The organism is Fulvimarina endophytica (genome assembly GCF_003403015.1).
Taxonomy (GTDB): Bacteria; Pseudomonadota; Alphaproteobacteria; order Rhizobiales; family Rhizobiaceae; genus Fulvimarina; species Fulvimarina endophytica.
Genome location: NZ_QURL01000007.1, coordinates 114,623 through 218,195, shown reverse-complemented (window position 1 = coordinate 218,195; position 103,573 = coordinate 114,623). Strand labels below are relative to the sequence as shown.

Below are 103,573 nucleotides of genomic sequence, written 5' to 3'. Positions count from 1 at the left end.
AAGCTCCACCTTCAGCCGGTTCGGCCACCAGTGGTCGAGCTGCGGCTCCGATCCCGTCGCACCCCCGATACGCGTGCCGCCGAACGGGCACTCGCCGCGGTTCGAAATGTCTGGTCTCACATTCATGGTTCCGAAGCCCTTCTGAATCTCTGGCCGATCGCAGTGGCACAAGCCGAGCTCGGCGCATTGCCATCGTTAGCCGGATGATATGACCGCTCGGCGAACCTTCAACGGGTAGCCTTGTCTAGAATCGTCCGAAACTCGATTTTTCGATCCGTTTGCGATCTTAGGCCGCACGCCGCTCCGCCCCTCGTCGCGTGCACGGCCGATCGCGGGTCGAGGCCGGGCCGGCCCGTTCGAACGAGGCGCGATCGGGGCTGCGGCGCGATGAGGATCGGCCACGGATTTGCGATGCGCGGGGCGCGGGGGCAGCGCAGGATCGGCGCCGGCAGGATGGAAAACCTAGACCCAGGTCGCAGAAGTTTTGCGGCTTGCCCCCGAAGCTTTCACCGTTCATGAGACGGGCCGACGACCGCCATTCTTCGATGCCGCCCCGGTGACCTTCGGCGGCTCGATGCCGTTCTCCCATCAAACCACCGTGAGGCGGGCCGGGCGTCTTGCGAATCCTCCCCCGCGACCGACTAATAAGTGCGAAATCCCTGAAGGACTTCCCATGCCCCTTGCTGATTTTCTACGCACCCTCGTCTTCTCGTGTGCGTTGGCGGCGGCTTCGAGTGCGGGGGCCGTCGGGGAGACGCCGACCGCGCCCGCAGCCGCGACGATCCTGTCCACCGACGATCTGGATGCCATCGTCGATCTCGCCGAGGCCTATGGCGATGCCAGGATCGTCGAGCTCGACAATGGCGATCCGGCCCTTGTCGGCGAGATCAACGGAACGGCCTACCAGCTCTTCTTCCTGAACTGCGATCAGGCCCAGGGCTGCGATGCCCTGAACTTCTACGCCATCTGGGACGTGCCCACCGTTTCCGTCGGCGCACTCAACCTGTGGAACCGCAACGCGCCGTTCAACAAGGCCTATCTCACCGAGGACAACCTGCCGGTGATCGAGATGAACCTTCCGGCAAGCGGCGGATTCGTGCGCGAGCAGCTGGACGAGATCTTCGGCCAGTGGACGATCGCGCTCGCCGATTTCGAGCGGAACGTCATCGCCGAGACGCCGTGATCGGCTCCTGCCTCGAAGATTTCTTCGGCCGAACATATTCGTTCGTGCATCCGCGAACCTTGATGCTGTAACAGGGCTCCGAATCTGGGAGTTTGTCATGTCCGGGGCGCACGAATCCGACAGCGATACGAAAAGCGCGGTGCGCGATGTCGTGCCGATCATTCTCGCGATCATCCCCTTCGGCATGGTTTACGGCACCGTCGCGGCGAGCGCGCAACTGAGCCTCGTCGAGACGATCGGCTTCTCGGCCTCCGTTTATGCGGGCGCCTCGCAGCTGGCGGCGCTGCAACTCGTCGGCATCGGCGCGCCGGTCTGGTCCGTGCTGGTGACGGTCTTCGCGCTCAACTTCCGCCACGTTCTCTATTCTGCGTCGATCGGGCGCCATCTCGACGGCTTTCCGCGCCCCATTAAAGCGCTCGCCTTCTTCCTCCTGGTCGACCCGACCTTCGCAGCGGCAGAGGCTCGGGCGGCGAAGGGCGCGCTGACCGTTCCGTATTATCTCGTCTACGCCCTGCTCCTCTATGTGTGCTGGCTCGCGGCATCGGCTCTCGGTTTCGTCTTCGGCTCCCTCATCGAGGACACATCGGTCTACGGTATCGACTTCGTCCTGCCCGCCTATTTCCTCGCAATGGTCATGACGTTCCGCTCGCGCGCGGCGTTCTGGCCGGTCGCGAGCGCGAGCGCCGGTGCGTCGATCATCCTCTACACGCTCGTGGGTCCCCCCTGGCACGTGACCCTCGGCGCCCTTGCCGGGATCACGGTCGCCGCCTGTCTTCCACAAAGGACGGGCAAGTCCGCAGCGGCGCATCCCGCCGATGATCCGGCCGGGGGAGGCGTGTTGTGAGCGATTTCTGGCTCATCGTCGTTCTCGCTGGACTTTTGACCTACCTGACGCGAATCGGCGGACATCTTCTCATCAAGGCCATCGGCACCCTGCCGCCCCGACTGGAAGCGGCTCTCGACGCCGTGCCCGCAGCGGTGCTGACGACGATCTTCGCACCCGTCATCGTCAGCGGCGACTGGCCTGAGCGAATCGCGATCGTCGTGTGCGGCTTTCTCGCTCTGCGTCTTCCCCTCATCGCGACCGTCGCGATCGGCGCCGGCCTCGTCGCCCTGATGCGCGCCGCCTTCTGAGCGGGCGCGGGAGGAGGGGCGTTCCCCCGGCGGACCGTGGCGGGGCCCCGGACCCCTCAGCAGCGCTTCGCGAGGTCGTATACGAGGCGGCGAGCCGATCTGGAGGGATACTCGGCATGCCCGACGGCGCCATGCCGTGCCGGGCCGTGTGAAACGAGGCCACAGCAAGGCGGAAATGCGTCTCTGTGCGCTTTTGACAAACTGGACATTGGCCTCTCGGTTGTCTTAGAAGCCGTCCAGACTCTTCGGTCCTGTGCCAAACGATACGTCCTTTCTTGCGACAGTTCTCCGGCCCGCAGCGACCGATCGACCATCGCATCGCCCGTCTCTGGTCAGACAGAGATCCGAGTGACAGGAAAGGCTGCGCAGTGAGCGTAAACGATAGCACCGAACCGAACCGCCGCGACTTTCTCTACATCGCAACGGGTGCCGTCGGTGCCGTCGGTGCGGCCGCCGTCATCTGGCCCTTCATCGACCAGATGAACCCGGACGCGGCCACCCTGGCTCTCGCCTCGATCGACGTCGATGTGAGTCAGGTCGCCGAAGGCCAGTCGATCACCGCCAAATGGCGCGGCAAGCCCATCTTCATCCGTCAGCGCACGGCCCAGGAGATCGAGGAGGCGAAAGCCGTCGATCTGTCCGAGCTGAAGGACCCGCTGGCGAGAAACGCCAATATCCCTGGCGATGCACCGGCAAGCGACGAGAACCGTGCGGCGGAGGGCAAGGAAGCCTGGCTCGTGATGGTTGGCGTCTGCACCCATCTCGGCTGCATCCCGCTCGGCCAGGCCGGCCCCTATGACGGCTATTTCTGCCCCTGCCACGGCTCGGCCTACGACACAGCGGGTCGCATCCGCTCCGGTCCGGCATCGGAGAACATGGCGATCCCGCCTTTCGCATTCTCAGACGACACCACCATCACCATCGGTTGATCGGAACGGAAGGAAAACGATTCATGAGTGGTCACTCATCCTACGTCCCGTCGAACGGCATCATGCGCTGGCTCGACGCCCGCCTGCCGCTTCCGCGGATGGTCTATGATTCGTTCGTCGCCTATCCGGTGCCGCGCAACCTGAACTACGCCTACACCTTCGGCGGCATCCTCGCGATCTTCCTCGGCATCCAGATCCTGACCGGCATCGTCCTCGCGATGCACTACGCGGCGGCGTCCTCGCTGGCCTTCGAGTCGGTCGAGAAGATCATGCGCGACGTGAACTGGGGCTGGATGCTGCGCTACATGCACGCCAACGGCGCCTCGTTCTTCTTCGTCGCCGTCTATCTGCACATCGCCAGAGGCCTCTATTACGGCTCCTATAAGGCGCCGCGCGAAGTTCTGTGGATCCTCGGCGTCGTGATCTTCCTCCTGATGATGGCGACCGCCTTCATGGGCTACGTCCTGCCTTGGGGACAGATGTCCTTCTGGGGCGCCACCGTCATCACCGGCTTCTTCACCGCCTTCCCGCTGGTGGGCGATCCGATCCAGACCCTGCTTCTCGGCGGCTTCTCGGTCGAGAACCCGACCCTGAACCGCTTCTTCTCGCTGCACTACCTCCTGCCGTTCATGATCGCGGGCGTCGTGATCCTGCACGTCTGGGCGCTGCACGTGACCGGCCAGACCAACCCGACCGGCGTCGAGGTGAAGTCCTCCAAGGACACGGTTCCCTTCACGCCCCATGCGACGGTCAAGGACGGCCTCGCAATGGTCGTGTTCCTCCTCGCCTTCGCCTATTTCGTCTTCTACCTGCCGAACTTCCTCGGGCACCCGGACAACTATATCGAGGCGAACCCGCTCAAGACGCCCTCGCATATCGTTCCCGAATGGTACTTCCTGCCCTTCTACGCGATGCTGCGTGCCATCACCTTCAATATCGGTCCGATCGACTCCAAGCTCGGCGGCGTCTTGGTGATGTTCGGCTCGATCATCATCCTCTTCTTCCTGCCCTGGCTCGACACTAGCCGCGTGCGCTCGACGGCCTATCGCCCGATCTACAAGATCTTCTTCTGGATCTTCGTGGCGAACGCCATCATGCTCGGCTGGCTCGGGGCCAAGCCCGCCGAAACGCCCTATACCGAGCTCGCGCTCATCGGCACGATCTACTACTTCGCGCACTTCCTCATCGTCCTGCCGGTTCTCGGACTGATCGAGACGCCCCGGAAGCTGCCGAATTCCATCACCGAAGCCGTTCTCGCAAAGCATGCGAAGTCCGGGGGATCGGTCACGCCGGAAGGCGCCACCGCTTCGCCGGAAACCAAGGGCTGAACGGACGAGCAACGGAGATAATCCCATGAAAAAGACGCTATCCGTTCTCCTCGCGGCTGGAATCGCATACCTCCCCCTGAGCGCCTACGCTCAGGACGGAGCCCAGGAGCCTGTCGCCGCGACCGGCGATGTCGCATCGCCCGAAGATGCGGGCGTCGTCGCGGTCGAGGAAGAGCATGCCGCCGAAGCTGCCGAAGAGGGGCATGCGGAAACCCCGCATTACCCGCTCAAGAAGCCGGAAGAGGTCGACTGGTCGTTCGACGGGCCCTTCGGCACCTGGGATCTCGCCCAGCTGCAGCGTGGCTTCCAGGTCTACCGCGAAGTCTGCTCGGCCTGCCATTCGATGAACTTCGTGGCCTTCCGCAATCTCGAAGCGCTCGGCTATTCGGAAGACCAGATCTCCTCGCTCGCCGGCGAATACACCGTCCAGGACGGCCCGGACGACACCGGTGAGATGTTCGAGCGCCCGGCCGTCGGATCGGACTATCTGCCCGCGCCCTATCCCAATCCGCAGGCAGCGGCCGCTTCCAACAACGGTGCGGTGCCGCCCGATCTGTCGCTGATCGCCAAGGCCCGGGCCGTCGAGCGCGGCTTCCCGACCTTCGTCTTCGACATCTTCACCCAGTATGCCGAGGCCGGCCCCGACTATATCCACGCGCTTCTGACGGGCTATGGCGAGGAGCCGCCTGCCGGTGTGCAGGTGATGGACGGGACCTATTACAACCCGTACTTCATCTCCTCGGCCGCGCTTGCCATGCCGCAGCCGATCTACGAAGATCAGGTGACCTATTCCGACGGTGCGCCGCAGACCGTGGAGCAGTATTCGCGCGACGTGACGGCCTTCCTGATGTGGGCGGCCGAACCACATATGACCGAGCGCAAGGCGACCGGTTTCGTCACGATGATCTTCCTCATCGTGTTCGCGGTCCTGCTCTTCCTCGTGAAGCGCCGTGTCTGGGCGAGCACGCCTCACTGACGGGCTCGAACACCTGCCGTCGGCATTGAAAAAGGGGGCTCCGGCTCCCTTTTTGTTTGTCCTTTCTGTTTCGACCACCGAACCGATGGAGAAGCCCGTGTATATCGCGATGAACCGCTTCAAGGTCCTGCCCGATGCTCAGACCGAGTTCGAAGAGCTCTGGCTCAATCGTGACTCCCAGCTGAAGACCGTGCCGGGCTTCGTGGAGTTTCACATGCTGCGCGGACCCAAGCGGGACGACCACCAGCTCTATTCGTCCCACACGATCTGGAAGGACTATGCCTCCTTCGAGGCGTGGACGAAGTCGGAGGCGTTCCGGCGCTCCCATGGCGGTGCGGGCTCGACGAGGCCCCTCTATCAGGGTCATCCAGAGTTCGAAGGGTTCGAAGTGATCCAGACCATCGATCGCGGCGATGGGTGATCGCATCCGGAATGGAGCGCGCGGAGGCACCGCGCGTCTCGGAATGAGAGCTGCCCGGGCGGCGGCAGGGGAACATGTTCAATGGTCGATCTGAGAGCCGCGATCCGGACGATCCCGGATTATCCCAAGCCCGGTATCCTGTTTCGGGATATCACGACCCTGCTCAGCGATCCGAGAGCCTTTCGAGCCGCGATCGACCAGCTCGTCGCGCCCCATTCGAACAGCCAGATCCGCCATGTGGTGGGCGTCGAGGCTCGCGGTTTCATTCTCGGCGGGGCGCTCGCCCATCAGTTGTCGGCCGGGTTCATTCCCATCCGCAAGAAGGGCAAGCTCCCCGGAGAGACCGTCTCGGTCACCTATGAGCTGGAATACGGCCAGGACGAGATGGAACTGCACCGCGATGCGGTGCTGCCGGGCGAGCGCGTTCTCCTCACCGACGATCTCATCGCGACGGGTGGCACGGCGGTCGGCGCCGTCGAACTCCTGCGTGGGCTCGGGGCGGAGATCGTCGCGGCCTGCTTCCTGGTCGATCTTCCCGATCTCGGCGGCGCGCGCAAGCTGCGCGAACTGGGTGTCGAGGTGCATGCCCTCTGCGAGTTCGAGGGCGGCTGAGCGCCCGGCACGCGATCCGTCCGCCACGTCCTGCCGCAAGGCTCAGGGAGTTGCCGCTCAGGGAGTTGCCGTAGTGTCCGCTTGCGCGTCCGAGTTCGGTGAGGAATTCTGCGGCGATCTCCGCCGTTTGATGGAGTGGCGCCGGGACGTGCGTCGGTTCCGCATCGACCCCGTCGACGAGGTCGTGCTTCGGGCGGCCCTCGACGCGTTCGATCTCGCGCCCTCGGTCGGCAACAGCCAGCCCTGGCGTCTCGTCCGCGTGGAGAGTGCGCAGGCGAGGCGGATGGTCCGAGAGAGCTTCGAGCGGTGCAATGCGGAGGCGCTCGCGGCGACCGATCCGGCGCGGGCCGATCTCTATGCGCGGCTGAAGCTGTCGGGCCTTCGCGAAGCGCCGGTGCAACTCGCCGTCTTCTGCGATGCGGCGACCGATCAGGGCCACGGTCTCGGCTCGCGGACAATGCCGGAGGCCCTGGTCCATTCCGTTTCAGGGGCGGTCGCCCTGTTCGCGCTCTGCGCGCGGGCCCACGGTCTGGGGGTCGGCTGGGTCTCCATCCTCGATCCGGACGAGGTGACCGCCGCGCTCGACGTTCCTGCCGACTGGACGCTCGTCTCCTATCTCTGCATCGGCTACCCGTGCGAGGCGGACGATGTCCCCGAACTCGAACGGGCCGGCTGGCAGAGCCGCAAGGCGACAAGTCTTCTCATGCGGTAAGACCGGACCTTACTTGGTCGCCAGAAACGCCGCGCCGTCGAAGGTCATCACGGTCAGGCCTTCCGGGTTCACGGCTTCAACTGCGAAACCGATAATGCCCCAGCCGGGCCGCGAACGCGACACGCGCTTCTCGCTGATGCGCTGACGATAGGCGATCGTCTCGCCCGCATAGACTGGGCGCGTCCAGCGGATGTTCTTGATGCCGGGCGAGGGGCCGAAATCCGGCATCTCGCCACCTGCGGCGAGCCACTCCTTCAGCATTTCGGTGCGCCAGGCGACGTTCAGCTTCATGTAGACCGCCGTCGTGTGCCAGCCCGATGCGCAGAGACCGCCCAGAAGGGTCTTCTTGGCGACATCAGGATCGAGATGGAAGCGCTGCGGATCGAAGCGCCTCGCAAAATCCATGATGTCCTCGGCCGTGAAGAGATGGGAGCCCATCTCGTAGGTGCGGTCGAGTTCGATACTGTCCCAGAAGCTCATGCCATCACCTCTTCGTCGCGAGCCTGCCGCGTGAGGCAGAGAAGAAGATGCTCGCAGACCGCGGCCGTCTCGCCGCGCTGGTTGCGCACTTCGGTGCGAAGGTTCACGAGGCCGAGAAACGGCTTCTTCGACGAGACGCGTGCGGAGAGAACGGTCGAGGAGCCGGTGAGCGTGTCGCCGGGGCGGACCGGAACCTTCCAATCGACGAAATCGACGCTGCCCGTGCCCTGGGACGTCGAATCCAGAAGATAGGCGTCGCAGATCATGCGCATCATCATGCCGCAGACATGCCATCCCGAGGCGGAGAGGCCGCCGAGCATCGAGGCTTTGCCGGCCTCCTCGTCGAGATGGAAGGGCTGGGGGTCGTAGGCTTCGGCGAAGGCGATCACCTCCTGCCTGTCGACCTCGTAGGGTGCGAGGTCGAAGACCCGTCCTTCGGTGAAATCTTCCAGCACATATTTCGACATCGTCGATCCGTTCCGTTCGAGGGGCGCAAGGTCATGGGATGCCCGTGCGCGGGCTCCCTTCGCCTCAGACGTTGAACTTGAAGAGCATCACATCGCCATCGGCGACGACATATTCCTTGCCTTCGTCACGCGCCTTGCCCGCTTCCTTGGCCGCGACTTCGCCGCCGAGGGAGACGTAGTCGGCAAAGGCGATGGTCTGGGCGCGGATGAAACCCTTCTCGAAATCCGTATGGATCACGCCCGCCGCCTGGGGCGCCTTGGCGCCGAGATGCACCGTCCAGGCCCTCGTTTCCTTGGGGCCGGCGGTGAAATAGGTGATGAGTTCCAGGAGCTCGTAGCCGGCGCGGATCAGGCGATCGAGACCGGGTTCGGTGAGCCCCATCGCCTCCAGATAGTCTCCGACCTCGTCTTCCGGCAGCTGAGCGATCTCGGCTTCGATCGCGGCGGAGATGACGACGGACCCGGCGCCCTGGGTCTCGGCCATTTTGGCGACGCTTTCGGAATGCGCGTTGCCGTTAGCGGCGTCCTCCTCGGCGACGTTGCAGACGTAGAGAACGGGCTTGGAGGTGAGGAGGTTGAGATTGCGCAATTCGCGCCGTTCCTCGCCGTCGAGGCCGGCGACGATGGTGCGCACCGGCTTGCCGTCCTCGATCGCCGCGATGGCCTTTTCCATGATCGGAAGCTGGGCGAGGGCGTCCTTGTCCTTGCCGGTCGCCTTCTTGCGGGTCGCGACGACCCGGCGTTCGAGGCTCTCGAGATCGGAGATCATCAGCTCCGTCTCGACCGTCTCCGCATCGGCGACCGGGTCGATCCGGCCTTCCACATGGGTGATGTCGTCATCCTCGAAGCATCGCAGCACGTGAACGATCGCGTCCACCTCGCGGATATTGGCGAGGAACTGGTTTCCCAGGCCCTCGCCCTTGGAGGCACCGCGAACGAGGCCCGCGATGTCGACGAAGGTGATGCGGGTCGGGATGATGTTCGCGGACTTGGCGATCCCCGCGATGTCGCGAAGGCGCGGATCGGGCACGGCCACATCGCCGGTATTCGGCTCGATCGTGCAGAACGGATAGTTCGCGGCCTGCGCGGCCGCCGTCTTGGTGAGTGCGTTGAAAAGCGTCGACTTGCCGACATTCGGCAGTCCGACGATACCGCATCTGAAACCCATGGGGGCATCCTCGAAAATGGTGGTCGGCGCGCGGGGGAGGAAGGGCGCGCCTCAGGCTCGTCCGCTGTTTGCAGCGATCTCACCCGAGGGTCAATATTTCCGAGGATGGAGGCGGACTTATTCGTCCGGCATGTCCGGGCTCATGCCGAGGGCTTGGAGGTAGAGATCGAGGATCGCTTCCTGTTCCTGGCGCTCGTTCTGGTCCTGCTTGCGGATCGAGATGATCTTGCGCAGCACCTTGGTGTCGAAGCCGTTGCCCTTCGCCTCGGCATAGACGTCCTTGATGTCGTCGGCGATGGTCTTCTTCTCTTCCTCGAGCCGCTCGATGCGCTCGACGAAGGATCTCAGATGGTCGCCGGCAACGGCGGAAACGTCGGACATGAAATCAACCTCTTCAAGGATCGTTGCAATGGCGCAGTCGCGCGGTCTCGGAACGGGACGCGTGCCGACCGGCTGCCGCAGCTTCTCGCCTGGCGCCGCCGAGCCCGTCCCTCGCCCCTCGAAAGGGGTGGCGAGGCCGTGTCACGGACAGGTCGCATTTCAGGGTTAACAGGCAGCTAACCGAGGTGGAAGGGGATCGCCGGGCCGCTATTCCTTCGGCCGGTTGGTCTCGAATGCGGCCATGTCGTCCCCGGAGGCCTCGCGCTGGTGCCTGTCACGCCACTCCTCATAAGGCATGCCGTAGACGATCTCCCGCGCCTCGTCCTTGGACAGGGTTTCGCCGCGCTCGTTCGCCGCTTCCTGATACCAGCGCGAAAGACAGTTGCGGCAGAAGCCGGCGAGGTTCATCAAGTCGATGTTCTGCACGTCCGTTCGCTCGCGCAGATGGTCTCGGAGCCGGCGAAACGCGGCCGCTTCCAGTTCCGTGCGGGTGGACTGGGACATTTCCGATGCTTGCGCGGGGCTGGAGGAGGACGAGGACATGACGAAGACCTTGCATGGTGAACCGGTTCCCCGCCATATCGCGGTCGCGAATGGGGCGTTCAAGTCCGGTGCAGAGGCCTTGCGGGTCGAAACTTGCGCTTGAGCGGCCGGACTGAAAGGTTTTCCCTTTGCAAAGAGATCGCTTCGTCGGAAAAGAGGCTATGCCAGTGTCGCTCGATTCAAACGATTCGAAGAGTGTTTTCCCGCCGAGCGCAGGCCGCATCACGCCGCGTCCGGGAGGCCGTTCCAAAGCCTTGGCACTGATGGGGGCTTTGGCTCTGTCGATCTTCGGTTTCGGCGGCGTCGGTGAAGCGAAGGCCGACTTCCGGGTCTGCAATGGAACGACGAACCTCGTCGGGGTGGCGATCGCTTATCGCGCCGATGCGGGCTGGATCAGCGAAGGCTGGTGGCGGATCCCGGCCGAGACCTGCAAGCCGCTCATCACGGGCCGGCTCAATTCCCGTTTTTACTACCTCTATGCGGAAGACGCCAATGGCGAGTCCCGGTGGGCCGGGGACATCGATCTCTGCGTCGCCGAGAACGAGTTCAAGATCGCCGGCGTCAGCGAATGCCTGAAGCGCGGCTATCAGAGCATGGGCTTCCGCGAATTCGACACGGGCGAACAGGACAGCTGGATGGTCCAGTTGACCGAACCTCCACGCAGCACGACGGAGACCGAATGAAACGGAACCGAAGCGTCAAGATTCTCGCGACCCTGGGGCCGGCCTCCTCCGAGGAGCATCAGATCGCAGAACTCCATAAGGCGGGTGCGGACGTCTTCCGCATCAATATGAGCCATGCGAGCCATGATCTCATGCGCGAACTGGTGGCGCGCATCCGCCGCGTGGAGGCGCAGATCGGTCGCCCGATCGGCATTCTCGCCGATATCCAGGGGCCGAAACTGCGGGTCGGCAAGTTCAAGACGGACTCCGTCGATCTGCGGATCGGGCAGGAATTCACCCTCGACGACAACGAGGAACTGGGCGACGAGACGCGCGTCCATCTTCCCCATCCCGAGATTCTCGAGGCGGTCGAGGTCGGGCACCGGCTGTTGATCGACGACGGTCGCCTCTTCCTCGAATGCATCGAGACCGACGGCCGCAGGGTAAAGACGCGGGTGCTCGCCGGTTCGAAGATCTCCAACCGCAAGGGCGTGTCGCTTCCCGACACGACGCTGAAGACCGGAGCGCTCACGCCGAAGGACCGCGCCGATCTCGATGCGGTTCTGGAGGCCGATGTGGACTGGGTCGCCCTGTCCTTCATCCAGCGTCCCGAAGACATGGCCGAGGCCCGCAAGATCGCCAAGGGGCGCGCGCTCCTCATGGCAAAGATCGAGAAGCCGCAGGCCGTCCAGCGTCTCCACGAGATCATCGAGCTGTCGGATGCGATCATGGTCGCGCGCGGCGATCTCGGCGTCGAGATGCCGCTGGAGGAAGTGCCGGGAATCCAGAAGCGGATCACCCGCGCCTGCCGGCGCGCGGGCAAGCCCGTGGTCGTCGCGACGCAGATGCTCGAATCGATGATCTCGGCGCCGGTGCCGACCCGCGCGGAAGTCTCCGACGTCTCGATCGCCGTCTTCGAGGGCGCGGACGCCGTCATGCTCTCGGCCGAGTCGGCGGCCGGCAGCTATCCGGTCGAGGCGGTCTCGACCATGGACCGGATCGCGGTACAGGTGGAGAAGGACCCGCTCTATCCAGGCATCATCTTCGCCCAGCGGCCCGAGCCCGAAGCCACCGGCGCGGACGCGGTCTCGCTCGCCGCACGCCAGATGGCCGAGACGCTCGATGTGGCGGTGATCGTCACCTATACGGCGACCGGAACCACGGGACTGCGCGCCTCGCGCGAGCGGCCGCAGGTGCCTCTGGTCGCGCTGTCGCCGATCCTGCGCACCGCGCGGCGCCTGTCGATCGCCTGGGGCCTCCACTGCGTCGTCACGGAAGACGCCCAGGACCTCGACGACATGGTCGACCGGGCCTGCCGTATCGCGGTCGAGCAGGGCTATGCGAACGCCGGCCAGAAGCTGATCGTCACCGCCGGCGTGCCGCTGCGCCAGCCCGGTGCGACGAACATGCTGCGGATCGCCTATATCGGTTCGGACGGGCTCTCGGCCGTCTGATCGCCATCGCGATCTCGGCTGGATGGGAAGGCTCGGCCTTCCTGCAAATGAAAAACGGCGCGATCGGTTCGCGCCGTTTTTCGTGTCTCCGTTTCGGTTCGAAGCCTGAGCCTCAGAACCAGCGCTCGCGCACATAGAGCGTGTCGCCGGGTAGGATCGGGTCGGAGGCGAGAACGCGGCCCGTGACGACCTCGCCGCCGATCTGGCGCGTGATGTCCACGCTGGCCTGCTCTGCGCGCGGGGTGTAGCCGCCGGAGGCCGCGATCGCCTTCTGCACCGTCATGCCGGGAACATAGGTGTACTGCCCACCCTGGGCGACTTCGCCCATGATGAAGAATGGCCGGTACTGCTCGACCGAAATCGTCACGTCGGGATCGTTGAGGTAGCCGTTGGCGAGGCGCCGCGTGACTTCCCCTTCCAGTTCCACCGCCGTGCGGCCTCTTGCCGGAACGTCGCCGATGAGCGGCATGGACAGATATCCCGCCTTGTCGATCGAATAGGCGGCGGTGAGTTCCGCCTGGTCGAAGACGGTGACGCGGGCGACGTCGCCGCTGTCGAAGCGATAGGCCTGATTGAGCGCCGCATGGAAGGCGGGGGGAGGCGGCTTGTAGTAGGACGAGCACCCGCCTGTTGCGAAGACCGCAGCTGCGAGAACGAGTTTCGCGATCGTTTTCATCAAACCTGTTCCCGTGTCCAGCGCTCGTGGGCCCGACGCCCGAAACCGATCGAAGGTGCCGGTGCATCTGCTGAAATGTTTAAGGTTATTAGGGTTAACCAAAGGTGAAGTGCGGGCGCGGCCGGACCCTGCCGGATGAGGCCCGACCACGGGGTGCCCTGAGCCCCGGAGCGCCATTAACCGGGTGGTTACCAAAACCGGCGAGGCTTGTTCTCGGAGTTTCGAGGATGTGACCGAAGGCTTGCGAGCGACCCGTTGGACGGCACGCGCAGACGCAAGGGAAGGCGCACCCGGCCGTGTTGATGGATGATGTCCCGATGAGCGACGTGAGCAGGCAGAATGATCGGACGGATGCGCTCGCATCTTCGGGTCAGGCAGGAGCAGGCGAACGCAAGCCGGTCGACCAGTCCGCTCGGCTCGCGGTCGAGACGGGACCTGGACACGGCTTCTGGAAGGCGATCGAAGACATGGCGAATGTGAAGATGGACGGCCCGATGGAAGACCGCAGCGAAGCCGGCACCAGCTTCGAACTGCCGCAGCTCAACGCCCATACCGAGGGTGAGGTCGAGATCGAGCGCGTGGGCGTCAACGACCTCGCCTTCGCGGCCCGCGAAATGAACATCAAGCGCCTCGTTCTCGTGACACCGTTCGAGGACGAGCGTTCGGCCGAAAGCGTCCTGGAACTTTCGCGGCGTCTGACCGAGGACAGCCATCCGGTCGTTCTCCTTGACCTCGAAGGACACTCGGCTCCGGGCAGCTGGCTCGACCGCGATCTGCACGGCGAAGGCTGGATCGATCTTCTCGGCGGCGGCCGGGAGGTCGGCGAGATCATCCACCGCGACGAGGCGAGCCGCCTGCACTACGTGCCCTCGGGCGGGCTCGACGCCGTCGCCCTCGAGCCCGAGCAGCTGGAAGCCCTCGACGTCTATCTCGAAGCCTTCGACGAAGCCTATGCGATGATCGTCCTCCACACGCCCCTCGCAGCTCTCGACCGGATCGAGGGCCTAAACGACGGCGAGACGGCGATCATCCTGGCCGCCGAGGAAAGCCGCCAGGACGAGATCGCCGATGTCGCGCGAACGCTCGCCAACGCGCTGCGGACGGACGTTCTGCACCTGTTGACCGACAGCGATCCGCGCCTTCTGCACTAACGGCGGCCACGCTCCCATCTGCCCCATGCGGATCGCCCGTACGGGTGAGGCCGCGAGGCGCCCGGCGCCTCGGATCGCTCTGTGTTCCGGCACGATGCGACAACCGTGGTTGTTGACGCGGGCGTCTATTGTCCTCAACTGAGGGCGATCGAAGACGGGCAAGCCTGCCCGTTCCCCTGCTGAAAGGGATTCATGTCCGGCGTCCTGACATTCCTGGCCTTCGCGGCGATGATCGCGACGGCGATCGTGCTCATTCTCGGCCTTGCCAACCTCATGAAGGGTGGACCGGGAAGCAAGTCGCAGCGCTTCATGCGCTACCGGATCATGTTCCAGGCCCTCGCGATCGTCCTCATCGTCGCGTTTCTCCTGTTCGGCCGTTGACCTTCGCGATTGCGGCCCGACCTTCCGACGCGATGGAGGATCGGACATGGTCAAACTGAACAAGATCTACACACGGACCGGCGACAAGGGTGAGACGATGCTCGGCAATGGCGAGCGTCGGCAGAAGGACGATCTGCGCGTCGAGACCTACGGAACCGTCGACGAGCTCAACGCGGTGATCGGCCTTGCCCGCCTCCACAGCGAAGGCGCGATGGACGAGATGCTGGCGACGATCCAGAACGAGCTGTTCGATCTCGGCGCCGACCTCGCCACCCCCGACACCGGCAAGGATCTCGGCTTCGAGCCCCTCAAGATCATCGAAAGCCAGGTCGACCGGCTGGAGGCGGAAATCGACGCGATGAACGAGAAGCTCGAGCCGTTGAAGAGCTTCGTACTCCCGGCGGGCTCGCCTCTCGCCGCTCATCTCCATCACGCGCGGACCGTGGCGCGCCGCGCCGAGCGCCTGATGGTCGCCCTCGCTCGCCGCGAGCCGGTCGCCGGAACCGCGATGCGCTACGTCAACCGGTTGTCCGACCACCTGTTCGTCTGCGGCCGGATCGCCAACGAGGACGGACGCGCCGATGTCCTTTGGGTTCCCGGCAAGAGCCGCTGACCCATCGAACCGAAACGCGGGACCGGTTTTCGGATCGTCCGATGCGTCCGCAAGCCTTCGGGAGCGGTCCGCTCCCGACGCGGATGCGGGCCATCGGCGCGGATCAGGCTTGAAATCGCGGTTCGCCCGGCCCAAAACCCTCCTTTGAAATGGCTGACCTCGCAGACGCGAGCTGCAATGCCGAACTCTGATCGGGAGCCCATCGCCCATGAAGATCCTTGTCGCCGTGAAGCGCGTGGTCGATTACAACGTCAAGATCCGCGTGAAGCCGGACGGTTCGGGCGTCGAACTCGCCAATGTGAAGATGAGCATGAACCCCTTCGACGAGATCGCCGTCGAGGAGGCGGTCCGGCTGAAGGAAGCGGGCGCGGCCGAGGAGATCGTCGCCATCTCGGTCGGCCCGAAGCAGTCCGCCGATACGATCAGGACCGCGCTGGCGATGGGTGCCGATCGCGGCATCCATGTGCAGACCGACGCGATCGTCGAGCCGCTCGCCGTCGCCAAGCTGCTGAAAGCGATCGCCGAGACGGAAAAGCCCGATCTGGTGATTCTGGGCAAGCAGGCGATCGACGACGACTGCAATCAGACCGGCCAGATGCTGGCCGCGCTCCTGAACTGGGGGCAGGGCACCTTCGCCTACAAGCTCGAAGCATCCGAGGGCCGCGCCAAGGTGACGCGCGAGGTCGATGGCGGCCTCCAGACCGTGGACCTGAAGCTTCCCGCAATCGTCACGGCCGATCTGCGCCTCAACGAGCCGCGCTACGCTTCGCTGCCCAACATCATGAAGGCGAAGAAGAAGCCGATCGAGACGAAGACCCCTGAGGATTTCGGCGTCGATATCGCGCGGCGCATCGAGGTTTTGAAGACCGAGGAGCCCGAGATGCGAAAGGCCGGCGTGAAAGTCGCCTCCGTCGACGAACTCGTCGACAAGCTGAAGAACGAAGCCGGCGTTCTTTGAGCGCGGAGAGGATCGAATCCATGACCACATTGCTTCTCGCAGACCACGACAAGGGCCAGCTTTCCGCCGAGACCGCGAAGGCGCTGACGGCGGCCAAGGCGCTTGGTGCCGATGTCCATCTTCTCGTCGTCGGAGCGGACGGCGCGTCCGTCGCCGAGGCCGCGGCCGGTCTCGACGGTGTCGCCAAGGTGCTGACGGCCGGCGGCGACGCTCTCGCCCACCAGCTGGCCGAGCCGGTCGCCGCTTTGCTCGTCTCCCTTGCCGGCGATTACGATGCGATCGTCGCGGCATCCTCCACGAGTGGAAAGAACGTGCTTCCGCGCGTTGCCGCCCTTCTCGACATGATGCAGATCTCCGACGTCACGAGCGTCGAGGGCCCGGATACGTTCAAGCGCCCGACCTATGCCGGAAACGCGATCGAGACCGTGCGCACCTCCGATGCCAAGCGCATCATGACGATCCGCACGTCGAGCTTCGAGGCGGCGGGATCGGGCGCGGACGCTGCGCCGATCGAGGCCGTGTCCGTTTCGGTCGAGCAGCCCGGTCTGTCGAGCTTCGTGTCCGAAGAGCTCGCGACCTCCGAACGTCCCGAACTCGGCAGCGCCACCGTCGTCGTCTCCGGCGGACGGGCGCTCGGATCGAGCGAGAAGTTCAAGGACGTCATCATGCCGCTCGCCGACAAGCTCAATGCGGCCGTCGGTGCCTCGCGCGCCGCTGTCGATGCGGGCTATGCGCCGAACGACTGGCAGGTGGGCCAGACCGGCAAGGTGGTCGCGCCCGAGCTCTACATCGCCTGCGGCATTTCCGGCGCGATCCAGCATCTTGCCGGGATGAAGGATTCCAAGGTGATCGTCGCCATCAACAAGGACGAGGAGGCGCCGATCTTCCAGGTCGCCGACTACGGCCTCGTGGGCGATCTCTTCGAACTCGTGCCGGAACTCACCAGCAAGGTCTGACCCTGGGCAACGCCCTTGGATCGTTCCGAACTCCGGTCTATGCTGCAGCGCAAGACAGAAGGGGCGGCTCACGTCCCAGGGCGGCCGCCCGGCCGCCATCCGGAGGGGAAGACAAGTCATGGCCGAGATCAGAAGCGTTGGCGTCATCGGCGCCGGACAGATGGGGTCGGGGATCGCACAGGTCGTCGCCCTCGCCGGCATGAAGGTCCGTCTCTACGATCTCGGCTCCGAGCAGACCGAAGCCGGTCTGGCGCGGATTCGGAAGGGGCTCGACCGGCAGCTCGCCTCTGAGAAGATCGGCGCCGGCCAGCGCGACGCCGCGCTGGGGCTGATCGAGACCTCCAGCGACTATGCGAGCCTCGGCGATCTCGATCTCGTCATCGAGGCGGCGACCGAGAGCGAGGAGATCAAGCGCAAGATCTTCCGCGAGGTCTGCCCGCATCTGGCGAAGCACGCGATTCTCGCGTCCAACACCTCCTCCATCTCGATCACCCGCCTCGCTTCGGCATCCGATCGCCCGGAGCGGTTCATGGGCATCCACTTCATGAACCCGGTCCCGGTCATGAAGCTCGTGGAACTCGTACGGGGCATCGCGACCGGCGAGGAGACCTTCGAGGCCTCGCGCGTCTTCGTCGACAAGCTCGGCAAGACGACGACCGTTTCGGAGGATTTCCCCGCCTTCATCGTCAACCGCATCCTGCTGCCGATGATCAACGAGGCGATCTACACCCTTTATGAGGGCGTCGGTTCGGTCACCTCGATCGATACGGCCATGAAGCTCGGTGCGAACCATCCCATGGGCCCGCTCCAGCTGGCCGATTTCATCGGGCTCGATACCTGCCTTTCGATCATGCAGGTGCTCCATGACGGGCTTTCGGATTCGAAATACCGCCCGTGTCCGCTGCTGGTGAAATATGTCGAGGCCGGCTGGCTCGGCCGCAAGGTCGGACGCGGCTTCTATGATTATAGCGGCGAGGAGCCGGTTCCGACGCGGTGAGGCTGCCGCCTGTCCGACCTCGTGCTTCGATCGAGAAGGGACCCCCATGATCCTGATCGGACAATATGATTCGCCCTTCGTGCGCCGGGTCGGTATCGCCCTCGTGACCTATGGCATCGCCTTCGAGCACCGGCCCTGGTCGGTCTTCGGCGATAGCGAGAAGATCGCGCGGTATAATCCCTTGCGGCGCGTGCCGACGCTCGTCCTCGACGACGGCATGGCGCTCCTCGACTCGGCGACCATCCTCCTTCATCTCGACGAAATGGTCGGACCCGATCGGGCCCTCATCCCCGCAAGCGGTCCGGAGCGACGCCGTCAGCTACGGCTTTGCGCCCTTGCGGCGGGCCTGTGCGAAAAGATGGTCGCGCTGATCTATGAGCGGGTCCTGCACGAGACGGTTTCGAAGGTCTGGATCGACCGGTGCAACGGGCAGATCCATGAGGGGCTCGCAGTGCTCGAAGGCGAGATGGCGTCCGTGAAGACGGATTTCGTCTTCGGCGCGACGCCCGGCCACGCGGATATCGCGATCGCGGCCGCGCTCCGGTTCTTGTCGGACGCCCATCCCGCGATCCGCGCAGGCCTCGAATGCGACGGCCTCGCCGCGCATCTCGCCCGCTGCGAGGAGCGGGCGGATTTCCTGGCGATCCGCCAGGCCTTCATTCCCCCGGCCTGACGCCGAAGCGCCCCCTACTTCGTCTCGAGGGGTGAGATCTCGGCGAGAATACGAACGGTCTCCACCGCTTCGTCCGCCCCCGTCTCCGGCGCTTTTCGCGTGGTGATGCAGTCGATGAAATGGACCAGCTCGTTGGTCAGCGGAAGGCCCGCCTCATAGGACAGGTATTCCACCGGCGCGTTCGCGAAGTCGAAGCCCGTTCCGTTCGGCCAGACCTTGTGACCGTAGTAGAGAAGCTTCTCGTTCTCGGAGGCAAGATCGTCGAACACCAGCATGCCCTCGGTTCCGATCGCGACGAAACGGCGGTCGCGATAGGGCGAGACGCGCGAGACGTGGACGTCGGCCGTCACGCCATTGGGGAACGTGAAGGACATGTCGCCGATATCCGTCTCGTTGCTGAGGACGGTGCGCCGCTTGGCGCGGATCGTGTCCGGGTGACCGCCGGCCAGATGCAGGATCAGGGACAGATCGTGGGGCGCCAGATCCCAGATGACGTCCATGCCGAGAAAACGGCCGAGACCGAGCCGATTGGCGATGAGGTGCTTCAGGGTGCCGATGCGCCCTTGGGCGACGAGCTCGCTCAGCTTGCGAAACACCGGGTGGAACCGAAGCACATGGCCCACCATCAGGATGCGGCCGTGATCCTCCGCCGCTTTCGCGGTCGCTTCGGCATCCTCGCGGTGGAGGGCGATGGGCTTTTCGATGAGGACGTCCTTGCCTGCGGCGAAGGCGCGCCGGGCCGTCGGTCCGTGAAGGCGTGCGGGAAGCGCGAGCACGAGGGCGTCGATCTCCGCGTCCTCGATCGCCTCGTCCAGCGTGAGGGCGCGCACGCCGTAGCGCTCGGCAAAGCCACGCGCCCGCTCGGCATCACTGTCGGCGACCCCCGCAAGGCACCGCATCTCGGCGAGGGTGCGAACATGGTTCTGGCCCCACTGGCCACAGCCGACGACCGCGATTCTGGGCGCCATGCGGTTTCTCCTCGAATGGGATTGCTGTTCGTCCCGCCGGGGTAATCCCTGTCAGCCCCGAGGGCAAGGGAGGCCGATCAGGTGCCGCGAGCACCCATGCGCCGGTAGCGGATCGTCTCGAAGCGCATGGCGAGGAGGTCGACCATCAGGAACCGGCCGAGGAGAGGCTCGCCCGTGTCGCAGATCATCTTGACGGCCTCGGAGGCGGCTAGCGTGCCGAGGACGCCGGTCGTCGTGCCGAGGATGCCGGCCTCGGCGCAGGAGGGAACCGTGCCGGCAGGAGGGGCTTCGGGGAAGAGATCGCGATAGCGGGGCAGGGGCCGACCTTCGCTATCCGTCCGATGCGGCGCGAGCACCGTGAGGGAGCCCGAGAAGCGCTGGACGGCGGCCGTCACCAGCGGCACCTTCCGCTCTTCGCAGAGATCGGCCATCCCATAGCGGGTCGCGAAATTGTCGGAGCCGTCGACGACGAGGTCGCAGGAGCCGACGAGGTCGGCACCGTTCTCGCGGGTGATCCGGTGCGCGAAGGCCTCGAAGCGGACATGCGGATTGATGCGGGCAACGGCGCGTTCGGCGCTCTCGAGCTTCGTCTCCCCGACATTCTCGGTTCCATGCAGAACCTGCCGCTGAAGATTGGAGAGGGAGACCACGTCGTCATCGGCGCAGACGAGGGTACCGATGCCGGCGGCCGCCAGATAGAGGGCGACGGGCGAGCCGATGCCCCCCGCACCGACGACCAGCACGCGCGCGGCCTTCAGTTTCTGCTGTCCGGGACCGCCGATCTCCGGAAGCACGATGTGCCGCGCATAGCGTTCGAGTTCGCTCGCCGAGAGCATTGCGTCGTTCATGGTCTCGTCCCTCATGGTCCGGTGCGTGCCGCCCCGTCGGTGATGGTCACCATCTGTGCGCGCTCGCCGAGGGCTTCAAACAGAGAGGCGTCGGTTCCCGTCATGAAGGTCTGGCCACCGAGTTCGGCGACGAGATCGAAGAGGCTCGCCCGTCGTCCGGCATCGAGATGGGCGGCGATCTCGTCGAGAAGCAGGATCGGTGTCATGCCCGAGAGAGCCGAGGTGATCCTCGCATGGGCGATGATCAGACCGACGAGAAGCGCCTTCTGTTCGCCCGTGGACGAAAGGCCCGCCGGCATCGCCTTGGCGAGATGGGTGACGGAGAGATCCGCCCGATGCGGACCTTCCAGCGTGCGCCCGGCATAGGCGTCCCGCATGCGGTTGCGGGCGAGGCGCTCGCGATATCGATCCTCGATCTCGACCGCGGGAGCTGAGAGGTCACTCGTCTCCAGGCCGTGATCGAGGTCAAGCCCGGCCTTCGGGAAGGGCGAGGCGATATCGGCCATGGCGATCGCGCGTTCGAGATGGCCGACGAGCTGATCGCGCGCAAAGACCATCGCGACGGCGAGCTCGGCCATCTGGGTCTCGATGCCAGACAGCCAGACATCGTCATTCCGGTTGTCCGAAAGCAGTTTGTTGCGCGAGCGCATGGCGCGTTCGAAATCGCCCGCGCGACGCCCGTGCGCCGGATCGATCGACAGGACCATGCGGTCGAGGAAACGCCTGCGGTCGCCCGCCGGACCGGTGAAAAGGCCATCCATGCCCGGCGTCAGCCAGACGATGCGGGACAGATCGAGAAGCTCGTCGCTGGATTTCACCACCGTCTCGCCGATGCGCACCTGGCGCGAGGCCGGGCGGTCCTCCTCGCCTTTCACACCGGTGAGGACGCTCGTCATGTCGTCGCCGAGGGTGAGATCGGCACGCACGGAAAAGGCGTTCGCCCCGGCCTGACGCATCATCTCGCCATAGGAGGCGCGCCGCATGCCCCGCCCCGGCGAAAGCAGCGACAGGGCCTCCAGGAGATTGGTCTTGCCGGCACCGTTCGGGCCGGCGAACACGACGAAACGCTTGTCGAAGCGAAGATCGAGAGAGCCGTAATTGCGGAAGTCGTAGAGCTTCAGTGCCGAGACGCGACTGAGGCGTCCGGCCGATAAATCACCGATCGAGGACATTGCGGCCCCGGGATCGCCCGTCTCTTCGCTCACACCCGCATCGGCATGAGGACATAGAGGGTCGAGGCGTCGCCGCCGTCGCGGATGAGGGTCGGCGAGCCCGGATCGGCGAGGACGAACACGGCCTCCTCGCCGGAGAGCTGGCTCGTCACATCGAGGAGGTAACGGGCATTGAAGCCGATCTCCAGATCGTCCGAATCGTAGCCGACGGGCAGTTCCTCGGTCGCGGTGCCGGCATCGGGCGAGTTCACGGTGAGCGTCAGGTTCGAATCCGACAGGGAGAGCTTCACGGCGCGGCCGCGCTCGGAGGAGATCGTCGAGACGCGGTCGACCGCAGAGGAGAACACCGCCCGGTCGAGCGTCAGTTCCTTGTCGTTGTTCTGGGGGATGACGCGCTGATAGTCCGGGAAGGTGCCGTCGATCAGCTTCGAGGTCAGCACCACCGGGCCGATCGTGAAGCGGATCTTGGCATCGGAAAGATCGACGGTGATCTTCGCGTCGTCGTCGCAATCGCCAAGGAGCTTCTGGATCTCGCCGACGGTTTTGCGCGGCACGATGATGCCCGGCATGCCCTCCGAACCGCTGGGCGCCTTCATTTCGGCCCGGGCCAGACGATGACCGTCGGTGGCGACGGCCCGAAGGGTCAGATCGCCATCGGTCTCGATCGTGTGGAGGAAGATGCCGTTGAGATAATAGCGCGTCTCCTCGGTCGAGATCGCGAACTGGGTGCGCTCGATGAGGCGCGCCAGTTCCTGGGCTTCGATCTGGAAGGAGTGGCTGAGTTCGCCGGCGGTGATGTCCGGGAAATCGGTCTCGGGCAGGCACTGGAGACGAAAGTTCGACCGGCCGGCCGAAACCGTCATCTGCGTCTGCTCCTCGTTCAGCGCGAGCTTGACTTCCGAGCCGTCCGGCAGCTTGCGCACGATATCGTAGAGGAGATGGGCCGGAACGGTGGTCGCCCCATCCTGCTCGCCCTGGGCGCTCACCCCCTCGGTGATCTCGATATCGAGATCCGTCGCCTTCAGGCCGAGTTCCCCGGAGCTTGCGCGAAGCAGCACGTTCGACAGGATCGGGATCGTGTTGCGGCGTTCGACCACCCGGTGGACATGGGCCAGCGACTTCAGGAGGTTCGATCGCTCGATGATGATACGCATGGGACGGGACCGTTCACGAAAGGGGCAGGCGAGGAAGGCGCGGGTCGGCGCGCCGACCGTCGGAATGCCGGTCTTAGCGGCAAACGCCCTCGTTTGGAAGCATGGGTAGGGAGGCGAGGGGCAGACGAGCGGCCGGTCCCGCGATCCGCAGAAGTGGTCTGCCCGTCCCTATTCCTCGATCATCCGCCGGATGACGTCGAGCTCCTCCGAGAAGGCCTCGTCCTTGCCGCGCTCGGCTTCGATCTTGCGCACGGCGTGAAGCACGGTCGTGTGGTCGCGGCCCCCGAACCGCCGGCCGATCTCGGGAAGAGAGCGCGGCGTCATGGTCTTGGCGAGATACATGGCGATCTGGCGCGGGCGCACGATGGTGCGCGTGCGCCGGGCCGAGAGGATGTCGGTGCGCGAGATGTTGTAGTGGCGCGAGACGAATTTGAGGATGTCCTCGATCCGCACCCGGCGTTCGGCCGTCGAACGGGAGAACTGGGAGAGAAGGTCGCCGATCGCGTCCGGGGTGAGGGGCTGGCCGAGGGAGTGGCGGAAGGCGATCTGGTTGAAGGCGCCTTCGAGGTCGCGGCCGGTTCCGTCCACCCGCCGCGCGATCGCGTCGATCGTCTCTTCGGGAAGGGAGAAGGTGAGGTCGTCGGCGGCCATCGCCTGGATGCGCATCTCCACGATCGCGCGGCGCATGGCATAGTCGGGGGCCGCGATTTCGAGCGTGATGCCGTTGGACAGGCGCGAGCGCACGCGCGGATCGAGGCTTTCGAGATCCTTGGCGGGCCGGTCGGCCGCGCAGATCACGTGCTTGGCCGAATCGATCAGCGCATTGAGGAGATGGCAGAATTCGTGCTGGATCGACTTGCCCTGCAGAAACTGGACGTCGTCGATGATGAGGACGTCGGTCCCGCGCAGGGCATCCTTCAGGTCGAGCGCCTTGTTGTCGCGGATCGCCGAAGCGAAGCGCCACATGAAGTATTCAGCGGTGAGATAGACGACGCGGGGCGCGTCCTCCCGTTCGGCCGCCGCATTCGCGATCGCCTGCAGGAGATGCGTCTTGCCGAGGCCGACGCCCGCATGGACGAAGAGCGGATTGAAGCGGAAGGACTGGGGACCGTTTTCCGCGATCGCCCGGCCTGCCGCCATCGCGACGCGGTTGGCCGCACCCTCGACGAGAGTGTCGAAGACGTAGCGCGGATCGAGCGGGGAGCCGAGTTCGCAGCCGTTGGCAACGCCGCTCGGGCGGGCGGGCGAGGGGGCTTTGGCCCGCTCGGACGAAACGGCGGGCGAAGCGGCCGCGCCATCGGTCCCGTTGGCGGCCATTCCGCTCGCACGAGCGCCGATGCTCTTGCCCTCGGCCGCACTCTCCTTCTGCACCATCCGCACGCCGCCGCCGCGAATGGCGCTGCGCACGACGACGTCGACGCGCAGCGTGCCGGGCACTTCCGCCTTGAACGCCTCCGTCAGCATCTCGTCGTAATGCCCCCGGATCCAGGAGCGCAGGAAGGCCGTCGGGACCGAGACCTGACAGACGCCCTTGCCGACATGATCGAGATGCATGCGCTGGAACCAGCTGGCGAAGATTTCGGGGCCGAGCTGAGCCTTCAGCCGCGCACTGATCCGCGCCATCACGGCTTCGTTGTCGTCCGCTGCGGTCCTGCCCCCGAAATCGTCCGTCGCTCTCGCCATCATCGCCAGGTCCTTCATTACGAAATACATAGAGAGCCCATGCCCGTGCCCGCGCATGGCTCTTGAAGTGTCGAATTGTCAGAAAGTCTGAAGCCGGATCAGCTCTGCTGCCAGGGCAGGCCGTCCGCCTTCCAGCCAGCCCGCTGGCCGCGGTGTCCGGCCTCGTCGGGCGGACCTTCGAACCCGCCCGCGATATTGAAGCAGTTGGCAAAGCCGTGAGCGGTCATCATCGCGGCGGCGGATGCGGAGCGCTGGCCCGAGCGGCACAGGAAATAGATCTCCGCGTCGCGGTCGCCGCCGGCCTTCTCGATGGCGTCGGCGACGGTCGTGGCGAAGTTCGGGTCGATCGACATGCTCGGAAAGGTCTGCCACTCGGCGAGGATCGGGCGCTTGCCGGCAGACTCCAGACGCGGAATGCCGACAAAGGTCCATTCCGGCCGGGTTCTCACATCCACGAGGAACGCATTGGGGTGGTCGCTCAGACGCGACCAGCATTCCGATGGGGAGACATCGGCTTTGTATTCACCTTGCATGACACACTTTCCCCGTTCCCTCGACAAGCATCGTCGAAGGTTGCACACGTCGTTCGTCCGCGCGCGATTGAATTACGAATGGACCAAGGGAGCTAGTTGCTGGAGCGCCCGCGAGACTGATCGAAATCCATGCCCGATGGCGGCCCGTTCGCCGCAAACAAGTCTGGTTTCGTCGATGTTCCCGGCACGCTGCGATGCTCCAACCTTGTCTCGAACTGGAAAATACGGCCCGGCCCCGAGGCTGGCAAGGCGCGCTCGGGCGGATTCGCCTCGCCGCTGCCGCAAGTGTGGCGCGGCGAACAGACTCGGGGACGCGACCGGTTGTGAGGAATCCCGTAGAGTCAGGGGCTCCACAGAAAAGATCTGTTGAAACGCCGGCTGCGGATATTTTTTTTGCCTCAATTGTAAATGCCCCGCTTGACTCAAGGGGTGCACCGATTGCGCCTCCGGAGGAAAATCGAAATGTTCAGTGACCTCAATCAAACATCGGATATCGTGGAGAGATTATCGTGATCGTTCCGCCGGTCCGGTTTCTCCCGGAATCCCGCCTGTGCCCGGCATCGAATCGCAACCGTGCATGGACTTGCCGCGCGGTACCTCCTCGCGAAAGGATTGGGGCCATCTTCGCACCGGCTCCCCAAACGAAGCGCGCCGCTGCCGCAAGGGGGCTCCGCGCTTCGACATATCGCCGTCACATTCCGGGGTGCCAGCCGGCGCGAACACGCGCCGCCCGGTCCCCGAGACGCTGCCGCGCCTGAGGGGCGCGCATTTCTCGGCTCGGATCCGCCTTCGCCCGGAACCTGACAGAATTGTCTGCCACACCATGGGAGCAGAGGGCGTGTTCGTGCGCCGAACGCGATGTTCCGCGCCGACGCAAGGAAGCCATGAGAGGATCGGGCTTCGGACCACGAGAGACGATCTACGACACAGTCGAGGGGATCCACCGAATATGACGACGACGAATGCCGCGTCTGCGACGGGCCTTGTAAGGGGACTGGTTCTGGCAATCGGCCTCATCGGTCTTTTCATCCAGCCGTCCCATGCGGCCTGGACCGCCCCGTGGAAGGACCCGGAAAAGGCACTCGTGATCGATGCCTATGAGTTCAACCCGATCGACTGGGAGAAGATGACGGCGGACGAGCGGATCGTCGGTTTCATCAGCAAGGCCTCCGATGGCCTGCCGCCCGCCTATCGATGCACCGGGCTGAAGGACGACGCCTGGAAGCTCTGCACGAACCGCTGGTGGCGCTACTCCGTCACCAAGGAACTCTACATGACGCGCCGCCAGATCGCGGACGCCAAGGACATGCTCTGGGGTGCCTATCATCTGGCCCGTCCGGGAAATCCGCGCGAGCAGGCCGATCATTTCATCGATTTCGCCGAGCCGCGCGAGAAGGATCTGATCGCCCTCGACATCGAGGATCTCAGCGACGAGTTCATGAGCCTCGAGGATGCCGAGATCTTCGCCGATCAGGTGAAGGTGCGCACCGGCCGCTATCCCGTCCTCTATACCAACGGCAATACGGCGAAGTTCATCTCCGACAATCGGGCGGACTATCCGCTCCTCTCGCGGCTGCCGCTCTGGTATGCGCGCTATACCGGCGACATCGCCGGCAAGTTTCCGGAAGACACCTGGCCGAACTACGCCCTGTGGCAGTTCTCCTCCATGCACAACTGCAATCGTCGCTCCTGCCCCTATAGGGTGGACGGAACCCGCGACGATATCGACGTGAATGTCGCGACACTCAACGAGGCGGATCTGCGCAAGGCCTGGCCGTTCGAGGAACTGCACGATCTGCCACCGGTGGCGGACGAACCGCTGCTCGTCGCCTCGGGCGATGAGGACGAGAACGAAGCCGCAGCCGGGTCCCTCGCTGTAATGGGGGCGCGCGAAGACGTCGATGCCGGTGGGCTCCTCGCCGCCTACGGCTCCTCCCAGCGGCACCGCAATCGCCTCGATCCGCTCGAACTTCTGAACACGGTCGCGGCGCAGGAGCCGAAGCGGGCCCATAGCCATGTTCGAGATCAGCTCGAAGACGCCCGCACCCTGAAGATCGAAGGCGCCGCGAAGACGAGCCTTGAGGCCGAGGCCGAGAAGGCCAAGTCGGCCAGGACGCCCGCCGACGCAAAGGGCGAGAGCGAGGCGTCGTTGCAGATCGGTGAGCCGGCGCCCGGCATGCCGGTTCCGAGCCCGAACCCGAAGAAGCGCCGCGCCGCCAAGAGCGAGCCGGCCGCGACGCCCGAAAGAGGGGAGCCAGCCTCGGCCGAAGAGACCGAAGCTGTGTCCTCCGCAAAGCCTAAGGCGCAAGCCGAAGTGGCGAGACTGCCAGAGAAGGAGAACGTCGCTCGATCCGTGATGGCCTCGGCAGACGCCGCGGGTGAGGCTGCCGACGTGGCGGCGCTGCCGATGTTCGGCGAGACGCGATCGCGTGAGGTCATGGCTCGCTTCGATGCGGCGCTCAAGACGAAAGACGATGCTCAAAAGACCGATCCAGCGGGGGCCGTTCGAGATGGAGACGCGCGGATCTCGTCGGCCTTCGACCTCACCCGAGAACTTACGCACACCCGCTGAAGATCATCTCGACCCGGTCCAGGCCCGATAAAGTTGCTTTCGGGATGGAACCGAATTCAAACTGCGACAGTTTGGCCAGCGCAAAAGAACAAAATGCGTTGGAGTTTCACATGGGTAAGGCAATTGGTGCGATCGTCGCGGTCATCGTCGTGGTCGTCGCTGCGTATTTTCTCTTCTTCTTCGTCGATGTCGACCAGACCCAGGAAGGCGAGCTTCCGTCGGTCAGCGTCGAGGGTGGTCAGATGCCTGAGGCCGACGTCCAGACGGGCGATGTCGATGTCGGCACCGAGGAAGTCACGGTCGACGTGCCGACCGTCGACGTGACACCGGCTCCCGAGGAGGGTGCCGATGAACCCGCAGCAGGCGTTGCCACCGACAACCAGCAGCCGGCGACGAACAACTGACCTGCCGGATGTGATGTCGGAACGGAGGGTCGAGCGCGGGCCTCCGATCCGAACGAGAATGTTGTCGATGACTGATGGGCGGCCGATGGGCCGCCCGTTTTAGTTTGGCCGGCGCTCACCTGTCGCCCGCTCGCCTGCCCACCTGCCTCTGCCCGGCACTGGACCTGCCGGTGCGAAAGGGGCAAGGAATGCCCCATGTCTCTCTCCGCTCCGCATCCCGAGATTCTTCCTGTGGGCGCAGGCGATCGCGACGCGATCGACGCCGCGCTGAAGCTGCTTGATGCCGGGCGCTGCGTCGTCGTGCCGACGGAAACGGTCTATGGCCTCGCGGCCGACGCGACCAATGGTGAAGCCGCGGCCTCGATCTTCGAGGCAAAGGGGCGCCCGAGCTTCAATCCACTCATCTGCCATGTCGCATCGATGGCGATGGCCGCGCGTCATGCAGAGGTGGATCCCGTCGCGCACAAGCTCATGACGGCGTTCTGGCCGGGGCCGCTGACGATCGTTCTCGATCTGGCGGCATCGAGCGAGATCCATCCGCTCGTGACGGCGGGGCTGATGACCGTCGGCCTGCGCATGCCGCGGGGGGGCTTGAGAGAGCTTGCGGAAAGGCTCGGGCGTCCGCTGGCCGCGCCGAGCGCCAACCGCTCAGGCGGCGTCAGCCCGACGACGGCCGAACATGCGGCCCGCTCCCTCGGCTCGCGGGTGCCTCTGATCCTTGATGCCGGCCGGACGGAGGTTGGCGTCGAATCCACGATCGTGCGTGTGGCAGGGGACCATGTGGTTCTCCTGCGGCCGGGCGGGATCACGCGGGACGAGCTGCGCGAGGCGGTCGGACTGCCGATCGTGGATGCGGGCGAGGGCGGCGCGATCACCGCTCCCGGTCAGCTTTCCTCCCATTACGCGCCTTTCGGGAGCGTGCGTCTTGATGCGGCCCATGTCGAGCCCGGCGAATGGTTGATCTCGTTCGGGCGTTCGAAGATCGAGGGCCGCGACCATGCGGCGGGCGAGATCAATCTCAGCCCCGCTGGCGATCTGAGGGAGGCCGCCGCCAACCTCTTCGGCGCTCTCTCGTCCCTCGACAGGCCGGACGTCAAGGCGATCGCGGTCGCATCCGTTCCGAGGACCGGGCTCGGCGAGGCGATCAACGACCGCCTGCGGCGCGCCGCCGCCCCGCGATGATGCCCGATATTGGACGCGGCGTTCCTTCGCGGTAGATCGCCGGAATGAACACGATCACCGACGTCATCGAACCCGGCCTTCTCCAACGCTTCACCGAAATCGTCGGGGGAGCGAACGCGCTTCGACCGGAGGAAGCCGGCGAGCGCTATCTCAGCGAGCCGCGCGATCTTTTCCACGGCAGGACCGCGCTTGTGCTGAGACCCGGCAGCGTCGAGGAGGTTGCGAGGATTGTCGCGCTTGCGGCCGAGAGCCGAACGCCGATCGTGCCGCAGGGCGGCAATACCGGCCTCGTCGGCGGTCAGCAGCCGCGATCGACGCGCGAGATCCTCGTCAATCTGTCGCGTCTCGACAAGATCCGCGAGATCGACCGGGCGGGCCGGACGATGACCGTGGACGCGGGGGCCGTGCTTCAGACCATTCACGAGGCGGCCGAGGCCGAGGGCATGTTCTTTCCGCTCTCGCTCGGCTCGAAGGGCTCCTGCCAGATCGGCGGCAACCTGTCGTCGAATGCCGGCGGGACGGGCGCGCTCGCCTATGGGACAGCGCGGGACCTGTGTCTCGGCATCGAGGCGGTCCTGCCGGACGGCTCGATGCTCAACGGCCTGCGGCGCCTCAAGAAGGACAATCGCGGCTACGATCTGCGCCATCTTCTCATCGGCGCGGAGGGAACGCTCGGCATCATCACCGGTGCGGTTCTGAAGCTCTTTCCGGCGCCGGCCGGTCGCGAGGTGGCCTATGCGGGACTGCGCTCGGCCGAAGACATGCTGGCGCTTCTCGCCATCGCCGAACGGCATGCGGGAATGCACCTCACCGCCTTCGAATTCCTGCCCCGCATCGGCATGGAGATGACGCTGAAGCACACCGACGGCGTGCGCGATCCCATGGCCGATCCCCATGACTGGTACGTGCTTCTCGAAGTGACCTCCCATCGCTCCGTCGAGGAGGCGTCCGAGACGATGGAGGCCGTTCTCACCAAGGCCTTCGAGGCCGGTATCGTCGAGGATGCGGCCATCGCCCAGTCCAGGCGGCAGGCCGACGACTTCTGGCGCATGCGCGAGGAGATGAGCTGGGCACAGAAGCCCGAGGGCGGATCGATCAAGCACGATGTCTCGGTGCCGGTGGCGAGCATTCCGCAGTTCCTGGCAGAGGCGGGCGAGGCCGTTCTGTCGGCCGTTCCGGGCGCCCGGCCCGTGCCCTTCGGCCATCTCGGCGACGGCAATATCCATTACAACGTCTCGCAGCCGATCGGTGCCGACAAACCTGAGTTTCTGGCCCGATACGACGAGGTGAACGATCTGGTCCACGCCGTCGTCCGTCGCTTCGACGGCAGCTTCTCGGCCGAACACGGGATCGGCGTCCTGAAGGCGGACGAACTCGCCCGCACGAAGGCCGGCCCGGAATACGAGGCGATGCGGGCCATCAAGCGGGCTCTCGATCCTTACGAGATCATGAACCCCGGCAAGGTCATTAAGATCTAATTCAAGTTTTCTTTTCGTTCACTGTGCAACTGGTGAAGTTTGCTTAACCGCCTTTCTTAGGCGGGGCGCAACAGGGCGCGCCTAGATTGGTCTCATCAAAGGCCGGGAGACACCGGCCGACAAGAGAAGCCGAAAACGGCTCTCAGGAGAGGCAAGAGGCGTCATGACCATCAACGTTGCACAGAGCCTGGACCATCTTCCCCGCCCCGAATGGGCGGCAGCGCCCGTCCGCATCGATCCGTCCCTTCCGGTGGCCTCGCAGGCGATCGAAGTGAAGGCGGGCGCCGGTGACGAGGAGACGATCCGCTATCAGGTGACACCCCGCGGCGCCGTCATCCACCGCAAGCTGAGCCGGGCGGGTCTGCCCGTCTCGATCGCCCTGTCGGCCCGTGCCTTTTCGGGCATCGCCGCCCGCGCGATGGAGCACGACGACGGCTCGGTGACCGTGACGCTCGAACTTCACCATCCCAACGACCCCGCGCTCTGCGTGCCCCTTCTGGTCGCCTCCGATCTCTACGACATCGCCGCGGACTGGCGCTCCTGGGCGGATTTCTTCTCCCTGCCCATGCTGATGATCGAGGCCGATGGCACCGTCGTCGCGCTGGAAGACAGCCTCGGCGCGGTCCGGACCGGCGATCCGGCTCCCCGTCGCAGATCCGCCAACCGGGCACGCCGTCCCCGCTTCCTCGCCCGCCGCAAGCCCGGCGGCCTCGGAATGCGCATGATGGTCGATGGCGACGAGATCATCGCGCGTCACTGAAGGAATGGCTCGACGGGCGCACCCCGAGCCCGGCCCTCAGATGAGCTTGAGCCCCCTCAGGCTCGCATGGCCGCTCTTGCCCACGATGATATGGTCGTGGAGGCTGATACCCAAAGGTTTCGCCGTTTCCTGGATCGTCCGCGTCATCTCGATATCGGCGCGCGAGGGCGTCGGGTCTCCCGAAGGATGGTTGTGGACGAGGATGATCGCCGTCGCGTTCAGCTCCAGCGCCCGCCGCACCACCTCGCGCGGATAGACCGGCGTATGGTCCACCGTTCCCTGGCCCTGCACCTCGTCGGCGATGAGGGCGTTCTTCTTGTCGAGAAAGAGCAGGCGGAACTGCTCGCGCGGCTCGTGCGCCATGACGGCCGTGCAGTATTCGAGAACCGCCGACCATGAGGACAAGACCTCGCGCTTGCGCACGGCCGAGCGCATGGCCCGCTGGTTGATGCCGGCGATGATCGCTAGATCCAGCGCCACGGCATCCTTCACGCCTTCCACCTCGGTGAGAAGCCGTCGCGGCGCATTGAGAACCTCCGCGAGCGAGCCGAACCGGGCGATCAGCGCCTTGGCGATCGGTTTCACGTCCTTGCGGGGAATCGATCGGAAAAGAACGAGTTCGAGAAATTCGTAATCGGCGAGCGCATCCGAGCCCTGATCGGCGAAGCGGGCCTTCAATCGCTCGCGATGGCCGTCGTGATGTCTCGGGGCCGCCGCAAGTCCCGGCTTTCCCGCGCGCTCCTCGAGCCCCGAAGGTCGCGCTGTATCGTCATCCGTGTCCGGCGCACCCTTCCGCGTCATTGCCCCGCGCCGTCCGTCAGGCCGCGTCGGTCAGTGGCGGAACGGAGATCCCCGGCGTATCCGAGCCGTTGCGCGAATAGGTGAAGACCTCGCATCCATCCTCGGTGACACCGAGGGAGTGCTCGTATTGCGCCGACAGGCTGCGGTCGCGCGTGACGGCCGTCCAGCCATCGGCCAGGATCTTCACATGCTGGCGGCCGGTATTGATCATCGGCTCGATGGTGAAGATCATGCCGGGCCGCAGTTCCGCGCCTTCGCCACGGCTTCCGTAATGAAGGATGTTCGGCGCGTCGTGGAAGAGCTTGCCGACGCCGTGGCCGCAGAAGTCGCGCACGACCGAGCATCGCTCGGCAACGGCGTATTCCTCGATCGCCGCACCGATATCGCCCACATGGCCGCCGGGTTTCACCGCCGCGATGCCGAGCTGCAGCGCCCGATAGGTGACCTCGCAGAGCCGTTCGCTCGCCCGCTTGACCTGGCCGACGGGATACATGCGCGAGGAATCCCCGTGCCAGCCGTCGACCACATAGGTCACGTCGATATTGACGATATCGCCTTCCTTCAGCGGCTTCTGGTTGGGAATGCCATGGCAGACCACGTGATTGATCGAGGTGCAGACGCTCTTCGTATAGCCCCGGTAGTGAAGCGAGGCCGGCGCGGCGCCGCGATCGAGGCCGAACTGCCAGACGAAATCGTCGATGGCTTGGGTCGTCACGCCCGGCTTGACGATGTCGACGAGGGCATCGAGGCATTCGGCGGTGACGCGCGAGGCGCGGCGCATGCCCTCGAAGGCTTCCGGTCCATAGATTCGGATCGCACCCGTATTGCGCTGGGGATCGGCTTCGGCTTCAAGATAGGTGGTCATGGCGATCGGCTCGGGGTGTTTCAGGACGGGTCCACCGAACCTTTGTCGCGGACGGGGATCGGGACGACCGGCGTGATGGCTTTCAGGGTGATGTCGCACCGAACGCCGTAGGCTTCAACCCCTCGTGCGCGCGCCTCAGCGAACGCCGCCGCATAGGCGGGATCGAGATCGACCGCGAAACCGATCTCGTCGCAGTCGGCGCGCTGGACGACATAGAGCATCACCGCCCGTGCGCCGGCGTCGACCTGATCTGAGAGTTCGCGCAGATGCTTGGCGCCGCGCGTCGTCACGCAGTCCGGAAATTCGGCAAGGCCGGCCCGGCGCATCAGGTGGACATTCTTCACCTCCACATAGACCGGGCGCCCGCCATCCTCCTCGCCGAGAAGATCGATCCGCGAATTGAGACCGTATTTCACCTCGCGGCGCAACGGTCCGATCCCGCGAAGCTCCGGCACGAGGCCGGCGGCCAGCGCTTCCTCGGCGAGGCGGTTCGGCAGGCCGGTGTTGATGCCGACAAGGGTTCCGTCCGCCTCCACCACCTCCAGCGTCATCGGCAGCTTGCGGGCCTTGTTCGGCGAGCGCGACAGCCAGACCCTCGAGCCCGGCGCCTTGAGGCCCATCATCGCACCGGGATTGGGGCAGTGAACCGTCACCTCCTCGCCGGTTTCTTCGATGACGACATCGGCGAGGAACCGCTTGTAGCGCTGGAGAAGGCGGGCGGGGAGCAGCGGGGAGGAGAAGTCGGCCATCGGACCCTGCTATTGCGGCAGGCCCCGATCGTCAACGCGCCGCGATGCTGGGGCCTTTGACCCGATTCAAGGATCGGGTCCAAGGTTTGGGTTTCCTGCCGACCCATCGGATGGTCCGAAATCCGGGTCGACATTTCGGTTCGATGCTGGAGGCCGAAAACGGCAATGTGTCGGAACCCGGAACGGCAAAACGCCCGCCGAGCCGGGCTCGACAGGCGTTTCGTCTGCGATGATGCTCCGCCGAAAGGATCGGCGGAGCCTTCATGATGGGCTGTCGGAGCCCGCGAGCGATCTCTTAGGAGTCGTCGCGGTTGCCCTTGAGGGCCGCACCGAGGATGTCGCCGAGCGAAGCGCCGGAGTCGGACGAGCCGAACTGCGCCACGGCTTCCTTCTCCTCGGCGATCTGCAGCGCCTTGATCGACAGGCCGACCCGGCGGGCCTTCTTGTCGAACTGGGTGACGCGTGCGTCGATCGTCTGGCCGACCGAGAAGCGCTCGGGGCGCTGCTCGTCGCGGTCGCGGGCGAGATCGGAGCGGCGGATGAAGGAGGTGAGATCGGTATCGACGATCTTGACCTCGATGCCGCCGTCGTTGACCGCCGTCACCTCACAGGAGACGACCGAGCCGCGACGGACTTCACCGGCTTCGGCAGCTTCGACGAACGGATCGCCGCCGACCTGCTTCATGCCGAGCGAGATCCGCTCCTTCTCGACGTCGACGTCGAGAACCTGAGCCTTGACGAGGTCGCCCTTGTTGAACTCCTCGATCACCTGCTCGCCCGGACGGTTCCAGTCGAGATCGGAGAGATGGACCATGCCGTCCACATCGCCTTCGAGACCGATGAAGAGACCGAACTCGGTCTTGTTCTTCACTTCGCCCTCGACGATGGCGCCGACCGGGAACTTCTCGGCGAACGCATCCCACGGGTTCTGGAGCGTCTGCTTCAGGCCGAGCGAGATGCGGCGCTTGTTCGGGTCGACTTCGAGAACCACGACCTCGACCTCCTGGGAGGTGGCGAGGATCTTGCCCGGATGGACGTTCTTCTTCGTCCAGGACATCTCGGAGACGTGGATGAGCCCTTCGATGCCCGGCTCCAGCTCGACGAACGCACCGTAGTCGGTGATGTTCGTGACGCGTCCCGTGACCTTGACGCCCATCGGATACTTGACGCCGATGCCGTCCCACGGATCGGCCTCGAGCTGCTTCATGCCGAGCGAGATGCGATGGGTATCCTGGTTGATGCGGATGATCTGGACCTTCACGGTCTGACCGATCTGCAGGATCTCCGTCGGATGGTTCACGCGGCGCCACGCCATGTCGGTGACGTGCAGCAGACCATCGATGCCGCCCAGATCGACGAACGCACCGTAGTCGGTGATGTTCTTGACGATACCGTCGACGACCTGACCCTCTTCGAGGTTCTGGACGATCTCGGAGCGCTGCTCGGCGCGGCTCTCTTCCAGAACGGTCCGGCGCGAGACGACGATGTTGCCGCGGCGCTTGTCCATCTTGAGGATCTGGAAGGGCTGCGGGGTGTTCATCAGCGGCGTCACGTCGCGGATCGGACGGATGTCGACCTGGGAACGCGGAAGGAAGGCCACGGCCCCGTCGAGGTCGACCGTGAAGCCGCCCTTGACCTGGTTGAAGATCTGGCCTTCGACCTTCTCGTTCTCGTTGAACTTGGCTTCGAGGCGGATCCAGCTCTCCTCGCGGCGAGCCTTGTCGCGCGACAGGACGGCCTCGCCCAGCGCGTTCTCGATGCGCTCGACATAGACCTCGACCTCGTCGCCGACCTTCAGGTCGCCGTCGCGGCCCTTGGCGCCGAATTCCTTGAGGGCGACGCGGCCCTCGACCTTCAGGCCGACGTCGACGACGGCCATATCCTTCTCGATCGCGACGACGGTGCCCTTGATCACCGAGCCTTCTGCAACGTCCTGCTCGTGGAACGAGGCCTCGAGCATGGAGGCGAAATCATCGCGAGAGGGATTGAGATTTGACATTCGTTCTCCTTGAAGACCTTTCCGGCTCATCAAAACCGCTGGAAAGGCATTGCGCCGGTGATCGCCGAAAGGACGATCGGGTTCGAGTATCCAAGGTCCGAAGATCGGGTTCCGCCCGCAAGGCGCCGGGGCGCCGGGATGCGGGCAAGGCGGCCGCCGCGAGGACTTGCGCTCGGGCAGGGCCGCCGTCCGGCGCGAAGAACGCCGAAACGGACCGGTTCATCGAAGTCCGCACTCCAGAGCCCCGTCTCGCCTTCGGCGATATCGAAGCCCCATGAGCGAAAAGGGCGTACCCTCTTCACGAAGGCCGCCCGTCGAACTCCGTCCCGGCTAGGTCTGAATGTGCGCGTCGATCAGACGGCACGCCTCGCGGAACACGCCTTCTATACTCAATTCGCTGGTGTCCAGCAAGTGCGCGTCCTCGGCCGGTTTCAGGGGGGCTACGGCGCGATTGGAGTCCCGGTCGTCGCGCTGGCGGACCTCCTCGAGAATCGTTTCGTAGACGACGGCCCGGCCCTTGGCGTTCAGCTCGTCGGTGCGCCTGCGCGCCCGCACCTCGGCGCTCGCCACGACGAAGATCTTCACGTCCGCATTCGGGCAGATCACCGTGCCGATATCGCGTCCGTCGAGAAGGGCGCCGGTGGGGCGGTCCGCGAAATCGCGCTGGAACGCGGTGAGGGCCCTGCGAACGCCCTCATGGGCTGCGACGCGCGATGCGAGTTCACCCGCTTCGCGTCCGCGCAGGGCGCCCTCGTCGATATCGCCGGTGTCGAGATCGCGTGCCAGCGGCTCCATCGCCTGCGGATCGTCGAGATCGAGCCCTTGTGCGGCGGCCTTGCGACCGACCGCCCGGTAGAGGAGGCCGGTATCGAGATATGGCAGGCTGTAATGGGCCGCGAGCTGCTTTGCGAGCGTGCCCTTGCCGGCGGCCGCCGGTCCATCGATGGCGATGACGAGGGGTCTGGCCATTGCGGAGTTCATCCTTCGTCTGATGTCTGATCGTCCGCGCTCACGGAAGGCGCGGCAAGATCGATGCGGTTTTGGTCGTCGAGAACGAGGAGAACGCCGGCGATGGCCGCGCCCAGGAGATAGGGAATCGCGACGACGAACAGGAGAAGTTCGAGCTGGCCGAACCAGCGTGCGAGGGTCAGGAGCCCGTCGAGGACGCCATTGCCCGTATCGAGGGCGCTTGCCGCGCCTTCGCCGCGCAATTCGGCCATGCGCCTCGCGGCCTCCTCATTCTCCCAGACGATCGCGACCGCCATGCACACCGCGAAGAAGAGCGGCATGGGCAGGAGCGCGATCAGGCGAGCGCGCAGCGTTGCGTGGTTCGGCTTCAGTCCACGCGCCTTGTACCGCCCGTAGATGAAGGAGAGCGGGGAGAACAGGAGAAGGACGACCAGGGCGGCGATCATCGATCGGGCGCAGCCTCTTCGATCGTCCCGCCAAAGCGTCTCATCATGTCCGGAAAGTCGGGAAAGCTCGTCGCGATCATGCGCCCGTCGTCGACGGTAACCGGGCTTTTCGCGGCGAGGCCGAGAACGAGGAAGCTCATGGCGATGCGATGATCGAGATGGGTGACGACGATTCCCCCGCCATAGGCCGCGCCGTCCGGATCGCCCTCGACGATCAGCCAGTCCTCGCCCTCTTCGTGGGCGATGTTGTTGGCGGCAAGGCCGGCGGCGACGGCGGAGAGCCGATCGGACTCCTTGACGCGCAACTCGTCGAGGCCGCGCATGACCGTGCGTCCCTTCGCGAACGCCGCCGCGATGGCGAGAACCGGATACTCGTCGATCATCGAGGGCGCGCGATCGGGCGGAACCTCGATGCCGCGAAGCTCAGAATGGCGCACCCGCAGATCGGCGACGTCCTCACCCCCTTCGGTCCGGCGGTCGATGATCTCGATAGAGGCGCCCATTTCGAGGAGCGTCTCGACGAGCCCGGTCCGGGTCGGATTCATGAGAACGTTCTCGATCGTCACGTCCGAACCCGGCACGATCAGCGCCGCGACGATCGGGAACGCGGCCGAGGAGGGGTCGCCCGGCACCTGGAAATCGGCGAGCCCCTTCAATTCACCCTGACCTTCGAGGCGGATATGGCGGACGCCGTCGCCATCGGTCTCGATCTCGATTGCGGCACCGAAGCCCTCGAGCATCTTCTCGGTATGGTCGCGCGTCATCACCGGCTCGACCACGGTGGTGATGCCCGGCGTGTTGAGGCCGGCGAGCAGCACCGCGCTCTTGACCTGCGCGGAAGCCATGGGCACCCGGTATTCGATCGGCGTCGCGGCCTTCGGGCCGTGTAGGGAGAGCGGCAGGCGCCCCTTGGAGCGCGAAACCACCTGAACGCCCATTTCGCGCAAGGGGTCGAGCACCCGGCCCATCGGGCGCTTGGAAAGCGATGCGTCGCCGACAAAGGTCGTTCCGAAGTGATAGGAGCCGACGAGGCCCATGGTCAGCCGCGCGCCGGTGCCGGCATTACCGAAGTCGAGAACGTCTTCGGGTTCGAGCAGGCAGCCATTGCCGACGCCCTCGACCACGTAGACATCCCCCTCCTTGCGGATGAGCGCGCCCATCGCCTGCATCGCCCGGCCGGTGGCGAGAACATCCTCGCCCTCCAGGAGCCCGGTGACGCGCGTGGTGCCGGAGGCGAGCCCGCCGAACAGGAAGGCGCGATGCGAGATCGACTTGTCGCCGGGCACGCGGGCCGTGCCGCTGAGGCCGTTCCCCCCTCGTGCCGTCATCGGGCGTGGCGCGTGGCTGTCGCTGTGCATGTCGGTCTTTCTTCGTCTGCGTCTCGGCATGGTTCGGGGCCTTGGCCCCGCCGTCTTATTGCATCGCGCGCGGATGCTTTGACAAGGCGCGTACCAGCACGTAAGGCCAAACCCGTTTTATCACGCCACACGGCTGTTCCGGCATGGGCCGGTGGCTGGCGCCCAGAGGGCGCGAGGAACTGGGTGCCGCGACGGCCGGGCTGCGGCCGGATCGGCGCAGCGAGCGCAATCTCCAGATATCGATGTACCGACACCTGCAAGCGAGGCAGACATGGCCAAACCCGAACTCGGAACGAAGCGGATCGACCCTGAAACGGGTCGCAAGTTCTACGATCTCAACAAGGACCCGATCGTTTCGCCCTATACCGGAAAGTCCTACCCGCTCTCCTTCTTCGAGGGCGAGGCGGAGATGAAGTCGAAGTCCAAGTCCCGCGTGAAGGAGGAGGACGACGAGGAGGAGACGGAAGTCGAGATGGACTCCGATTCCGACGAGAAGACCGTTTCCCTCAACGATGTCGAGGACGACGAGACGGACAAGTCCAGCAAGAATTCGCCCGATGTGGACGACAGCGAGGACGACGACGTCACGGTCGACGATGACGACGACGACGACAGCTTCCTCGAAGATGACGACGACGACGATGACGACGTGTCCGACATCCTCGGCGGCGGGCGCGACGACGACGACGATTCCTGAGGGGGTTCGGCCCGGCCGGTGGTTCGGGCAACCACTGCAAGAAATCTAAGGGGGAGCGGGGTGCCGTCAGGCGTCCCGCTTTTTCTTTGTTGAAGGCTGTTGCCGCGAGCGGAAGCGGGCGGGGGCGATGCGGATCGCAAGCTTCCGGGAGGCTCGCTGAATCGGTCGGCAAAGCGGAGCCGAGTTTCGGATCGGCCGGCGGGTCTTCGGGGAATGGGAGCCTCGGACCGGTTTCGGAAATCGGGTCTCGCGGGGCAAGAATGGTCGAACCTTCGAGGCCGAACGCCTTCCTCGATCGCCATGTCGCAAAAGCGTCGAAACAATCGGATCGAATTGCGAAAAGCGCTTGACGCTCCCGCGCCACTCGACTACACCGCCGACATCACGACGCGGTGCTTCTCAGGGCTCCGCGACGGTCCGCGCCCAGAGCGCGGCGTGGGGCTATAGCTCAGCTGGGAGAGCGCTACAATGGCATTGTAGAGGTCAGCGGTTCGATCCCGCTTAGCTCCACCAATCTTTTAAATCTCCTTTTTATCGAACATGTGACAGCCGATCCGGCCGTCTTCCTGTGTCTCGTGACGAAGCTTTTCAGTCGTCGAATTCGGGTCCCGCTTTCTGCCGCGATAGGGTAGAACCCGCTTGCGCCCCGGGATCGGCGGAGTGCAATTGCGGTGAGGGGAGGACTTCGATGAAGCGGTCGGACATCAATCGGATCATGGCGGAGGCGAGCGAGCTCATCGCGCGGCATGGCTTTACGCTTCCGCCGTTCGCAAGGTGGACGCCGCAGGAGTTCCGGGCCCGCAGGAGCAAGGCGCGCCACATCATCGAAAGCCGGTGCGGGTGGGACGTGACGGATTACGGAGCAGGGCGCTTCGAGGAGATGGGCCTCTTCCTCTTCACCCTGCGCAACGGGCGCCTCGCGGACCTCACGGCGGGCCGCGGCATGTGTTACGCCGAAAAGCTTCTCATCACGCGCGAGCGACAACTCAGCCCCATGCATACCCATGTGCTGAAGGCCGAGGACATCATCAATCGCGGCGGCGCGACGCTGGTGGTGGAACTGTTCGGCTCCGACGAGGCGGGGCGGTTTTCTGCCGATGCCGGCGGGCGGGTCATGTGCGACGGGATCGAACGCGCGTTCGGGCCGGGCGAGCGTCTTCGCCTCGCGCCCGGTGAGAGCGTGACACTCATGCCGGGCGACTGGCACGCCTTCTGGGCGGAGGGAGGCGACGTGCTCGTGGGTGAGGTCTCGACCGTCAACGACGACGAGGAGGACAACATCTTCCGCGAGCCGATCGGACGATTCTCGACGATCGAGGAGGATGTGGAGCCAACCCACCTTCTCGTCAGCGATTACGCGCACTGGCTCGCCTGAGGGCCCGCGGCCGGGAATCGGCGGCGAAGGGACCGCGTAAAAAAAGCCGCCGGTGCGAGCCGGCGGCTTTTTTCGCTCAGTCTGCGAGGCGGGCGCTCTGATGCTTCGGCCTCGATCTGCGCCGGAGCGCCATCAACCCTTCGGCGGAACCTTGGGCAGCCTGTTTGCGCTCGCGCCACGGGCCGTCGGGGCCGCCTCGTCCCTGGCGGTCTCGCCGTCTTCGTCCTCGTCTTCGTCGAATTCGTCCTCGTCGACGTCTTCGATGTCAGAGCCGTCGGCCGCGACGAGATCACGCTTGCGCTTGGCAGACTTTGACTTCGGCGGCGTATCGTCGGGGATCGATTCCAGCGCGATGGATTTAGCGCCGTTCTCGTCCTCGACGATCGTGACCTTGACCGTGCCGCCACGCTTCAGCTTGCCGAAGAGAACTTCGTCGGCGAGCGGCTTCTTGATGTGCTCCTGAATCACGCGACCGAGCGGGCGCGCGCCCATCTGCTCGTCGTAACCCTTCTCCGCAAGCCAGGTGATCGCTTCGGGCGAGAGCTCGAAGATCACGTTGCGCTCCGAGAGCTGGGCTTCCAGCTGCATGACGAACTTCTCGACCACCTGATGGATGACGGGGGTCGGAAGCGCGCCGAACGGGATGATCGCATCCAGCCGGTTGCGGAATTCCGGCGTGAACATCCGGTTGATCGCTTCCTCGTCCGCGCCACTGCGCCGCGAATTGCCGAAGCCGATCGTCGCCTTCTGCATCTCGGCCGCACCCGCATTGGTCGTCATGATCAGGATCACGTTGCGGAAGTCGATCTGCTTGCCGTTGTGATCGGTCAGACGCCCGTGATCCATGACCTGGAGCAGGATGTTGAACAGGTCGGGATGAGCCTTCTCGATCTCGTCGAGCAGCAGCACGCAATGCGGATGCTGGTCGACGCCATCGGTGAGGAGACCGCCCTGGTCGAAGCCCACATAGCCCGGAGGCGCGCCGATGAGGCGCGAAACGGTATGGCGCTCCATGTATTCGGACATGTCGAAGCGGAGCATCTGGACGCCCAGCGTGGAGGCGAGCTGCTTTGCGACCTCGGTCTTGCCGACGCCGGTCGGACCCGAGAAGAGGTAGGAGCCGATCGGCTTGTCCGGCTCGCGCAGGCCTGCCCGCGACAGCTTGATCGCCGAGGCGAGGGCCTCGATCGCCTGATCCTGGCCGTAGACGACGCGCTTCAGCTGGGTATCGAGATTGGCGAGAACCTCCTCGTCGTCCTTGGAGACGGTCTTGGGCGGAATGCGCGCCATGGTGGCGATGGTCGCCTCGATCTCCTTGACGCCGATCGACTTCTTCCGCTTCGATTCCACCAGCAACATCTGCGAGGCGCCGGTCTCGTCGATCACGTCGATCGCCTTGTCGGGCAGCTTGCGGTCGTTGATGTAGCGCGAGGACAGCTCCACCGCCGACTTGATGGCGTCGCTCGTGAACTTCACCTTGTGGAAGTCCTCGAAATACGGCTTCAGGCCGGTCAGGATCGAGATCGCGTCCTCGACGGACGGCTCGTTCACGTCGATCTTCTGGAAGCGCCGCACCAGTGCGCGGTCCTTCTCGAAGAACTGGCGATACTCCTTGAACGTGGTCGAGCCGATACAGCGGATCGCGCCCGAGGACAGCGCGGGCTTCAGGAGGTTGGACGCGTCCATCGCGCCGCCGGACGTCGCGCCCGCGCCGATCACCGTGTGGATCTCGTCGATGAAGAGAACCGAGTTCGGATACTCCTCGAGCTCCTTCACGACCTGCTTTAGGCGTTCCTCAAAGTCGCCGCGATAGCGGGTGCCGGCGAGAAGCGTGCCCATGTCGAGCGAGAAGATCGTCGCATCCGCCAGCACCTCCGGCACGTCGCCGTCGATGATGCGCTTGGCGAGGCCTTCCGCGATCGCGGTCTTGCCGACGCCCGGATCGCCCACATAGAGCGGGTTGTTCTTGGACCTGCGGCACAGGACCTGGATCGTGCGGTTGATCTCGTCGGCCCGGCCGATCAGCGGATCGATCTTTCCGTGCCGCGCCTTCTCGTTGAGATTGACGCAGTAGGCGGTGAGGGCGTCCTGGTTCTTCTTCTTGCCGTCCTCGTCCGGTCCGATCGTCTGCTGGTCGTCCTCGGTTCCGGTCACGGGGCGGCTTTCCGAGCCCCCGGGACGCTTGGCGATGCCGTGGGAAATGAAGTTGACCGCGTCGTAGCGCGTCATCTCCTGCTCCTGCAGGAAGTAGGCGGCATGGCTTTCGCGCTCGGCGAAGATGGCGACGAGCACGTTCGCGCCGGTCACCTCTTCGCGGCCCGACGACTGCACGTGGATGACCGCGCGCTGGATGACCCGGTGGAATCCGGCCGTCGGCTTGGACTCCTCGCCGTGCCCGGTCACGAGGTTGGAGAGTTCGTTGTCGATATAGCTGACGAGATTGGTCTTCAGCGCGCCGACATCGACATTGCAGCCGCGCATGACGGCAGCCGCGTCGCTGTCCTCGACGAGGGCGAGAAGCAGATGTTCGAGCGTCGCGAATTCCTGGTGGCGCTCATTGGCCAGCGTCAACGCTTGATGAAGCGATTTCTCAAGACTTTCGGAAAATGTCGGCAAGCTTCACCTCAATTCTTTTCCATCACGCATTGCAGCGGATGTTGGTGCTGACGAGCGAAATCCATCACCTGAGTCACCTTGGTTTCGGCCACCTCGTAAGTGAAGACGCCGCATTCCCCGACCCCGTGTCGATGGACATGCAACATGATCCGCGTCGCAGCCTCGCGGTCCTTCTGGAAGAACCGTTCGAGGACGTGGATGACGAACTCCATCGGAGTGTAATCGTCGTTCAGAAGGAGGACTCTGTAAAGGCTCGGTTTCTGTAATTTCGGTTTCGTCCGTGTGATGACCGACGTGCCCGTTCCACCGTCCTCGTCGTTCTTCTCAGCCTGCATGACCGCCGGCTGGAAGCCGTAGGATCGGGAGCCGGGAACGGCGGTGGGTCTGATCGATGTCCTCATCGCTTCGTATGTATGCATGCTCGATCCCGTTTGAAGTCCGGCGCCTTGCGCGACAAATCGCCAACCCGTGAATGGGCGAAACCTTGCCCGGCACGCCGCAGGTCCGGCCCTGTCGAAAGCCGGCCCTGCACCTTGACGATCCCGAGGGGACGCATGCCGCCTCTGGGGTTCGGTTCGGCCCGGGTCGAAATGGCGGCTAGAGGGCTGCCTTGATCGCCTCGCAATGCTCTTTCAGCACGTCCCTGTCGACCTCGCCCGCCGCATGCTTGCGGCTCTCGGTTCCGGCATAGGACGGAATGACGTGGAAATGGAGGTGGAACACCGTCTGTCCGGCCGCCTCCTCGTTGAACTGAATGATCTGCACACCGTCGGCCTCGAAAGCCTTCTTTGCCGCCCGGGCGATCTTCGCGACGATCGGGATCGTCCTGGCCAGCGCCTCGTCGGATGCGTCGAGAAGGTTGCGGGACGGGGCCTTCGGAATGATCAGGCAGTGGCCCTTGGTCTGGGGCATGATGTCCATGATGACGAGCGTATCCTCGTCCTCGTATACGGTGATCGCGGGGATCTCCCCCCGCAGCATTCTGCCGAAGATGTTGCTGTCGTCGTAAGCCGGCATCGCGGTTTCCCCCGTGTTCGCGTCTCGCTCAATGTTAGTCGCCGGACGCCAGATTTCCATCGAGGCGATCGCCCGGATGCGCGAGGTAGCGCGCATGACCCTCGGGGCGTGCGTCCTCAGCCCTTGCGGAACGGCGTATGTCCCCCGAGCAGGGTTCCGATCTGGTCCACCTCCTCGCGCTCGGCCTCCAGATAATCTGCGATCGCGGCGCGAAGGCCGGGATGGCGGATGAAATGGGCCGAATGGGTGGTGACGGGTTCGTAGCCGCGCGCGATCTTGTGCTGCCCTTGCGCGCCCGCCTCCACAACGCCGAGGCCGCGGGCGATCGCGAAATCGATGGCCTGATGGTAGCAGACCTCGAAATGCAGAAAGGGGTGATCCTCGATACAGCCCCAGTTGCGCCCGTAGAGCCGGTCCTTGCCGATGAAGTTCAGGGCGCCAGCGATATAGCGGCCTTCGCGCTTCGCCATGACGAGAAGGATACGGTCCGCCATCCGTTCCGAGACGAGGGTGAAGAAGCGCCGGTTCAGATAGGGCCGGCCCCATTTGCGCGCCCCGGTATCCATGTAGAAGCGATAGAACGCGTCCCAGGCCTCCTCGGTGAGATCCGCACCCGTCAGCCAGACGATCTCGATCCCGTTTTCGAGCGCCTTCTCGCGCTCCTTGCGCAGATCCTTGCGCTTGCGCGAGGTAAGGCTTGCGAGGAAGTCGTCATAGGCACCATAGCCGCGATTGATGAAGTGGAACTGCTGGTCGGTGCGATGCAGCCAGTCCGCGCTTTCCATCGCCGCAAGGTCGTCCGCGCGCAGGAAGGTCGCATGGGCGGACGAGACGTCGGCCTGCCCGCAATAGGCCTCGATGCCCTGCACGAGCGCACGCCGGAAAAGGCCCGACAACGGCCCGTTGCCGGCGAGAAGGCGAGGGCCGCCGGCCGGCGTGAAGGGCACGGACAACTGGAGCTTGGGATAATATTGCCCGCCGGCACGCTGGAACGCATCGGCCCAGCCGTAGTCGAAGACGTATTCGCCCTGGCTGTGCGTCTTGGCATAGGCCGGAGCGAGCGCCCGGACCTCGCCGGCGTCGTCCTCCAGAACGAGATGCTGGACGAACCAGCCGGTCCGCTCCCCGACGCATCCCGAATCTTCGAGGGACGACAGGAAGGCATGGGACAGGAAGGGGTTGGACGGACCCTCGCCTGGGCCCGCCGGTGCGGCCTCGTTCTCGGCCAACCGATCCCAGATCGAGGCATTGACGGCATGGATGTCGTCCACGACCCGAAGGCTCAACGCGGCGGCATGGTTCGGTTCGGCTTCGCTCATGGGACGGGAGATATGGAGACCGGCCCGGCGCGGCAACCGGACCGGAATGCCGCGGCACTCAGGCTGCGGCGACGTCGTCCGGCAGAAAGCCTTCGAAGGTGATCTGCTCGCAGGACGAGAGGGCGGCTGCCGCCTCCTCCTTCGAGCGGATCGTCCAGCAGAGAACGGGAATGCTCTGTGCGCGAAGGGACTGCGTGAACGCATTGGGAAGGGCGGCATGATCGTAGGAGACGAAATCGAGCCCGTGACCGGCGACCCGCCGATGGGCTTCGAACTCGGCCTCCGTGGCCCCTTCCGCCGTCAGCCCGACCGGACGATCGGGGCAGACCTTTCTGCAGGCCGAGACCAAATGCGGCGCGAAGGACATCAGCGCAGCCGGCCCGTCATAGCCCGAAAGGGCCGCGCAGACGGTGTCGGCGAAATGCGCGTCCTCCCCGGCCGATCGACCTTTGAGTTCGATGAGCAGCGGCACCCGGCCGCCGACCAGCGACAGAAAATCGGCGAAGGTCGGGATCGTCTCCTCGGTTCCGCAGAGGTTTAGCCGCCGGGCCTCATCGCTCTCCATCGCCCGCACGTCGCCGCCCATGACCGTGAGGCGCGCCAGATCGTCGTCGTGGAAGACGAGCGGCACGCCATCGGCCGAGAGCTGCAGATCGCATTCGATGCCGAAACCCGCACGCATCGCGGCCCGCGCCGCCGCGCGCGAGTTCTCCGGGATCGTCCGATTGCCGTCGTGCAGCCCCCTGTGGGCATAGGGGCGTGCGGTCAACCAGCCGGGTGCGGTCGTCATCGTCACTTCAGTTCGAAGAGCGCTTCGATCTCGACCGGCGCGTCGAGCGGCAGGCTGGGCACGCCGACGGCCGAGCGCGCGTGCGGGCCGCTCTCACCCAAAATCTCGGCGAGAAAATCGGACGCGCCGTTGGCGACCTTGTGCTGCTCGGTGAAGCCTGCATCGCTCGCCACGAAGACCGTCAGCTTCAGCAGCCGTTCGACCTTGTTCCAGTCGCCGCCGATCGCTGCCTTGGTCTGAGCGAGGATGTTGATCGCGCAGAACTTCGCGGCCTTACGGCCCTCTTCGAGCGAGACGCCGGCGCCGAGCTTGCCGGTCGCCGTCAGCTTGCCGGCATCGAGCGGCAACTGGCCTGAGGTCTGGAGCAGCGAGCCGTAGGTGACGAAGGGCACGTAGTTCGCGGCGGGTGCGGCCGCTTCCGGCAGCGTGACGCCGGCGTCCTGAAGGCGCGTTTCGATCGGATGGGTCATGGTCGTCGTGTTCCTTTATGTCGCGATCGCGTCGTTCTATAGAGGGGCCTGGTCGAACCCGGCGATCGATCCCGGCCTCGCCGGCCTAGCCGAGATAGTCCTGACGCGAAAGAGCAAAGACCGATGGCGATTTTGGGTATGTCTGCGGCCCCGGCAAGTCTTGCGGCGCTTCTTGTCCTCGGTTTGGGGGCGGGCGGAGCTTCGGCGGCGCAGCTTCTGCCCCATCGTGCCGTCTACGATCTCGCGCTCGACCAGGCGACCCAGACGGATTTCGACTCGATCGACGGGCGGATCGTCGTCGAGATCACCCAGCGCTCCTGCGAGGCCTATGAACTCGATTATCGCTTCGTGGCCCGCTTTCTGACCGATCGCGAACTGACCGTCGTCGACCAGCACATCGAACTGGAAGAGCCGGTGGAGGGCGAGAGCCTGCGTTTTTCCAGCAAGTCGACGGTGGACGGTCTGGGGGAACAGGCCTCCGCCGGGACGGCGACGACGCGCGACGGACGAACGCAGGTCGATTACCGGGAGCCCGACGAGCGGGATGTGGACATCCCGGCCGCCGCCTTCCCGATCGCCCATACGCGCAATCTGATCGACGCCGCCCGTTCGGGCGCATTCGTCTACGAGACGGCGATCTTCGACGGCGATGCCGAGGCCGAGAAGGAGACGCGGTCCACCTCCATCATCGCCTCGCTCGCTGCGCCCGGCGGCAGCCAGGCGACGGCGGACGAGACAGCGGTGGCGGAGGAGCGGCAAGAGGACGGACCCGCCGGCAAGGAGCGCGAGGGAACACCTGCCGAAGACAGCGCCGGCGCTCGCGCCCTTCGCGATCACGAGCGCTGGCGCGTCAGCGAGGCCTATTACGACAAGACCGGCTCGGCCGACGGCGCTCCGGATTTCACCACCAGCTACACGCTCTACGACAACGGCGTCTCCGACGACCTGACGATGAATTTCGACGGTTACTCCCTGACCGGCTCGATGAGCGAGTTCACGCCGCTTGGCGCCGAAGACTGCAAGCCGTCGGAGCGTTGAACCGACACCTCGCAATGCCCATCTGAGGGCTTCGCGCCACTGTAGCCGGACTTGCCTTCGGGGCAGGGATGGTGTACCGGCGCGCTCATTCCACACACGGGAACGGACCTGACGCATCCTTCACGAAGGGCGCAGAAGGGCCACCGGTGGCGAAGATTTCGCTTCTCCCGTGCTAGGTCAAACCGGAAAAGGCAGAGAAATGGCACTTCCCGAATATTCCATGCGTCAGCTCCTCGAGGCGGGCGTTCACTTCGGCCACCAGACCCATCGCTGGAACCCGAAGATGGCGCCGTATATCTTCGGTGCCCGCAACAACATCCACATCCTCGATCTGGCACAGACGGTTCCGCTGCTGCATCGCGCCCTGCAGGCCGTGTCGGACACGGTCGCCCGCGGCGGCCGCGTGCTGTTCGTCGGCACCAAGCGCCAGGCCTCCGACATCATCGCCGATGCCGCCCAGCGCTCGGCCCAGTACTACGTCAACGCCCGCTGGCTCGGCGGCATGATGACGAACTGGAAGACGATCTCCCATTCGATCAAGCGTCTTCGCACGCTCGACGAGCTCCTCGCCGGCGAAGCCCAGGGCTTCACCAAGAAGGAGCGCCTGACCCTGACGCGCGAGCGCGACAAGCTCGAGACCGCCCTCGGCGGTATTCGCGACATGGGCGGCGTGCCGGACATGATGTTCATCATCGACACCAACAAGGAGTCGATCGCGATCGACGAGGCCCGCCGCCTCGGCATCCCGGTCGTCGCCGTCGTCGATTCGAACTGCGATCCGGCCCGCGTCGACTACCCGATCCCAGGCAATGACGACGCCTCGCGCGCCATCGCTCTCTACTGCGACCTGATCGCCCGCGCCGCCGTTGACGGCATCGCGCGCCAGCAGGGCGACAGCGGCATGGACATCGGCGCCCTGGAAGACGCACCGGTCGAGGTGCTCGAGGACGTCAAGGACGAAGACGCTGCGACCGACCAGCCGGGCGAAGCTGATGTCGAGAACCAGCCGACGGGCCAGGCGGCCCAGACCGCCGCGACGCCGGCCGGCTGACGTCAACCGCCCGTCATGGGCTCGTGACATCGAATGCGGGCAGGCGCGGCCAGTGCCGGCCGGCCCGTATCAGATCTTATTCGGCGCACCCGTTCTGAACGACGCGGTGCGCCATTCAATTCGACGTAAAGGACGATGAGATGGCCATTACCGCTTCCATGGTGAAGGAACTGCGCGAGGCGACCGGCGCAGGCATGATGGACTGCAAGACCGCGCTGAACGAGACGAACGGCGACATGGAAGCCGCGATCGACTGGCTGCGGACCAAGGGCATCGCCAAGGCCGACAAGAAGTCCGGCCGCACCGCGGCCGAGGGCCTGATCGGCGTCGCGTCCAACGGCGACACGGCCGTTGTCGTGGAAGTCAATTCCGAGACCGACTTCGTCGCGCGCAACGAGGAATTCCAGACGCTCGTCCGCAGCATCGCGAACGTCGCCCTGACCACGGACGGCTCGACCGAGGCGGTTGCAGGCGCGACCTATCCGGATGCCGGCAAGTCCGTCTCCGACACGATCAAGGACCGGATCGGCACCATCGGTGAGAACCTCCAGCTTCGCCGCTCGGCACAGCTGACGGTCTCCGAGGGCGCGGTCGCGACCTACATCCACAACCAGGTGGCCGACGGCCTCGGCAAGCTCGGCGTGCTCGTTGCGATCGAGACCGACGCCGACAAGGAAAAGATGACCGCCTTCGGCCGTCAGGTCGCCATGCACATCGCGGCGACCAATCCGCTCGCCCTGTCCCCGGATCAGGTGAGCGCCGACGTCGCCGAGCGCGAGAAGGCGATCTTCTCCGATCAGGCCCGCCAGTCGGGCAAGCCGGAAAACATCATCGAGAAGATGGTGGAAGGCCGCATGCGCAAGTTCTACGAGGAGGTCGCTCTCCTCAAGCAGTCCTTCGTGATCAATCCCGACCTCACGGTCGAGAAGGCGCTCGAAGACGCTGCCAAGGATGCCGGCGGCACCGCGAAGATCACCGGCTATGTCCGCTTCGCTCTCGGCGAGGGCGTCGAGCGCGAGGCGAGCGACTTTGCGGCGGAGGTCGCGGCCGCGGCTGGTCGCTGATACGCAAGGGACGAGTTTCCCAAGCGGCCAACGGCCTGAGGGAAAGTTTACGAGGGCGTCCGCTTCACAAGCGGGCGCCCTTCCTGTATCGCAAGGGCCGCTCGCGCGAGGCGTTGGTCCCGCGCAGCCGAATGCGGCAATGACCCTGAAGATCGAGCCGTTGGACCGAACCCTTGCACGGGGGGCGGCCGGCATAATCGATCTCGATCGAACGGAACCATCCATGGGCTCGAACATCAGATATCGTCGGATCTTGCTGAAGGTTTCCGGCGAGGCTTTGATGGGCAGTCAGGGCTTCGGCATCGACGTGTCGGTCGCCGACCGAATCGCCGCCGATATTCGCGAGGCCCGCGAGATGGGCGTCGAGATCTCGGTCGTCATCGGTGGCGGCAACATCTTCCGCGGCGTGGCCGTCGCCTCGAAGGGCGGCGACCGGGTGACCGGCGACCACATGGGAATGCTCGCGACCGTCATCAACGCGCTCGCGCTGCGCACCTCGCTGGTCAAGCTCGGCGTCGACGCCGTGGTTCTGTCGGCGATCGCCATGCCCGAGATCTGCGAGAGCTTTTCCCAGCTGAAGGCGCTCGCCCATCAGGCGGCGGGCCGGGTGGTGATTTTCGCGGGCGGCACCGGCAACCCGTTCTTCACCACCGACTCCGCTGGCGCACTGAGGGCCGCGGAAATGGGAGCGGCCGCCCTGTTCAAGGCGACCATGGTCGACGGCATCTACTCGGCCGATCCGAAGCTCGTTCCGGATGCGGTTCGCTACGAAACGCTGACCCATAACGACGTTCTGAGCCAGGGACTGGCGGTGATGGACGTGGCGGCGGTAGCGCTGACGCGCGAAAACAAAATTCCGATCATCGTCTTCTCGATTCATGAGAAGGGTGAATTGGCCAGAATATTGTCCGGGGGAGGCCGTTCGACCGTCGTCAGCGACTGACGGGAACGAAGACCCCCAAACGAAAGCAAGACGGGAGCGGCAGGATGGCCGAGTTCGATTTCGACGATCTGAAACGACGCATGGACGGAGCGATCCAGTCCTTCAAGAGCGATCTTGCGGGGCTGCGCACGGGGCGGGCCTCTCCGAACCTGCTCGATCCGGTGATGGTCGATGCCTACGGCTCCTCGATGCCGATCAATCAGGTCGCCAACGTCTCCGTTCCCGAGCCGCGCATGGTCAGCGTGACGGTCTGGGACAAGCAGATGGTCGGCAAGGTCGAGCGCGCCATCCGTGAGAGCAATCTCGGTCTCAACCCGATCACCGACGGCACGACCCTGCGCATTCCGCTGCCCGAACTCAACGAGCAGCGCCGCAAGGAACTGGTCAAGGTCGCCCAGCAATATGCCGAGAGCGCGAAGGTGGCCGTCCGTCACGTGCGCCGTGACGGCATGGAGACCTTGAAGAAGATGGAGAAGGACGGCGATATCGGCCAGGACGACAGCCGTCAGATGTCCGATCGCGTCCAGAAGATGACCGACGAGACGGTGAGCGACGTCGACCGGACGCTCGCCGCCAAGGAACAAGAGATCATGCAGGTCTAAGTTCACGCAACGCCCCTTCGGCCAGCCCCAAGCGCCCTATTCAGGAAGGATCGAGCCCGGTGCGACATCCCGAACACATCGCCATCATCATGGACGGCAATGGACGCTGGGCGCGGGCTCGCGGGCTGCCGCGAAGCATGGGACATCGCCGGGGTGTGGAGGCGGTTCGGGCGACGGTTCGTGCCGCCGGCGAACTCGGCGTCCAGTACCTGACGCTCTTCGCGTTCTCCTCGGAGAACTGGAACCGCCCGCGCGAAGAGGTGGACGAACTCCTCGGCCTCCTGAAGCTCTTCATTCGCCGCGATCTCGCCGACCTCCATAAGGAAGGCGTTCGCGTGCGCATCGTCGGGCGGCGCGACAATCTCCAGCCCGATATCCTGTCGCTTCTGGAGGAGGCCGAGAACCTTACCCGGAACAACGAGCGCCAGACCCTCGTCGTCGCCTTCAACTACGGAGCGCGCGACGAGTTCGCCCGCGCGGCCCAGACCATCGCCCGCAAGGCGGCGAGCGGCGAACTCGACGCCGAGACGGTGGACGAGGCGGTGATCGCCTCCCATCTCGACACGGCGGGGATTCCCGATCCCGATCTCATCATCCGAACCAGCGGCGAGATCCGCCTGTCCAACTTTCTCCTGTGGCAGGCCGCCTATTCCGAATTCGTCTTCGTTCCGGTGAACTGGCCGGATTTCGACAGGCAAGCGCTCGACGACGCCATCGCCGAGTTCCGCTCGCGCGACCGGCGGTTCGGGGGATTGTCCCGCGAAATCGCCTCCTAAGTTTAAGCCGATGGATGTCTGGAACCGCCTCAAGGCGATCAAAACCTGGGGCGATCTGAAGTCGCGAGTTCTGTCGGCGATCCTTCTGATCGTGCTGGTGGTTCTTCTGACGATCGTCGGCGGATTCCCCTTCCGCATCCTGTGCGCGGCCATCGGCGTCATCGTCTTCGACGAATGGTCGCGCATGACGCGCTCCTCGCGGCGCGCCGGGCCCATCCATCTCTTCGCCAAGCGCTGCCTCTATCTGACGCTTCTGTTCTTCGTCTTCGGCTTCAACGGGCTCGCGCTCGTCGTGCTTGGGGCAGGCATGGCCTTCATCGCCTTCGTCGACCGGTTCGAACGGCGCGCCTACTGGACCCTTGCGGGCCTCTTCTACTCGGCCCTTGCCTCCCTGCCGCTCGGCTTCCTGCGCTCCGACGACTGGACCGGGCTCGTCGCGATCGGCTACGTGGCGATCGTCGTCTGGGCGAGCGACATCTTCGCCTATTTCACCGGTCGCAGTGTCGGCGGGCCGAAACTGATGCCGTCGGTCTCGCCCAACAAGACGATCTCGGGTGCCCTTGGCGGCCTCGTCGCAGGCGTCGCCTTCGCCGCGCTCTATCTCTCGATCTTCGCCCCCGGCTTCAGTTTCGGGCTCGTTCTCCTGGCCTCGGGTCTGTCCGTTCTCGGCCAGGCGGGCGACCTTTTCGAGTCCTGGCTGAAGCGGCGTTTCGGCGTGAAGGATTCGGGCCGCATGATCCCCGGCCATGGCGGCGTCATGGACCGGATCGACGCGCTCATCTTCGCTGTCGCCGCCGCATTCCTGGTCGGGGCCGCGAACGGCGACTTCGTCCACCCGGCCCAGGGCCTTCTGCCGAACTGAGATGCGAACCCTGCGTCATTGCGCGGGTTCGAGAGGCGCCCTAGAGCGCGTCTCCACGGCAACGGTCGCGATTTTTCGCGAGCGTCGGGTCCGGCGGCGCCATCATCGCGTCCAGCTTCACGTAGTATGGCTTGCGTAAGGCGCGGTCGTCGAGGCCATCACGAGCATCGACGAGGTCCGGGAATTGAGGGGAGTCGTCGATGGAAAGCGGACTGGGACTTGGCACACTCTGGAGCGGTGGTCTGGTCTACATTCTTCCGTTTCTTTTCGTACTCACCATCATCGTCTTCTTTCACGAGCTCGGCCATTATCTGGTCGCCCGCTGGTGCGGCATTCGCTCTCTCGCCTTCTCGGTCGGCTTCGGACCCGAAATCGTCGGCTTCGACGACAGGCGCGGCACGCGCTGGAAGCTCTCGGCAATCCCCCTCGGCGGCTACGTCAAGTTTCTCGGCGACGAGAACGCCGCCTCGGTACCCGATCGTGGCGCCGTCGACGCGATGAGCGAGGCGGAGCGGCGCGAGGCCTTCCCGTCCGCCTCCGTGGGACGCCGGGCCGCGACGGTCGCGGCCGGTCCGATCGCGAACTTCATTCTCGCCATCGTCATCTTCGCAGGCGTCGCCTTCTTTCAGGGACGGACCGTCGCCGATCCGGTCGTCGCGGACGTCGTCGCCGATTCGCCGGCAGCGGCAGCCGGCTTTGCACCGGGCGATCGCATCGTTTCGATGGACGGTCAGGACGTCACCTATTTTTCCGATCTCCAGAACTACGTCATGGCCCATGGCGAACACCCGATCACGGTGGTCGTCGACAGGGGCGGGCGCACCGTCGATCTCGAGGTGACCCCGCGCATCGAGGCGCGGGACGACGGCTTCGGCAAGACGATCAACCTTCCGGTCATCGGCCTCGTCGCCGACGGCCAGACCTCGTCCTTCCGCACGGAGGAACTCGGCCCCGTGGAGGCCCTGAGCTACGGTGTCGAGCAGACATGGTTCGTCACCGCCCGGACGGTTGATTTCATCGGTCAGGTGATCACGGGACGCCAGAGCGCCGACCAGATCGGCGGGCCGATCCGGATCGCCCAGGTTTCCGGCGAGGTCTCGGGATTCGGCCTCGGCGCGCTCCTCAATCTCGCAGCGCTGCTCTCGGTCTCGATCGGGCTTCTCAATCTCCTGCCGATTCCCATGCTCGACGGCGGTCATCTCCTGTTCTACGCCTTCGAAGCGATCCGTGGCCGGCCCCTGAGCGAGAACCTGCAGGAGGTCGGCTTCCGTATCGGCCTCGCCCTCGTCATGATGCTGATGGTCTTCGCCTTCTGGAACGACCTGTCGGGTCTGGCTGGAGCGTAAGGCCCGGTCATGCGGCGTTTGCGATCCATTAACCATGGCCAGACGGCACGTGACGTCGAAGCAACGCCATTTCCAAAACGTCAACGGACTAAGTCCACCTTGCTTGCATGGGGCACCGAAGTGGATACAAAAGGCCCGACGTTCGGGCACGAGGCGCACTCGTCAGAGACTGGAAGGTATGTGAGCCTATGATGGCTGGAGAAAAAATCCTGCGAGCCTCGCTTTCGACCGCGAGCTCGACGGCAGTCCTCGCCCTCGCGATCGTCGGCATGCAGGCTGCCTCGATGGCGAGCGCGGAAGCGGCGGTGGTCAACCGAATCGATGTTCGCGGAAATTCGCGGGTCGAGGATGCTACGATCCGCAGCTTCAGCCAGGTGCAGACCGGAACGAATCTCTCCGAGGCCGACCAGGACGCCGTCCTTCAGCGACTGTTCTCCACAGGTCTCTTCTCCGACGTGCGCGTGAGCCAGTCGGGCGGCACGCTGATCATCGACGTCGACGAGAACGCGATCGTCAATCAGGTGCTGTTCCAGGGCAATTCGAAGCTGAAGGACGAGCAGCTCAACCAGGCGGTCCGGACCTCGCCGAGCGGTGCCTATTCCCGCGCGCAGGTCGATGCCGACGTCGCGGCGATCCGCGAGGCCTATACCAATATCGGCCGCAGCGATGCCGTCGTGAACGCGCAGGTCCAGCAGATCGGCCAGGGCCGCGTCAACGTCATCTACAACATCCAGGAAGGCGATCGCACGAAGATCGCCCAGATCAGCTTCGTCGGGAACAACGCCTTCGGCGACTCGCGCCTGAAGCAGGTGATGGCCCTTCGCGAAAGCGGCCTTCTGAGCTTCATCCAGCGCAACGACATCTATTCGGAGGAACGCCTCCGCATGGACGAGGAGGCGCTTCGCAAGTTCTACTACAATCGCGGCTTCGCCGATTTCCGCATCATCTCCTCGACCGCCCAGCTCGATCCGAACGAGAACACCTACTTCGTGACCATCACGGTGGACGAGGGCGAGCGCTACACCTTCGGTAATATCGTCGTCGACTCGACCATTCCCGGCGTCGACACCGAGTCGCTCTACAGCGAGCTCGAGACCCAGACGGGCGAAGTCTACAGCGCCGAGGATGTCGAGGAGTCCCTCGTCAACCTGACCGACCGTCTCGCCGGTTCCGGCTTCGCCTTCGCCCAGGTGACGCCGCGCGGCAATCGCGATTTCGCAAGCCGCACCATCGGCGTCGACTACGTCATCGACCAGGGGCCGCGCGCCTATGTCGAGCGGCTCGAGATCCGCGGTAACACGAAAACGCGCGACTACGTGATCCGCCGCGAATTCGACGTCTCCGAGGGCGACGCCTTCAATCAGGTGCTCGTGCAGAGGGCCAAGCAGCGGCTCGAAAACCTCGGCTATTTCGAGACCGTCAACGTGTCTACCGCTCCGGGCAACGAGCCCGACCGGGTCATCGTCATCGTCGACGTGGTCGAGAAGGCCACGGGCGAGCTCTCGCTCGGCGGCGGCTACACGACGGGCGGCGATTCGGAAGGGCCGGTCGCAGAGATCGGCGTGACCGAGCGCAACTTCCTCGGCCGCGGCCAGTTCATCAAGGTCTCGGCCGGCTTCGGAACGGACTCGCGCAATTACAGCCTGTCCTTCACCGAACCCTATTTCCTCGGTCAGCGTCTGGCCGTCGGCTTCGATCTCTACCGTTCGGAGACGACTGCGGGAGATTACGACACCCTGCGCACCGGCGGCGACGTTCGCGTTGCGGCGCCGATCACGGAAAACATCACCGCGCAGGTCGCCTACAACTACAAGGAAGAAGAGTTCGGCGACAATGTCGGCCTCGATCTCTTCAACCCGGTGACGGGCGAGCGCTTCCGCGATGCCGCTGGCAACGCTATCCGTAGCACGTGCGGGGACCCCAACCCGGCGCTCTATCGTCAGACCTTCAACGGGAGCGTCCTCGACGCCAACGGCGCTGCCGCGACGGCTCCGAACTTCACCAACTCGCCGATCATCAACCAGGCGATCTGCGACAGTCCGTATTCGACCTCCTCGATCTCCTACGCGCTCGTCTACAACACGCTGGACAATGCCGAGCAGCCGCGTGACGGCCTCTTCCTCCAGGCCGGACAGGAATATGCCGGCCTCGGCGGCGATGCGGAATTCGTCAAGACGACCGGCAAGGCCAGCGCGTTCACCCTTCTCAACGAAGAATACGACGTGATCGGATCGGTCTCCGGCACGGCCGGTCACGTGGCGGCTCTCGGCGACGATCTCCGGGTCTTCGACAACTTCTTCAAGGGCAAGGACCTCGTCCGCGGCTTCGAATCGAAGGGTATCGGCCCGCGCCAGAACGGCGTTTCGATCGGTGGCACCCAGTATGCGGGCGCACAGGCCGAAGCGACGTTCCCCCTGCCTGCGGTCTCTCGCGATCTCGGCTTCCGCGGTGCGGTCTTCGCCGATGCGGGCACGCTCTGGGGCTCCGATTTCGGCGGTGCGCCGAACGTCGTCGGCACGGATGCCGCGCTCCGCGCCTCGATCGGCGTCGGCCTCATCTGGGACTCGCCCTTCGGTCCGCTCCGCGTGAACTATGCAGAGCCGCTGGCCAAGGAGAGCTACGACGAGACGGAAGCCTTCTCGTTCGGCTTCTCGTCCCGCTTCTGATCCGGGTCAGGACTTCGATGTCCGAATGCGGCCGTTTCGCTTGGCGAAGCGGCCGCATTCGTCTAAAGCACTGACCGAATGTTCGGAATGCAGGGCGACAGAGGTGTTCGCGAACCCTCCTCGCCGGCGCGCCGTTTCCCACCAATGCCGCGCGGCAAGGCCGGGCGAAGAGCCGATAGAACGGGGAGCGCCATGGCAGCGGCCGTCTTCTTCCCACGCGGCGACGGCCGCACGATCGCAGAGCTTGCCGAAGCGCTTGGGATCGAGGTCCGGAACGCACCGCAGACGGGGCGCCGGATCACGGGGATCGCCTCGCTCGACGAAGCCGGTCCCGACGATTTGACCTTCTTCGACAATGTCCGATATGCCGACCAGCTCGAGACGACGCGCGCGGGCTGCGTGATCCTGGCGACGCGCTACGCGTCTAAACCGGTGCCGGAAGGATGCGCGGCGCTGGTCGCAAAACGGGCGGATCTCGCCTTCGCGCAGGCCGGCCGCATGCTCTACCCTTCGGCGCTCGAACCTGTCCCCGTAAGCGGCCGTCAGGCGATTTCTGAGAAGGCCTCCATCGATCCGAGCGCACGGCTTGAAGACGGCGTCACGATCGAGCCCTTCGCCGTCGTCGGACCGGGTGTCGAGATCGGATCGGGGACGCTGATCGCAGCCAACGCGACCATCGGCGCCGGCTGCCGGATTGGCCGCGACTGCCGGATCGGCGCGAACGTTTCCCTGTCCCATGCGCTTCTCGGCAATCGCGTGATCCTCCATCCCGGGGTTAGATGCGGCCAGGATGGCTTCGGTTACGTCGCCGGGCCGACCGGCCTCATGAAGACCGTGCAGATCGGGCGCGTGGTGATCCAGGACGATGTCGAGATTGGCGCGAATACGACGATCGACCGCGGGGCCAATCGCGATACCGTGGTCGGCGAGGGGACGAAAATCGACAATCTGGTCCAGATCGGCCACAACGTCGTCATCGGGCGCTCCTGCGTGATCGTCGGCCAGGTCGGCATTTCTGGAAGCGCCGTTCTCGAAGACGGCGTGATGATCGGCGGACAGAGCGGCGTCAAAGGACACGTCACCATCGGTCGGGGCGCGCAGATCGCGGCGGTGTCGACCGTCCAGGGCGATGTTCCGCCGGGTGCCCGATGGGGCGGCATGCCGGCCAAACCGGTGAAGGATTGGTTCCGCGAGATGACGACGCTCGCGGAACTTGCGAGAAAGAGACGGTCTGCAGGAAAGAGCGATGAGTGACGTGCCGCAGGCGCTGGAGAGCGCTGATATCTTCAAGATCATGCAGCTTTTGCCGCATCGTTATCCGTTCCTGATGGTGGATCGCATCATCGAGATCGATGGGGATCGCTCGGCGATCGGCATCAAGAACGTGACGGCCAACGAGCCGCATTTCATGGGCCACTTCCCGGGCAATCCGGTGATGCCGGGTGTCCTCATCATCGAGGGCATGGCCCAGACGGCGGGTGCGATCTGCGCCCACAACAAGGGCGAGGACTCGCCTTCGGTCGTCTATTTCATGACCATCGACAATGCGAAGTTCCGCAAGCCGGTGCTTCCCGGCGACCGTCTGGAATATCACGTGGTTCAGGCCAAACGCCGCGGCAATATCTGGAAGTTCGACTGCGTGGCGAAGGTCGACGGCGGCAAGGTCGCCGAGGCGACGGTCAGCGCGATGCTGGTGCCGCCGGAAGAGGCCGTGAAGGCATGAGCGCGGCCGAGCGAACCGAGACCGTCATCCATCCCACATCGGTGATCGAGGATGGCGCGGAGATCGGCGAGGGCTGCGAGATCGGGCCGTTCTGCCATATCGGGCCGCAGGTGCGGCTCGGTGCGGGGTCCCGCCTGCGCTCCCACGTGGTCCTCTGGGGCAATACGGTCATCGGCGAGAATGCCGGCATCTGGCCCTTCGCCTCCATCGGCCACGCGCCCCAGCATCTGAAATATCGCGGCGAGGATACGCGGCTGATCATCGGCCGCAATGCCCTCATCCGCGAACATGTGACGATGAATCCCGGGACGATCCAGGGCCATTCGGAAACTGTCGTCGGAGACAATTGCGCCTTCTTCACCGGCGCCCACGTCGCCCATGACTGCATCGTCGGCAACAATGTCACGCTTATCAACAACGTGATGCTGGCGGGCCACTGCACGGTCGGCGACTTCGCGACGATCGCGGGCGGCTCGGGCATCCACCAGTTCACCCGCATCGGCCATCACGCCTATATCGGCGGCATCGCGGCCGTGGAAGGCGACGTCATCCCCTTCGGCATGGTCCTCGGCAACCGGGCCTATCTGTCGGGGCTGAACGTCATCGGCATGAAGCGGGCGGGCTTCAACCGCGAGGCGGTGCGCAATGTGCGCCGCGCCTATCGCATGCTGTTCTCCTTCGATCAGACCTTCCGGGAAAATCTCGACGAGGTGACGCAGGAGTTCCCCGACGATCCGCTGGTCAACGATCTCCTCGGCTTCATCCGCTCGGGCGGCGATCGCTCCCTGTGCACGCCGAGACATACGCCGCACGCCTGATATGCCGGCACCAGAGCCCGATCTGCCGCCGGGGGGCGAACGCCTCGGCATCGTCGCCGGCGGCGGCTCGCTGCCGGTGGTGGTCGCGCAGGCCGCGCGCGAGCGCGGGATGGTGCCCATCGTCGCGCGCTTTGCCGACGGCATCTCGAACGAGGCGATCACTGATCTCTCGCGGGCCTTTCCCTGGGGGCGGACCGGCGATGCCATCGACTGGCTTTATGCTGAGGGCGCGCGCAAGCTGGTCTTCTGTGGGACGATCTCGAGCCGGCCCGATTTCCGCTCGGTCATTCCGTCCCTCAGGACATTGCGCATCCTGCCCAAGGCCCTCTCCATCGTGCGCGGCGGCGACGACGTCATGTTGCGCAATCTCAGCCGCTATCTGGAGACCCGGGGGTTCGAACTGCTTGCCGTGCAGGAGATCGCGCCGCGCCTCATCGCGCCCGCCGGAGTCCTGTCGGCCCGACCGCCGAGGCCGCGCGAGATGCTGGCTCTCGCGAAAGCCCACCGCGCGGCGACCGCTCTCGGCGTCCTCGACGCGGGACAGGCGGCGGTTGCCTCCCATGAGCGGATCATCGCCCTCGAAGGGATCGAAGGCACGCGCGACATGATGCGGCGGGTTGCGGAGTTTCGAAAGGCGAAGCGGATCGGGCGCACCGAGAGCCCCGTTCTGGTCAAGGCCGTGAAGCCCGATCAGGATCGGCGCTTCGATCTGCCGAGCATCGGCATCCAGACCATCGAGGAGGCGATCGCGGCCGGCATCTCGGCCATCGGCGTCTCGGCTGGCGAGAGCCTGATCCTCGGCATCGACGACGTTCTGGATGCGGTCAACGAGGCGGGGATCTGCCTGATGGGCCTGAGCCGGGACGAGATGGACCTTCGCGGAGACGTCCAGTCATGACGAAGATCGCCTTCATCACCGGCGAGCCGTCGGGAGACCGGATCGGGGCCGACCTGATCCGGCATCTCAAGATCCGGCTCGGCGATGATCTCGAACTCTTCGGGCTCGGAGGGGAGGCGATGCGGGCCGAGGGGTTGGACAGCCTCTTCGACATCGACGAATTGTCGATCATCGGGGTGGGGGCGATCCTCGCCCGTCTTCCCCAGCTGATGCGCCGGGTCTCCTCGACGGCGAAGGCGGTCATCGAGGCGGAGCCCGATCTCCTCGTCGTCATCGACAGTCCGACCTTCTCCCACCGGATCGCGAAACGGTTGCGGGCGGCGCGGCCGCATATCCCGATCGTGAACTACGTTCCGCCCACCGTCTGGGCGTGGCGCGAGGGGCGCGCGGCGAAGATGCGTCCCTATATCGACCACGCGATCTGCACGTTCCCATTCGAACCGGCGGTCTATGAACGACTGAACGGCCCGCCCGCGACCTATGTGGGCCATCCGATCGTGAAGGAGCCGCATCTGCGCCCGCTTCTCGCCCGTGATCTGAAGGAGAAGCCGGCCTCGCCGCCGGAGCTTCTCATTCTTCCCGGGTCACGGCGCGGCGAAATCAGCCGGCTGCTGTCCGATTTCGGTGCGACGTTCGAGCGGCTGCGGGAGATGGAACCGGGGCTCGAGGCGACCATTGCGACGCTTCCCCGCCACCGCGCACGTATCGAGACGGAGGTCGCGATCTGGCGCCATCGTCCCGCGATCGTCACCGGCGAGGCGGAGAAGTGGGCGGCCTTCGCGCGCGCCGATGCCGCGCTCGCGGCCTCCGGCACCGTATCGCTGGAACTCGCTCTGGCCGGGGTGCCGATGGCGCTCGCCTACAAGCTCGATGCGGTCGGCTACCGCTTCCGGCATCTGGTCACGGCCTGGACCACGGCGCTGCCGAACTTCATCGTCGGCCATCCGCTCGTCGCCGAGCATTTTCACGAGACGGTGCGCCCGGAACATCTCGCCCGGCGTATCCAGCGCCTCATCACCGATACGCCCGAGCGCCGCGCTCAGATCGAGGGCTTCCGCACGATTCGTGAACGCATGGCGATCGACCGCTCGCCGGGCGAGGCTGCGGCGGAGATCATCGTCGAGGTGATGGGTGAGCGCGCCGAAAGCCGGCTTGCCGATTGAAGCATCGGACCGGAGGCCGATCCGGCTTTCAGGTCCGGTTTTCCGAGCGTTCGAAAGCGCGCGACCTCAGAGATGCGGCTTGACGTCCTTCAGCCGGGGATGGCCGTCGAAGAAGCGATCGCGCCATTCCGCGAGGCGTGGGTGTTCGCGTTCGGCCTTGCCGGCAAAGCGCAGCTCCATCCAGCCGAGAAGGGCGGCGAGGGCACAATGGGCGAGGGTGGGCTGGGCGCCGAGTTCGTCGAGATGCCGGTCCAGCCAGTCGAGCCCGCGATCGGCCTTCGCCATCTGGCGACCCACCCATCCAGAATGGCGCTTCTCCTCGGGACGATAGCGCTCCTCGTAGAGGCACAGAATGAGGGCGTCCATCACTCCGCTCGCCGCCGCCTCGAAGGTGCGCGTCTGCGCGAACCCTTCGAGCGTCTGAGGGAGCAGCGCGTTCCCCGTGATCCGATCGAGAAGCTCGCAGATCACGGTGCTGTCAAAGACGGGGGTTCCGGTCTCAGTGACGAGAACCGGGATCTTGCCGAGGGGGTTGAGCGAGAGCAGCGCGTCCGGCTGGGCGTTGACGTCGATCACCTCGAAATCGAGTTCGAGATCGCAGACGAGCGCTGCCATCCGCACCTTGGCGACGAAGGGCGAGGCCGTCGATCCGATGAGACGCATGGGGTGATCTCCGGTCTGATGCGGGCAATGGGAAAGGCGGAAAGAGAGCTGCCGCCGGGGGCGGGCCTGCGCCTATTTCGAGACGTAGCCGTAACCGGTCCGTGCCTCGGGCGGGAAGCGCCGCAGGGACTGGCAGTTCGCACCGTAGACATGCCACTCGTCGAGGCCGAGTATGCAGCCTTCCGCCCGCCATGCTTGCGCGGGATTGGCGCTTCCCATGAAACCGAGGAAGCTTCCGGCGGCGGCGTAACCCATCGGATATTCGATGATGTAATAGACGGTTCGGCGCTGGTGATCGGAGAGCAGGGCCTCACCCTGGCACCAGCGTCGCTCGATCGGCTGAGGGGACGGGATGCCGTCGGCCAGGATCTGCGGCTGATAGGCCTTTTCCTGCAGACTGGAGAATTCCAGGATTTCGAGCCTGCTTTCGAGGACGCGCGGAGCCCCGTATTCGAACTGGTCCTCGACCTGCGCCAGGACCCGCGGATCGTAGCAGGACGGAACCAGCGCCTGCATGGCCGGTGCCTGGCGCATCTGCAGATCGGCGGCATTCGCGGGCGAGAACGGGATGCCGGCGACGATCGCGGTGAGCAGAAGTCCCGAAAGGAGGTGGCGCATCGAGGGAACCTGTTCGTTGGATCGTTCGAGAGACATAGGGAACGATAGCACGCAGGACCTTTCGGGCGAGACTAGGCGGCGCCGCGCGGGAGCGTAAATGCGCGACCTGTTGCCGACTTGTCTCGCCGCAGGGCGGGAAGCATGAGATCGAGGATCGTCTGCGCCTCCTCCCTAAAGGTGTAGGGAGGGTTGATGACGGCGAGCCCCGTTCCGATCAGGCGGTCCTCGCGCGGGTCCGGTTTCAGGAACCGCGCTTCCGCGCTCATCGCTTCCTGCGGGGCGATATGGGCGAGGCCCTCCAGGAGCCGGTCCACCATCGCCTGCCTCTTGATCGGATACCAGACGGCGAAGACGCCGCCGCGCCAGCGCGCCACCGCCTTCTCCAGGCCTGAGAGAATGTCCTCCACCTCGCTCGTCTTTTCGAAGGGCGGATCGATGAGGACGAGGCCCCGCTTCTCCTTGGGCGGAAGATGGGCCCCGAGGGCGAGCCAGGCATCGAGATGGATCGCCTTCACCTGAACGTCGCCGGCAAAGAGTGCGCGCAGCGCCTCGCTGTCTTCCGGGTGGAGTTCGTAGGCCGAAAGCCTGTCGCCCGGCCGCAGGCAGCGCCGCGCGATGAGCGGCGAGCCGGGATAGAAGCCCTCGGCCAGATCCTCCTCGACGGCGGCGAAGTAGTCCTCGAGCAGAGGTTCGGCGCGCAGATCGGCATTCTGTGCGATCCGCAGGATGCCGTCCGCGGCCTCGCCGGTCTTGTTCGCTTCCTCACCCTTCAGATTGTAGCGGCCGCGACCTGCATGGGTGTCGAACACGCGGAACGCTTTGTCCTTGCGCTTCAGATAGGCGATGAGGCGGGTGAGAAGCGCGTGTTTCACGACGTCGGAGAAGTTGCCGGCGTGATAAGCGTGGCGGTAGTTCAAGCTGTCTCTCGTCGAGTTTCGATCTGCAGGAAGGGCGATGACCGTTCGCGCCTTTTGTTCCCTTGTCGGCGTAACGGCAACGGATCGTTCAGGCCACTACTCCTTCGGCGCTTTCATCCCACATCATGGCGGAAAGCGGTGTTTGCACTGCACAACACATGGCAATGAAGGTTCATTATGGCTGACGAAAAGCTCTTCGAAGCATTCGATCTCGGGCCGGTCAAGCTGGCCAATCGGGTGATCATGGCGCCGCTCACGCGCTCGCGCGCCGATGACAGCGACACCCCGAAGGACATGCATGTCGAATATTACCGCCAGCGCGCCAGCGCCGGGCTGATCATCTCCGAGGCGACGCAGATCTCGAACGAGGGCAAGGGCTATGCCTGGACGCCCGGCATCTATTCGGACGAGCAGGTCGCGGCCTGGGAGAAGGTGACGGACGCCGTCCATGCCGAGGGCGGCAAGATTACCATGCAGCTCTGGCATGTCGGACGCATCTCGCATCCCGACCTTCAGGACGGCGGCCGGCTTCCCGTCTCCGCCTCGGCGGTCAAGCCCGACCAGCAGGCCTTCACCGAAGACGGGTTCAAGGACATCCCGACGCCGCGCGCCCTTGAGACGGACGAATTGCCTCGCGTGGTCGAGGACTATGTAAAGGCTGCCGAGAACGCCAAGAAGGCGGGCTTCGATGGCGTGGAAGTCCACTCGGCGAATGGCTATCTGCTCGACCAGTTCCTGCAGGACGGCACCAACAAGCGCGAGGACGAGTTCGGCGGCTCGATCGAAAACCGCATGCGCTTCCCGCTTCAGGTGATCGATGCGGTGGTTAAGGTCTGGGGCGCGGACCGCGTCGGCGTCCGCATCTCGCCGGAGAGCGGCGCGAACGACATTTCCGAAAGCAATCCGAAGGAGCTCTTCCTCGCCTATGCCCGCGAGCTCGGCAAGCGCAAGCTCGCTTATCTCCACGTGGTCGAAGGCAAGATCTGGAGCGATCGCGACGATCAGACGGTGACGAGTGCGGACCTGAAGGAAGCCTTCGGCGGCGTGTTCATGGGCAATAACGAATACGACCGAGAGGCGGCGATCGAGCGCGTGGCGAGCGGCAAGGTGGATCTCGTCTGCTTCGGCCGGCCCTTCATCGCCAATCCCGATCTCGTCGAACGCCTGAAGATCGATGCGCCGCTCAACGAGCCGGACAAGGACACGTTCTACGGCGGCGGCAAGGAGGGTTATACAGATTACCCGTTCCTTTCGGAAGACGAGCGCGCCAAGGCGAAGGCGGCCTGATCCGATCCTTCGTTCCGTAAGGTCGGGTGGGGCGCGACAGTCCTGCCTTGAACCTTCAGAGAAAGGGCATGCCGGATATCTTCGGCGTGCCCTTTTCGATTCCTTGCTTTTTGCGCGGCGCGTCAAGGTTGGGTTCGGATTTCCAGTCTAAGGTGTTCGGGAGTCCGGCCGCCTTCGGTCCGGAAAGAGCCGTTCGGAACGAAGCCATGCTGTCGACCCTTCAGACGTTCCAGTTCTATACCCGCGACACCAGCCGGATCATGGACCAGATCAAGTCCGATCCGATGAACAAGCGGGACATGGAATACTATCGAGAGAACATCTCGAAGGTGAAGTCCGTCGACGAGTTCATGTCGGACTATCGGCTCTATTCCTACGCCATGACGGCCTTCGGTCTGGCGGAACAGGTCGAGTCGCGCGGGCTCATCCGAAAGGTGCTCGAAAGCGACATCGATCAGCCCTTGAGCCTCGTGAACAAGATCGGCGACGATCGCTACCGCGAGCTTTACAAGGCCTTCAACTTCACCGGAAAGACCACCGAGCCCGCCGCCCAGTCGGCCTCCCAGATCGATCGGATCACCGAGGCCTATTCCGAATATCGCGTGGTCGCCTCCAACAGCGCCCGGCAGAAGCTCGACGCCTATGCCACCGGCATCGCCAGCGTGAAGTCGGTCGACGAGTTCCTCCAGTCGAGCGCCGTCTTCGACGTGGCGATGGCAGCCGTTGGCATCGACCCAGCCTATGCGTCGAAATCCTTCATCCGGGACGTCTTCACCTCGAACGTGGCCGACGAGGCCGCCGCCAGGGGCGACAACCGGTTCGTCGAACTGAAGGCGATGTTCAACTTCCAGCCGGACGGGACCGCTGCGCCCGGCGGCGTGCAGTCGAAGCTCGAGATGAACGAGACGATGCGGCGCTATTACGACGAGAAGAACCTTCTCTCGAGCCCCGCCTCGGCCATGAACGATATCGAATACTGGCGGATGAAGATGCCTTCCGTGCGTTCGGTGGACCAGTTCGTCCAGGACCCCCGCCTTCTCGATGTCGCGCTGAGATCGGTGGGCCTCGACGCCGGAATCCAGTCTTCCGAGTTCGTCGGCAATATCCTGCGAAGCGATCCGGACGATCCGGACAGTGCCCTGAACCAGATGGCGGACACGACCGAAACCGATCGCCTGATCAAGAGCCAGTACAGGGAATTGCGCGCGCTCTTCGACTTCCGGTCCGACGGCTCTCTCGCCGCCGGGATGGCGAGCGCGATCGATCCGGCGAACGAGACGTCGATGTTCGACGAGTATCTGAAGCTCAATGCCAGCCGGTCCGCCTCCTCCGACCGCGTGGCGACCTCGCTCTACAAGATCGGCGTCGTGAACATCGAGACGGTCTCGCAGTTCATGCGCAACAAGAACGTCTACGATTACGCGCTGAAGGCCTACGGGATCGATCCCGCGACGGCGTCCAGAACCGAGATCATGAACGTCCTGCGCAGCGATCCGGGCGATCCGAAATCCTACGCGGTCAAGAGCGGAGATCCGCGCTTCGTCGCCCTTGCCGCCGCCTTCAACTTCGACGAAAGCGGGAAGATCGCGGACAAGCGGACCGCGCAGAACGACAAGGCGTTCAGCGATACGATCGATCGATATGCCAAGAGTGTCGCCGAGGAGCCGAGCGCGCTGCAGAAGCAGGTCATCGAGAAGACGACCAATGCTTATCGCGAAGCAATCGCCGACGTGATCTCGGTCAAGGACTTCGTCTCGAGCAAGGTCATCGTCGACTACGTGACGGCCGCCTTCGACCTGAAGGACCTGAAACTCACGCCGAGCAAGCTCTCCGAAGTGCTGACCAGCGATCTGGACGATCCGAACAGCCTGATCAACCGGATGGACGACAAGCGTCTGCGCGAGTTGCGCAACGCCTTCCAGTTCAACAGCTTCGGCGGGATCGACCGGGCCGACGGCGGCGTGCAGTCGAAGGCGGATCGCATCATGGTGGAGGACTTCTTCCTGCGCCAGAAATACGAGGAGCAGGCGGGAGCCGAAAGCGAGGGCGCGCGTCTCGCCCTCTACTTCAAGCGCAGCGCCGAAAACATCAAGACCGCCTTCGACGTGCTCGCCGAGCCCGCGCTCCTGAAGGTGATCCAGACGGCGGTGGGTCTGCCTGCCGAATCCGGGCAGGCCGATCTCGAGGCCCAGGCGCGGATGATCGAGAAGCGGGTCGATTTCGAGAGCTTCAAGGATCCCGAGGCCTTGTCGCGGTTCATCAACCGGTTCGTCGCCCTGTGGGATTCCCAGAACGGCGGTGGCGCAGGCGGCTTCGATGCCGCCGCGATCATCCTCGGCGGCGGTGGCGGCGACGGCTCTCTCGGCATCTTCTGACCATAACCCGTCGCGGACGTAAGCGAGCGGACGAATGCGTATGGGAATATGCGTCCTCCAGGCGTAGACTCGGCGCCATGAACAAGCCGCTCGCCTCCGCCATCGGGCATTCCGCCTGCCCGCACGATTGTCCCTCGACCTGCGCCCTCGATGTCGAGATCGGCGCCGATGGCCGGATCGGCCGCGTGCGCGGTGCTGCGGACAATGATTACACCGCCGGCGTCATCTGCGCGAAGGTCGCGCGTTATGCCGAGCGGCTCTACCATCCCGATCGCCTGACGAGGCCGCTCCAGCGCATCGGGGAAAAGGGGGCGGGCGAGTGGCGCGAGATCGACTGGACCGACGCCCTCGATGTCGTCGCCGAGCGGTTTCTAGCCGCCGAACAGCGCTATGGGTCCGAAACGGTCTGGCCCTATTTCTATGCCGGCACGATGGGGCTCATCCAGCGCGACGGCATCAAGCGGCTGACCCATGCCAAGCGCTATTCCAACCAGTTCTCCACGATCTGCACCAATATGGCCTGGACCGGCTGGATGATGGGGGCGGGAGCCCTGCGCGGCGCCGATCCGCGCGAGATCTCGGTATCGGACTGCGTCGTCCTCTGGGGCACCAATGCGGTCGCGACGCAGGTCAACGTCATGACCCATGCGGCCAAGGCGCGGAAGACGCGCGGGGCGAAGATCGTGGTCGTCGACATCTACGACAACGCCACGATGGCTCAGGCCGACCTTGCGCTGAAGTTGCGGCCGGGAACCGATGCGGCGCTCGCCTGCGCGCTGATGCATATTGCCTTCAGGGACGGGACGGCGGACCGCGCCTATCTGGAGCGCTTCACCGACGACCCGGCCGGTCTCGAGGCCCATCTGGCGACCCGTGGCCCCGAATGGGCGGCCGGCATCACCGGGCTTGCCGCCGAGGAGATCGAGGCCTTCGCCGCGCTCATCGGGCGAACGAAGAAGACTTTCTTCCGGCTCGGCTACGGCTTCACCCGCCAGCGTAACGGCACGGCCGCGATGCATGCGGCCCTCAGCGTTCCGGCGGTCTACGGCCACTGGCAATACGAGGGCGGCGGCGCCTTCCATTCAAATAGCGGCATCTTCGGGATCGATGCCAGCACCTCCACCGGCGAGGCGCTGCGCGACCCTTCCGTGCGCCATCTCGACCAGAGCCGGCTCGGTGCGATCCTGGAAGGCGATCGGAACGCGCTCGCGGGTGGCCCCCCGGTCACGGCGATGCTCGTCCAGAATACCAATCCCGCCAATGTCTGCCCCGACCAGAGACGCGTCGTGCGGGGCCTCAAGCGCGAGGATCTCTTCGTCGCGGTGCACGAGCAGTTCATGACCGATACCGCCGCGCTCGCCGATATCGTTCTGCCGGCGACGATGTTCGTCGAGCATGACGATATCTATCGCGGCGGCGGCCAGAGCCACATCCTCCTCGGGCCGAAGCTGGTGGAGCCGCCCCTGACGGTTCGCACGAACCACTTCGTGGTGGAGGAACTGGCGAAGCGCCTCGGCGTCGCGAACCGGCCGGGCTTCGGACGCAGGGAGCGGGATCTGATCGACGATCTCCTTGCCCGCTCGGGGCTCGAGCGGGACACGGCGGATCTCGAGGCCGAGCGCTGGATCGACAAGGCGGTCGCCTTTAAGGACGCGCACTTCCTCAACGGTTTCGGCTTTGCCGACGGAAAGTTCCGCTTCCGGCCCGACTGGACGGGGACGCCGGCGCCGAACCGGCCGCCCGAGAGCATCGGCGCTCTCGGCCGTCACGAAGCGTTGCCGGCCTTCCCGGACCATGTGGAACTGACCGAGCCTGTGGACGCGGCCCATCCCTACAAGCTCGCCACATCGCCTGCCCGGCAGTTCCTCAATTCCTCCTTCGCCGAGACGAAGGGCTCACGCTCGCGCGAGGGCGCGCCGGTGTTGATGCTTCATCCGGAAGATGCCGCCCGCGAGGGTCTGTCGGAGGGCGCGATCGTGCGGATTGGCAACGGGCGCGGAGAGGTGCGCCTGCCCGTGACGGTGACGGACAAGGTCAAGCCCGGCGTCCTCGTCCATGAGGGGCTCTGGGCCAATTCCGACTTCCTCGACGGGGAGGGCATCAACGTCCTGACCGGGGCCGATGCGGTCGCGCCCTATGGCGGCGCAGCGTTTCACGACACGGCGGTCTGGCTGCGGAGTTGACGGCACCGGCCCTTGCGCTCAGCCGGTTCGCGGCGCGAAGAGAATGACGGCGGCCCCCGTGAGGCAGATCGCGGTTCCCGCAAGGTCCCAGCGATCCGGCCGCGTGCCTTCGACAAGCCAGAGCCAGCCGATCGAAGCAAGGATGTAGACGCCCCCATAGGCCGCATAGACACGGCCGGCACGCTCTGCCTCCACATAGGTGAGGAGCACGGCGAAGAGGCAGAGCGAGGCGATCGACGGAACGAGCCAGAACACCGATTTGCCGAGCCGCAGCCAGGCCCAGAAGCCGAAGCAGCCGGCGATTTCGGCGATGGCCGCGCCGAGATAGGCAAAGGCGGTCAAGGGGTGTCGGCTTTGACGATCACCCTGTTCGGGACGCGGGAGACGATCGCTCCATGGCCGCGCCGGATAGGATCCGGATCGCCCGTCATGCGCGCCGTGCTTCCGGAGAAACAAGGATCGCCGGTCCGTCCGAAAGCCGGGTTGGATCGTCGTCCGGCGTCGCAGCCGGCATCGAGATCGCGACGCGACCGTTCGTCAGCCGAGCGCGTCCGCGCAGGAGCATTTCCAACGCATGCGGATAGAGGCGGTGTTCGGCCCGCAGCAGGCGCTCGGCGAGTGTCTCGGCTGTGTCATCCGGCTGAACGCCGATCGCCGCCTGGGCGATGATCGGGCCTTCGTCCATCCCTTCGGTCACGAAATGCACCGTGCAGCCATGCACGCGCATGCCCGCATTGAGGGCGCGCTTATGGGTGTCGAGGCCCGGAAACAGCGGCAGGAGCGAGGGATGGATGTTGATCATCCGGCCCGAGAAGTGCCGCACGAAATCCGGGGTGAGAAGGCGCATATAGCCGGCGAGGCAGACGATCTCCGCGCCGAGCCCTTCGAGCTCGGCCTTGACCGCTTCGTCATGCTCCTCGCGGCTGGCGAAGTCGCGGTGGTCGACGATCCGGGTCGGGATGTCGTAGCGCGCGGCGGTCTCGATCCCCTTCGCGTCGGGCCGGTTCGAGATGACGCCGACGATCCGCCCGGGGAAGCTCGGATTCATGCAGGCTGCGACGAGGGCGCTCATGTTCGAGCCGCGGCCCGAAATCAGGATCGCGACCCGGCGTCTCGTCTCCGCACTGCTCATAGAGAGAGTTCGCCGTTGAAGGTGACGCGCTCGCCCTTGTTCTGAAGGACGCGCCCTAGGAGAACCACCTCCTCGCCGGCCGACTGGAGAATCGCACCGACCGAAGCGGCCTCGTCCTCGGCGACGACGAGAGCCATGCCGATGCCGCAATTGAAGGTGCGCAGCATTTCCGCCGCCTCTAGCCTGCCTTCGCGGGCGAGCCAACCGAAGACCGCAGGCACCGGAACCGACTGAAGATCGATATCGGCGCGAAGCTGGTCCGGCAGGGCGCGGGGAATGTTCTCGACGAAGCCGCCGCCGGTGATATGCGCCATGGCCTTGATGGCGTGCGTCTTCGAAAAGACGTCGAGCAGCTGTTTCACATAGATGCGCGTCGGCTCGAGAAGCGCCTCGCCCAGCGTCGTCGTCTCGTCGAAGGGCGCCTTGTCGCCATAGCCTGCTCCCGAGCGCTCCACGATCCGGCGAACCAGCGAATAGCCGTTGGAGTGGACGCCGGACGATTTCAGCCCGAGGATGACGTCGCCTGTCGCGATATCCTTTGCCGGAAGCAGCCGGTCGCGTTCCACCGCGCCGACGCAGAAGCCGGCGAGATCGTAGTCGTCGCCCGCATAGAGGCCCGGCATTTCCGCAGTTTCTCCGCCGATCAGCGCGCATCCGGCCTGCCTGCAGCCCTCGGCTATTCCCTTGACGATGGCCTCGCCATGGGCGGGATCGAGCTTTCCTGTCGCGAAATAATCGAGGAAGAAGAGGGGTTCGGCCCCTTGCACCACGAGATCGTTGACGCACATGGCCACGAGATCGATGCCGATGGTGTCGTGGCGTCCGGCATCGATCGCGACGCGGAGTTTGGTGCCGACACCGTCATTGGCCGCGACCAGCAGCGGGTCCGTCATGCCCAGGGCCTTCAGGTCGAACAGGCCGCCGAAGCCGCCGATCTCTCCATCCGCACCCGGGCGACGGGTCGAGCGGACATGGGGCTTGATCCGCTCCACGAGTTCGTTTCCGGCGTCGATGTCGACGCCTGCATCGCGATAGGTGAGGGGTGTCTGGTCGGCCATCGTCGTCTTCCTCGTTTGCGCCGTGAGTGCCACGGATCGGACGAAATGGGCAAGTCGTTTGAAGGCTCTCAAAGCCGTCCGTCCGGCCGATCCGTGAGAGCGGGCCAATTGGGAGGGCGGTGAAGGACGCTCGATGGAGCCTGCACCGGAGCCTTGGAGTGGGTTGAAGAAGCGGGTCCGGGACCTCGATTTCCTGCCGGCATATCGGATGATCGCAAAACCGGGTCCACTTTTCGGTCCGATGCTCTAGAAGGATCAAGTACGGCCGCGCCCTCGCGACAGGCCTTCCGGCTGAGAACCGCGACCGGACAACGGAGACGAGAGCGACATGACCGACAGGAAAGCCGTTTTCTGGCGACAGGTCTATTTCTGGGTTGCGGCGGCGATCGCGACCATCGCCTTCGTCTGGTTGTTCTCCTCGATCCTCCTGCCCTTCGTCCTCGGTATGGTCCTCGCCTATCTTCTCGATCCGGTGGCGGACTGGTTCGAACGGCGCGGCCTGTCGCGGCTGATGGCGACGACGCTGATCCTCGTCATCTTCGTCGTCGTCTTCGTCGCATTGATCCTCATCATCGCGCCGGTCATCTCGTCCCAGGTGGTCCGCCTCACCGAGCGGATGCCGGAATATCTCGACCGGCTTCAGGATCTGGCGATCGCCGCCCGTTCGGGCCCGCTCGCCTTTCTCTTCAGCTCCGAGGAATCGACGCTCGAACAGGATTTCGCCCAGCTGATTTCCGATTCGACCAGCTTCGTCACCTCGCTCGTCTCCCAGGTCTGGTCGTCCTCGCTCGCCTTCGTCAATTTCGTCTCTTTGTTCGTGGTGACGCCCGTGGTCGCTTTCTACATGCTCCTCGACTGGGACCGGATGGTTCGGCGCGTCGACGACTGGCTGCCGCGCCAGCACCAGACGACGGTCCGCCGCATCGCGCGCGACATCGATCTGTCCGTCGCGGGCTTCGTGCGGGGGCAGGGCAGCGTCTGCCTGATCCTCGGCACGTTCTACGCCGTGGGGCTCACCCTTGTCGGCCTCAATTTCGGCCTGCTGATCGGCTTCTTCGCAGGCCTCATCTCCTTCATTCCTTATATCGGCTCGCTGCTCGGTCTTGTGATCTCCATCGGTGTCGCGCTCGTCCAGTTCTGGCCGGACTGGCCCTGGGTCGTCGCGGTCGCCGCCGTCTTCTTCATCGGCCAGTTCTTCGAGGGCAATATTCTCCAACCAAAGCTCGTCGGCGCGTCGGTCGGCCTGCACCCGGTCTGGCTGATGTTCGCGCTGTTCGCCTTCGGCACGCTTTTCGGCTTCGTCGGCCTGCTCATCGCCGTGCCGGCGGCCGCGGCGGTGGGCGTTCTCGCGCGCTTCGCCCTGACGAAATATCTCGACAGCGAGCTCTATCACGGTCCGGCACTCGACCATTATGCGACCCCGGCGATCGATGCAGAGCCTTCCGATCGCACCGGCGGCGGAGCACCGGCGACGCAGCCTCCGGCCGAACGGCGGCCCTCCTGATGCCGGCACAGATTCCCCTCGATCTTCCGGCCATCGAGCAGTCGGACCGCGACGATCTCGTCGTCTCGGCATCGAACAGGGTTGCGACGGAAGCGATCGACGCCTGGCCGCACTGGCGGCACAACGTGCTTCTGGTGGTCGGGCCCGAAGGATCGGGCAAGACGCATCTGTCGCGGGCCTGGGCGCAGATCGCCGATGCCGTCCACTTCGAGGCCGGCACGGGCGTTCCGCCGGGTGGAAACTTCCGGATCGTCATCGACGACATCGACCGGACCGACATCGCCGATGCCGAGCTCTTCGCGCCGATCAACGCGGCAAGGCTCGGTCAGGGCTGGGTTCTCGCCACTTCGCGGCTTGCGCCCCAGGCTCTCGCGGGTCGTCTGCCCGATCTCGTTTCCCGCCTGAAGGCGGCGGCGCGCGCCGATCTCCAGGCGCCCGACGACCGGTTATTCGAGGCGATCCTCGCCAAGCATTTCTCCGATCACCAGCTCTTGGTCGACCCCGGCGTGCTGACCTATCTCGCCGAACGGATCGAGCGGAGCGGCTCGTCCGCACGCCACGCCGTCACCCTTCTCAATCGCCGTGCGCTGGCGGAAAAGAGCCGGATCACCAAGCCCTTCGTTCGCCGGGTCCTCGGAGAGGAGAGCGATGCGTTCGATGTCTGAACCCTCAGTCGAGAGGCGACGTAAAACCTCCATCGAAGCTGTCTAGAAGAGCTGCCGCACCTACACTGGATTGATCGGACGGACCGAGGATGACGAAAGACACGACCACCGCAGCGCCGCAGACGCGAACGCGCCGGGCCCCAGCCCGTCGCCGCAAGGCCGCCGTCGCCGCCGATGCCTCGCCCGTCGTGACGAAGGATGACCACATGGCACAGCTAAGAGACGATGCGGCCACGGTTCTGACGGACGAGGCGGTTGCGAGCGAGGTCGAGACGATTCTGGCGGAGAAGCCGGAGCAGATCGCCCGCCAGGAGGCCGAGCGCGAGGACGCCTCGCGCTCCGAACTGCCGCAGGACCGGTTCATGAACCGCGAATTGTCCTGGCTGCAGTTCAACCGGCGTGTCCTCGAGGAGTCCCAGAACATCAATCACCCGCTCATCGAGCGGCTGCGCTTCCTTTCGATCTCGGCCGACAATCTCGACGAGTTCTTCATGGTGCGCGTCGCCGGTCTCGAAGGGCAGGTGCGCGAGAAGGTCACCGTGCGCTCCCTCGACGGGATGACCGCTCAGGAGCAGCTCGACAAGGTGCTCGCCGAGGTGGAGATCCTCCAGTCCGAGCAGCAGGCGTCGCTCGCCGAACTGATCGGCTATCTCGCCGACGAGAACGTCCATATCGTCCTCGCCGACCAGCTTTCGGAAGCCGAGTTCGAGTGGCTGTCGCGTGAATTCGACGAGACGATCTTCCCGGCGCTGACCCCCCTGTCGATCGACCCGGCGCATCCGTTTCCGTTCATCCCCAATCTCGGCTTCTCCATCGGCCTGCGCCTCAAGCGCATGCGCGATTCGGAGCGCATGAACGCACTGATCCGCCTTCCGGTCGCCCTCGACCGGTTCGTGCAGACGCCACGCGGCGAGGACGGCGCCTATCGCTTCGTGCCGCTCGAAAGCGTCGTCGAGACCTTCATCGGCCGCCTCTTTCCCGGATATACGGTGGAAGGCAGCGGCACCTTCCGCGTGATCCGCGACTCCGATATCGAGGTTCAGGAAGAGGCCGAGGATCTCGTGCGCTTCTTCGAGAGCGCGTTGAAGCGCCGCCGCAGGGGCTCGGTCATTCGAACGGAATTCGATTCGTCCATGCCCGAAAGCCTGCGCAACTTCGTCGCCGCCGAGATCGGCACGCCGGAGACCCGCGTCTCGGTGATGGAAGGGATGCTGGCGCTCGACGCCCTCTCGCAGATCTGCAAGATCGACCGCGAGGACCTGAAGTTCCCGCCCTATATCCCGCGCTTCCCCGAGCGCATCCGCGAGCATAACGGCGACTGCTTCGCGGCCATCCGGGAGAAGGACATCATCGTCCATCACCCCTACGAATCCTTCGACGTCGTCGTGCAGTTCGTCCGCCAGGCCGCCTCCGATCCGAACGTCGTCGCGATCAAGCAGACGCTCTACCGAACCTCGAACGATTCTCCGATCGTACGTGCGCTCATCGAGGCCGCCGAGGCGGGTAAGTCCGTGACGGCCCTCGTGGAACTGAAGGCCCGCTTCGACGAGGAGGCCAATATCCGCTGGGCGCGCGACCTGGAGCGCGCCGGCGTACAGGTGGTGTTCGGCTTCATCGAGAAGAAGACCCACGCCAAGCTCGCGATGGTCGTGCGGCGCGAGGAGGGCAAGCTCGTCAACTTCTGCCATATCGGAACCGGCAACTATCATCCGATCACCGCGAAGATCTACACGGACCTGTCCTACTTCACCGCCGATCCCCAGATCGCCCACGACGTCCAGCTGGTGTTCAACTACATCACCGGCTATGCCGAACCGACGGATCTGAAGAAGCTCGCGGTCTCTCCCCTGACGATGCGCGACAAGATCCTCGCCCATATCGAGGCGGAGGCCGAACATGCGAGGGCCGGGCGCCCGGCGCAGATCTGGATGAAGATGAACTCCCTCGTCGACGGCCGTATCATCGATGCGCTCTACCGGGCGAGCCGGGCAGGGGTGGAGATCGATCTCATCGTGCGCGGCATCTGCTGCCTGCGTCCGCGCGTGCCGGGCCTGTCCGATAACATCCGCGTCAAATCCATCGTCGGACGCTTCCTCGAGCACAGCCGAATCTTCTGCTTCGGCAACGGCTTCGGCCTGCCATCGGAAGAAGCCACCGTCCTGATGGGGTCGGCCGACCTCATGCCTCGCAATCTCGACCGGCGCGTCGAGACGCTCGTGCCGATCGCGACCCCCACGGTTCACAGCCAGGTTCTCTCGCAGATCATGCTCGGCAACATCCTCGACAACCAGCAGAGCTGGTCGGTCGCAGCGGACGGGACCTCCCGGCACATCCGCCCGAGCGACGGTGAACAGCCCTTCAACGCACAGCGGTATTTCATGACCAATCCATCGCTCTCGGGACGCGGCAAGGCGCTGAAGACCGACGCTCCCCGCCTGATCGCCCGCCAACGCGCCGAGCATGCCGGCGATGAGTGAACCGCTCGGTCAGGGACGCATCATCGGCCGTCGTCCCGTCGGCGTCGTCGATATCGGGTCGAACTCCGTTCGTCTCGTCATCTACGAGGGCCATTCGCGCTCCCCGACCGTGTTGTTCAACGAAAAGAATCTGAGCGGTCTCGGACGCGGGCTCGCCCAGTCCAACCGCCTGGATCAGGCAGCGGTCGACAGCGCGCTGTCGGCCCTGCGACGATTCCGGAAGCTCGCCGATCAGGCACGGGTGGTCGATCTCTATCCGCTCGCCACAGCAGCGAGCCGTGAGGCCGCCAACGGGCCGGAATTTCTCGCCGCCGCCGAGGAAGCGATCGGGCGACCGATCGAGATCCTGTCCGGCGCCGACGAGGCTCGCTACGCTGCGGAAGGCGTGCTCAGCGGCTTCAACAATCCGAAGGGCGTCGTGGGCGACCTGGGCGGCGGCAGCCTGGAACTCGTCCGCATCGAAAACGACCGGCTCTCGGGCGGGCTGACCATGCCGCTGGGCGGATTGCGACTGCAGGACCTGTCCCAGAACGATATCAAGAAGGCGCAGGCCATCGCCGACGAACACGTCTCGGCCTGCGCCTTCGCCAACACCGACAACGAGGGGCTTCCTTTCTTCGCCGTCGGCGGGACATGGCGCAATCTCGCCCGTCTCCACATGCAACAGACCGGGTATCCGCTGCATGTGATGCACGGATATTCCATGAGCGCGGCCAAGATCGACAAGTTCCTGGACACCGTGATCAAGAGCGACCCGGAGAAGCTCGCGGGGATCGAGGTCATCTCGAAATCGCGCCGGTCTCTGCTCGCCTACGGTGCCGTCACGCTTCGCAGCATCATCCGCTATCTCAAACCGTCCGAGATCCTGATTTCGGCCTACGGGGTGCGGGAAGGCTATCTCCATTCCCTGCTTCCGGCGGACGAGCGGGCCAAGGACCCCCTCATCGAGGCGGCGCGCGAGCTTGCCGTTCTGCGCTCGCGCTCGCCCGACCATGCCGAGGAACTCGTCACGTGGACCGGGCGGACCTTTGCGGCCCTCGGCATCGAGGAGGACGACGAGGAACGGCGCCTTCGCGAGACCGCCTGTCTTCTCGCCGATATCGGCTGGCGCGCCCATCCCGATTATCGGGGACTGATCTCCCTCTCGACGATCGCCCACGCGGCCTTTCCAGCCGTCGACCATCGCGGCCGCGCCTATCTCGGGCTGACGAACTTCTTCCGCCACGAAGGTACGATGAACCAGGTCCAACTGCCCGATCTCGACACCCTCGTGGACGAGCGGCTTTTCGCCCGGGCCCAGATTCTCGGTTCGCTGTTCCGGGTGACCTATCTTCTGACCGCGTCGATGCCCGGCGTTCTCGACCGGTTCCGCTGGTCGCAGGATCCGCGCGGCGGCTTCACCCTCGTCCTGCCCGAGGATCTCGCATCGCTGATCGGCAGCCGCCCGGAAGGCCGGCTGCAGCAGTTCGCGAAGCTCGTCGGCCAGACCCTGAGGATGGAGGCACGCTGACCGGGGCGCGCCTCCTCTCGTCCCCGCTCAGAGGCTGACGATCTCGACCTTCCGGTTGCGATAGACGAGGGCGCTCTCTCCTTCGAGGAGCTTCAGCGCGCGCCGTCCGAAGATCTCGGACCGCCAGCCGGCGAGAGCCGGGATTTCCGCTCGCTCGCCATGGACGGCGAGCTTTTCGAGGTCCTCGGAATTGGCGATCATCTTGGCGGCGACGCCTTCCTCCTCCACGACGATCTTCAGGAGGACGCGCAGGAATTCCACGGCGGCCTGCGTTCCCTCGGGAAGTGGTGCCGATTTCGGCACGGCGGGAAGATCGCCCTTCGGCAGGGCCTTCGCGCTCCTGACCGCCTCGATGATGCCGCGACCGGCCTGGGAGCGTTCGAACCCCTTCGAGATCGAGCGGAGCCGTCCGAGCTCTTCCTCGTCGACCGGCTGCTGCTGGGCAATCTCGTAGATCGCGTCGTCCTTGAGGATGCGGCCGCGCGGTTTGTCCTGGGCACGGGCCTCGCGTTCGCGCCAGGCGGAGACCTCCTTCAGGATCTGCAGTTCGATCGGCTTGCGGACCCGCATCTTCATGCGCCGCCACGCATCGTCCGGATGGATGTCGTAGGTGGCCGGATCGGCGAGAACGGCCATCTCCTCGTCGAGCCAGGACAGGCGGCCGCTCGCCTCCAGCTGCGCCTTCAGCTTCTTGTAGACGGTGCGCAGATAGGTGACGTCGGCAAGCGCGTAGTCGAGCTGCTTGTCGCTGAGCGGCCGCCTGCGCCAGTCGGTGAAGCGCGAGGTCTTGTCGATCCGACCGTCGCTGAGGCGCGCGACGAGCTGGTCGTAAGCGACCGATTCGCCGAAACCGCATACCATCGCCGCGATCTGCGTATCGAAGAGCGGCTTGGGGATGACATTGCCGAGCTTGTAGACGATCTCGAGATCCTGCCGTGCGGCATGGAACACCTTGACCACGCTCTCGTCCGCCATCAGCTCGAAGAACGGCTCCAGCGACAGGCCCTTGGCCAGCGGATCGACGAGCACCTCGGTGTCGTCGGAGGCCATCTGGATGAGGCAGAGTTCGGGCCAGAACGTCGTCTCGCGGATGAACTCGGTATCCACGGTCACGAAGGGGGAACGCGCGAGCGCCTTGCACGCGCTCGAAAGGTCTGCGGTCGTTTTGATCGTGTTCATGGAGCCACGTCTTAGAACGAGGTGAAGCGCGGGGAAAGCGTTCGCTCGGCCCTGTCCCGCAAAACTTGACATCCATGCCGACAAGTGCGCTTGTCCGGCCCGATTTCGAAGGGATGATCCACACGGTTCGGGCAGCGCCGCAGGGCGCTGGGAACGGGGCGAAATGGGTGGATCGGACAGGACTTTAGAGAGCACGCCATGCATCGCTATCGCAGCCACTCCTGCGCAGATCTGCGCAGCACCCATGTCGGCGAGACCGTCCGCCTCTCCGGCTGGGCGCACCGCATCCGTGACCATGGTGGGCTTCTCTTCATCGATCTGCGCGACCATTACGGCCTGACCCAGGTCGTCGTCGACCCCGATTCTCCCGCCTTCAAGACGGCCGAGACGGTTCGCGGCGAATGGGTGATCCGGATTGACGGCGAGGTGAAGGCGCGCTCCGCCGAGACCGTCAACGCCAAGCTGCCGACTGGCGAGGTGGAAGTCTTCGCCCGCGAGATCGAGGTGCTCTCCCCAGCCAAGGAACTGCCCCTGCCGGTCTTCGGCGAGCCCGACTATCCAGAGGACATCCGGCTCAAATACCGTTTTCTCGATCTTCGCCGCGAGACGCTGCACAAGAACATCATGCGGCGCACGAAGGTCATCTCGAAGATCCGCTCGCTGATGCAGGACGCCTCCTTCACCGAGTTCCAGACGCCGATCCTCACCGCCTCCTCGCCCGAGGGCGCGCGCGACTTCCTGGTGCCCTCGCGGCTCCACAACGGCATGTTCTACGCGCTGCCCCAGGCGCCGCAGCAGTACAAGCAGCTTCTGATGATCTCCGGTTTCGACCGGTATTTCCAGATCGCGCCCTGCTTCCGCGACGAGGACCCGCGCGCCGACCGCTTCTACGGCGAGTTCTACCAGCTCGACATGGAGATGAGCTTCGTCGAACAGGAAGACATCTTTCGGACCATGGAGCCGGTGATCCGCGAGGTGTTCGCGAGCTTCGCCGACGGCAAGCCGGTCTCCGAAACCTTCCGGCGCATTCCCTACGCCGAATCCATGCGCAAATACGGCTCCGACAAGCCGGACCTCAGAAACCCGATCGAAATGAGCGCGGTCACCGAACATTTCGCGGGATCGGGCTTCAAGGTCTTCGCCAACATGATCGCCAGCGACGACAAGGTCGAGGTCTGGGCGATCCCGGCGAAGACCGGCGGCTCCCGCGCCTTCTGCGACCGGATGAACTCCTGGGCGCAAGGCGAAGGCCAGCCGGGCCTCGGCTACATCTTCTGGCGCGAGGAAGGCGGCGAGATGTCGGGCGCAGGGCCGCTCGCCAAGAACATCGGCCCCGAGCGCACCGAGGCGATCCGCACCGAGCTCGGTCTCGAAGCGGGCGATGCCTGCTTCTTCGTGGCGGGCCGTCCCGAAAAGTTCACCGCTTTCGCGGGCGCAGCGCGCACCCGTATCGGCGAGGATCTCGATCTCGTCGACCGCGACCGGTTCGAACTCGCCTGGATCGTCGACTTCCCGTTCTTCGAATGGGACGAGGACAACAAGAAGGTGGAGTTCGCCCACAACCCGTTCTCCATGCCCCAGGGCGGGATGGACGCGCTTCAGAACCAGGAGCCGCTGTCGATCAAGGCGTTCCAGTACGACGTCGTCTGCAACGGCTTCGAGATCGCCTCGGGCGGCATCCGCAACTCCGTGCCCGAGACCATGGTCAAGGCGTTCGAGATCGCGGGTTATGATCAGGCGACCGTGGAAGAGCGCTTCGGCGGTCTCTACCGCGCCTTCCAGTACGGCGCTCCGCCCCATGGCGGCATGGCGGCGGGTATCGATCGCATCGTGATGCTGCTCTGCGGGGCGAAGAACCTGCGCGAGATCGCGCTGTTCCCCATGAACCAGCAGGCCTTCGATCTTCTTATGGGTGCACCGGCCGAAGCCTCGCCGGCCCAGCTTCGCGAACTCGGCCTGCGCATGGCGCCGAAGGCAAAGGAATAGCCTTCTCTCGACGCCGGTCGGGTACAAGTCTCGACCGGCGCGATCCCGTTCGGCGCATTCCAGTCTGATCTGCCTTCGGGTGCCGTGTCGAAATCGAAACGGCACCCGAAGGCTGTATCCCAATCAGTCTTCGCCGGACGTCGTTGCGTGGCTGAACGGAAATTCCTCCGCAAGCTCCCACGGTCCGCCGTGATAGTGCCAGAGCATCAGGCCGAGAACGTCGAACGAGAAGGGCTCGAACGCGTCGTCGAGTTCCTCGAACAGCTTGCGGGCCTTCGACGGGTCGACCTTGTTCTGGATCGTGATGTGCGGCTTCATCCGCTGGCGATCCTGGGCGGTCAGGTCGTCGTAGAAGATGCCGGCAAGGTCGGCCCGCAGGCGCTCGACCTGATGGCACTCGACATCGTAGGCGACGCCCTTGCCGAGAAACCGGACACCCGAGACCTTGCATGTCAGCGGGCTCCAGTCCGCCGCCGTCTTGCGCAGCTCGTCGCAGACGGTCTCGTACTTGTCTCCCGGAAGATGGTGGAAGAGCGTGAGATGGGCCGGGATGAAGTTGCGCGACGAGGGAAAGTGCGTCTTGCGCATCGTCTGGAAGCGCTCGAAGGCGTCGTCGTCGAAGCGAAGGGTGACGATCAACGGCGTTGTATCCGGCATCGGTCATCCTTTCGCCAGGGCGTGATTTGAACCCGGCCGGCCCCTCGTCTCGAAGGGGCCGGCCGGGTTTTGTTCTTTACTGAGCGCTGTTTGCTCCGCCCGAGCCGCTCTCGGTCGACCCCGAGCCCGCGGTGCCGGAGGCGTCCGTGCCGGGCGCCGGAGCGGTCGATGCCGGCGCACCGCCATCGCTTTCGACGGTCAGCTGCAGCACGTTCGGAATGGTCTGCGGCGCGCCCATGGCCGCCCCGAAGATCTGCATGAACGGGATCGGCTGGGACGGTTCGGTCGCGACGCGGATCGATTCCGGCGTCTCAAGGAAGTTGCGGACCGCCCCGACCACCTGATTGCGGAATGCCTCGTCGCCGATCTGGCCGAGATTGGCCTCGACCGTCTGGGTCGCGAGGTCGATGATGGCCTCGGGCGTCTGGCTCGTCTGCTCTGCGTAATAGTCGATCACGCGCTTGGTCAGCGAATCGTCCTGGAATTCGACCGAGATGTTGGCGACGCTCAGCTGCGCCAGGATGCCCATGAACGCCATGCCCGAATTCTGCTGGCCCTCAGGGTTCTTGCGCATCTCGTCGGTGATCTGCTGCAGGGACTGGATGACCTGCGGCGTGTAGCCGTCGATCGCCAGATCGGTCTGGAGCGTGCCGACGTTCTGGATATTGAAGGTCACCGGCGACAGGGAGACCTTGCCCTGCTGGGGTGTCCAGGCTGCGTCGGCGTTCATAGAGCCGGTCAGGGTGTCGTAGCCGATCTCGCGAGCGAAGTTGACGCCGTCTTCCTCGGTGTTCTCGGGAAGCACCAGCTGGAAGTTTCCGACGCTCAACCGGCTGTCGAAGCTGTCGTCGTCGCCGATCGTACTGTTGGCGACGAGATTGGTAAGGGTGAACGTATCCTTGCCCTCCTCGCTCAGCTTGATCTCCTCGATCGTGCCGCGCTCGAAGAAGAAGGGGGTGCCCTGAAGAAGGGCCGGCTGGCTGTCCGAAGGCTCGGTGCCGGCGACGAGCAGGTTCTCGATGCTCATTCCGCTGACGTCGTAGGAGACGTCGCGGTCGCCCTCGGCCTTGTCGATGCCGGAGACGTCTTCGAAGCCGACCCGCGCGACCTCGTAGCCCGTGGTCGGCTCGCCCACCACGTTCTCGAAGTTCACCTGACCGAAATCGACGCTGTTCGGTCCCTGTCCGAGCGTGACGCCGCGAATGATGACCGTATCGTTCTCGCTGACGGCCTCGTCATAGCTCATCTGGGCGCCCTGGGAGGCCATCGCCTCCTTCAGCCGTTCGGCGAACGCGTCGGCATCAGCGGCGAGAGCCGTGCCAGAGCCGAGCAAGGTGGCGAAAGCGGCGGCCGAGAGGCCGGCGGTGATCCTGCGCATCGATGAAAATCCTTTCTTACGTCCACCCCTCGCGCGGGGGCGGTCATAGTCGCTGCAATGGTAGTGCGCCCGCCACGATCCGAAAGAGCGCCGACGAGCCTTATCGCACGCCACAGTTCCGGAAAAACCCGACGATTCTGTGCTTTCACGCCGCATCGTCTGTGTTCCGTACTTGTTCCATATCGCATGATCGTTCAGAACGGGTCCATGGGAAAGCAAGTCGATCCACCTGCCGACGGCGGCGACATCCAGCCGGTCGATCTCCGTGAAGCGCTCGAGGAGCGTTATCTCGCCTATGCGCTGTCCACGATCATGGGCCGCGCATTGCCGGACGTGCGCGACGGATTGAAGCCCGTTCACCGGCGCATCGTCCATGCCATGCGCGTTCTGAGGCTCGATCCGGGTCAGGCCTACAAGAAGTGCGCCCGCATCGTCGGCGACGTGATGGGACGGTTCCACCCCCATGGCGACGCGGCGATCTACGACGCGCTCGTCCGCCTCGCCCAGGACTTCTCGGTCCGCTATCCGCTGGTCGACGGTCAAGGCAATTTCGGCAATATCGACGGCGATAGCGCGGCGGCCATGCGCTATACCGAAGCGCGGATGACGGATGTCGCGACGCTGCTCCTGCGCGGTATCGACGAGAACGCGGTGGATTTCTGCCCCACCTACAACGAGGAGGACGAGGAGCCGGTCGTCCTGCCGGGCGCCTTCCCGAACCTTCTCGCCAACGGCTCGTCCGGCATCGCCGTCGGCATGGCCACCAATATTCCTCCTCACAACGCCGCAGAACTCTGCGACGCGGCCCTGAAGATCATCGAAAATCCCGAGGTGACGGTCGATCAGCTCCTGCGCTGCGTGGAGGGGCCCGACTTCCCGACCGGCGGCGTCGTCGTCGACAACCGCGCGACCATGCGCAACGCCTATGAGACCGGCCGCGGATCGTTCCGCGTGCGGGCCCGCTGGGAGGTCGAGGAGGGCACGCGCGGCACCTGGGTCGTCGTGGTCACCGAGATCCCCTACCAGGTCCAGAAATCGCGGCTGATCGAGAAGATCGCCGAACTGCTGCAGGCCCGCAAGCTGCCGCTTCTCGCCGATATCCGCGACGAATCGGCGGAGGATATTCGGGTCGTCATCGAACCGCGCTCCAAGACCGTGGATCCGGCGATCCTGATGGAATCTCTGTTCCGGCTCACCGATCTGGAATCGCGCATTCCGCTCAACATGAACGTCCTGTCCGGCGGCAAGGTGCCGAAGGTCATGTCGCTCAAGGAGGTGCTGGCCGAATGGCTCGCCCATCAGCGCGAGGTGCTGGAGCGGCGTTCGCGCCACCGGCTCGCCCAGATCGACCGGCGGCTGGAAATCCTGTCGGGCTATCTGATCGTCTTCCTCAATATCGACGACGTCATCCGCATCATCCGCGAGGAGGACGAGCCCAAGCAGGAACTGATGCGCTTCTTCGGGTTGACGGATGTTCAGGCCGAGGCCGTCCTCAACATGCGCCTGCGGTCGCTGCGCCGGCTCGAGGAATTCGAGCTGCGGCGCGAATTCGACCAGCTGAGCGAGGAGAAGGCGGAGAAAGAGGGGCTCCTCGGGTCCATCGAGCGCCAGTGGTCGGCGGTGGCGGACGAGGTGAGGGCGGTTCGCGAGACCTTCTCGAAGAAGACGAAGCTCGGCAAGCGCCGCACCCGTTTCGCCGATGCGCCCGATCACGACATCGAGGATATCACGACCGCCTTCATCGAGAAGGAGCCGGTGACAATCGTCCTGTCGAACAAGGGCTTCCTGCGCGGGCTGAAGGGGCATCTGTCGGACTTCAGCAATCTCACCTTCCGCGAGGGCGACGGCCTGCACATCGCCTTCCATGCGATGACGACGGACAAGCTCCTCTTCCTGTCGCGGCACGGCCGGGCCTATACGCTCCAGGCCGACAAGCTGCCCGGCGGACGCGGGCAGGGCGATCCCATCCGCCTCGCCTTCGACTTCGACGACAAGGACGACATCGTCACCGCCTTCACGGCCGATCCGGAGCGCAAGCGGCTGATGGTCTCCTCCGAAGGGTCAGGCTTCGTCGTGACGGAGGCCGATCTCATATCCGGAACGCGCAAGGGCAAGCAGCTGATGAATGTCAGCGGCAAGGCCGGCGTCCATCTGGCGGTCGAGATCGGTGACGGCGACATGGTGGCGATCGTCGGCGAGAACCGGAAGCTCCTCGTCTTCCCGCTCTCCCAGGTGCCGCAGATGGCTCGCGGCAAGGGCGTGCGCCTGCAGCGCTACAAGGATGGCGGGGTCTCCGACGCGAAGGTCTTCGCGATGGCTCGCGGCCTGTCCTGGACCGACAGCGCGGGGCGGGCCTTCCTGCGGGGCGAGGACGAACTCCTCGAATGGCGGGGCGATCGCGCCCAGGCCGGCCGTCTGGTGCCCAAGGGCTTCCCGAAGACGAACAAGTTCTCCGGCTGACGGTCGCTCGCGGCGGATCTGGCTGGACGCGTCGACCGGATTATCGGGCGTCTGGTGAAATCAGCGCATCCGCAAGGCTGCGGGCAGCCTTGGCTTCGTCGGTCTCACCCACGTCTCCAAACGAAAACGGGCGCACTCGGCGCCCGTTTTTGGTGCTGAACGGACTCGCCGTCCGGCGATTTCGATCCGGCAGCTTTCAGTAGGTCCGTCCGAACTTCAGCCTGACCGCGTGAGTTCCCCCGATCCCCGTCACTTTCACGCGGGGCCGCGCGACGGGCTGGGACGAGCGCCATGCGCGGGCGCCGTGGCTGAGGAGGAGATCGACGAGTTCCTTGGGGTGGAGCCGCGAGCGGAGCGATTTGAGCTCGCGCAATTCGCCGAGGGCCTGAACGCTTCCCGCCCGCTTGGTCGACGTGAAGGGAGAGACGGTTTGGTCGAGAGACATGGGGCGGAATTCCCTTCCGAATGCAGGAACCGGGGCGGTTGGGAGAGGTGTCGGGTTCGGCAAGATCGCTGACGGATCAGCGGGCGACGGCATAGCAGGCATAGTCGGCGCGTTTCAGGGCGGCGCAGGCGCTCCAGGCTTCGTCCTTTGACCCGAAGCCTGCGAAGCGGGCCCGGTGGAGCGTCTGCCCACCCTGGCCGACCGGCTCGGTGAAGGGCTGGGCGGAGGCGAGGGCGGCGCCGGCCTTGCGCTTGGCATCGGCCAGCATCTGGTTTGCGAGCGCCTGGTCCGGCGTGGCCGCGATCTGCACCACCCAGGGCGAAGAGGGCGCCGCCGCGAGCGCGGCTCTCGAGCCGATCCCGCCGGTGAAGGTCGGATCGACGGTGCGATTGCCGGGCACCGGCGCGGCGAGGGCGTTGGTCGACGCGGTCGGAAGCATCAGCTGCTGCGTGCCGGTATCGCCGACGAGTGCTGCCGCGAGAGCCTGGCGACCGCGGACCGGGCGCGAGGAGGGCTGGGGAAGAGCATCGGCGACCAGCGCGCCGGATGTGGCGTAGGCCGCGGCGATCCGCTCGTCCGCCGAAAGGAGCTGGCCGGGACGCGTGTCCGGAACCGGGCCTCTCTCGGGAAGGCCCGTGAGGGCTGCGACCGCGAGGCCTGCACCGGTGTTCGGACGGGCGGCGATCAGGGCGCCTTCGTCGCGGCGGGTCGCCAGCGGCAGGGTGCGCTTCAGAAGGTCGACCATGTGGTCGTCGCGCGACCGGCCCGAGCGACCGCCCATGACGACGGCGACGAGGCTCTTGCCGTCCTTCTTGATCGAGGTGACGAGGTTGAAGCCCGAGGCGTTGATGTAGCCGGTCTTGATCCCGTCGACGCCGTCCATGCGGCCGAGGACCCGGTTGTGATTGCCGAGGCGCGTGCCGCGGAAATCGTAGGACCGGGTCGAGAAATATTTGTAGTATTGCGGGAAGTGCTCGCGAAGCGCGATGCCGAGCTTGGCCTGATCGCGCGCGGTGGTGCGCTGGCCGTTGTCCGGCAGGCCGTTGGCGTTGCGATAGGTCGTGTGGGCCATTCCGAGCTTGTGCGCGGTCCGCGTCATCATCTCGGCGAATTCACGCTCGGAACCACCGAGATATTCGGCGAGCGTGACCGAGGCGTCGTTGGCGGATTTCGTAACGAGAGCGTAGATCGCCTCCTCGACCTTCAGAAAGCCGCCGGCCGGAACGCCGACCTTCGTCGGCGGACGTCCGGCCGCATAGCGCGAGACGGGCATCTTGTCGCCGAGGGAGATGCGCTTCTTCGAGAGGGCGTCGAAGGTCAGGTAGAGCGTCATCATCTTGGTGAGGGACGCGGGATAGCGATATTCGTCGGCCTGATCCTCGTAGAGGACCTGACCGTTATTGGCATCGATCACGAAACCGGCATAGCGGGAATTCGCATTGGCCGTCGCGGGGGAAGACAGCACGATTCCGGCACCGACCGCCGCGATTCCGAGGGTTCGGGCAAGGCCGAACACGTTACGCAAACTGAAGATCACTCTCACGCCAAAACCCTTGGTCTTGAAGACTGTCTGGGCTCTTCGCTCCCGGCCCCGCAGGAACGCCGTGCGGGGAGGCCGATGCGAACAGCCGGCTCGTTATCCCCGAGGTTAGAGTTACGAGCTTACCAACTCGTTTATGGTTGCCGAACCCTTCATGGGATCGTGATCATTCGAGGGGTTGGCCAAGATGCCTGACTAGGCGCGCTTTCGCGTGCGCTCCAGCCCGTTTAGCGGGCATTTCATGCCGCGACATCTTGCAATTTTGTGCAGTGCAATATAAATTGGTGCATAGCAAACGGGCATTGCGGCGGCGACCGTCGGGATGCCTTCGGAAACACGATTTCCGGGCTGCCAGACACGCAACGCCAATGAGGATCGATCTCATGAACATGTATGACGACGCCAGCAAGATCACCAAGGAAGCGATGGACAACTCGATGAAGTCCTTCGCCGTCATGACCAAGGGCATGCAGCAGATCGCTGCCGAGACCCAGGACTACACCAAGCGCGCCTACGAGCATCAGGCTTCGTATTTCGAGCGTCTGATGCAGTCGAAGTCCTTCGACAAGACGCTGGAAGTGCAGACCGAATTCGCGAAGTCGGCCTATCAGGACTGGGTCGCCCAGGCGACGAAGATCGGCGAGATCTACGCCGATACCGCCAAGGAGGCCTATCGTCCGCTCGAGTCGAACGCCAGCATGGCCGTCGCGACCGGCGAGGCCACCGCTGAAAAGACCGTGCGCAAGGCCGAGGCAGCTGCCGACAAGGCCACCAGCGCCGCGAAGGCCAACTGATATCCCATCTGCCAGCCCGGCCGATCATGGCCGGGTCCGGCGGGCGGAGTTGCGAGGGAAAAATCCCTCGGCGTTATCGAGATGAAGGGCCTCCGTCACGAAGGTGACGGGGGCCTTTTTTGTTCGTGTGGCGCCGCGAGCGGCTGGTCCGGCGGAATTCTGCTTCGGCTCGGCGATCCGTCGCCGCCGCAACCCGGCGGGCTGTCAGGAGGCGCGCGTCCTGATGAGCGAGAGGCGCATCAGGAGCCGCTTCAGCGAACGGCGGAACCCGTAATGCACCATGGCGTGCTGGTGCATGTCATGGCGCCCGCGTTCTCCGCCGTAGGACGAGCGGGCAACGATGATATCGGCAAGCATTTCATTCCTCCCTGTCCAAGATGGTCTCGCAGGTTACCTTGAGAAACCTTACTGAACATTACGGAAGGATGTCGCGATGAAATTCCGTTTGCGCAGTCGTCGAGGCTTCCGGCGAGGCATGGTGTTGTCATGCTGTAAGGTGCACATGGTGCGCCCGACTTTCAAAGTTTAGGTGCACGAGGTGCACATTTTCGTGTTCTTCCAACGATCGTAAGCGTTCGACATTGCGGGCGGATGACGGCTTGCGCCTATCCCGAAGCCGAACGGTTCGGCGATCGTCGCCGTTGACAGGCCGGATGGGCCGGGCCAACAGCATTGCGTGCGGTTCATGGAGCTGTTCCAGATCCGCAAGCGCCGCAGATACGGAGCCGGTCATGACACCCGACGCCTTCAAGGCATGGCGCAAGAGCCTCGGACTGAAGCAGAAGGATGCCGCGGACCGGCTCGGTCTCAAGAAGCGGGTCATTCAATACTACGAGAAGGGCGCCCGGGGCGGAAAGGACATCGAGATTCCAAAGACCGTGGAACTCGCCTGCTTCGCGCTCTCCATGGGCGTTGCGTCCTATGACGGACGAACGGTCCCCGATGGGGCCCATGACGCCGAACTCACGCTTCGTGTGGCCGGTTCGAAGCCCGGTTCGATTACGACCAGGCGCTGACGCCGAGGGCACATACCCCCTTGCGGCTCCATCGATCTCTGGATCGTGGCTGGCCGCGCTCCATCCACGCCATGTCCCTCGCCGTCGCTCCGAGACCCGATGACCGCCGTTGAGAAAAGCATCCTGAGCTTCGGTTTGCGAAGCTCGGAGAGGGGCGCTAAAGGACGGAACGTCACCTTCTTGCCGCAGTCACGTCAGCCGTCAGGTCAACGCATATGTCCGCTACAATCGCTCCCCCTTCGCCGAGTTCGACAGACGGCGAGGCCCGGGAGGAGCCGGCGGAACGCGAGGTCGGCCTTGCGATCCTTCTGGTGCTGGCGCTGGTCGTCGGCGTGGTGGCGGGCCTCGGCGCCATCGTCTTCAAATATCTCATCGCCTTCATCTCGAATCTCGCCTTCTACGGCATCTTCTCCTTCCATATGGACCCGCTCGCCTACGGCCCGCCGAGCGCCTGGGGGGCGGGAATCATCCTCGTTCCGGTTCTCGGCGGCCTGATCGTCGTCTGGCTGGTGCGGAACTTCGCACCGGAGGCCAAGGGGCATGGCGTTCCGGAGGTGATGTTCGCGATCTATCACCAGCAGGGCAATGTGCGCGGCGTCGTCGCGGTGGTGAAATCCCTCGCCTCCGCGATCTCGATCGGCACCGGTGCCTCGGTCGGCCGCGAGGGGCCGATCATCCAGATCGGGGCATCCTTCGGGTCGACATTCGCCCGGCGCCTGAAGCTCGTGCGGCCCCAGAAGATCACGCTCCTGTCCGCCGGCGCCGGCGCCGGTATCGCGGCCACCTTCAACACGCCCCTCGGCGGCGTGCTGTTCGCGTCCGAAGTCCTCCTGCCGGAGGTTTCGACGCGCACATTCCTGCCCGTGGTCGTGGCGACGGCGACCTCGACCTATGTCTACCGGCTGGTGATGGGCGTCGAATCGGCCTTCATGGTCTCGGTGATCGGCCTGCCGGACCAGGTGGTGAACGGCTGGGAGTTGCTCCTCGCATCGCTTCTCGGCGTCGTCATCGGTTTTGCCGCCTGGGCCTTCGTGAAGTGCCTCGCCTTTTCCGAGGACGTCTTCGAGAAGTCCTCGCTCAACCCCTATCTCCAGAACGCGCTCGGCATGGGCTTCGTCGGCCTGTCCGGCTACATGTTCTTCCTTGCCACCGGCCATTATCAGGTGATGGGCGTCGGCTATGCGACGATCCAGGACGTGATCTCGGGCGGCATCCTCTCGGTCGCGCTTCTCCTGATGCTGTTCGCGGCCAAGCTTCTGGCGACCTGCGTCTCGCTCGGCTCGGGCGCGTCGGGCGGGGTCTTCTCGCCGAGCCTCTTCATGGGCGCGACCCTCGGCGGAGCGATCGGCGTTCTCGGCATGATGGCGCTGCCGGGTAGCGGCCTCTCCGTCGAGACCTTCGCGATCATCGGCATGGGCGCGATGGTGGGCGGCGCGACGAGTGCGGCGATGACCGCCATCGTCATGATCTTCGAGATGACGCGCGACTACGAGATCATCCTGCCGCTGGTCCTCGCGGTCGCGATCGCGATCGGAACCCGGCGCGCGCTCATCGTGTCCGACATCTACACCATCAAGCTGCGGGCGCGCGGCCGCCCGATCCCGACGGATCGCACGACCAACATGTTCCTCGTCGAAAGGGCGAGCGAGGTGATGGCGACGAATGTCGCGGTGCTGCAGCAGGACATGCTCGTCACCGATGCGCTGAAGGTCGTCGAGGTCGACAAGACCCGCGTCATCGTGGCGGACGGCGAGCGCATCACCGGCTTCGTTCGCTTCGGCACCGTCCCCTACAGGCCGGACCGCTTCGCGTCCCAGACCCTCGCGGAAATCGCCCAGGCCGATTTCACGATCGTCTCGCCGACCGACAACCTCAATACGGTCATCACGCGGATGAACCGGCGCAGCCGCTCGACCGCGATCGTCGTCGGCGCGACCTCCGGCATCCCGCGTGCCCGCAACATCGTCGGCATCATCGCCCGCGAGGAAATCGCGCAGGCCGTCGTCCAGAACCATTACGGCTGATCCGGCCCGATCCCGGACGGCCCATTACGAGCGGAGGGCGTCTTGGCCTCGATCATGATCCTCAACGGCCCCAATCTCAATCTGCTCGGCAAGCGCCAGCCTGAGATCTACGGCCATACGACCCTTGTCGATGTGGAAGCGGCCTGTTCGCGGCTTGCCGCCTCGGCGGGCCATGCCATCCGGTTCTATCAGTCGAACCGCGAATACGAGATCATCGACTGGGTCCACGAGGCGCGGGAGAACATGGCTGCGATCATCATCAATCCAGCCGCCTTCACCCACACCTCCGTCGCCATCCTCGATGCGCTCAACGCCTTCGATGGTTTCGTCTTCGAGGTGCACATCTCCAATGTGCACAAGCGCGAGTCCTTCCGGCATCATTCCTATGTGTCGGCACGCGCGGACGGGGTGATCGCGGGGTTCGGCGTCGAAGGCTACGAGTTCGCCCTGCGCCGGGTCTGCTCGCTCCTGGCATCGTCGGACGGCGCCTGATCGGCTCCTGTCGCGCACGCGCGAGCCTTTGCCTTCGGTCTTGCAATATGGATGCCGAAGGGTTCAGAATCCCGATCGATAACTGATGTTCTGGAGAGTTGACCGATGGCCCTGGCGGACATTCTGGCGGAAGACAGGCCGCGCCGGCCCGGTACGCAGGCAGCGCTCGCCGAGCTTTCGGAAACCTTCGGCGACCGGCTCGCGACCGGCGAAGACGTGAGGCGCGCGCACAGCCACACGACCACCTATATTCCTAACCAGCTGCCGGATGCCGTCCTCTTCGCCCGAAGCGAGGCGGAGGTGCAGACCCTCGTGCGGATCGCCGCGCGCCACGGGATGCCGATCGTGCCCTTCGGTGTCGGCTCCTCGCTCGAGGGCCATGTGAACGCGCCCTTCGGTGGCGTCTCGCTCGATCTGTCAGGCATGAACGAGGTCGTCTCCGTCTATCCCGAAGATCTCGACTGCATCGTGGAGCCCGGCGTCACGCGCGAGGCGCTCAACGAACATCTTCGCGATACGGGACTCTTCTTTCCCATCGACCCCGGGGCCAACGCATCCCTCGGCGGCATGGCGGCGACGCGGGCCTCGGGAACGAATGCGGTTCGATACGGCACCATGCGCGAGAACGTCGTCGGGCTTAACGCGGTGATGGCCGACGGCTCGGTGATCCGCACGGCCCGGCGCGCCAAGAAGACGGCGGCCGGCTATGACCTGACGCGGCTTCTCGTCGGCTCGGAAGGCACGCTCGGCATCATCACGCGCCTCAATCTGAAGCTCTATGGCATTCCCGAACAGGTGCTGTCCGGCGTCTGTCCGTTCCCGGATGTCGTGAGCGCGGTCAATGCCGTGATCCAGACCGTGCAGATCGGTGTTCCCGTCGCCCGGATCGAACTGCTCGATGCCCTGTCCATCGAAGCGACGAACCGGCACTCCAAGCTCGATCTGCCGGCGACGCCGCACCTCTTCGTCGAGTTCCACGGCAGCCCCGCTTCGGTTGCCGATCAGGCCGCGAGCTTTGCCGTGATCATCGAGGAGAACGGCGGCGGGGAGTTCCGGTCCGCGAGCCGGGCCGAGGAGCGTTCGCGCCTGTGGAAGGCGCGCCACGACTTCTACTGGGCCTCGATCGGGCTGAGACCCGGGGCCAAGGCGATCGCGACGGATGTCTGCGTGCCGATCTCCCGTCTTGCCGACTGCATCGAGGAGACGCGCATGGACGCGGAGGCCGCCGGCCTGATCGCGCCCACGGTCGGGCATGTGGGTGACGGCAACTTCCACGTCACGCTTCTGATCGACACGGATGTTCCGGCGGAGATCGATGCGGCGGAAGCCTTCCTGAAGCGGCTCGCGGAGCGGGCGCTCGACATGGACGGCACTTGCACCGGCGAGCACGGGGTGGGCCAGGGCAAGCGCGGCTATCTCTCGGCCGAGCTCGGAGCGTCGGTCGACGTGATGCGGGCGGTCAAAACGGCGCTCGATCCGTCGAACATCATGAATCCCGGCAAGATCTTCTCCTTCGAGACGCGCTGAAGCACCTGCGAAAGGAAGGAGGCCCGGTTTCGGGGCCGGTCGCTCTCGGCGGCAGGAGCGCGTCAGGAATTGCGTGTCCTCCAGGCCCGCGCGCCGCCACGTTTCGTCCTGCGACGACCGGGCGGCCGGACAGGACTCAGGAGGAGGTGCGGACACGTTTCGTTCCCGTCCGCGCTTTATAAGCTTTAAACAAATCCCGTAAAAGTTTTTGGTTTGTTCACGATCGGGATGCGATTCCTTCTCCTGCGTGTTAAACGGCAGAGAAAGAGCGTCAGATGCTGCAGGAGTGTCCCATTCGTATCATCGGCATCGATCCCGGCCTCAGGCGGACCGGCTGGGGCATCGTCGAGACCCAGGGCAACGCGCTCCGCTTCGTGGCCAGCGGAACCGTGACCTCCGATGCGAAATACGACCTCGCAACCCGGCTTCGCCAACTCTACGAGGGGCTTGGCTCCATCGTGCACGAATACCGGCCGGACGAGGCCGCGGTCGAGCAGACCTTCGTCAACAAGGATGCGGTCGCCACGCTGAAGCTGGGTCAGGCCCGAGGAATCGCGCTTCTCGTTCCGTCCATCGCCGCGATCCCCGTTGCCGAATATGCGCCCAACGCCGTGAAGAAGGCGGTGATCGGCGTCGGCCATGGCGACAAGAAGCAGATCCACATGATGGTGAAGGTGCTGATGCCGAAGGCGAGCTTCGATACGGACGATGCCGCCGACGCCATCGCGATCGCCATCTGTCACACCCATCATCGCCAGTCCGCACAGGCACGGATGGCCTTCGCGGGAGGCTGAGCCGATACGCGTTCTTGACGTGTTCGCGGCCGGGCGACATGGAAGGGGGATGCCGCTTCTTCGCAGATCGGCAGGCCGGGGCTTCTTTCGAGGGGGGGCGAGACCCCATGGCCGGGACGTCCGCCGCCGTGTCATGAACCGTTCGGTGGTCGACCGGGCGGCGAGGTTGCCGGCATGTTTTTCTCTTCACTCTCGATAGACGAAAGCTGTCCATGATCGGAAAACTGAAGGGGACGATCGACGAGATCGGCGAGGATCACGTGGTCGTCGACGTTCATGGCGTCGGCTATGTCGCATATTGCGGCGCGCGTGCGCTTTCGGGCATCGCCGGTCTCGGGGAGGCGATCGTGCTCTTCATAGAGACCGTCGTGCGGGAGGACATGATCCGGCTCTACGGCTTTCCGAGCGCTGCCGAGCGGGACTGGTTTCGCCTGCTCCAGACCGTTCAGGGCGTCGGCGCCAAGATGGCGCTCGGTGTCGTCGGCACGCTCTCGCCGAGCGATCTCTCCAATGCCGTCGCGCTTCAGGACAAGGCGATGGTCGCCCGATCGCCTGGGGTCGGTCCGAAGGTCGCCCAGCGCATCGTCGCCGAACTGAAGGACCGGATGCCGGCCTTTTCGGGCGCCGCCCTCGACGAAGCCTTCGGCGTCAAGCGTGATATCGGCGGCGGCACCGCCGCAGCGCCCGTCGCCGATGCGGTCTCCGCGCTCACCAATCTCGGCTATGCCCGCGATCAGGCGGCGAGCGCGGTAGCAACGGCGCTCAAGGAGGCGGGCGAGGGGGCCGACAGCAAGATCCTGATCCGGCTGGGGCTGAAGGCCCTCAGCCGTTGATCATGTGACGGCCGGGCAAGGCCGTCCAGATGACGAACCGTCGTCCTGCCGCCTCGCGGCGCCGTCCCCGGCCCTGACCCGGTCTTTCGGAAACTCTCAGCCGAGATCCTGGCTCAGCTCGCGGCCGAGCGCGAAGGCGCGCCGTTCGATGAGGATCGGCACCTCGCAGACATAGGTGAGCGAATGGCGGCGCTCGTCGAAGACCCGGGTGTCCCAGGCTATTTCCTCGCGAATGTCAGCGAAGCGGGTGGCGTCGCCCTCGCGCTGGATGCGGGCCATGTCCACCGCCTTGGCGCGCAGCGCTTCGGCGAGGCTCTTCTGGCGCGCCCCGTAGCGCAGGATGCCATTCAGCACCTGGCCGCGTTCGGCGTTGAGTCGGTCGAGAATGTCGGTGAAGAGAGCGGCGGCGACCTTCTCGCGCTCGGCCTGCGGAACCTCTTCGATGAAATCGCGAACCAGTTTCTGGGCTTCGTCGCCGCTGATGCGGCGCGCGATCGCGCGATCGACGACCTCGCGCATCTCGCTCGTCCGCTCCACGCCCGATCCAAGGGCGAGATCGGGTCCGGACCAGACCTGGGCCGCCTGGATCGTCGGCACCTGACGCTGGACGCAGGGCCAGTCCGTGGTGCCGGTCTGCGGCGTCGTCGCAAAGGCCATGGGATTGGCGGCCGTGCGGCCGGCGCCGACCACCGTGCTCGGCGCCTCGACGACCGAGCCGCCCCGGGAGGTGGGCGCCGCCGGGGTGCCGCCCGCACCGGAGGCCTGCGTCTCACCCGTCCCGGCCTCGCCAGCCGGTCCGGCAGTTCCCGGCTGGGTGCCGTCTGAATTCGTATCCGGCGCATTGGTCGGCGGCGGTCCGGGGAGGACGAAACCCTCTGGGATCTCGCGCGGCTGGGCGCCGTCCTGCGCCAGAGCCGGCATCGCAACGGCAAGCCCTGCGGCGAGAAGCGAGGTTCTGAGCAGAAATCCGGCCTTGAGGCCGGACGCCGGCACGTGAAGTCGATCGATCATATGTTCCTCCCAGAACGAGCGGATAAGTCTGTCCATGGCGCCACGTCAGATGAACGATCCTGAAAGCGGATCGGCTCCGGTTAGGTGGCTTCGGCCCCTCTGCGCAGGCCCGAAAAGGCCGAACCCGGCGAGAATGTCGGGTCCGGTTCTCACGTCAGTCCCGCTTCTTGCGCGCGATGGTGCCTCGCGCCGGATCATAGGCGAGGATCGCGGCGCCGAGAAAGGCGGCGGTGCATCCGACGACGATCACGAAGGCCTGAAGATTGAACTGCTGGTAGAGCGCGAAGCGAACGAGCTCAACGGCATGGGTGAACGGGTTGAACTGACAGATCATGTAGAGGGCCGGGCTCGACTCCTGCACGCGCCAGAGCGGGTAGAGCGCGCTCGAGGCGAAATACATGGGGAAGATCACGAAGTTCATGATCCCCGCGAAGTTCTCGAGCTGCTGGACGAGCGAGGAAAGCAGCATGCCCAGCGAACCGAGCATCAAGCCCGTGAGCACGAGGGCGGGCAGCACGTAGACATAGCCCTGCCAGGCCGGACGTACCTCCCAGAACCAGGCGATCGCAAGAAACACGTAGACCTGCAGCACGCCGACCGCGACGCCGGCGGCGAGCTTGGAGACGAGAAGGAACCAGCGGGGCAGGGGTGAGACGAGCAACGTCTTCATCGTCCCCGTCTCGCGGTCGTAGACCATCGAGAGTGAGGACTGCATGCCGTTGAAGAGCAGGATCATGCCGATGAGGCCCGGCGTGATGTAGACCTCGTAGAGGATGTAGGTCTGGTAGGGCGGAACGATCGAGACACCGAGCACCTGCCGGAAGCCCGCCGCGAAGATGAACAGCCAGAGCAGCGGGCGCACGAGGGCCGACACGAAGCGCTCGCGCTGATGCAGGAAGCGCAAGGCCTCGCGCCAGATGATGCCGCGCGCGCAGATGGCATAGGCGGACGCGGAGAAGCGCCGGCTTTGCGCGTCGCCGGACGATTGGACGTCCGACCGGTTCGAACGGGCGACCGCTTCGCTCATCGCAGCGTTTCCATCTGTCTGGCCCCCTCCAGCCGGGCAAGGCCGGTCAGCCGCGTGAAGGCGTCGTGGATCGTCTCGGCGTTCTCGGCCTCCGTTACATCCTCGACCCTGCCTTCCGCGAGGACTGTTCCCCGGTGCAGGACGACCACCCGGTCGGAGGCGTCGATTTCGTCGATGAGATGGGTCGCCCAGAGAACCGAGACGTTCTCCTCCTCCACCAGACGGCGGACTTCGGAGACAATTTCGGCACGGGACTTGATGTCCAGCCCGGTCGTCGGCTCATCGAGAAGAATCAGCCGAGGCTTGTGCATGAAGGCCCGGACGATCTCGATCCGGCGCAACTGGCCGCCGGAGAGATTGCGCGCCTTCTCGCCGAGGCGTTCGGCGAGTTCGGACGTCTTCAGGATGTCCTCGATCCGGGCTTCGGCCGCTTTCCGCCCGATGCCGTGAAGGGCCGCGTGATAGATGAGGTTCTGGCGGATCGACAGGTCGAGATCGAGCGTCCGCGCCTGGAAGACCACGCCGAGCCGGCGAAGCGCTTCGGTCGACTGGCCCCTCAGCGGATAGCCCAAAATGCTGATTTCGCCGCTGCGGGTGTTGAACAGCCGCGTGATGAGCGAGAACAGGGTCGACTTGCCGGCGCCGTTCGGTCCGAGGAGTGCGGTGAAGGAGCCCTGGGGCACCGTGAAGGACACATTGTCCAACGCCTTGCGCGAGCCATAGGAATGGCTGACGCCGTCCACTCGAAGAGCGAACGGCGCGGACGACGTCGAATCCTGAGCCTGATCGGCCACTCCCCATGCCTCCCCATGCGGTCGGGAACGGCGAAGCTACGCCGTTCCCATCATCGAGTACAAGTGCGCTCGATGATCACGGAACGACGGTGATCGTTCCCTTCATGTCGTGCTCCTCGTCGTCGAGACCTTCCACATACCACTCGTAGCGGCCGGGACGGATGGTCTGGAACTGGACGGTGATCGGGCCCTGGGTGTCGAATTCGAGCCAGGCCGGCGAGCCGTCCATGTGGATCTCGCGATCCTCGATGACGATCTGGTTGTTCCACACGTTCCGGAAGAAGTCCGGGGCATGCCATTTGTACTCGACGCCGCCCTCGGAGACGATGTCCCACCGATAGGGCTGGCCGGCGCGCAGGACGAAGTCCTTGTCGCTCACCGCATAGGGCTCGCCGCCCTGGCCGATGACGAGCGGCGTGATGATCTGGGAGGAGAGCGAGACGGGGGGCAGACCGATCTGGTCGCCGTTGAGGGCGGCCGCCGGCATCATCTCCGAGCCGGGCGCCATGTTGAGCTCGCTCGCCGGCGGGATCATGTCGCCCGACGTGTTCTCGTCGTCGTCGTCATCATCATCGTCGTCATCGTCATCGCCCGCATCCGCGCTTCCCTCCTGGGAGCCGGTCGCGGCCTCCGACGATCCGGCATCGGAATTCGCGGCGGCGTTGCCCGATGCATCGTCATTATCGTCGTCGTCGGCATCGCTGCCGGCCGTCTGCCCGGAGGTCGATTCGCTCGAGCTCTGCGCATGGGCGAGCCCTGCGGGTCCGAGTGCGAGACTGGATGCCATGAGGGCGAGCCAGAGAGTTCTGTTCAGCATAATTCCTCCTGATCTGCTGACCTGATTTCGGGACTGGGGACTTGGATCGCCGATGAGCGATCAGTCGATGTCGGCGACCGCCACGCCCCAGGGTTCCTGCCCGACCTGGACGGACTTCACGACCTCGTCATTCGCCACGTCGATGACCGAGATGTCGTTCGAGATTCCATTCGTGGTGAAGAGGTAGTCGCCGTCCGGCGAGAAGGCGAGCTGCCAGACGCGCTGGCCGACGAGGAGGTAGTCGAGCACCTCGTAGCTTTCACCGTCGACCACGGCCACCCGGTTCGCGGGTCCGAGTGCGACATAGACCTTCTTGCCGTCCTCGGTGATGCGAACGCCCACGGGCTGGATCGCCTCGGAACGGATACCCTGGATCTCGAAGGTGATCTTGTCCTTGATGTCCTTCGAGGCCGCATCGATCACCGACACGGTTCCGCCGATCTCGGCCGAGACCCAGACCTCCGAACCATCCGCCTTGTACTGGGCGAAGCGGGGACGCGAATCGACGAGGACGTTGGCGGTGATCTGCTGGGATTCGCGATCGATGAAGTGGGCCATGTTCGTCGTCTCGGACGTATTCACGATCGTCTGCCCGTCCGGCGAGATGCCCATGCCCTCCGGCTCGACGCCGACCGGAACCTCGACGATGCGCGATCCGGTCTCCAGGTCGATGATCGTGACGAGATTGTCGTCCTCGTTCGCCGCATAAAGGCGCGTTCCGTCCGGCGAGATCACGAGGAGCTCGGGATCGGGACCCGAAGGCAGGGTGCCGAGGAACTTGTAGGTGGAGGTGTCGTAGATCTGGATCGTGTCGTCGTCGGACGCGCAGACATAGAGCTTGGTGCCGTCCGGATGGACCGCGATCCCGCGCGGGCGCTGCCCGACCTTGAAGGTCTCGATCACCTCGAAATTGTCCGAGGACAAGACGGTGATGTCGTTGCCCTTCTCGTTCGAGACGAAGATCTTGTAGGCGAAGGCGGGCGTGCCCGAAAGCAGGACGGCCCCTGCCAGCGCACTGGAAACCAAAAGGTTCTTCAAACTATCCTCCCATTCGTCGACCCGGATCTCCGGCCGATCAAAACCGCTCGCCCGGATCAGGCGATCCACAGCGTCTCGTTTCCCGCTCGGGGCTCCCATCGACCATTGCGGCCGATACCCGTGCGGTGGTGCCTCGCCTGTCTCATGCCGTCGCGGCCGTTCCGCGCAGTCCGACGCATCGCTCCGGTGTCCGGCCTGTTCGCGCGAGAGGAAGGCGGCTCCTTCGCCGCGTTCCGGTTCGAGCCCGTCGGATGGATCCGGCTTCTCGGACAGGTGGCGTGATTGGCCGCCGCCGCACTTTCGCACCTTGGGAGTGGCAAGTCACGGCGACGACCACGGGCATAGTGTGATGACGATCCTGCCCTCACAACGGGACTACTTCCCGTGTTCCTGCCGAATTCTCCTCAACTTTCCGTTTTCTGGCCGGCCAGCATGCGCCCGCCCCGGGTCTCGAGGGCAAAGCGGACGAGATCGGCGGTCCGGTCGAGGCCGAGCTTCTCCTTCAGCTTCGTCGCCGTGTTGGCGGCCGTCTTGTAGGCGATGCCGAGACCCGTCGCGATCTCGGAGAGACTGTTTCCTTCGCCGAGCATCTGGAGGATCTGCAATTCACGCCGCGTCAGTTGTTCGAGCCCGGCATTCTTCGGCTGCTCGTCCATCAGGGCGGCCGTTTCCGTGTCCGTATAGGCTTCCCCCGTCAGCGCCTTCTCGATCGCGATGAGAAGTTCGTCTGAAGCCGCGCTCTTGGCCACGTAGCCGAGCGCGCCCTCGCGGCGCGCCGAGGCGGCATAGGCGATGTCGGAATACATGGAGAAGACGACGATGCGTGCCTGCGGATCGTCCGCCTTGAGGCGGCGCAGCACTTCGAGACCGCTGCCGTTCTTCAGGTTGATGTCGAGAATCGTCACGTCCGGGCGCAGTCTGCGAAACTCGGTCAGCGCCTCGCCCGGTGTCTCGGCCTCGCCGATCTCGGTCACGTCGAACGTCTCCACCAGACGCTTGACCCCGTCGCGCACCACCGTGTGATCGTCGACGATGAGTATCTTCAAGACCGTGCTCCTCCCGCTTCCTCGCCCTCGTGGGCCGTGCCCGGGTGAAGCAGAGGTATTGAACCTTCGATGCGAACACCAGCCGGCAGAACCGTTTCCTTGACCGAAAGCCGGCCGCCGGCTGCCTCGATGCGCTCGGCCATGCCGATCAGGCCGAAACCGGTGCGCTTCTGGCTGTCGGCAAAACCGCCGCCGTCGTCGCTCACGCAGAAGGAGAGCGATTCGTCGTTCGTGGTGATTCGCACGGCGATGCGCCTCGGGAGCCCGTGCTTGAGCGCGTTGTGGACGGCCTCCCGGATCGCCCTGAAGACGGTCGTCTCGACTGGGGCGGGAAGGGTCGCGTCGTCGACCTCCAGTTTGAAGGCGATCTGAGCATAGCGTTCGGCCAGACCCTGGATGTGATCTTCGAGAGCCGCCTTCAGGCCGAGACCCGCCATCACGCCGGGCCTCAACTCGGTCAGGATGCGCCGGACCGCCTTGCGGGCCTCCATCGCATTGGCCTTGATCGCCTTCGCCCGGTCGGCCGCGCCGCTCGTCTCGTCCGCCGGCAGCTTGCGCATGATCGCGCCGGCCTCCACGTCGATGGCGAAGAGGAGCGGTCCCACATCGTCGTGCAGGTCGCGCGCGAGGGCCGCCCGCTCCTCGTCCTGGAGCCGTTGCAGCTGTTCGGACAGCCGGCGATTGGCGATCGAGGCTTCGCCGAGCCGGTCGGCCATGCGGTTCAGCCCGTGGGCGAGATCCTTCACCTCGGGCGGGCCCTCGGGGTCGACGCGGACCGCGATCTGGCCGTTTCCGATCTTCTCGTAGGCGTCCTTGATCGCGGTGATGGGCCTCAAGGCCGTGCCGACGACGATCCAGATCGCCAGAAAGGTGACGAGGATGAAGGCGGTGAGGACCAGAACCGCGAAGATCGCGTCGCTCCACGTCTCCGCGATCTCGTTGCGTGGATCGATCGAGACGACGACCGCCGTCACCGGGGCGGCGAGACCGGACAGGGGGATGATCCTCGTCGGCTGAGGCGGCGAGAGCAGCGTGACGAACCATTCGGAGACATCGGCATAGATGCGCGCGGGCTGCGACGCCGCGACGATCTGGCCTCGCGAATCGATCAGCATGATCCGGATGTCGCGATCGCCGTTATGCGAGCGCACGAAGCCCTGGAGCTTGCCGGCGACGTCGCGCGTCGCGGGCAGTTCGGCGATCAGTTGCGCGACCCGGTTGGCCGCGCTCGCCTGGGCGGCTTCCAGTTCGTCCGCAATGGAGGCGCGGGCCTGATAATAGGTCAGGAAGCCGCCGATCGTGACGATCACGATGAAGGCGACGGCGAGCGTCAGGGTCAGGCGGGTTTTCAGAGACACGGGAGCGATGTTTGGCCGTTTCGCGCTTTGCAGGCAAGGCGCTGGTGGGCCTGGGGCGGCCACCTTTTATCCCGGCCCGAGCGCCTGAACCGTCGCCGGCCACGATCGCTCAACGTTTGAGAACGAAGACGGCCTGCTGTCCGAAGAGGTTCCAGAAGGCCCAGGGCATGGACATGGCCATCTTCTGCCCGGTCGCGTTGATCGCCTGGGCGTCCTCCACCTGCGCACCCATTTCCCGCGCGAGCACGATGAAGTCCTTGATCGTGCAGAAATGGATGTTCGGCGTGTCGTACCATGTGTGCGGCAGGTTCTTGGTCTGCGGCATGCGGCCGAAGAACATCAGCGAACTGCGGATCGACAGGTGCCCGAAATTCGGGAAGGAGACGATCGCCCGGTGACCGATGCGCAGGAGTTCGGAGAGGACCGCCTTCGGATTGCGGGTCGCCTGGATGGTCTGCGACAGGATCACGTAATCGAAGGACTGGTCCGGATAGTGGACGAGGTCGCGGTCGGCATCGCCCTGGATGACCGACAGGCCCCTCGCGACGCAGTCGTTGACGCCGGCCTGCGAGATCTCCACCCCGCGCCCGTCGACGCCCCGGCGGCGCTCGAGGAGCTGCAGCAGCGAGCCGTCGCCGCAGCCGACGTCCAGCACCCGGCTTCCCGGTTTCACGAGATCGGCGATGATGTCGAGATCGACACGCGCGGCGTTGGGGGCCGCGACGGAGGCCGTGGTCGCAGTTGCGGTTTCGGCGATCGTCATTGCGCAAGTCCTCGTGCGCGCGCGGCCGAGGAGATGAAGCCGTCCACGGCGCGGTAGAAATCGGGCTCTTCCAGAAGGAAGGCGTCGTGCCCCTTGTCGGTCTCCACCTCGACGAACGAAACCGAGGCCGCCGCCGCGTTCAGGGCGTGAACGATCGTGCGGCTCTCGGCCGTCG

At 65.0% G+C, this 103,573-nt stretch carries 101 protein-coding genes and 1 tRNA gene (1 of these 102 only partly in view); 56 read left to right on the top strand and 46 right to left on the bottom strand.

The window, feature by feature from the left end:
* Window positions 1-673 precede the first annotated feature (673 nt).
* The 9 genes from DYI37_RS16745 (at window position 674) to bluB (ending at window position 7,295) form a co-directional block, all read left to right on the top strand.
* Window positions 674-1,183: a YbjN domain-containing protein gene (locus DYI37_RS16745; RefSeq protein WP_158555195.1), complete on the top strand. Its 510-nt coding sequence runs from the start codon at window positions 674-676 to the stop codon at window positions 1,181-1,183.
* Between the two features lie 97 nt (window positions 1,184-1,280).
* On the top strand, window positions 1,281-2,027 hold the full coding sequence (locus DYI37_RS16740; protein ID WP_116684403.1) for an AzlC family ABC transporter permease: 747 nt from the start codon (window positions 1,281-1,283) through the stop codon (window positions 2,025-2,027).
* Entirely contained in the window at window positions 2,024-2,317 is a 294-nt protein-coding gene (locus tag DYI37_RS16735; RefSeq protein WP_116684402.1) for an AzlD family protein, read from the top strand. Before DYI37_RS16740 ends, DYI37_RS16735 begins: the two co-directional genes overlap by 4 nt.
* A gap of 368 nt (window positions 2,318-2,685) precedes the next feature.
* Window positions 2,686-3,246, top strand: a complete 561-nt coding sequence (gene petA, locus DYI37_RS16730; protein ID WP_116684401.1) for a ubiquinol-cytochrome c reductase iron-sulfur subunit — start codon at window positions 2,686-2,688, stop codon at window positions 3,244-3,246.
* Between the two features lie 23 nt (window positions 3,247-3,269).
* Window positions 3,270-4,574: a cytochrome b gene (locus DYI37_RS16725; protein WP_116684400.1), complete on the top strand. Its 1,305-nt coding sequence runs from the start codon at window positions 3,270-3,272 to the stop codon at window positions 4,572-4,574.
* A gap of 25 nt (window positions 4,575-4,599) precedes the next feature.
* Window positions 4,600-5,550, top strand: a complete 951-nt coding sequence (locus DYI37_RS16720) for a cytochrome c1 (protein ID WP_116684399.1) — start codon at window positions 4,600-4,602, stop codon at window positions 5,548-5,550.
* 97 nt (window positions 5,551-5,647) lie between these two features.
* Window positions 5,648-5,971, top strand: a complete 324-nt coding sequence (gene hmuQ, locus DYI37_RS16715) for a heme-degrading protein HmuQ (protein WP_116684429.1) — start codon at window positions 5,648-5,650, stop codon at window positions 5,969-5,971.
* An 81-nt stretch (window positions 5,972-6,052) separates the two neighbouring features.
* Window positions 6,053-6,583 carry an adenine phosphoribosyltransferase gene (locus DYI37_RS16710; RefSeq protein WP_116684398.1) on the top strand — a complete coding sequence of 177 codons (531 nt, stop codon included), beginning with the start codon at window positions 6,053-6,055 and terminating at the stop codon, window positions 6,581-6,583.
* A complete protein-coding gene (bluB, locus tag DYI37_RS16705; RefSeq protein WP_116684397.1) occupies window positions 6,555-7,295 on the top strand; it encodes a 5,6-dimethylbenzimidazole synthase in 741 nt (246 codons plus the stop codon). The genes DYI37_RS16710 and bluB overlap by 29 nt, the downstream gene beginning before the upstream one ends.
* Before the next feature lie 9 nt (window positions 7,296-7,304).
* Here bluB and DYI37_RS16700 read toward each other — a convergent pair whose 3' ends face one another.
* The 5 genes from DYI37_RS16700 to DYI37_RS16680 form a co-directional block, all read right to left on the bottom strand.
* Window positions 7,305-7,775, bottom strand: a complete 471-nt coding sequence (locus DYI37_RS16700; protein ID WP_116684396.1) for a MaoC family dehydratase — start codon at window positions 7,773-7,775, stop codon at window positions 7,305-7,307.
* A complete protein-coding gene (locus tag DYI37_RS16695) occupies window positions 7,772-8,242 on the bottom strand; it encodes a MaoC family dehydratase (RefSeq protein WP_116684395.1) in 471 nt (156 codons plus the stop codon). The genes DYI37_RS16700 and DYI37_RS16695 overlap by 4 nt, the downstream gene beginning before the upstream one ends.
* 64 nt (window positions 8,243-8,306) lie before the next feature.
* Window positions 8,307-9,410: a redox-regulated ATPase YchF gene (gene ychF, locus DYI37_RS16690; RefSeq protein WP_116684394.1), complete on the bottom strand. Its 1,104-nt coding sequence runs from the start codon at window positions 9,408-9,410 to the stop codon at window positions 8,307-8,309.
* Between the two features lie 117 nt (window positions 9,411-9,527).
* Window positions 9,528-9,791 (bottom strand): DUF2312 domain-containing protein, encoded by a 264-nt coding sequence (locus tag DYI37_RS16685; RefSeq protein ID WP_116684393.1) that lies wholly within the window; start codon window positions 9,789-9,791, stop codon window positions 9,528-9,530.
* A 207-nt stretch (window positions 9,792-9,998) separates the two neighbouring features.
* Entirely contained in the window at window positions 9,999-10,334 is a 336-nt protein-coding gene (locus DYI37_RS16680) for a DUF1244 domain-containing protein (protein ID WP_199520186.1), read from the bottom strand.
* 263 nt (window positions 10,335-10,597) lie between these two features.
* On the opposite strand from DYI37_RS16680, the gene DYI37_RS16675 reads away from it, so the two are divergent.
* A complete protein-coding gene (locus tag DYI37_RS16675) occupies window positions 10,598-11,017 on the top strand; it encodes a DUF1036 domain-containing protein (RefSeq protein WP_116684427.1) in 420 nt (139 codons plus the stop codon).
* Window positions 11,014-12,450: a pyruvate kinase gene (gene pyk, locus DYI37_RS16670; protein WP_116684392.1), complete on the top strand. Its 1,437-nt coding sequence runs from the start codon at window positions 11,014-11,016 to the stop codon at window positions 12,448-12,450. Before DYI37_RS16675 ends, pyk begins: the two co-directional genes overlap by 4 nt.
* 112 nt (window positions 12,451-12,562) lie before the next feature.
* Here the strand turns inward: pyk and DYI37_RS16665 are convergent, their stop codons facing one another.
* Window positions 12,563-13,126 carry a polysaccharide biosynthesis/export family protein gene (locus DYI37_RS16665; RefSeq protein WP_116684391.1) on the bottom strand — a complete coding sequence of 188 codons (564 nt, stop codon included), beginning with the start codon at window positions 13,124-13,126 and terminating at the stop codon, window positions 12,563-12,565.
* A gap of 317 nt (window positions 13,127-13,443) precedes the next feature.
* Here DYI37_RS16665 and DYI37_RS16660 point away from each other — a divergent pair, with 317 nt between their 5' ends.
* The 7 genes from DYI37_RS16660 (at window position 13,444) to DYI37_RS16630 (ending at window position 18,855) form a co-directional block, all read left to right on the top strand.
* Window positions 13,444-14,277, top strand: a complete 834-nt coding sequence (locus tag DYI37_RS16660; RefSeq protein ID WP_147307939.1) for a CpsD/CapB family tyrosine-protein kinase — start codon at window positions 13,444-13,446, stop codon at window positions 14,275-14,277.
* A gap of 192 nt (window positions 14,278-14,469) precedes the next feature.
* Complete coding sequence (locus DYI37_RS16655) at window positions 14,470-14,658, top strand: twin transmembrane helix small protein (RefSeq protein ID WP_116684389.1); 189 nt, start codon at window positions 14,470-14,472, stop codon at window positions 14,656-14,658.
* A gap of 46 nt (window positions 14,659-14,704) precedes the next feature.
* Window positions 14,705-15,271 carry a cob(I)yrinic acid a,c-diamide adenosyltransferase gene (locus DYI37_RS16650; RefSeq protein ID WP_116684388.1) on the top strand — a complete coding sequence of 189 codons (567 nt, stop codon included), beginning with the start codon at window positions 14,705-14,707 and terminating at the stop codon, window positions 15,269-15,271.
* 208 nt (window positions 15,272-15,479) lie between these two features.
* A complete protein-coding gene (locus DYI37_RS16645; protein WP_116684387.1) occupies window positions 15,480-16,229 on the top strand; it encodes an electron transfer flavoprotein subunit beta/FixA family protein in 750 nt (249 codons plus the stop codon).
* 20 nt (window positions 16,230-16,249) lie between these two features.
* A complete protein-coding gene (locus DYI37_RS16640; protein ID WP_116684426.1) occupies window positions 16,250-17,185 on the top strand; it encodes an electron transfer flavoprotein subunit alpha/FixB family protein in 936 nt (311 codons plus the stop codon).
* 118 nt (window positions 17,186-17,303) lie between these two features.
* Window positions 17,304-18,182 carry a 3-hydroxybutyryl-CoA dehydrogenase gene (locus DYI37_RS16635; RefSeq protein ID WP_116684386.1) on the top strand — a complete coding sequence of 293 codons (879 nt, stop codon included), beginning with the start codon at window positions 17,304-17,306 and terminating at the stop codon, window positions 18,180-18,182.
* Window positions 18,183-18,228: 46 nt separating this feature from the next.
* Entirely contained in the window at window positions 18,229-18,855 is a 627-nt protein-coding gene (locus DYI37_RS16630) for a glutathione S-transferase family protein (RefSeq protein ID WP_116684385.1), read from the top strand.
* 14 nt (window positions 18,856-18,869) lie between these two features.
* Here DYI37_RS16630 and DYI37_RS16625 read toward each other — a convergent pair whose 3' ends face one another.
* The 6 genes from DYI37_RS16625 to DYI37_RS16600 all read right to left on the bottom strand — a co-directional run bounded on the left by DYI37_RS16625 (window position 18,870) and on the right by DYI37_RS16600 (window position 25,213).
* A complete protein-coding gene (locus DYI37_RS16625; RefSeq protein WP_116684384.1) occupies window positions 18,870-19,823 on the bottom strand; it encodes a Gfo/Idh/MocA family protein in 954 nt (317 codons plus the stop codon).
* A gap of 77 nt (window positions 19,824-19,900) precedes the next feature.
* The gene (locus DYI37_RS16620; protein ID WP_116684383.1) at window positions 19,901-20,671 is read right to left on the bottom strand and encodes a HesA/MoeB/ThiF family protein; all 771 of its coding nucleotides are present in this window, start codon (window positions 20,669-20,671) and stop codon (window positions 19,901-19,903) included.
* 11 nt (window positions 20,672-20,682) lie between these two features.
* Entirely contained in the window at window positions 20,683-21,843 is a 1,161-nt protein-coding gene (gene recF / locus DYI37_RS16615) for a DNA replication/repair protein RecF (RefSeq protein ID WP_116684425.1), read from the bottom strand.
* Window positions 21,844-21,872: 29 nt separating this feature from the next.
* On the bottom strand, window positions 21,873-22,997 hold the full coding sequence (dnaN, locus tag DYI37_RS16610; protein ID WP_116684382.1) for a DNA polymerase III subunit beta: 1,125 nt from the start codon (window positions 22,995-22,997) through the stop codon (window positions 21,873-21,875).
* Window positions 22,998-23,165: 168 nt separating this feature from the next.
* Complete coding sequence (gene dnaA, locus DYI37_RS16605; RefSeq protein ID WP_116684424.1) at window positions 23,166-24,683, bottom strand: chromosomal replication initiator protein DnaA; 1,518 nt, start codon at window positions 24,681-24,683, stop codon at window positions 23,166-23,168.
* Window positions 24,684-24,778: 95 nt separating this feature from the next.
* On the bottom strand, window positions 24,779-25,213 hold the full coding sequence (locus tag DYI37_RS16600) for a rhodanese-like domain-containing protein (RefSeq protein WP_116684381.1): 435 nt from the start codon (window positions 25,211-25,213) through the stop codon (window positions 24,779-24,781).
* A gap of 949 nt (window positions 25,214-26,162) precedes the next feature.
* Here DYI37_RS16600 and DYI37_RS20170 point away from each other — a divergent pair.
* From DYI37_RS20170 to DYI37_RS16575, 5 genes are all read left to right on the top strand, one after another.
* On the top strand, window positions 26,163-27,785 hold the full coding sequence (locus DYI37_RS20170) for a glycoside hydrolase family 25 protein (protein ID WP_199520185.1): 1,623 nt from the start codon (window positions 26,163-26,165) through the stop codon (window positions 27,783-27,785).
* Window positions 27,786-27,829: 44 nt separating this feature from the next.
* Window positions 27,830-28,189, top strand: coding sequence for a hypothetical protein (locus tag DYI37_RS16590; RefSeq protein ID WP_245413972.1), 360 nt, complete (start codon window positions 27,830-27,832; stop codon window positions 28,187-28,189).
* 195 nt (window positions 28,190-28,384) lie between these two features.
* The gene (locus DYI37_RS16585; RefSeq protein WP_116684379.1) at window positions 28,385-29,371 is read left to right on the top strand and encodes an L-threonylcarbamoyladenylate synthase; all 987 of its coding nucleotides are present in this window, start codon (window positions 28,385-28,387) and stop codon (window positions 29,369-29,371) included.
* Window positions 29,372-29,415: 44 nt separating this feature from the next.
* Window positions 29,416-30,849 carry an FAD-binding oxidoreductase gene (locus tag DYI37_RS16580; RefSeq protein ID WP_116684378.1) on the top strand — a complete coding sequence of 478 codons (1,434 nt, stop codon included), beginning with the start codon at window positions 29,416-29,418 and terminating at the stop codon, window positions 30,847-30,849.
* 163 nt (window positions 30,850-31,012) lie between these two features.
* Entirely contained in the window at window positions 31,013-31,609 is a 597-nt protein-coding gene (locus tag DYI37_RS16575) for a DUF6101 family protein (RefSeq protein ID WP_116684377.1), read from the top strand.
* 36 nt (window positions 31,610-31,645) lie between these two features.
* Here DYI37_RS16575 and radC read toward each other — a convergent pair whose 3' ends face one another.
* From radC to aroA, 7 genes are all read right to left on the bottom strand, one after another.
* Entirely contained in the window at window positions 31,646-32,410 is a 765-nt protein-coding gene (radC, locus tag DYI37_RS16570) for a RadC family protein (protein ID WP_116684376.1), read from the bottom strand.
* A gap of 16 nt (window positions 32,411-32,426) precedes the next feature.
* Complete coding sequence (gene map / locus DYI37_RS16565; RefSeq protein ID WP_116684375.1) at window positions 32,427-33,275, bottom strand: type I methionyl aminopeptidase; 849 nt, start codon at window positions 33,273-33,275, stop codon at window positions 32,427-32,429.
* A gap of 20 nt (window positions 33,276-33,295) precedes the next feature.
* The gene (sfsA, locus tag DYI37_RS16560) at window positions 33,296-34,024 is read right to left on the bottom strand and encodes a DNA/RNA nuclease SfsA (protein ID WP_116684374.1); all 729 of its coding nucleotides are present in this window, start codon (window positions 34,022-34,024) and stop codon (window positions 33,296-33,298) included.
* 295 nt (window positions 34,025-34,319) lie between these two features.
* Window positions 34,320-36,023, bottom strand: coding sequence for a 30S ribosomal protein S1 (gene rpsA, locus DYI37_RS16555; RefSeq protein ID WP_116684373.1), 1,704 nt, complete (start codon window positions 36,021-36,023; stop codon window positions 34,320-34,322).
* Window positions 36,024-36,353: 330 nt separating this feature from the next.
* A complete protein-coding gene (cmk, locus tag DYI37_RS16550) occupies window positions 36,354-36,992 on the bottom strand; it encodes a (d)CMP kinase (protein ID WP_116684372.1) in 639 nt (212 codons plus the stop codon).
* 8 nt (window positions 36,993-37,000) lie between these two features.
* A complete protein-coding gene (locus tag DYI37_RS16545; RefSeq protein WP_116684371.1) occupies window positions 37,001-37,438 on the bottom strand; it encodes a hypothetical protein in 438 nt (145 codons plus the stop codon).
* On the bottom strand, window positions 37,435-38,796 hold the full coding sequence (aroA, locus tag DYI37_RS16540) for a 3-phosphoshikimate 1-carboxyvinyltransferase (protein ID WP_116684370.1): 1,362 nt from the start codon (window positions 38,794-38,796) through the stop codon (window positions 37,435-37,437). Before aroA ends, DYI37_RS16545 begins: the two co-directional genes overlap by 4 nt.
* A gap of 271 nt (window positions 38,797-39,067) precedes the next feature.
* Between aroA and DYI37_RS16535 the strand changes: the two genes are divergently transcribed.
* From DYI37_RS16535 to DYI37_RS16525, 3 genes are all read left to right on the top strand, one after another.
* Complete coding sequence (locus DYI37_RS16535) at window positions 39,068-39,493, top strand: TIGR02300 family protein (RefSeq protein ID WP_116684369.1); 426 nt, start codon at window positions 39,068-39,070, stop codon at window positions 39,491-39,493.
* Window positions 39,494-39,930: 437 nt separating this feature from the next.
* Window positions 39,931-40,006, top strand: a tRNA-Ala gene (locus tag DYI37_RS16530).
* Window positions 40,007-40,181: 175 nt separating this feature from the next.
* Window positions 40,182-40,868, top strand: a complete 687-nt coding sequence (locus DYI37_RS16525) for a D-lyxose/D-mannose family sugar isomerase (protein WP_116684368.1) — start codon at window positions 40,182-40,184, stop codon at window positions 40,866-40,868.
* Window positions 40,869-41,000: 132 nt separating this feature from the next.
* On the opposite strand, the gene clpA is transcribed toward DYI37_RS16525, so the two are convergent.
* From clpA to DYI37_RS16495, 6 genes are all read right to left on the bottom strand, one after another.
* Window positions 41,001-43,484, bottom strand: coding sequence for an ATP-dependent Clp protease ATP-binding subunit ClpA (gene clpA / locus DYI37_RS16520; protein WP_116684367.1), 2,484 nt, complete (start codon window positions 43,482-43,484; stop codon window positions 41,001-41,003).
* Between the two features lie 8 nt (window positions 43,485-43,492).
* Window positions 43,493-43,819 carry an ATP-dependent Clp protease adapter ClpS gene (gene clpS / locus DYI37_RS16515; protein WP_116684423.1) on the bottom strand — a complete coding sequence of 109 codons (327 nt, stop codon included), beginning with the start codon at window positions 43,817-43,819 and terminating at the stop codon, window positions 43,493-43,495.
* A gap of 262 nt (window positions 43,820-44,081) precedes the next feature.
* A complete protein-coding gene (locus tag DYI37_RS16510; RefSeq protein WP_116684366.1) occupies window positions 44,082-44,501 on the bottom strand; it encodes an HIT family protein in 420 nt (139 codons plus the stop codon).
* 116 nt (window positions 44,502-44,617) lie between these two features.
* On the bottom strand, window positions 44,618-45,820 hold the full coding sequence (locus tag DYI37_RS16505; protein WP_116684365.1) for a GNAT family N-acetyltransferase: 1,203 nt from the start codon (window positions 45,818-45,820) through the stop codon (window positions 44,618-44,620).
* Window positions 45,821-45,878: 58 nt separating this feature from the next.
* A complete protein-coding gene (locus DYI37_RS16500; RefSeq protein ID WP_116684364.1) occupies window positions 45,879-46,610 on the bottom strand; it encodes a glycerophosphodiester phosphodiesterase family protein in 732 nt (243 codons plus the stop codon).
* Between the two features lie 2 nt (window positions 46,611-46,612).
* Complete coding sequence (locus tag DYI37_RS16495) at window positions 46,613-47,080, bottom strand: RidA family protein (RefSeq protein WP_116684363.1); 468 nt, start codon at window positions 47,078-47,080, stop codon at window positions 46,613-46,615.
* A 123-nt stretch (window positions 47,081-47,203) separates the two neighbouring features.
* Here DYI37_RS16495 and DYI37_RS16490 point away from each other — a divergent pair, with 123 nt between their 5' ends.
* From DYI37_RS16490 to lpxB, 14 genes are all read left to right on the top strand, one after another.
* Window positions 47,204-48,118, top strand: coding sequence for an EipB family protein (locus tag DYI37_RS16490; protein WP_116684362.1), 915 nt, complete (start codon window positions 47,204-47,206; stop codon window positions 48,116-48,118).
* Between the two features lie 199 nt (window positions 48,119-48,317).
* Window positions 48,318-49,169, top strand: coding sequence for a 30S ribosomal protein S2 (rpsB, locus tag DYI37_RS16485; protein ID WP_116684361.1), 852 nt, complete (start codon window positions 48,318-48,320; stop codon window positions 49,167-49,169).
* Window positions 49,170-49,309: 140 nt separating this feature from the next.
* Window positions 49,310-50,233, top strand: coding sequence for a translation elongation factor Ts (gene tsf, locus DYI37_RS16480; protein WP_116684360.1), 924 nt, complete (start codon window positions 49,310-49,312; stop codon window positions 50,231-50,233).
* Window positions 50,234-50,456: 223 nt separating this feature from the next.
* Window positions 50,457-51,176 (top strand): UMP kinase, encoded by a 720-nt coding sequence (gene pyrH, locus DYI37_RS16475; protein WP_116684422.1) that lies wholly within the window; start codon window positions 50,457-50,459, stop codon window positions 51,174-51,176.
* A 44-nt stretch (window positions 51,177-51,220) separates the two neighbouring features.
* Entirely contained in the window at window positions 51,221-51,778 is a 558-nt protein-coding gene (gene frr, locus DYI37_RS16470; protein WP_116684359.1) for a ribosome recycling factor, read from the top strand.
* A 38-nt stretch (window positions 51,779-51,816) separates the two neighbouring features.
* The gene (locus DYI37_RS16465; protein ID WP_116684358.1) at window positions 51,817-52,554 is read left to right on the top strand and encodes an isoprenyl transferase; all 738 of its coding nucleotides are present in this window, start codon (window positions 51,817-51,819) and stop codon (window positions 52,552-52,554) included.
* 10 nt (window positions 52,555-52,564) lie between these two features.
* Window positions 52,565-53,416 carry a phosphatidate cytidylyltransferase gene (locus DYI37_RS16460; RefSeq protein ID WP_116684357.1) on the top strand — a complete coding sequence of 284 codons (852 nt, stop codon included), beginning with the start codon at window positions 52,565-52,567 and terminating at the stop codon, window positions 53,414-53,416.
* A 200-nt stretch (window positions 53,417-53,616) separates the two neighbouring features.
* Window positions 53,617-54,762: an RIP metalloprotease RseP gene (rseP, locus tag DYI37_RS16455; RefSeq protein ID WP_116684356.1), complete on the top strand. Its 1,146-nt coding sequence runs from the start codon at window positions 53,617-53,619 to the stop codon at window positions 54,760-54,762.
* Between the two features lie 191 nt (window positions 54,763-54,953).
* A complete protein-coding gene (bamA, locus tag DYI37_RS16450; protein WP_245413971.1) occupies window positions 54,954-57,428 on the top strand; it encodes an outer membrane protein assembly factor BamA in 2,475 nt (824 codons plus the stop codon).
* 192 nt (window positions 57,429-57,620) lie between these two features.
* Window positions 57,621-58,682: a UDP-3-O-(3-hydroxymyristoyl)glucosamine N-acyltransferase gene (gene lpxD / locus DYI37_RS16445; RefSeq protein WP_116684354.1), complete on the top strand. Its 1,062-nt coding sequence runs from the start codon at window positions 57,621-57,623 to the stop codon at window positions 58,680-58,682.
* A complete protein-coding gene (gene fabZ / locus DYI37_RS16440; RefSeq protein WP_116684353.1) occupies window positions 58,675-59,151 on the top strand; it encodes a 3-hydroxyacyl-ACP dehydratase FabZ in 477 nt (158 codons plus the stop codon). The genes lpxD and fabZ overlap by 8 nt, the downstream gene beginning before the upstream one ends.
* On the top strand, window positions 59,148-59,969 hold the full coding sequence (lpxA, locus tag DYI37_RS16435) for an acyl-ACP--UDP-N-acetylglucosamine O-acyltransferase (protein ID WP_116684352.1): 822 nt from the start codon (window positions 59,148-59,150) through the stop codon (window positions 59,967-59,969). Before fabZ ends, lpxA begins: the two co-directional genes overlap by 4 nt.
* A gap of 1 nt (window position 59,970) precedes the next feature.
* Complete coding sequence (locus tag DYI37_RS16430; RefSeq protein ID WP_116684351.1) at window positions 59,971-60,867, top strand: LpxI family protein; 897 nt, start codon at window positions 59,971-59,973, stop codon at window positions 60,865-60,867.
* Complete coding sequence (gene lpxB, locus DYI37_RS16425; protein WP_116684350.1) at window positions 60,864-62,030, top strand: lipid-A-disaccharide synthase; 1,167 nt, start codon at window positions 60,864-60,866, stop codon at window positions 62,028-62,030. Before DYI37_RS16430 ends, lpxB begins: the two co-directional genes overlap by 4 nt.
* Before the next feature lie 66 nt (window positions 62,031-62,096).
* Here the strand turns inward: lpxB and DYI37_RS16420 are convergent, their stop codons facing one another.
* The 3 genes from DYI37_RS16420 to DYI37_RS16410 all read right to left on the bottom strand — a co-directional run bounded on the left by DYI37_RS16420 (window position 62,097) and on the right by DYI37_RS16410 (window position 64,228).
* Entirely contained in the window at window positions 62,097-62,693 is a 597-nt protein-coding gene (locus DYI37_RS16420; protein WP_116684349.1) for a glutathione S-transferase family protein, read from the bottom strand.
* Between the two features lie 72 nt (window positions 62,694-62,765).
* Complete coding sequence (locus tag DYI37_RS16415) at window positions 62,766-63,311, bottom strand: hypothetical protein (protein WP_199520184.1); 546 nt, start codon at window positions 63,309-63,311, stop codon at window positions 62,766-62,768.
* 71 nt (window positions 63,312-63,382) lie between these two features.
* Window positions 63,383-64,228: a 23S rRNA (adenine(2030)-N(6))-methyltransferase RlmJ gene (locus DYI37_RS16410; RefSeq protein ID WP_116684348.1), complete on the bottom strand. Its 846-nt coding sequence runs from the start codon at window positions 64,226-64,228 to the stop codon at window positions 63,383-63,385.
* 177 nt (window positions 64,229-64,405) lie between these two features.
* On the opposite strand from DYI37_RS16410, the gene DYI37_RS16405 reads away from it, so the two are divergent.
* The 3 genes from DYI37_RS16405 (at window position 64,406) to DYI37_RS16395 (ending at window position 70,073) form a co-directional block, all read left to right on the top strand.
* Window positions 64,406-65,515: an alkene reductase gene (locus tag DYI37_RS16405; protein ID WP_116684347.1), complete on the top strand. Its 1,110-nt coding sequence runs from the start codon at window positions 64,406-64,408 to the stop codon at window positions 65,513-65,515.
* Between the two features lie 206 nt (window positions 65,516-65,721).
* A complete protein-coding gene (locus DYI37_RS16400) occupies window positions 65,722-67,890 on the top strand; it encodes a DUF1217 domain-containing protein (RefSeq protein ID WP_158555194.1) in 2,169 nt (722 codons plus the stop codon).
* 77 nt (window positions 67,891-67,967) lie between these two features.
* A complete protein-coding gene (locus DYI37_RS16395; protein WP_116684345.1) occupies window positions 67,968-70,073 on the top strand; it encodes a molybdopterin oxidoreductase family protein in 2,106 nt (701 codons plus the stop codon).
* Between the two features lie 18 nt (window positions 70,074-70,091).
* Here DYI37_RS16395 and DYI37_RS16390 read toward each other — a convergent pair whose 3' ends face one another.
* From DYI37_RS16390 to purM, 3 genes are all read right to left on the bottom strand, one after another.
* Entirely contained in the window at window positions 70,092-70,415 is a 324-nt protein-coding gene (locus tag DYI37_RS16390; protein WP_116684344.1) for a YnfA family protein, read from the bottom strand.
* A gap of 85 nt (window positions 70,416-70,500) precedes the next feature.
* Window positions 70,501-71,205, bottom strand: a complete 705-nt coding sequence (purN, locus tag DYI37_RS16385; RefSeq protein ID WP_116684343.1) for a phosphoribosylglycinamide formyltransferase — start codon at window positions 71,203-71,205, stop codon at window positions 70,501-70,503.
* A complete protein-coding gene (gene purM, locus DYI37_RS16380) occupies window positions 71,202-72,263 on the bottom strand; it encodes a phosphoribosylformylglycinamidine cyclo-ligase (RefSeq protein ID WP_116684342.1) in 1,062 nt (353 codons plus the stop codon). The genes purN and purM overlap by 4 nt, the downstream gene beginning before the upstream one ends.
* 328 nt (window positions 72,264-72,591) lie before the next feature.
* On the opposite strand from purM, the gene DYI37_RS16375 reads away from it, so the two are divergent.
* From DYI37_RS16375 to ppx, 4 genes are all read left to right on the top strand, one after another.
* Window positions 72,592-73,767 (top strand): AI-2E family transporter, encoded by a 1,176-nt coding sequence (locus DYI37_RS16375; protein WP_116684341.1) that lies wholly within the window; start codon window positions 72,592-72,594, stop codon window positions 73,765-73,767.
* Window positions 73,767-74,432 carry a P-loop NTPase family protein gene (locus DYI37_RS16370; RefSeq protein WP_116684340.1) on the top strand — a complete coding sequence of 222 codons (666 nt, stop codon included), beginning with the start codon at window positions 73,767-73,769 and terminating at the stop codon, window positions 74,430-74,432. Before DYI37_RS16375 ends, DYI37_RS16370 begins: the two co-directional genes overlap by 1 nt.
* Before the next feature lie 89 nt (window positions 74,433-74,521).
* The gene (locus DYI37_RS16365; RefSeq protein WP_245413970.1) at window positions 74,522-76,909 is read left to right on the top strand and encodes an RNA degradosome polyphosphate kinase; all 2,388 of its coding nucleotides are present in this window, start codon (window positions 74,522-74,524) and stop codon (window positions 76,907-76,909) included.
* Window positions 76,902-78,419, top strand: coding sequence for an exopolyphosphatase (gene ppx / locus DYI37_RS16360; RefSeq protein WP_199520183.1), 1,518 nt, complete (start codon window positions 76,902-76,904; stop codon window positions 78,417-78,419). The genes DYI37_RS16365 and ppx overlap by 8 nt, the downstream gene beginning before the upstream one ends.
* 27 nt (window positions 78,420-78,446) lie before the next feature.
* Here the strand turns inward: ppx and rnd are convergent, their stop codons facing one another.
* Window positions 78,447-79,598, bottom strand: coding sequence for a ribonuclease D (gene rnd, locus DYI37_RS16355; protein WP_116684338.1), 1,152 nt, complete (start codon window positions 79,596-79,598; stop codon window positions 78,447-78,449).
* A 198-nt stretch (window positions 79,599-79,796) separates the two neighbouring features.
* On the opposite strand from rnd, the gene aspS reads away from it, so the two are divergent.
* The gene (gene aspS / locus DYI37_RS16350) at window positions 79,797-81,584 is read left to right on the top strand and encodes an aspartate--tRNA ligase (protein ID WP_116684337.1); all 1,788 of its coding nucleotides are present in this window, start codon (window positions 79,797-79,799) and stop codon (window positions 81,582-81,584) included.
* A 123-nt stretch (window positions 81,585-81,707) separates the two neighbouring features.
* On the opposite strand, the gene DYI37_RS16345 is transcribed toward aspS, so the two are convergent.
* Both DYI37_RS16345 and DYI37_RS16340 read right to left on the bottom strand, forming a co-directional pair.
* Window positions 81,708-82,241, bottom strand: a complete 534-nt coding sequence (locus DYI37_RS16345) for a 2'-5' RNA ligase family protein (RefSeq protein ID WP_116684336.1) — start codon at window positions 82,239-82,241, stop codon at window positions 81,708-81,710.
* Between the two features lie 76 nt (window positions 82,242-82,317).
* Window positions 82,318-83,619, bottom strand: coding sequence for a hypothetical protein (locus DYI37_RS16340; protein WP_116684335.1), 1,302 nt, complete (start codon window positions 83,617-83,619; stop codon window positions 82,318-82,320).
* Between the two features lie 207 nt (window positions 83,620-83,826).
* Between DYI37_RS16340 and parC the strand changes: the two genes are divergently transcribed.
* On the top strand, window positions 83,827-86,079 hold the full coding sequence (gene parC / locus DYI37_RS16335; RefSeq protein ID WP_116684420.1) for a DNA topoisomerase IV subunit A: 2,253 nt from the start codon (window positions 83,827-83,829) through the stop codon (window positions 86,077-86,079).
* 196 nt (window positions 86,080-86,275) lie between these two features.
* On the opposite strand, the gene DYI37_RS16330 is transcribed toward parC, so the two are convergent.
* Together DYI37_RS16330 and DYI37_RS16325 are read right to left on the bottom strand one after the other, a co-directional pair.
* Window positions 86,276-86,524, bottom strand: a complete 249-nt coding sequence (locus DYI37_RS16330) for a hypothetical protein (RefSeq protein ID WP_116684334.1) — start codon at window positions 86,522-86,524, stop codon at window positions 86,276-86,278.
* A 76-nt stretch (window positions 86,525-86,600) separates the two neighbouring features.
* A complete protein-coding gene (locus DYI37_RS16325) occupies window positions 86,601-88,067 on the bottom strand; it encodes a D-alanyl-D-alanine carboxypeptidase (protein WP_245413969.1) in 1,467 nt (488 codons plus the stop codon).
* Between the two features lie 365 nt (window positions 88,068-88,432).
* Here DYI37_RS16325 and DYI37_RS16320 point away from each other — a divergent pair, with 365 nt between their 5' ends.
* On the top strand, window positions 88,433-88,858 hold the full coding sequence (locus tag DYI37_RS16320; RefSeq protein ID WP_245413968.1) for a phasin family protein: 426 nt from the start codon (window positions 88,433-88,435) through the stop codon (window positions 88,856-88,858).
* Window positions 88,859-89,062: 204 nt separating this feature from the next.
* Here the strand turns inward: DYI37_RS16320 and DYI37_RS20045 are convergent, their stop codons facing one another.
* Window positions 89,063-89,215: a hypothetical protein gene (locus DYI37_RS20045; protein ID WP_158555193.1), complete on the bottom strand. Its 153-nt coding sequence runs from the start codon at window positions 89,213-89,215 to the stop codon at window positions 89,063-89,065.
* Window positions 89,216-89,589: 374 nt separating this feature from the next.
* Between DYI37_RS20045 and DYI37_RS16315 the strand changes: the two genes are divergently transcribed.
* The 6 genes from DYI37_RS16315 to ruvA all read left to right on the top strand — a co-directional run bounded on the left by DYI37_RS16315 (window position 89,590) and on the right by ruvA (window position 95,544).
* A complete protein-coding gene (locus tag DYI37_RS16315; RefSeq protein WP_116684332.1) occupies window positions 89,590-89,874 on the top strand; it encodes a helix-turn-helix domain-containing protein in 285 nt (94 codons plus the stop codon).
* A 215-nt stretch (window positions 89,875-90,089) separates the two neighbouring features.
* Window positions 90,090-91,898, top strand: a complete 1,809-nt coding sequence (locus tag DYI37_RS16310) for a chloride channel protein (protein WP_116684331.1) — start codon at window positions 90,090-90,092, stop codon at window positions 91,896-91,898.
* A 42-nt stretch (window positions 91,899-91,940) separates the two neighbouring features.
* Window positions 91,941-92,390 carry a type II 3-dehydroquinate dehydratase gene (gene aroQ, locus DYI37_RS16305; RefSeq protein WP_116684330.1) on the top strand — a complete coding sequence of 150 codons (450 nt, stop codon included), beginning with the start codon at window positions 91,941-91,943 and terminating at the stop codon, window positions 92,388-92,390.
* A 105-nt stretch (window positions 92,391-92,495) separates the two neighbouring features.
* Window positions 92,496-93,917 (top strand): FAD-binding oxidoreductase, encoded by a 1,422-nt coding sequence (locus tag DYI37_RS16300; protein ID WP_116684329.1) that lies wholly within the window; start codon window positions 92,496-92,498, stop codon window positions 93,915-93,917.
* 275 nt (window positions 93,918-94,192) lie between these two features.
* Window positions 94,193-94,711, top strand: a complete 519-nt coding sequence (ruvC, locus tag DYI37_RS16295) for a crossover junction endodeoxyribonuclease RuvC (protein WP_116684328.1) — start codon at window positions 94,193-94,195, stop codon at window positions 94,709-94,711.
* A 212-nt stretch (window positions 94,712-94,923) separates the two neighbouring features.
* Window positions 94,924-95,544: a Holliday junction branch migration protein RuvA gene (gene ruvA, locus DYI37_RS16290; RefSeq protein WP_116684327.1), complete on the top strand. Its 621-nt coding sequence runs from the start codon at window positions 94,924-94,926 to the stop codon at window positions 95,542-95,544.
* Between the two features lie 96 nt (window positions 95,545-95,640).
* On the opposite strand, the gene DYI37_RS16285 is transcribed toward ruvA, so the two are convergent.
* The 9 genes from DYI37_RS16285 to metX all read right to left on the bottom strand — a co-directional run.
* Window positions 95,641-96,555: a hypothetical protein gene (locus DYI37_RS16285; protein WP_147307938.1), complete on the bottom strand. Its 915-nt coding sequence runs from the start codon at window positions 96,553-96,555 to the stop codon at window positions 95,641-95,643.
* A gap of 154 nt (window positions 96,556-96,709) precedes the next feature.
* On the bottom strand, window positions 96,710-97,582 hold the full coding sequence (locus tag DYI37_RS16280; RefSeq protein ID WP_116684325.1) for an ABC transporter permease: 873 nt from the start codon (window positions 97,580-97,582) through the stop codon (window positions 96,710-96,712).
* On the bottom strand, window positions 97,579-98,376 hold the full coding sequence (locus DYI37_RS16275; RefSeq protein WP_245413967.1) for an ABC transporter ATP-binding protein: 798 nt from the start codon (window positions 98,374-98,376) through the stop codon (window positions 97,579-97,581). Before DYI37_RS16275 ends, DYI37_RS16280 begins: the two co-directional genes overlap by 4 nt.
* A gap of 76 nt (window positions 98,377-98,452) precedes the next feature.
* The gene (locus DYI37_RS16270) at window positions 98,453-99,193 is read right to left on the bottom strand and encodes a hypothetical protein (protein WP_116684324.1); all 741 of its coding nucleotides are present in this window, start codon (window positions 99,191-99,193) and stop codon (window positions 98,453-98,455) included.
* A 60-nt stretch (window positions 99,194-99,253) separates the two neighbouring features.
* On the bottom strand, window positions 99,254-100,231 hold the full coding sequence (locus tag DYI37_RS16265; RefSeq protein WP_425365059.1) for a PQQ-dependent catabolism-associated beta-propeller protein: 978 nt from the start codon (window positions 100,229-100,231) through the stop codon (window positions 99,254-99,256).
* 404 nt (window positions 100,232-100,635) lie between these two features.
* Window positions 100,636-101,277 (bottom strand): response regulator transcription factor, encoded by a 642-nt coding sequence (locus tag DYI37_RS16260; protein WP_116684322.1) that lies wholly within the window; start codon window positions 101,275-101,277, stop codon window positions 100,636-100,638.
* A complete protein-coding gene (locus DYI37_RS16255; RefSeq protein WP_116684321.1) occupies window positions 101,274-102,635 on the bottom strand; it encodes a HAMP domain-containing sensor histidine kinase in 1,362 nt (453 codons plus the stop codon). The genes DYI37_RS16260 and DYI37_RS16255 overlap by 4 nt, the downstream gene beginning before the upstream one ends.
* A gap of 109 nt (window positions 102,636-102,744) precedes the next feature.
* Window positions 102,745-103,398, bottom strand: a complete 654-nt coding sequence (gene metW / locus DYI37_RS16250) for a methionine biosynthesis protein MetW (protein WP_116684320.1) — start codon at window positions 103,396-103,398, stop codon at window positions 102,745-102,747.
* Window positions 103,395-103,573, bottom strand: the end of a protein-coding gene (metX, locus tag DYI37_RS16245) for a homoserine O-acetyltransferase MetX (RefSeq protein WP_116684319.1). It continues 1,009 nt past the right edge of the window; the window shows 179 of its 1,188 coding nt (coding positions 1,010-1,188); its start codon lies off the right edge, out of view; its stop codon occupies window positions 103,395-103,397. Before metX ends, metW begins: the two co-directional genes overlap by 4 nt.

What these genes read in the sequence shown, in the direction of transcription:
- DYI37_RS16745 (WP_158555195.1), top strand. Translation starts at nt 674, where the DNA reads ATGCCCCTTGCTGATTTTCTACGCACCCTCGTCTTCTCGTGTGCGTTG.
- DYI37_RS16740 (WP_116684403.1), top strand. Translation starts at nt 1,281, where the DNA reads ATGTCCGGGGCGCACGAATCCGACAGCGATACGAAAAGCGCGGTGCGC.
- DYI37_RS16725 (WP_116684400.1), top strand. Translation starts at nt 3,270, where the DNA reads ATGAGTGGTCACTCATCCTACGTCCCGTCGAACGGCATCATGCGCTGG.
- DYI37_RS16720 (WP_116684399.1), top strand. Translation starts at nt 4,600, where the DNA reads ATGAAAAAGACGCTATCCGTTCTCCTCGCGGCTGGAATCGCATACCTC.
- DYI37_RS16710 (WP_116684398.1), top strand. Translation starts at nt 6,053, where the DNA reads ATGGTCGATCTGAGAGCCGCGATCCGGACGATCCCGGATTATCCCAAG.
- bluB (WP_116684397.1), top strand. Translation starts at nt 6,555, where the DNA reads ATGCCCTCTGCGAGTTCGAGGGCGGCTGAGCGCCCGGCACGCGATCCG.
- DYI37_RS16700 (WP_116684396.1), bottom strand. Translation starts at nt 7,775, where the DNA reads ATGAGCTTCTGGGACAGTATCGAACTCGACCGCACCTACGAGATGGGC.
- DYI37_RS16695 (WP_116684395.1), bottom strand. Translation starts at nt 8,242, where the DNA reads ATGTCGAAATATGTGCTGGAAGATTTCACCGAAGGACGGGTCTTCGAC.
- ychF (WP_116684394.1), bottom strand. Translation starts at nt 9,410, where the DNA reads ATGGGTTTCAGATGCGGTATCGTCGGACTGCCGAATGTCGGCAAGTCG.
- DYI37_RS16685 (WP_116684393.1), bottom strand. Translation starts at nt 9,791, where the DNA reads ATGTCCGACGTTTCCGCCGTTGCCGGCGACCATCTGAGATCCTTCGTC.
- DYI37_RS16680 (WP_199520186.1), bottom strand. Translation starts at nt 10,334, where the DNA reads ATGTCCTCGTCCTCCTCCAGCCCCGCGCAAGCATCGGAAATGTCCCAG.
- DYI37_RS16675 (WP_116684427.1), top strand. Translation starts at nt 10,598, where the DNA reads ATGGGGGCTTTGGCTCTGTCGATCTTCGGTTTCGGCGGCGTCGGTGAA.
- pyk (WP_116684392.1), top strand. Translation starts at nt 11,014, where the DNA reads ATGAAACGGAACCGAAGCGTCAAGATTCTCGCGACCCTGGGGCCGGCC.
- DYI37_RS16665 (WP_116684391.1), bottom strand. Translation starts at nt 13,126, where the DNA reads ATGAAAACGATCGCGAAACTCGTTCTCGCAGCTGCGGTCTTCGCAACA.
- DYI37_RS16660 (WP_147307939.1), top strand. Translation starts at nt 13,444, where the DNA reads ATGAGCGACGTGAGCAGGCAGAATGATCGGACGGATGCGCTCGCATCT.
- DYI37_RS16655 (WP_116684389.1), top strand. Translation starts at nt 14,470, where the DNA reads ATGTCCGGCGTCCTGACATTCCTGGCCTTCGCGGCGATGATCGCGACG.
- DYI37_RS16650 (WP_116684388.1), top strand. Translation starts at nt 14,705, where the DNA reads ATGGTCAAACTGAACAAGATCTACACACGGACCGGCGACAAGGGTGAG.
- DYI37_RS16645 (WP_116684387.1), top strand. Translation starts at nt 15,480, where the DNA reads ATGAAGATCCTTGTCGCCGTGAAGCGCGTGGTCGATTACAACGTCAAG.
- DYI37_RS16640 (WP_116684426.1), top strand. Translation starts at nt 16,250, where the DNA reads ATGACCACATTGCTTCTCGCAGACCACGACAAGGGCCAGCTTTCCGCC.
- DYI37_RS16635 (WP_116684386.1), top strand. Translation starts at nt 17,304, where the DNA reads ATGGCCGAGATCAGAAGCGTTGGCGTCATCGGCGCCGGACAGATGGGG.
- DYI37_RS16630 (WP_116684385.1), top strand. Translation starts at nt 18,229, where the DNA reads ATGATCCTGATCGGACAATATGATTCGCCCTTCGTGCGCCGGGTCGGT.
- DYI37_RS16625 (WP_116684384.1), bottom strand. Translation starts at nt 19,823, where the DNA reads ATGGCGCCCAGAATCGCGGTCGTCGGCTGTGGCCAGTGGGGCCAGAAC.
- DYI37_RS16620 (WP_116684383.1), bottom strand. Translation starts at nt 20,671, where the DNA reads ATGAACGACGCAATGCTCTCGGCGAGCGAACTCGAACGCTATGCGCGG.
- recF (WP_116684425.1), bottom strand. Translation starts at nt 21,843, where the DNA reads ATGTCCTCGATCGGTGATTTATCGGCCGGACGCCTCAGTCGCGTCTCG.
- dnaN (WP_116684382.1), bottom strand. Translation starts at nt 22,997, where the DNA reads ATGCGTATCATCATCGAGCGATCGAACCTCCTGAAGTCGCTGGCCCAT.
- dnaA (WP_116684424.1), bottom strand. Translation starts at nt 24,683, where the DNA reads ATGATGGCGAGAGCGACGGACGATTTCGGGGGCAGGACCGCAGCGGAC.
- DYI37_RS16600 (WP_116684381.1), bottom strand. Translation starts at nt 25,213, where the DNA reads ATGCAAGGTGAATACAAAGCCGATGTCTCCCCATCGGAATGCTGGTCG.
- DYI37_RS20170 (WP_199520185.1), top strand. Translation starts at nt 26,163, where the DNA reads ATGACGACGACGAATGCCGCGTCTGCGACGGGCCTTGTAAGGGGACTG.
- DYI37_RS16590 (WP_245413972.1), top strand. Translation starts at nt 27,830, where the DNA reads ATGGAACCGAATTCAAACTGCGACAGTTTGGCCAGCGCAAAAGAACAA.
- DYI37_RS16585 (WP_116684379.1), top strand. Translation starts at nt 28,385, where the DNA reads ATGTCTCTCTCCGCTCCGCATCCCGAGATTCTTCCTGTGGGCGCAGGC.
- DYI37_RS16580 (WP_116684378.1), top strand. Translation starts at nt 29,416, where the DNA reads ATGAACACGATCACCGACGTCATCGAACCCGGCCTTCTCCAACGCTTC.
- DYI37_RS16575 (WP_116684377.1), top strand. Translation starts at nt 31,013, where the DNA reads ATGACCATCAACGTTGCACAGAGCCTGGACCATCTTCCCCGCCCCGAA.
- radC (WP_116684376.1), bottom strand. Translation starts at nt 32,410, where the DNA reads ATGACGCGGAAGGGTGCGCCGGACACGGATGACGATACAGCGCGACCT.
- map (WP_116684375.1), bottom strand. Translation starts at nt 33,275, where the DNA reads ATGACCACCTATCTTGAAGCCGAAGCCGATCCCCAGCGCAATACGGGT.
- sfsA (WP_116684374.1), bottom strand. Translation starts at nt 34,024, where the DNA reads ATGGCCGACTTCTCCTCCCCGCTGCTCCCCGCCCGCCTTCTCCAGCGC.
- rpsA (WP_116684373.1), bottom strand. Translation starts at nt 36,023, where the DNA reads ATGTCAAATCTCAATCCCTCTCGCGATGATTTCGCCTCCATGCTCGAG.
- cmk (WP_116684372.1), bottom strand. Translation starts at nt 36,992, where the DNA reads ATGGCCAGACCCCTCGTCATCGCCATCGATGGACCGGCGGCCGCCGGC.
- DYI37_RS16545 (WP_116684371.1), bottom strand. Translation starts at nt 37,438, where the DNA reads ATGATCGCCGCCCTGGTCGTCCTTCTCCTGTTCTCCCCGCTCTCCTTC.
- aroA (WP_116684370.1), bottom strand. Translation starts at nt 38,796, where the DNA reads ATGCACAGCGACAGCCACGCGCCACGCCCGATGACGGCACGAGGGGGG.
- DYI37_RS16535 (WP_116684369.1), top strand. Translation starts at nt 39,068, where the DNA reads ATGGCCAAACCCGAACTCGGAACGAAGCGGATCGACCCTGAAACGGGT.
- DYI37_RS16525 (WP_116684368.1), top strand. Translation starts at nt 40,182, where the DNA reads ATGAAGCGGTCGGACATCAATCGGATCATGGCGGAGGCGAGCGAGCTC.
- clpS (WP_116684423.1), bottom strand. Translation starts at nt 43,819, where the DNA reads ATGCAGGCTGAGAAGAACGACGAGGACGGTGGAACGGGCACGTCGGTC.
- DYI37_RS16510 (WP_116684366.1), bottom strand. Translation starts at nt 44,501, where the DNA reads ATGCCGGCTTACGACGACAGCAACATCTTCGGCAGAATGCTGCGGGGG.
- DYI37_RS16505 (WP_116684365.1), bottom strand. Translation starts at nt 45,820, where the DNA reads ATGAGCGAAGCCGAACCGAACCATGCCGCCGCGTTGAGCCTTCGGGTC.
- DYI37_RS16500 (WP_116684364.1), bottom strand. Translation starts at nt 46,610, where the DNA reads ATGACGACCGCACCCGGCTGGTTGACCGCACGCCCCTATGCCCACAGG.
- DYI37_RS16495 (WP_116684363.1), bottom strand. Translation starts at nt 47,080, where the DNA reads ATGACCCATCCGATCGAAACGCGCCTTCAGGACGCCGGCGTCACGCTG.
- DYI37_RS16490 (WP_116684362.1), top strand. Translation starts at nt 47,204, where the DNA reads ATGGCGATTTTGGGTATGTCTGCGGCCCCGGCAAGTCTTGCGGCGCTT.
- rpsB (WP_116684361.1), top strand. Translation starts at nt 48,318, where the DNA reads ATGGCACTTCCCGAATATTCCATGCGTCAGCTCCTCGAGGCGGGCGTT.
- tsf (WP_116684360.1), top strand. Translation starts at nt 49,310, where the DNA reads ATGGCCATTACCGCTTCCATGGTGAAGGAACTGCGCGAGGCGACCGGC.
- pyrH (WP_116684422.1), top strand. Translation starts at nt 50,457, where the DNA reads ATGGGCTCGAACATCAGATATCGTCGGATCTTGCTGAAGGTTTCCGGC.
- frr (WP_116684359.1), top strand. Translation starts at nt 51,221, where the DNA reads ATGGCCGAGTTCGATTTCGACGATCTGAAACGACGCATGGACGGAGCG.
- DYI37_RS16460 (WP_116684357.1), top strand. Translation starts at nt 52,565, where the DNA reads ATGGATGTCTGGAACCGCCTCAAGGCGATCAAAACCTGGGGCGATCTG.
- rseP (WP_116684356.1), top strand. Translation starts at nt 53,617, where the DNA reads ATGGAAAGCGGACTGGGACTTGGCACACTCTGGAGCGGTGGTCTGGTC.
- bamA (WP_245413971.1), top strand. Translation starts at nt 54,954, where the DNA reads ATGGCTGGAGAAAAAATCCTGCGAGCCTCGCTTTCGACCGCGAGCTCG.
- lpxD (WP_116684354.1), top strand. Translation starts at nt 57,621, where the DNA reads ATGGCAGCGGCCGTCTTCTTCCCACGCGGCGACGGCCGCACGATCGCA.
- fabZ (WP_116684353.1), top strand. Translation starts at nt 58,675, where the DNA reads ATGAGTGACGTGCCGCAGGCGCTGGAGAGCGCTGATATCTTCAAGATC.
- lpxA (WP_116684352.1), top strand. Translation starts at nt 59,148, where the DNA reads ATGAGCGCGGCCGAGCGAACCGAGACCGTCATCCATCCCACATCGGTG.
- DYI37_RS16430 (WP_116684351.1), top strand. Translation starts at nt 59,971, where the DNA reads ATGCCGGCACCAGAGCCCGATCTGCCGCCGGGGGGCGAACGCCTCGGC.
- lpxB (WP_116684350.1), top strand. Translation starts at nt 60,864, where the DNA reads ATGACGAAGATCGCCTTCATCACCGGCGAGCCGTCGGGAGACCGGATC.
- DYI37_RS16420 (WP_116684349.1), bottom strand. Translation starts at nt 62,693, where the DNA reads ATGCGTCTCATCGGATCGACGGCCTCGCCCTTCGTCGCCAAGGTGCGG.
- DYI37_RS16415 (WP_199520184.1), bottom strand. Translation starts at nt 63,311, where the DNA reads ATGCGCCACCTCCTTTCGGGACTTCTGCTCACCGCGATCGTCGCCGGC.
- DYI37_RS16405 (WP_116684347.1), top strand. Translation starts at nt 64,406, where the DNA reads ATGGCTGACGAAAAGCTCTTCGAAGCATTCGATCTCGGGCCGGTCAAG.
- DYI37_RS16400 (WP_158555194.1), top strand. Translation starts at nt 65,722, where the DNA reads ATGCTGTCGACCCTTCAGACGTTCCAGTTCTATACCCGCGACACCAGC.
- DYI37_RS16395 (WP_116684345.1), top strand. Translation starts at nt 67,968, where the DNA reads ATGAACAAGCCGCTCGCCTCCGCCATCGGGCATTCCGCCTGCCCGCAC.
- purN (WP_116684343.1), bottom strand. Translation starts at nt 71,205, where the DNA reads ATGAGCAGTGCGGAGACGAGACGCCGGGTCGCGATCCTGATTTCGGGC.
- purM (WP_116684342.1), bottom strand. Translation starts at nt 72,263, where the DNA reads ATGGCCGACCAGACACCCCTCACCTATCGCGATGCAGGCGTCGACATC.
- DYI37_RS16375 (WP_116684341.1), top strand. Translation starts at nt 72,592, where the DNA reads ATGACCGACAGGAAAGCCGTTTTCTGGCGACAGGTCTATTTCTGGGTT.
- DYI37_RS16370 (WP_116684340.1), top strand. Translation starts at nt 73,767, where the DNA reads ATGCCGGCACAGATTCCCCTCGATCTTCCGGCCATCGAGCAGTCGGAC.
- DYI37_RS16365 (WP_245413970.1), top strand. Translation starts at nt 74,522, where the DNA reads ATGACGAAAGACACGACCACCGCAGCGCCGCAGACGCGAACGCGCCGG.
- ppx (WP_199520183.1), top strand. Translation starts at nt 76,902, where the DNA reads ATGAGTGAACCGCTCGGTCAGGGACGCATCATCGGCCGTCGTCCCGTC.
- rnd (WP_116684338.1), bottom strand. Translation starts at nt 79,598, where the DNA reads ATGAACACGATCAAAACGACCGCAGACCTTTCGAGCGCGTGCAAGGCG.
- aspS (WP_116684337.1), top strand. Translation starts at nt 79,797, where the DNA reads ATGCATCGCTATCGCAGCCACTCCTGCGCAGATCTGCGCAGCACCCAT.
- DYI37_RS16345 (WP_116684336.1), bottom strand. Translation starts at nt 82,241, where the DNA reads ATGCCGGATACAACGCCGTTGATCGTCACCCTTCGCTTCGACGACGAC.
- DYI37_RS16340 (WP_116684335.1), bottom strand. Translation starts at nt 83,619, where the DNA reads ATGCGCAGGATCACCGCCGGCCTCTCGGCCGCCGCTTTCGCCACCTTG.
- parC (WP_116684420.1), top strand. Translation starts at nt 83,827, where the DNA reads ATGGGAAAGCAAGTCGATCCACCTGCCGACGGCGGCGACATCCAGCCG.
- DYI37_RS16330 (WP_116684334.1), bottom strand. Translation starts at nt 86,524, where the DNA reads ATGTCTCTCGACCAAACCGTCTCTCCCTTCACGTCGACCAAGCGGGCG.
- DYI37_RS16320 (WP_245413968.1), top strand. Translation starts at nt 88,433, where the DNA reads ATGAGGATCGATCTCATGAACATGTATGACGACGCCAGCAAGATCACC.
- DYI37_RS20045 (WP_158555193.1), bottom strand. Translation starts at nt 89,215, where the DNA reads ATGCTTGCCGATATCATCGTTGCCCGCTCGTCCTACGGCGGAGAACGC.
- DYI37_RS16315 (WP_116684332.1), top strand. Translation starts at nt 89,590, where the DNA reads ATGACACCCGACGCCTTCAAGGCATGGCGCAAGAGCCTCGGACTGAAG.
- DYI37_RS16310 (WP_116684331.1), top strand. Translation starts at nt 90,090, where the DNA reads ATGTCCGCTACAATCGCTCCCCCTTCGCCGAGTTCGACAGACGGCGAG.
- DYI37_RS16300 (WP_116684329.1), top strand. Translation starts at nt 92,496, where the DNA reads ATGGCCCTGGCGGACATTCTGGCGGAAGACAGGCCGCGCCGGCCCGGT.
- ruvC (WP_116684328.1), top strand. Translation starts at nt 94,193, where the DNA reads ATGCTGCAGGAGTGTCCCATTCGTATCATCGGCATCGATCCCGGCCTC.
- ruvA (WP_116684327.1), top strand. Translation starts at nt 94,924, where the DNA reads ATGATCGGAAAACTGAAGGGGACGATCGACGAGATCGGCGAGGATCAC.
- DYI37_RS16285 (WP_147307938.1), bottom strand. Translation starts at nt 96,555, where the DNA reads ATGATCGATCGACTTCACGTGCCGGCGTCCGGCCTCAAGGCCGGATTT.
- DYI37_RS16280 (WP_116684325.1), bottom strand. Translation starts at nt 97,582, where the DNA reads ATGAGCGAAGCGGTCGCCCGTTCGAACCGGTCGGACGTCCAATCGTCC.
- DYI37_RS16270 (WP_116684324.1), bottom strand. Translation starts at nt 99,193, where the DNA reads ATGCTGAACAGAACTCTCTGGCTCGCCCTCATGGCATCCAGTCTCGCA.
- metW (WP_116684320.1), bottom strand. Translation starts at nt 103,398, where the DNA reads ATGACGATCGCCGAAACCGCAACTGCGACCACGGCCTCCGTCGCGGCC.